We start from the raw sequence: 82,285 nt of genomic DNA on the forward strand, positions 1-82,285 counted from the left end.
TAACCCACGAACATGGGTGAGTGGGGCCCCGGCCCGCAACCCCCAGCTCAACGCCGACGGTCACCCATACCGTCTAGGAGAGCCAACACCGGTTCCCGACCCCTTGAAACGGCTCTGCCGACACCGATGACGGCTGCGCCCGGATCACCTCTCTGGCCGCAGATACCTGGGGTAGCACCAGAAGCGGCCTCGCTGCTCAAGCTCCCCCGGCTGGGTGGACACTAGGGCGTGGCCCTTTCTGCAACGGTATTCAAGGTCGAACTCGGCGTCTCCGATATCGACCACGGTTACTACGCCGATCACACGCTGACCGTGGCCCGTCATCCCAGTGAGACTGATGAGCGGATGCTGGTTCGGTTGTTGGCGTTTGGGCTGCGCGCGCACCGCCTCAGCGACGTCGACGGCGAGTTGGCGTTCGGCGCGGGCCTGTCTGCCCCTGGCGCACCGGACTTGCGGCTCTCCGACTACACGGGCCGGACTCTGGAATGGATCAGCGTCGGCCAACCAGATGAACGCGCCTTGGGCAAGGCGGCCGGCCAAGCCGACCAGGTGGTGCTGTTCCCGTTCGCCGCCAGTACGGCTACCTGGTGGCGCACCGTGGGACCGAAAGTGGCTGGGCTGCCGAACCTGTCCGTGGTACAGGTACCGCATGCGCCGGTGCAGCAACTGGCTCAGACTGTCGACCGACGGGTCTCGGCGCAGGTCATGGTGATGGAAGGCCAGGTGACGATGACGGTGGGCGATGTCGACGTCACCTTCACGCCCGAGCCATTGGGGTAAACCTCGAAAGCCCCGGGGTGCTGCGCTCCCCCGCGCGCGAATCAGTGAAGACGCATGCAGGATGTGAACCGGGCGCCCTCACCTGGCGAGTGTGAGCAGTTTGCTCAATCCGGTGCGGTGCATCATCTCGGCCGACAACCGGTCCACGACCGTGAACCCGACTCGCCGCCGGAGCCGGGACCGCGCCCGTGCCACCCCGGGCCGCGGCACTGGGGTCAGCGGTGTGCCCCGTAGGCTCACCGCATGCACGAAGCGACTCTGGCCAGCGCCGCAGAAGCCGCGACGCTGACAGTGGGACTGTCGGCCTATGCAGCGTTGATGCTCGTCAGCATCGCGGTGGCGATCGACAGCGCCCGCCAACACCGACGACGCCGCACGATCTACGCCTCGGTGATAGTGGGAATACTCATCCTGGGCGGGCTGGTCGGGGCGATTTTCAGCAGCATCGCGTAACCAGGGGTCGACGCCTCTCCCCTGACACATTGCATACCAGCAGCTTTCACCGTCCGGGTACCCCGAGACCTAGACTGACGCTCCATGCGGATAGTCTCCATCCACATCGCGCCCGGCCGGAAAGTGCCGAACCGGTCAGTTCCTGCGGTCGACGCCGAGGCCGGCAAGGGTCTGATCGGCGACAGGTATCACGGCGCCAGGCACCGACACGTCACCGTGCAATCGCGTGAACTGCTGGATCTCGCGGCGGCCGACCTCGGCCATGCCATCGACTCCGGCGCAACACGGCGGAACCTGACCGTGGACGGCGGTGATATCCCCACCCGCCCCGGGGACAGAGTCCGCATCGGTGATGTCGAACTCGAGGTGGTGCGGATCCCCGCGCCGTGTCGGCTGTTGGATGACTGGATTGCCCCCGGCGCGGCCAGGGCGATGCATCGGCGCGGTGGGACGGCCTTCCGGATCCTGACCTCCGGCCCCATACACGTCGGCGATGAGGTGGAACTTCTGAGCGCCGAATGACCGGCGACACAGTGCCGCGGCATCAGCGCCCGCTTCGGACCGTCATCGCGCACACTGAGACGTGCATCCCCGCGGCAATGGAGGAATGGTGCCGGAAGAAAGCCCTGTGGCCGAATTCGACTTCATCATCGTGGGGGCCGGCAGCGCGGGTTGTCTGCTGGCCAACCGACTCAGCGCCAACCCACGACACCGAGTGCTCTTGATCGAGGCCGGCGGTAAGGACGATTGGTTCTGGATCAAGGTACCGGCGGGCTACCTGTACACCATCGCCAACCCCCGAACCGACTGGTGCTTTGCGACGGAGGCCGATCCCGGCCTCGCCGGGCGCAGCATCCTCTACGCACGGGGGCGCGTGATCGGCGGCTGCTCGTCGATCAACGCCATGATCCACATGCGCGGGCAGGCAAGCGATTACGAACTGTGGGCGCAGGCTACCGGTGACCAGCGCTGGCTTTGGGGTGGCCCAGACCGTCCGGGCCAGACCCTGCAGATATTCAAGGAATTGGAGAACTACTTCGGCGGCGCCGACGACTGGCATGGCGCCGACGGTGAGATCCGAGTCGAGCGGCCGCGGGTGCGCTGGCAGATCCTGGACACCTGGCAGGCCGCCGCCGCCGAATTGGGCATCGCGCCGATCGACGAGTTCAACCGGGGCGACAACTGCGGCAGCGCATATTTCCATGTCAATCAACGGCGGGGCCGGCGGTGGTCGATGGCCGACGCCTTCCTGCACCCGGTCGCTCACCGCCCCAATCTCACCGTCTATACGCACACCCAGGCCCTGCGGCTACACACCGACGATCAGGTTCTCCCGGCGCAGCGTCAGGGCGCCTGGACCACGGCGCGCCACCGAGCCACCGGCCTGCGGCTGCTCAAAGACGGCCAGACCATCGACGTCCGAGCCCGCAAAGAGGTGATCCTGAGTGCTGGAGCCATTGGCTCGCCTCACCTGATGCAGCTTTCGGGTCTGGGCCCGGCCGGGTTGCTCGCCCAGCATCACGTGCCGGTGGTCGTCGATCTTCCCGGGGTGGGCCAGAACCTCCAGGACCATCTTCAGCTTCGAACGATCTACCGCGTCCGGGGTGCGCGAACGCTCAACACGCTGTATCGCAATTGGATCACCCGCGCGGGCATGGCAACCCAGTACCTGCTTTTTCGATCAGGTCCCCTGACCATGCCGCCGTCCACCCTGGGGGCGTTCGCCAAGAGCGATCCTTCGCTGGACAGCCCTGATCTGGAATGGCATGTGCAGCCCCTGTCGCTGCCGAAGTTCGGCGAACCGCTGCACCCCTACTCAGCCATCACTCCCTCGGTCTGCAATCTGCGTCCCACCTCCCGCGGCCACGTGCGACTGGCCGATTCGAATCCGCTGAGCAGCCCGAAGATCTTCGCCAATTACCTTTCTACACAGCAGGATCGGGACATTGCCGTGCGCGGCCTGCGGATGACCCGGCAGATCATGGCGGCGCCGGCCCTGGCCCGCCACTGCCCGCAGGAGGTGTTGCCCGGCCCACAGGTGGTGAGCGACGAAGACCTGCAGACGGCAGCTCGCGAACTGGGGACCACCATCTTTCACCCGGTGGGGACCTGCGCTATGGGCACCTTTGACGGACGTGGCCGGCCCACGTCGGCCACCACGGTGCTCGACACCGACTGCCGCGTCTATGGCGTGGCCGGGCTTCGGGTGGTCGACGCATCGGCGATGCCCACCATCACGTCGGGAAACACCAACGCGCCGGTCATGTTGATCGCAGAGCGCGCCGCACGGGCGATACTGGAATGAGTCGGCATGCAGCGGTGTCTTCGCAGCAGCTCCTGAGCAACCGTCAATCGTCCTCGGCGTCGTCGCGGTGCGCGGCCTCGATCACTTCCGGCGGTACCGGCCGGCGCAACCACGCCTGCATGCGCAGCAGCCCGCCGGCGATCGTCCCGATGGCAAACACGGCAACGATGATCCAGAGCACAGCCGACATAACAGCGATTCTCCCCCGCCCGGCCGGCATGAGGCGAACCGTAGGCTCACCGCATACACGAAGTGCATCTGGCCAGCACCGATGAGGCGGCGATGCTGACGGTCGGCCTGCCGGTGGCACACACCCATGCTCGTGGTGAACCGAAGGAGAAGGCCTGTGCCCAAGTCGCATCGCCCCAGCCGACGGCTGGTCGCTCTGCAGTCGCTCATCCTGTGGGCGGCATCGCGCGCAGGCGGGGCGCACGACGTGAACAGAACGCGCAAGATCACCCACTCGATGGAGTCCCGCCAACGACGGGCGCGCGGCGTCCAGGAGAGCACCACGACGGTGGCGGGCGTGCCCGTCCGATGGTTCCGCCCCGCCCGGGCGAACGCAGGGCTGATCTTCCACGTACACGGCGGGGCATTCGTTGCCGGTAGCTCTCTGGTGGCCCGTGCCCACAGCGGGGTGGCCCGGTCCAGCGGTGCGGAACTGGTGAGTGTCGATTACCGACTTGCGCCAGAGCATCCGTTCCCCGCGGCACTCGATGATGTGTGGGCGGTGTATTCGGAGGTGGCCCGTGACCGGCCCACGGTCATTATCGGGGAGTCTGCCGGAGGTGGACTGGCCATGTCACTGGTACGGCGATTGCTCGACCGGGGCGGTGACGCGCCGAAGGCTCTGGTGACGATGTTTCCGTGGGCGGACCTGACCAACAGTTCCGACAGCTTTATCCGGAACGAAGACCGAGATCTGCTGTCCCACGAGGGTCTCTCGCGCAGCGCCGTCGCCTACGCCGGTGACTATGACTTGAGGATGCCTCTCGTGTCCCCGCTCTACGGCTCATTTGAGGACTTTCCTCCCACCCTGATCGTCGTCGGCACCCACGACTGCTTACTGGATGACTCTCGCGCCGTCTCGACCCGTATGCGCGCTGCCGGTGTAGACGCCAGGCTCATCGAAGTAGCAGGCGGATTTCACGGTTTCATTCTCTTGCCGACTCCGGAATCCAAAGAAGCAAGACGGCAGATATCGTCGTTCGTCGGTTCAGCTCTGCCCTGAGCCAGCGGTGAACGCCGGCCCACTCAACCGCCTCGAGACGGCGGTCACGAAGACTACGCCCCAGAAGCACCCAGCGCCCGAAGCGATCCCGCCACGGATTCCAGCGGCCCCAGGCTACGAGTGATCCGGCACAGGGTGATCGCACCATGCAACGTGGACATAGCGGTGTTCGCCAACACTTCGGCGCGCTCAGCGGTGGCGCCCTCGGCTAGGTAGGCTGCCGCCACGGCATCTCGCCAGACCAGGTAGATCTCGGCGGCGCGGCCGGCCAACTCATCTTCCCCCACAGCGGGATTCACCGCCGCGGCCGCCACGGGACAACCGGCCCGGAAATCGCTCTCGGTCAGCACCGTGGTCCAGAACGCAATCACCCGGCTGATCACGGCCGCAGATCCCCCTTTGGCGGCCGCGCGCGCGATCATTCCGGCGTAGGCGTCCCCGGCGTATTCGAGCGTTTGGCGCTGCAGCTCGGCCCGTCCACCCGGAAAGTGGTGGTACACCGATCCGCGTGGGCACCCGCTGCGGGCCAGCACTTCGTCGATGGAAAGCCCCGCTGCGCCGCGTTCGCGCATCACCACGATCGCCGCATCCAACATGCGGCGCCGTGTCTCTCCGCGCGGCGGCATCGGAAGGGATCTAGCCGGCCGTGCCCGAATCATCGCTGCCGCACAGCTCAGCGATCCCGCGCAGATTCGCCTTGAGCCCCACGCGCCATTCGGCCAGCCGATTGTCGATGATCCGACCCTCCTTTTCGGGCATCCGGTCGATGGCCAAGCTCAAACCTGAACGGCCCGGACCCATCCGGCCCCACTGACGCACCAGCGTTCCGTCGCGGACGGCTTCGACTTCGAAGCCCCAAGACGCGGTCGGTTGGCCCTCGGCACCGGACACGTCCCAGACCCAGCGGCGCCCCTCCTCGACCTCCACGACCACCGATTCGGTGCTCCACTCGCCGAGGGCAGCGTGGCTGTTGCGGCCACGAAACCGATTCCCTACCGCCACCGTGTCACCCTCGATCCACTCCACGGCGGCCAGCTCGGGCGAGAAGCGCACCGGCAGAGTCACATCGGTGACGAGCTCCCAGACGCGCTGCGGGTCAGCGGCGATCACCGCGGACTCCTGAACGATCGGCGTATCCCGGTAGCGCATCGACGTCCCCTTCCCAAAACTATGGTTGGAAACATACTCTAGGTCAACTGCCACGGAAAGGGGCAAGCATGCGAGTCGGGGTCGCGGTCCAGCCGCAGGAGCCCAGCGCTGTGGAGTTCGCGCAGGCCGCAGAACACATCGGCGTCGACTCCTTGTGGGCACCGGAGACATGGGGCTACGACGCCCTGACCGGCCTGTCGTATCTGGCCGCCCGCACCACCTCGATCCGGCTGGGCACCTTCGTCGTACAGCTGGGCTCGCGCACGCCGGCGATGCTGGCCGGATCGGCCCTGAGTCTGCAGCAGCTCTCCGGCGGCCGCTTCACTCTGGGGATCGGCGTCTCGGGCCCCCGCGTCATGGAGGGCTGGTATGGCGTGAAGTTCGAGCACCCGGTGCAGCGAACACGGGAGACCATCGACATCGTCAGGATGGTCGCCAGGGGCGATCGGCTGCAGTACGAAGGTAAGGAGTATCGCCTGCCGCTCCCCGACAGTCGCGGCGCCGCACTGGTTCCGGCGCTGCTCCCTGCCGAGCTGCCCATCTACGTCGCCGCAATGGGGCCGGCAAACCTGCGCCTCACCGGTGAACTCGCCGACGGCTGGCTGGGCAATGCCTTCATCCCGGAGCTGTCCGAGGTGTTCACCCAGCCACTGGCGGAGGGAGCGGCACGCTCAGGCCGCGACCTGGCAGCGCTGGACCTGGTGGCCCCCGTCGCGCTGGAGGTCACCGAGGATCAGGCCCGCACCGATGAACTGATTCGCGAGCATGCGGCCGGCTATGCGTTCACGATCGGAGCGATGGGCGCCGGCAAGGAGAACTTCTACAACCAGGCCTTCAGCCGCCTCGGATTCGCCGAGCAGGTCGACGAGGTGGCTCGCCTGTGGCAGCAGGGCGACAAGGCCGCCGCCCGCGCCGCGGTCCCGCTGGAACTCGGCGGACTCACCAACATCATCGGCGACCGTGAACGGATCACCCAGCGTGTGCGGGCCTACCGCGACGCCGGCGTAGGTACCCTGCTTGCCAAGGTAGCGGGCACCGTCGAAGAGCGGATCGCCGCGCTGGAAGTGCTTGTGGCCGCGGCAACCACATGAGGGACCGGCCATCCGCCTCAGGTGCCTCGATGTTGGCCGTCATGCCGGTGTCCATGAATCCCACGGGCAGCGCAGTGACGTCGACACCGTGGCTAGCGAGTTCCATTCGAACGATGCCGGTTTAACCTTTCGTGCTGAGGTGTTCGCGCGCCCACTCTTCGGTGGTCGTGGTGGGGATGCCGCGGACGGCGTTGAACGTACCGGCCTTCGGCCACGCGACGCCTCTGCCCTGGGCGAACACCGCACGGTACTTCCGCATCCCGTCGTCGGGGTTTCGGTGGAGGTCGGCCAGTAGCTGCTCGACAGTCCATTCATTGTGGATGACCGGGGCTCCCCTGGTCCGTCCGACGATCTCGGCAAGTTCGCGGTAGGTGATCGTGTCGCCGGCGACGTAGACGACCTGGTTCGCGATACGTGGGCGGGTCTGGATGATCTCCGCGGTGAGTAGGCCGATGTCCTCAGGCGTGGTGACGGTGACTTCGGTGTCCCAACTGCCCAGCGCGTTAACGGTATTGGTGGTGAGGTCGACGACGCCGAAGTCGGGCTCGAAGAGGAAGCTGGTGAACATGCCGGTCGACACGATCACCCATTCGGTGGCGCTCTGGGCACGCAGCATGTCGCGCACGTCGAGCTGTTCGTCGAACAGGTCGTGGGGACTGCCACGTCCGATGGCGTCGTAGTCGACGCCGAACTGCCACGGGAGGTATCGCGGAACCCGCGCCGCCAGTACCGCTTCGGTGATCTTGCGTTGGGTTCCCGGCCCCGCCGCGAAACCGATGCAGCTCACTACCGTGTGGAACCGTCTGAGAACCCTCGAGAGCTCAGCCGCAGGCGCCGTCGCCACGTCGGCCTCGACGATTCCGACACCGCGGGCAGCGAACTCATCCCGCAGTTGGGCATGCCGCGGGGTGTTCGATGGCCGCAGCAGCACCGTCACCGGCGGCGCGTCGTCTCGAAGAGTCAGTGCGTTCACGACGGCCCCGCCGAGTTCACCGGCTCCGATGACGAGGATCTCTCCCCGATCTGATTGCTCTGACGCCATAGTTCCTCCGTGGCGCTGATCAGTTGGCGAATACGGACGATCGCCACAACGACCCGTTGCGGCGCAGAATTCCCCACCGTGGAGGTTGTGCCATGCCGATCAGTCAGGAACGCGACGCCAGGTAATGCGGCACACAGGTCGCCTCCGAGGGCAGACTGGCCAAGGTCAGCGAGGCGCTCGCTATCGCCGAGCCCATTCTTCGGCGAGCAGCTGATAGGACCGCACACGGTCGCGGTGATCGTGCGTGATGGTCGTGATGATCAGCTCGTCGGCGCCGGTCGCGTCACGCAACTGTTCAAGCTGATCCGCGACCTGGACCGCGGTACCGACGAACTGCGTTTCGAGGCGGTCGGCCACCAGTGCCCGGTCGGCATCGGTCCAGACGTGCCGGCGCGCCTCGTCTGGGGTCGGAAAAGGTATCGCGCCCTCTGCGGTGCGGATGCTGCGCACCCACAGCCCGTACCCGGCGGCCAGCTCGCGGGCGGTCGACTCGTCATCGGCGACCACGACATCTGCTGAAATGCTCAGATACGGCTCGCTCAAGTCGGCGGACGGGGCGAACGCGGCGCGGTACCCCTCGGCCGCCTCGAGTACTCCGGCGGGGGCCACATGGTAGTTGGCGGCGAACCGCAAGCCATTCTTCCCCGCGACCAGTGCGCTCTCGCCGCCGCTGCTGCCGAGGATCCACACCTGCAAGTCCGCACCGGCACCCGGAACCACATGCGCGCTCTCACCGTTGGCGGCGCGGTAGGTATCGGCGATCAGCGCCAGAACATCCCCGACCTGTTCGGTGTAATTCTGCGGTTCGGCGCCCGGCTGCGTGAGCAACTCCTTCTGCAGTGCGATCCGCGGCGATTTCAGCATCGCCGAATAGTCGAACTGAGCCGGAATACGTAATCCATTGGGCGCATAGCCATCCACGACCGAATCGGTTCTGGCGCCTGTTGGCGCCGGACGGCCGCCGGAACGCCCCAGTCCCAGGTCGAAGCGGCCGGGGTACAGCGCGTCCAGAAGACCGAATTCTTCGACCGCCGACAACGCTGTCCGGTGCCCCATCTGCAGCGCGCCCGAGCCCAGCCGGATCGTCGAGGTGTGGGGAGCGATCGCCGCGAGCATCACCGCGGGAGACGTGCCCGCCACTCCCGGATTGAGGTGGTGCTCGGCGAACCAATAGCGGGCATAGCCCAGACGTTCGGCGTGGCGGGCCAGATCGATGCTGTTGCGGACCGCCTGCGCCGCGCTGGAACCCGAGGAGATCGGGACCAGGTCGAGCACTGTCAGCGGCGTCATAGCTCACGATAACGGGCGGCGCACATCGCCTCCGATTCCGATCGCCTCGCTGACGGTGCGGGGGACGTCCTATGCAGCACAACCTATTTCAGATCATACTGAGTGAAAGTGCCGCGGGAGAACAATCACCACGCTTGAAGTTTCGGCTCCGGTCTTGCGGGAATGGACGCTGCCGCAACTGGGTTACAGTGGGCACGGGCCGGACACCTGCCCGTGTCGCAACCGTGAGGACCTGATTATGCGTTCCGCCGTTGGCACCTGGTGCTGTTGTCGTAAGCGGCGACGGTCTTAACCGCAAGGGCAACGTCGCCGCTTCGGCTTCTTTCCTCCCCGCCGACCGACGAAAGCCTAACCTCATGTCCGAACCGTCCACATCGATTCATTTGGCCGTCGCGCTCGAGGGTGCCGGCTGGCATCCCAGTGCATGGCGAGAGCCCGACGCCAGGCCTGAAGACCTCTTCACAGCCCGCTATTGGGCCGCCCTCGTCGCCGAAGCCCAGCGCGGGCTGCTGGACTTCGTCACCATCGAAGACGGTTTCACACTGCAGTCCGATGACAGGTTCGCTCCCGATCGACGTGTCGACCGGGTCCGCGGCCGTCTTGACGCAGTCCTCATTGCGGCCAGGGTCGCCCCGCGGACCGCCGGGTTAGGGCTGGTCCCCACGATCACGACCACCCACAGCGAGCCGTTTCACCTCTCCAAGGCGATCGCCACCCTCGACTACGTCAGTGCTGGCCGCGCCGGGGTGCGGGTGCAGATCGCGGGCCGAGCCGACGCGGCCGCACACTTCGGCCGTCGGGAGATCACCCCATTGACATCCCGATCGCTGCGCGACCCGCGATTCCGATCAGAGATCCTCGCGCACTTCGATGAGACGGCCGACTACGTCGAGGTGTTGCGCCGTCTGTGGGACAGCTGGGAGGACGACGCCGAGATCCGCGACGTGACCACCGGTCGTTTCATCGACCGGGACAAGCTGCACTACATCGATTTCGAAGGCCGGTGGTTCTCGGTCAAGGGACCGTCGATCACTCCCCGGCCGCCGCAGGGCCAACCGATCGTCGCCGCGCTCGACCACGGCGCCGACGACTACCGGCTGATCGCCCGCACCGCCGATGTCGGATTCGTGACCCCCCGCGAGGTCACCGATGTCGCCTTGATCGCGCAGCAGGTGGCTGCGGCGCGGCGAACCGTGCAGCGCGCTGACGATGTTCTTCTGTTCGGCGACCTCGTGGTGTTCCTGGACGATACGACCTGCCGGGCGCAGGAACGACGGCGCCGACTCGACGAACGGGCGGGCGCCGAATGGGCCAGTGATGCCCGGATCTTCACCGGCACACCGGCTGAACTGGCTGATCTGCTCCACCAATGGCACACCGCGGGTCTGGCCGGATTCCGGCTACGTCCGGCGGTCCTGCCGCACGATCTGACCCAGATCACCGGCGCTCTGGTGCCCGAACTTCAGCGACGGGGTCTGTTCAGGACCGAGTACTCAGCACCGACGTTACGCGAAACGCTCGGTTTCGAACGCCCCGCCAACCGCTACGCGACAGTCTGACCAGGATCTCCTATGAGCAAGCCCATCAAGCAGATTCACCTCGCCGCGCACTTCCCCGGCGTCAACAACACCACCGTGTGGAGCGACCCGGCAGCCGGCAGCCACATCGAGTTCGACTCGTTCGTGAGGTTCGCGCAGACCGCCGAACGCGGCAAATTCGACTTCCTGTTCCTCGCGGAGGGCCTGCGGCTGCGCGAGCAGAACGACCAGATCTACGACCTCGACGTCGTGGGCAGACCCGATACCTTCACCGTGCTGGCAGCACTGGCCGCGGTCACCGAACATCTCGGCTTGGCGGGCACCATCAACTCGACCTTCAACGAACCCTACGAAGTCGCACGACAATTCGCCAGCCTCGACCACCTGTCCGATGGGCGGGCGGCGTGGAATGTGGTCACCTCCTGGGATGCGTTCACCGGGGAGAACTTCCGCCGCGGCGGCTACCTCCCCGAACACCAGCGCTACGACAGGGCCCGCAGCTTCCTGCGCGCCGCGCAGGTGCTCTTCGACTCCTGGCACGGCGACGAGATCGTGGCCGACAAGGAATCGGGTGTGTTCCTGGCCAACTCCGCGCCCGGTGAGTTCGCGCACCGTGACGAATTCTTCGATATCGCCGGACAGTTCAACGTGCCCCGCAGCCCTCAGGGAAGGCCGGTGATATTCCAGGCGGGCGACTCCGACGAGGGCCGCGAATTCGCAGCCGCCGACGCCGACGCGATCTTCTCCCGGCACAGCACGCTGGAAGCGGGTCAGGCGTTCTACGCCGACGTCAAGGGACGGCTCGCCAAGTACGGACGCCGCCACGACGAGTTACTCATCCTGCCCGCAGCCACCTTCATCCTCGGCGACTCCGACGCCGAGGCGGCGGAACTCGCCCAGGAGGTGCGGTTGGCTCAGGTCTCACCGCAGACGGCCATCAAGTTCCTCGAACAACTGTGGAACCGAGACCTGTCCGATCACGACCCGGACGGACCACTGCCCACCACCGACCCGGTGGTGGGCGAAAACGTCGTCGCCCGAGGCCGGGCCAGCGTCCGGATGTTTCGCGATCCGGTCGCGACCGCCAACGATTGGCGCGCCAAGGCGCAGGCGCAGAACCTGACGACCCGTGAGCTGATCATCGAGGTCACCGGCAGGCAGAACTTCATCGGCTCCCCGGAGACCGTCGCTGCCAGAATCAATGAACTGGTCCAAGCCGATGCCAGCGATGGATTCATCCTGGTCCCGCACATCACTCCGGACGGTCTTGGTCCATTCGTCGACGAGGTCGTGCCCCTGCTGCAGGAGCGGGGCGTGTTCCGCAGCGACTATCAGGGCACCACGCTGCGCGATCACCTCGGTCTGGCTCCCCTGCAGTCCGGTGCCGCCGCGAGCAGCGTCGCCTCCTGATCGGGCTTCCCGCCGCCGGTGCGGTTTTCGCCGCCCGAACTTGTCAGACCCTCCTGCCATGCTGTGGCTATGACCTCGATGGCACCGGTGACCAGCGTCGCAGCGCGTGGTGACGCCCGCCTTGACGTGCTGTTCGAGGAGTTGGCGGAGTTGACCGGCCAGCGCAACGCGATCGACGGGCGCATCGTCGAGATCACCGCGGAGATCGAACGCGACGAGCTGTGGGGTTCCACCGGGGCAAGGTCGATCGCCGCGCTGGTGGCCTGGAAGACCGGGGTGTCACCGGGCAACGCCCACACCATCGCAACGGTGGCGCACCGACTCGACTCGTTCCCCCGCTGCGCCGAAGGCATGCGGGAGGGCCGCTTCTCCCTCGATCAGGTCGGCGTGATCGCCGAACGGGCAGCCGACGGCTCCGATGAGCACTACGCCCAATTGGCCGGAGTCGCCACCGTCAACCAACTGCGCACCGCGGTCAAACTCGAACCACGACCCGAACCCGAGCCCCGGCCCGAACCGCAGCCGGCGATCACCAAGACCTCCAACGCCGAGCTCGACATCTGGCGCATCGCCCTGCCCCACACCGAATCAGCGACATTCGACGCCGCGCTGCAGTCGCATCGCGATGCCCTGATCGCCGAGTGGAAACACGACCGCGAGAACAACAACACCAAACCCGACCAGCAGCCGCCGATGCCGACACAGATCGATGCGTTCCTGCGCCTGGTCGAGTCCGGCTGGGACGCCGAGGTGCATCGCCGGCCCCACGGGCAACGCACCACCGTGGTGGTGCACGTCGATGTCGAACAGCAGATCGGCACGCTACATCTGGGGCCGCTGCTGCCAGAGTCCGAACGGCAGTACCTGAGCTGTGACGCGACGGCCGAAGTGTGGTTCGAGCGCGACGGCGAGGTGATCGGCTGCGGCCGCTCGACCCGCACGATCAGCCGTCGGCTCCGCCGTGTGCTCGAGAACCGACACCGGACCTGCGCTGTCCCCGGGTGCGGAGCCACCCGCGGCCTGCACGCCCACCACATCCGGCACTGGGAAGACGGCGGCGCCACCGACCCGGACAACCTGGTGCTGGTCTGCCCCTACCACCACCGCCTGCACCACCGGGGCCTCATCACCATCACCGGCCCGGCCGGCCAGCTCACTGTCAGCGACAACGGCGGTAAACCACTGCACTCGGGCTCGCTGGCCCGCCCACCCACGGGCCCACCACCGGAAGTCGCTCCCTGCCCCGGACCCACCGGGGAACGCGCCCAATGGTGGTGGTACCAACCCTTCCAACCCCAAGCACCGCCGGCCACCAACTAGATCGACTGCGGCAGCGCACGTCCCTACATGCAGCGCAGCTGCCTGTTGAGCATGCAGTTCACCGGCGGTGAATAGATCCCGGATATCACTCCCCGGAAACCCCCGGTGGCGGTACCTCCTGGCGCGATGATCCGATTCCAGTTCGCCGGAGCCAGAACATAGTGCGTGCCAGATCGGCCGAAGTTGCTGTTCCAGGCGTGCGAGATGGACTCATTCGCCGGTAGGTCGAACTCAAGCCGCCAATCGGTCATCGGCGACGCGCTCCAGTTGGTGATCGTGAAGCGAGCGATGAAGCCGGTCTGCCATGTCGAGGTCACCGACAGCGTCGCGGTGGCGGCGGCCGCGTGAGCCACGGCGGTGGTGGCGAATCCGAGGACCACAACCATGGCTGCGGCCACGGCAACGTGAAACGCTGTGCACCAGCGTTTCACGTGACTGCGGAATACGGCCATAGCAACCAACACTAAGACCGAACGGGCGGTGTCGACCCCGTCGTGCCGGGTGGCCTGCAGGACCTTTGCCCAACTGAAACCGACACGTGACGTCAGCCGGGAGGGTTAGCGCCCACCGCGACGGGCTACCCCTACACGGCCAATCAGTTTGCCTGCGGTCCGCCCGCAGGGGTTACCGTTGCCCAGGAGCGAGGGCACCGTCCGTGACAAGGGAGCACCGACATGCTGAAGTACGAGATTCATGGAACCGGTGAGCCCTTGGCGCTGGTCCACGGCATCACTCACCGCAGGCAGGCCTGGTATCCGGTGCTCGAGCACCTGACCGATCACCGCACCGTCGTGCTGTTCGATCTGCCCGGCCACGGCGAATCTCCTGACCTGGTGGTCCGCAACGGTGATGTACAGGGATCCCTGCGTGACGAACTGCTCGGCCTCTTGGATCACGTGGGGATCGAGCGCCCGCACATCGCCGGTAACTCGCTGGGCGGCCGGATCGCATTGGAGGCCGCCGCGGACAATCTGGTCGCGAGCGCCACCGTGCTGTCCCCCGCGGCCTACTGGCACAACGCCCTCGACTTCGCCTACATCCGCACGGTCTTCGGCGTACTGACCACCGGCGCCCGCCTGCTGGCGCCCGTGGCGCCCAGACTCGCCCGCTCACCGCTGGGGCGGCGCCTGATGGGCGGAATCGTGTCAGCCCACCCCGAGCGGATCCCGGCCGAGGAGTTCCTGGCCGACCTCAACGGCATGCGACGGGCCATCCCGGCCATGAAGAAGATCTTCCCGGCCGCCGAAGTCTTCAACCGGGAGATCCCCGCGGACATCCCGGTGACCGTCGCCTGGGCCGCACGTGACCGGATTCTGCTGCCCTACCAGGCGCGGATCGCCGAACGGCGACTCCCCCAGGCCCGCCACCTCCGGCTGCCCGGGTGCGGCCATGTCCCGATGGCCGACGACCCCGAGCTCGTCGCCCGAGTCCTGCTGGAGGGCAGCGCGCCCACCGCGCGGGCCGAGGCCTCCTAGTAGACCGACGGCGCCCGCGTCATGGCCTGCGCGGGTGCTTGAATAGGCCGTGGCCAACCGCATCCAATCCCTGCTCGGGGTTGCCTACCCCGTCGTGCAGGCCCCGATGACCTACATCGCGCGCGCCGAACTGGCTGCTGCGGTGTCCGAGGCCGGTGGGCTCGGCGTGATCGAGACCCTGACCCCCGAAGGGCGTGCCGATCTGCAGCGGGTGCGCGATCTCACCGACAAACCGGTGGCGGCCAACCTCATGATTCAGGGCTGGAAGAACGACCCGTCGATTGTCGACACACTGGCGCACGCCGGCGTACGCCATGTCTTCACCTCCGCCGGCGACCCGGCCCTGTTCACCACACAGCTGCACGATGCCGGCATGACAGTGGTCCACGTCGTCGGCTCACTCAAGGGCGCACGCAAGGCCGCCGACGCCGGTGTCGATGCGCTGGTGGTCGAAGGGGTGGAAGGCGGCGGTTTCAAGTCACTGCTGGGCGCCTCAACCATGGTGCTGCTGCCGCTGGTCGCCGAGAACGTCGACCTGCCGATCATCGCGGCCGGTGGCATCTGCGATGCACGCTCGGCTGCGGCGTCACTGGTGTTGGGCGCCGAGGGCGTGCAGATGGGCACCCGGATGTTGGCCAGTCACGAATCCGCGGTGCACGCGAACTTCAAAGACGCGATTGTGGCCGCAAACGATTCCGGCACAGTACTTCTCGACATCCCCGGTAATCCGACCATGCGGGTGCTGCGGACCGGCCTGGCCGCCCGGGTCGCTGCACACGACCCGGATTCGCAGCTGCTGGGAAAGATCACCGAGCTGTACTTCGACGGCGACATGGAGGCCAGCGTCGCCAACACCGGCCAGGTGTCATCCCGGATCGTCGATCTGCTGCCGGTCGCCGAGATCATTCGCCGCACCTGGGGCGAGATCGAAGCGGTGCTGGACGGCGCACGATCGCGAGCCGAAAGTTTGTGAACCCGACCCGCAGATGAGCTCCGAACGTTCATGATCATGCAATGGTTCGCCAGAGTCGGATGGGACGCGTGACCCCGCCTGAATCGGCGCCCGATGTGCAGGAGTCGTGGCGCCGCTCGCCGCTGTCGCCCCTGCACCTGTTCGCCGTGCTCGGCGTCATCGCTGTCCCCGCGTTCGGCTGGTTCGGCCAGCATTGGTCAGGCGCCACGACCGTGGTGGTGTACTGGTTCGAGAACGTCACCATGTGCCTGCTGGTGATCGCCCGCATCGCCCTGCACCAACGCCTGAACCCCAAGTACGGCCACTTCCGCTACCAGGGCCCGGGAACCCGCGGTAGCTCCAATTCGACGTTTTTGAGCGGCTTCGCCCTCATCAGCCTGGCGTTCTGCGCAGCCCACGGAGTCTTCCTAGCGGTCATCCTCGGGCTGTTGATCCACAACCGTGCGCCGGAGCTTGCGATGATCGATCTGGACTGGCGCAGTGTCGGATGGGGCTGCCTGGGCGTCTTGGCGTTCCTGGCGATGGAGTTCCTCACCGATCTGGTCAATCTGCGCCGGTGGTCTTTCCGAGATCTCGAGTGCGTTGCCAACGTCGGCCTGGGTCGCATCATGGTCGTGCATATGACGCTGCTGCTCGGATTCGCCGCGATCGCCGCGACGGACGCACCCGGGGCACTGTTCACGGTCTTCGTCGTGCTGAAGAGCCTTGCCGCACTCAGTTCTGTGCTTCCCCAGTGGGAGCCGGCGACACCACCGCGCAGACTCAGCAACCTGATGAATCGACTCCCCAACGTGCATCCCGGAGAGCGGTTCGAGGACTACTGGGTCAAGGACCAGGCCAACGAACGTCAACGGCAACGGCGCAACGAACAGCCCTGGAAGGCCGCAAGACCCTAGCTCATCGCCTACGGGTTGGCCGACCGGGTCGAAATCCGCTGGGCGACTGCACCGTATCGCTCGAAACGCTCCGGGGCACTGAGTGCGTTATACAGGACCAGGCGAGTCGCAACGCCGGCGTACTTGTCGATCAGTTTGTCGGCCAACTCATCCCATGTCGATTCGGTGGTGAACGCGGCCAGGTGCTCGTCGGTGATCTGCGCTGCCATTCCAGCGAAATCGCCGGCCTTCTGCCTCTCGCGGATACGGGCGGTGGTGCCCTCGAATCCGGCCTCATCCCAGATGAAGGCGTAGTTCGGCGTACTCCCGTAGAAGCTCAAGCTGGCCCGCACGGATTCGCGCTCCTGGTGCCGCTCTTCATCACTGTCTCCGACGATCGTCATCGCGGGCACGATCACAGCGATCTCCGACGGAGAACGGCCGGCCCTCTCAGCTCCCTCGGTCACCTTCGGCACCACGTGACGCGCCAGGTAACCGGGCTCGCCGAGCGGGTGAACATGCACACCGTCAGCCACCTCACCGGCCATCCGCAGCATCCACGGATTCACCGCTGCCACATCAACCTTGGGGTTGGGCACATCGATGGGGCCTGGACTCCACTGCGGGGTGATGAAATCCAGGTCGTAGAACTCACCGTGATGATCCAGCTTGCCCGAACGGAAGGCGGCGAAGCACGCCTTGACCGCCAGCACGTAGTCGCGCAGGCGAGGCCCGGGACGCTCGAATGCCACGCCGTAGCGCCGCACCACATGAGTACGCACTTGGGTGCCGAGCCCCAGCCGGAACTTGCCGCCGGTGGCCTCCTGCAGCTCCCATGCGGTGGCCGCCGTGACGAAGGGGCTGCGGGGAAAGGCGACCGCGACACCGGTCGACAGTTCCAGGCCGGGAGCTGACGTGGATGCGATGGCCGCGTTGAGATACGCGGTGCGGCCGGCTTCGGTGAACAGCATGCCGGAGAAGCCCGCCGCCTGGGTGTTTCGGGCGAGTTCACCTGCCTTCGCCAGTGGTTGCGGCAGGGTCATGAGGTCAACGTGCATCAGCAGAGACTACGTGCCGGCTGTAGCGTGGCGGAGGTGAAACCCACCCGGATACGTTCCCTCATTGCTGCTGCGGCCAGTCTCGTGGCAATCGCCCTGCCCGTTACGGCGGCGGGTACGGCGGCCGCCGCCGACACCTGCCCTACGGCCGCACCGGCCGGCGGCGCACCGGAGTGGACCCTGACCGGGGCCACCGGCAGCGTTGCGGTCACCGGATCGACCGAGACGGCCGCGCCCCGGATCGACGTGTCGGCGCCGTTCAGCGTGACGTCCACCCAGGTGCACACGTTGCAGGCCGGCAGCGGCCCGGTGGTGCCGGACACGGCGGAGGTGTCCGTCTGCTACCTGGGCGTCAACGGACGCGACGGGTCGGTGTTCGACAGCAGTTACCAGCGCGGCGCCCCGGTGGACTTCCCGCTCGACGGCGTCATTCCAGGCTTCCAGAAGGCGATCGCCGGCCAGACGGTCGGATCGACGGTCGCGGTGGCCGTGACCTCCGCCGACGGCTACCCCGACGGCCAGCCCGGCGCCGGCATCCGGGCGGGCGACAGCCTCATCTTCGCGATCAAGATCCTGGGCGCCTCGGGCTGATCCGGCTCGTTTTGCGTTGTCCGTCAATGGGTTTGGCAATCATTGCCATGGATCGCGCAGATCCGGTAGCGTTCGCTCAATGACTGATCGCAATCGCCGCTTCCTTCTTCGCGAACGCCCAGCCGGCCGCATCGGCCCCGACACCTTCGAACTCAGCGAGCAGCCCGTGCCGGAGATCGGCGACGGTGAGGCGCTGGTGCGGGTCCAGTGGATCTCACTGGACCCGACCAACCGGATGTGGATCAACGAGACTCCGTCGTATCTGCCGCCGGTCGGCATCGGCGAGGTCATGCGCGCAGGCGGCCTGGGCGTGGTCGTCGCATCGAAGAACCCGAATTATCCGGTCGGCCAGACGGTTCAGGGATTGACCGGCTGGCAGGAGTACTTGGTCATCTCCGACACCCAACCGCTGTTCGCCATCGACGTCGCCGAGGGGGTCTCGCCCAGCACGTATCTGGGTGCGCTCGGCATGACCGGGCTCACCGCCTGGGTCGGGATCCGTGACATCGGCAAGCCGCAGCCGGGTGAGACCGTCGTCGTCTCGGCGGCGGCCGGCGCGGTCGGTTCGGTCGCCGGTCAGCTGGCCAAGGCCGCCGGCGCACGGGTTGTCGGAATCGCCGGCGGACCGGAGAAATGCGCACTGGTCACCGATCAACTCGGTTTCGACGCAGCGGTGGACTACCGCGCCGATGACTGGGCCCAACAGCTCGCCGCCGCGACGCCCGACGGCATCGACGTCGACTTCGAAAATGTCGGCGGCGACATCATGGATGCGGTGTTTGCGCGGATCAATGTCGGCGCGCGGATCGCGCTCTGCGGTCTGATCTCCGGTTACAACGCGACCAATCCCCCGCCCGGGCCGCGCGCGTTCGGCAACCTGCTGATCCAGCGCGCCCACCTGCAGGGCTTCATCGTGCTCGACCACTTCCAGAAGGCCCGGGAAGCCGCCGCCGAGATCGGCGGACTGATCGCCGCAGGCAAGCTCACCCCGCTCGAGACCGTCGTCGAGGGCTTCGAGCAGCTGCCGACCGCGATCAACATGCTGTTCGACGGAAAGAACGTCGGCAAGCTCGTGGTGAAGATCTCCGAATAACCCGGCCCGGCCCGGGCTGTAGCGTGGCCAACGTGAATTCGCGTATGCCTCGATTCGTCGTACTCACCGCCGGTGTCGCCGCGTTGGCGGCGGCGCTGGCCGGTTGTGGCGGTTCGGACACCGCCGCGTCGTCGAAGACGTCCTCGGTCACCGACCTGTTCATCCCACCGCGCGGCGACACCGTCACCGCCTGCCCGGCCACGCCACCGACCGAGGGCGTCGCAGCCGACTTGACGCTCAAGGGTGCCTCCGGCAGCGCCGCGGTGACCGGCTCCACTGACTCGGCCGCACCGAGCGTCGTGGTGAACGGGCCGTTCACAGTGGCCAAGACCGAAGTGCACACGTTGCACGCCGGGGACGGCCGTGTCGTCGGGGACCATGCGACGGTCTCGGTCTGCTACATGGGCGTCAATGGGCGTGACGGGTCGGTGTTCGACAGCAGCTACGAACGCGGCAGGCCGGTCGACTTCGGTTTGGACCGCGTGGTCCCGGGATTCCAGAAGGCCATTGCGGGTCAGAAGATCGGGTCGACGGTGGCCGTCGCGATGGTGCCCGCCGACGGCTACCCCGAGGGCCAGCCGGCAGCCGGCATCCTGCCGGGCGACACGCTCGTCTTCGTGATCAAGATCCTCAACGCCTCACGCTGAGCCGGGGCCGCCATGGAATCGAGCCGGGTGGATCGGTGGCTGTGGGCGGTGCGGATCACCAAGACCCGGCCGGATGCCGCTGCGGCGTGCCGCGGTGGTCACGTGCGGGTGAACAACCGGCCGGCCAAGCCGGCGACAGCCGTCTCCCCCGGTGACGTGGTCAGTGCCCTGGTGGGTGATCGAACCCGCATCGTCGAGGTGCTGCGGGTCATTCAGAAGCGGGTCGGCGCGGCCGACGCGGTGACCTGCTATCTGGATCGGACACCGCCGCCCCCGCCGGCTTCGGCCACGGCGGTGGCCACCCGTGATCGTGGCGCCGGACGGCCGACCAAGCGGGATCGACGGGCGCTGGACAAGTGGCGGGCCCAACAGCGCTGAGGGATCACTGCGGGTGCGCGGCCAGATACTGCTCCACCGGGATCCGAGTAGTCGAGACATAGCCGATCGGCAGCAGCAGATCGCCGGCGGTGGTGCGGTAATAGGTGTCCCACCGGTAGTAGCTGGCGAACCCGGCCGGGTCGCCGCCCATGACCGCGGCATAGTCGTTGACCGCCCGCACGTAGTGGTCAGAGTGGTTGTAACCCCAGATCGCCTTGTCGCGATTGGTGGCAAAACCGTTGGCGGCCAACAGGCGACCGGCGGCCATGATGGAGTCGTGCGGCGAGTGGATGTCGCCGCCGTTGCCGTAGGCCGCGAATGTCGACGGCAGGAACTGCATCGGCCCCTGGGCGGCGTCATCGCTGACCCCGTTGATGCGGCCGAAGCCGGTCTCGACGAAGTTGATGGCCGCCAGGTAGTTCCACGGCACTCCGGAGGCCGCCTCGGCTGCCCGGTAGCTGGCCAGCAACTCGTTCGCCGGAACCGGCGGGACCACCCGCCAGGGCGGCATGGTGTCCTTCGGGTCGGTGAGCGCCATCAGTTGCCGGCGGGCGTCGATGTTGCGGTCGTAGACGGCCAGCAGCGCCGCCGGGATCTGCGGGCGGGCGATCGCGTCCCACTCGGGGTGTGCGCCGAGGGTGCGGTAGGCGACCTGCTGGCGGCGCGCTGCGGCGGCCAGCACCTGCTCGGGCGACGCCGTATTGCGCAGGGCCTGATCGGCTGCGACCAGGTCGGCAGCTATCGCCGCCGGATCCACTCCCGGTGCCGCGCCGGCGGGGAGCGCCGCCGTCACCGCGCAGCCGATCGTGACAATCAGGGAGGCGACCACGCGCCACAACCGAACAGCCATGCCGTTCATCTTCGCCCCTGCGGCGTCGTGAACCGTGCAGCGCGGCCGATCGGAGCGTCCACGGGCTGCCTAGAACACGTTTCGCTTTGCTTGACCGTTGCGCCAATCACCGCTGGTCATCTGCGCAAGGTGCAGTACTAGCGACTGTTAGATTGATGGCCGTCAAAGCTGACGTACTCAAGGGAGAGCGCATGACCACCACCAGCGTGACGACCGACGTCGTCATCGTCGGCTACGGCGCGGCCGGTACCTCTGCCGCGATCACCGCCCGCGAACTGGGCGCCGAGGTCATCGCCGTGGACCGGGCCAACGGCGGCGGTGCCACCGCGATCTCCGGGGGCATCATCTACGCCGGTGGGGGGACATCGGTTCAGCGAGAAGCCGGCGTGCACGACACCGCCGAGCAGATGCTGGACTACCTGCGCCTAGAGGTCGGCGACGCGGTCCGGCCCGAAACACTGCAACGATTCGTCGACGGCAGTCCGGAGATGATCGACTGGCTGCAGGCGCACGGCGTGCCGTTCAACGCCGGACTGTGCCCCTACAAGACGTCGTTTCCCAACAATCGCTACTACCTGTACCACTCGGGCAGTGAGAACGCCGGGGCATTCCGCGCCCACACCCCGCCGGTGCAGCGCGGGCACCGCGCCTACGGCAAAGGCACATCAGGCAAGCAGATCTATGCGCCACTGGCCGAATCGGCCCGCAGGCTCGGTGTGGACTTCCGCCCGCACACCACCGTCACCGAGCTCCTGCAGGATTCGTCGGGCCGGGTGATCGGCGTGCGGGCCACCACCATGGGCCAGGCACCCCGCCGTATCCAGCGCCGCTACGCCCGCCTGGCGTCGCTGTCCTGCAAACCCGGTGTCTACTACCCGCCGCTGCGCGCCGCGATGGACCGGCGATTGGAGAAGCTGCAGCAGCGCTACGGCCAGACCACCGAGATCATCGCGCGGCGCGGGGTGATCATCTGCGCCGGCGGCTTCATCGCCAACACGCAGTGGCGCAAGCGTTATGCGCCGGAGTTCAACGGTGGGCTGCCCCTGGGCACCAGCGGCGATGACGGCAGCGGCATCGCGCTGGCGCAGAGTGTCGGCGCGGTGACCGATCGGATGGACAACGTCTCGGTGTGGAAGTTCATCACGCCCCCCAGCGCATTCATCTCCGCGATCATCGTCGACGCCGACGGACGGCGGGTGATCGACGAGTCGCGCTACGGCGCCGCGGTCGGACAGGCGATGGTGAAAAACCATGGCAGCCGGGGCTGGATCCTGGCCGATGCTCGCCTGATGGCCGAGGCCCGACGCCAGCTGCTCACTCAGACGCTGTGGTTCCAACGCGCCCAGGGTGCCGCACTGATGTTCGGCGCCGCGGTGCGCGGTGCCACGATCGCCGAAGTGGCCCGGGCCGCCGGTATCGATGCCGAAGGTCTGCAGGCCACCGTCGCCGCGCACAACGAGGCGATCGATGCCGGGGCCCCCGACCCGGCCGGTAAGCCCGCCGACTTCTGCCGGCGTATCGATCACGGCCCGTTCACCCTGTTGGATATCTCGGTGCGGCCCAACGTCTTACTGCCCACGCCGATGCTCACCCTGGGCGGAGTGCGGGTCAGCGAGGACACCGGTGCGGTGACCGATTCCGATGGCAATCCGATTCCGGGGCTCTACAGCGCGGGCCGCACCGCCATCGGCATCGCCTCCAACTCCTATGTGAGCGGCCTGTCGATCGCCGACTGCGTGTTCGCGGGTCGCCGCGCGGGCGCCAGCGCGGCCGCTCAGCCAAGCTAGTCGGCGAGCCCCGCCGCTGACGCGACGATCCAGGCCAACTCCGGATAGAAAATGTCGCTGTGCGCGCCTGACGGCGGACGACCCTTAGTCACAATCGCCGATGAATCCACGTTGAGGATGGCGCCCTTGACGAAGGAATACTTGGTCGTCACCGCCCCGATGGGCTCGGTCGGCGACTGGTAGGCGCCCAGCGAACCGATTGCGCGCCAACGGCCCAGCGGGTCACTGCCGATGCCGGCACTGTCGTCGCCGGCAGCGGCCGAAGCCAGCGGGTACATCACACCCAGGGCCATGTCATGGCTGGAGTAGCAGACGGTCAGCGGTCCGTCTACGCGGGACAGCCGACCGGCCAGGGCGCCACTCGGGTGCGGGGAGGAGAACGGGAGTTCATCCAGAAAGGCGAACCGGGAGAAGGCGCCCTGAAGTAGCGTGACCGACTTGACCGGTGAGGGCGTGGTGGTTGGTCCGCCGGCGAGCGCAAACGACACCACCCGGGCGCCGAAACTATGGCCCACCAGATGAATTCGCAGACTGGGGAACTTGGAGTTGATGCGTGTGAGCAGTGGGCCGAGTCCCTGTTGCCCGATGACCCCGGCTCGGTTTTTCATCTGCCAGTAGGTGAGCTGACGCAGCGCCTGTTTAGCGCCGTGCCAGAGCTTCGCAAGCTTGCTGCCAAGCCCGGCGCCGCCGCCCCCACCGCCACCGCTGAGGTCGACGCCTTCCTCGGTCAGCGCGTCGGCGAAGCTCTCGAAGATGTCGTCGGCGCGCTTATCGTCGTCGAGCATGCCGGGCCGGCCGGGGTCGGCGGTCTCGGCTTCGCCATCGTCGAACCCTGCGCGTACCTTGTCGCTGAATGCCCGCATGACCGTCAACATGTCGTCACGTTTCGCCTGGTCCGGAGGGATTGCCAGCATTGCGGTGAGTTGCTTCAGCTCGGCAGCCCCCGTGGGAAACAGTTCGATGAGGTCTCGCAACTGCTGCGGGCTCAGAGTCGGGTCGGCATCGAAGGACGGGGCGGTCTCATCCAACGAGGCGCCACCGGACGCGCCGCCGGGTGTGGGGTCGAAGTCCGGGATGGGTTCGTCGCGCCACATCGCCGACGGCCAGCGGATTCCCAGGAAGCCGATGGTGCGGCCTGGGCCGAGTTGCTCATTGAGCAAGGCGAACCATCGGTGGTAGAGCGAGGCGGCTGTGGCCTCGTCGTTGTTCCAGCCGTGGCTGAAGATCACCAGGTCAGCGACGTCGGCGGCCTCGAGTTGCTTCAGGAATCGCTCTTCTTCATCCGGGAGGGAGTCTCCCTGGGCGTCGAATGTCAGCGCCCAGGGTGCGGTGGTGGCTGCGGTCATGGCGCTTCCCCTTCACTGAAGTCACGATGTCTGCAGTGCGCGCATGAGGTCGACCAGTCCGGCGCCCTGAAAGTTCGGGTCGCGGTTGAGCGACGTCGCGGACGAGGTGAAGATTCGCTTGACCTCGTCGGGGCGCCCCACGAACTCGCGCTGCACCGAGAGGAAGGCCGCAATGGCCCCGGACACGTGCGGGGCAGCCATGCTGGTCCCACTGTCCTGGATATACACCGCGGCACCGTCGAGCCCCTCGAATTTGGCGCGCTGGATGTTGGCGAGGTTCGTGCCGGCCGCAGCCGAAGTGATCAGCTCGCCCGGTGCCACCAGGTCGGGCTTACGACGGCCGTCCCCGGTGGGCCCACGCGAGGAGAAGTACGAAATTCCGTTGGTGTGTGGTGAATCCCGGTGTGTCGAGCCGACGGTGATGGCCAGGTCTGCATTGCCCGGATCGTTGATTGTGACCGCAGCGCTGAATTGGCTGACGTCAGATTTCTGGACGTTGAGTTTGACCGAACCAGAGTTGCCGGCCGCGACCACCACGACGACGCCGGTGCGCATCAGTCGGTTCACCTCCAGGCACAGCGGACTCTGTCCGCAGGCGAACCATTCGGCCAGGAAGTCGTAACCCAGGCTGAGATTCACGCCGTGGATTCTGCTCAGCTTGCCGGTGTCGCCGTTCACCTCGCGAACATAGGCCAGCGCCCGGATAACCCTCGTGGTGCGCGCAGTGAGATCGCCAAGACCACCGAGTACCTTCAGGCTGACCAATTTTGCATGCGGTGCAACGCCTTTGAGTAGCTCAAGGTCTACCGAGCGCGGCGAGAGGATCGGGTCGGCCCCCGCCACAGCCCCATTGTTCCGCCGCTTCTCGGCGGCGATCGCGCGAGGCTTTCCACGGTCGGGCTTCCATCGGGCCAGACTGCCGGCGATGATGCCGGCCACGTGTGTTCCGTGCCCGTCGTCGTCGACGAGCGCTGCCGCCGGATCGTCACTGCCGGAAACGAAGTCGCGATGCAGGTCGATCACCGACGGATCGTTGAGCGTGTGTTCGCCCTGGAAGTGCGGATGGGTGCCGTCGATGCCGGAGTCGATCACCGCCCAGACGATGCCGTCGCCGAAGGCGGCGAATGAACGTTGGGCGGGCACCGCCTTGACCGTCGTGGTGGAGACGTCGATCTGGCGGTGCACTTCGAAGTCGGGCCAGATCCGGAAGATGGCGCGGTGCGGCCAGTCACCGGCAGCCGCGTCTGCGGTTGCGATGTTCTGCATCTGCTCCGGCGTCAGTTCGCCGGCCAGATATTGATCTGCCACCACGGTCGGCTCACCCTGTGCACCGACGAGTTTCCACAGCTCCTCGACGCGTGCGATCGCTCCGGCCAAACCGCCGGCCACAGTTGGTTCCGCGCCCATCCCGTAGCGCAGATTCAGCTCGATCATGATCGGTTCGGCTTGGCCCGCAGGTTGCTCGTCGTCGAGGGAGTCGGATCCAGTTCCGATTCCCCTTACCGAGGACCTGAACGACTTCGTCGCCGGGAAGAGATCGAGGTTCGCGATGCTTTCCACGGCCGGCCGAAGCTTGCGTTGCAGCGGTCCGGTGACAACCCCGGGTTGCAGCAGGTCAGGTGGAGGGGGTGTCTGATCGACCGTGGGCACGGGGGCCGCGGCGACCAGAACACCGATCTGGCAAGCATCGTCGTGCTGCTGACGACCGGCAACGGTGGTGTGTACAGCTCTTTCGCCGGCGCGCCTGACCCGGCGCAGGTGCTTCTGCTTCACCAGCGCGTTGGTGGCCTCGTCGACCCGCCCCTCCCACGACGGCCGGTCACCCTCGTAGAGCCGGTCCCCAGGCAAGAACGATGCTGCGAATCTGGCACCGACCATCTCCTTGAGCCGGGTTTCGGTGGCCGGTTTGTCGGCCTTCTCCAAGGCAAGCACAGCGCACATCACCCTTGCCGCCCAAATTATTTCAGCCGCCGGCGGCTCCCGATCACTGAAGTCGGATTGATCGGTCACGAGGGGGTCCCGGATGCATCCCGATGGTTCCTACCTGACGATCCGAAGACTGCCATGTCCCAACCCCGTGTGATGCCAGTGCTACAGCTACCGTGCCTGCAACTTACTCCGAGCCATGCCGGTGCACAGGCTTTCGCAGATTCACGATGTCCCCGCTGAGTTCAGCTGCTCAGGCCAGGCGGCCTCTGTCAGCTTCGGCCTCCTCGATGAGCCGGCGAAACCGCGCCGCCGGGTAGGTGGCGGCGCCCGCCGACGTGACTCGCTGCACCAGGGCCAGGTCGGATGTCGCCACGGTGATGTCGTCCGGTCGGTCGTCGGTTCGGATCAGTCGCACGATCTCGTCGTCCGCGGAATTGGCCCCGGGTCGTGGAGCCGCCGCGATCGTGACGACATCAGATCCGATGGGCGGCGAGGGCGGCTTCTCGAAGACCACGGTGACGTCCAGCCCCTGTGCCGATGCCCAGACGTCGAGCTGCCGGGTCAGGCGGATCATCGCGGCATGGCGGTCCTTCCACCAGCCGTCTGGACGCGCACCGATCACGTTCATCGCGTCCACGATCCACCGCACTCCTCCGACGGTACGGTGCAGCCATGAACCTGGTCACCTATGAATGCGAAGACCACGTCGCCACCATCACCTTGAACCGGCCCGAGGCCCGCAACGCCATCAACGGGGCGATGCGCCAAGACCTCAACGCCGCCTGGGACCGGTTCCGCGCCGAGGAGGATGCCTGGGTCGGGATCCTCATGGCCGAAGGGGACGTGTTCTGCGCCGGCGCGGATCTCAAGGACTCGGCGGGCGCGGTCGGCACATTTCCCGGCACGTTCTGGGAGAAGCCGACCATCAACTCGTTCGAATCCGGCATGGAGCTCTTCAAGCCGACCATCGCCGCGGTGCACGGTCCCTGTGTGGGCTACGGCCTGACCGGATTGTTGTTCTGCGACTTCGTCATCGCCAGCACCGACGCGGTGTTCCGGTTCCCCGAGGTGACGCTCGGGGTGCCCACCATCGTCGGAGCGATCCGGCTGCCTCAACGGGTGGGCTGGGCCGCGGCGATGGAGCTTTTGCTGACCGGGGAGCCGATCAGTGCGCAGCGCGCCCTGGAGATCGGACTGGTGTGGAAACTCGTCGAGCCCGACGCCCTGGCCCAGACGGCCCGAGACTGGGCACGGACCCTCACCAAGGCCGCTCCCCTGGCCCAGCGCGCCACCAAGGAAGTGGCGTGGCGCAGCGCCGACATGAGCTGGATCGACGCCGTGCGGTTCGGCGAGACGATGCGCAAGGTCGCCGCGGCCACCGAGGATGTCGCGGAGGGACTGCAGGCCTGGCGGGAACAGCGGCCACCGCAGTGGCGGGGCCGCTGAACCGCCGGGCTTACGGGGACTAGGCCCCGCTCAGTGCCGCCAGCGCCGCGTCGTAGTTCGGCTCCTGGCCGATCTCCGGCACCAGCTCGGTGTAGACGACGTTGCCGTCCGCGCCGATCACCACGATGGCCCGGCCCAGCAGGCCGGCCAGCGGGCCATCGGCGAGGGTGATCCCGTAGTCGGCACCGAAACTGGACCGGAAGCCCGAGGCGCTGGTGACGTTCTCGATGCCCTCGGCGCCGCAGAACCGCTTCAGCGCGAACGGCAGATCGTTGGAGACGGCCAGCACGGCACCGCCGGCGGCTGCCCGCTCGTTGAAGGTCCGCACGCTGGTCGCACAGACCGGGGTGTCGACCGACGGGAAGATGTTCAGCAGGACCGGCTTGCCGGCGAACTGTCCACTGTCCACCGCGCTCAGGTCGGTTCCGGTCAAACTGAACGCCGGTGCCGGCGAGCCGACAGCCGGCAACTCGCCCACGGTGTTGATCTGGTTTCCACGTAACGTGATCTGCGCCATGGCACCAGTCTGCCAGCCCGCCGCAAGGCGTCGACGGCGGGCCGCAGTCGCCGAGCTCAGCGCCCGGCGGCCACCGGCTCGGGCTGCTCGTGGGGCTCCACGATCGGCGGGACGGTTGCCGCGGCCGCGACGCTCAAGTAGGCCACCACGAAGCACAGCACCGCGTACCACAGGGATCCCACCGGGTCACCGTTGGCGGTCACCCCGTCCGCCGCACCCAGGTAGGCGGGCAGGGCCGTCAACCACAGCACCGTCATGACCGACAGATACACCGCGGCGTACCGGAGCACCAGCCGGTTGTCGTAGCGGCCGGCGACACCAGGATTTGTTCGCAGCCGGCGCCACTGGATGATCAAGACCGGGACGGCCACCGCGACGATGACGAGAAGTTCGACGGCATAGCCGATCCCGATCAGCCGGCCGTCGGTGGCCGCACCCAGCAGGGTCGCCGGCAGCGGCAGGATGCCCGTCCCGAGCGACGCCAGGATGCCGATGACGATCGTTCGCCACACCACCTGCGGGCCGGTGAATCTCCGGCCCTGCTCGATCTGGCGACCGACCAGCAGTTGGACGCAGAACGCCAGCGACGCCGGCCACAGCGCAGCGAACACCACCACACTGCCCATCGGCACCGAGGCGAACAACGGTTGGTTCAGCGGGTTGTCCACCGACCACTCCCACCAGCGCAGCTGCGGGCCGAGGTGGTCGAAGATCTCGTAGAACGCGTGGTGGACGAAGCCCACGCAGATGGCCCCGACGATCGTTCCGTAACGGCGGAACACGCCCAGGATCCGGACGATCTCGAAGGAGACCGTGGCCATCATCGGATAGATCGCCACGATGTAGAGCGGTAGCCGGCCCCATAGGAAGTCGACGGTGAAGACGTTGTGCGCGAACATCGTGTCGACGTGGTCGGCGATGCCGAACGCGCCCGGAAAGTACAGCGGCGGCTCGATGATCAGCAGGTAGGCGATCGCCCCGAACCACAGCGCCAGGTTGGTGGCATCCCCACGGCGGTACCGGCTGATCGCATAGATCAGCGCCAGCACCGCCCCGGTGATCACCGTGATCTCCAAGACCGGCAGTGTCCAATTCTCCAGCTGCAGGGGGTTGCGGAATTCCAGCAAGCCCCCGGCCTCACCGCAGGAGAAGCCCAGCGACTCGGCGAGGTGCTCGAATGTCGGGGTACACAGGTCGGGCATCAGGCCGTCTTCTCCTCTGCGGTGTACCACTTGGTCACGTCGTAGCCGTCGTCGTAACGGGCAAACCACTCGTTGGCCAGCACCGGGATCTTTTCGTGAGCCGGCTTGTGATTGGGCAGCTGGCTACGGACGATACCGGCCACCGCGGTGGCCATTTCGCGCTTCGGCAGATGCGCGAAGGCATCCAGCACCGGACCCTGATCGGCGGGCCAGCCGAACGGAACGCGCCGCCGCCAGGCCTGCTTGGCGCGGTAGGTGCTGAACAGCGACAGCGCGTCAACCTTGCGGTCCTCCAGGGGAATATGACGATTGAAGCCCTCGCACGCCACCTTGATCACGCTCATCACGTGCTTGAAGATCGACGGCGCCATCCGCATCCGATACCACGGGTCGTTGATGACGTGGTCGTAGATGATCAGCGCGGAGCTGCGGTGCTCGACCTCCTCAACGAAGTGCCACAAGAACAGGGACGCCACCCGGTCGTCGCCCGGGGCGAACAGCGTGTCGTCGTGGTCGAGCATCAGCTTGAAGACCGGGGTGAAGGTGGCTTCGAGGTCAGCGGTGTAGGCCAGCCGGTAGTCCAGTGATTTTTCGGCCGACATCTTGTCGAACATCGCGTTGCATTCGTCGACGGTTTCCTTCAGCCCCGGGTAGGCCCTGACCAGTGCTTTGGCGTGGCCGCGGTGGGCCATCGAGTGCTGGCCCTCCTGACGCACAAAGGCATCGGCCTCTTCGGCGACGGCGGGGTCGGTGATCAGCGGCATCGCCTCGGCGATCATGCCGCCGATCATCTTCTCGAAGCCGATCGCCAGCAGCGAGACCGCGTTGGCCATCGACGAGAACGCCGGGTTGGCTTCGTTCCACAGGAACGGCACCGGGTACTCGGCGAAGGCGAACCGCAGTTTGCGCACGATCAGGTCGGTCATCACTACCTCAGCTCGAAACATACATCTAGATGTCTTCGCGTATGATTGTTCGATGCTCCAAGCTTGTCAACCAGGTCACTGATGGCCCGTCGACGCGGCTGGGGAGGCAACCCGCCGCACACCGATGAGGAGGCCGGCCGGCGAATCATCGCCGCGGCCGTCGAGCTGGTGGCGCAGACAGGTTCGGCGGTGTCGCTGGCCGACGTCGCCACATCACTCGGGGTGATCCGGCAGACGGTGTATCGCTACTTTCCCACCGCCGACGCGCTGATGCGCGCCGTCGCCATCGCCTCGGTCGACGACTTCCTCGACCGGCTCACCGAGCATGTCCACGGCATCCACGATCCTGCCGATGCGCTGGCCGAAGGGGCGGTCTACACCCTGGATGCGGTGGCCCGCTCCCCCCACCTGGGCGCCATGCTGTCGTCGTCGTCGGCGCACAACCGCGAGATGGCCTCCGAAGAGGCCCGGGCCTTCGGGATGCGGATGATCGAGCGGTTCGACGTCGACTGGGCCCAGCACGGCTATGACGAGGCGGCGCTGCGCGAACTCGTGGAGTTCACCCTGCGGATCATGCTCTCGTTCGTGGTGGCGCCCAACGAACCGGATCGCTCCCCCGACGAGTTGCGCCGATTCCTGCGTCGCTGGCTGGGCGAAGCCGTCGCCGCCCAGTCGCGGCACGCCGTCGACTGACCGCTTCCGCTATACCCCCGGCGGTTACCCGAATATTTTCGTATACCCTACGGGGTATAGTATCCACGGGACAGGAGCGAGCGGAGGGAAACGAGCAGTGATGAACATGCGCGCGATTGTCAGCCAAGCCTGGATGCCTGTCGTGGTGGCGTCAGCGGCGATCGCCGGAGCGCTGGCAGTGGTGAGCCTGCGTGGCGCGTTCGGCGCCGATGAGATCTTCCGCTGGGACGGCAGTGGGTCCCAGGTGATCCACTCGATCAACGAAAAGCAGGTCCGCTACGAGGTTTTCGGGGACGATTCCGCCGCCGGTTCGGTGAGCTACCTCAGCACCGACGCCCAGCCCGAGCAGGCGACGTTTCACGGTCTGCCCTGGACCCACACCATGATCACCTCGAGCCCGTCGGTGATCGGCAACGTGATCGCTCAAGGCGACGGCGACGCGATCGGTTGCCGCATCACCGTCAACGGCGCCGTCAAGGACGAGCAGCTGGCCACCGGTCACCACGCTCAGGTGTTCTGTCTGGTCAAGGGCGCATGAGCGGCCACGGCACCTCTCGTCCGGGGTATATGCGTGCGGTTCGCCGGCTGGCCTGGCCGCTGGTGATCTTCTGGCTGCTGCTGACCGTCGGGCTCAACGTGCTGGTTCCACCGATCGAATCGGTGGCACGTGAGAACGCGGTGACCATGTCGCCACCGGACGCGCCGTCGATGATCGCCGCCAAACACATCGGCGCCACCTTCGAGGAGTTCGACTCCGACGCCATGGCGATGCTGGTGCTCGAGGGCGAGAGCGAGCTGGGCCCGGAGGCGCACCGCTACTACGACTCCGTGATCGCCAAACTGGTTGCCGATCGCGAACACGTCCAGCACGTCGCCGACCTGTGGGGCGACCCGATCACCGCCGCCGGGGTGCAGAGCACCGACGGCAAAGCCGCCTATGCGCAGATCAACACCGCAGGCGACCAGGGCAGCACCTTGGGCAACGAGTCTGTCGACGCGGTCCGCCAGATCGTCGCGTCGGTGCCCCCGCCGGACGGGGTCAAGGCCTACGTCACCGGTCAGGCGGCACTGACCACCGACATGAACGAGGCCGCCGACAAGAGCATGCTCAAGATGATGGGCGTGACCGGTCTGGTCATCATCGTCATGCTGGCCATCGTCTACCGTTCCGCCGCCACCGTGGCGCTCGCGCTGGCGATGGTGGGCTTCGAGATGGGCAGCGCACGCGGACTCGTCGCACTGCTGGGACACCATGGCCTGCTCGGCTTTTCGACCTTCGTGGTGGCGATGCTGTCGTCGCTGGCTATTGCGGCCGGGACCGACTATGCGATCTTCCTGATCGGGCGCTACCACGAAGCCCGCAATGCCGGCGAAGACCCCGAGACCGCCTGGTACTCGATGTTTCGCGGCACCTGGCACGTGATCTTGGGTTCGGGCCTGACCATTGCGGGCGCGTCGCTGTGCCTGCATTTCGCCCGGCTGTCCTATTTCAAGGCGCTGGGCATCCCGTCGGCGCTGGGACTGCTGGTGGTGATCGCCGGTGCGCTCACCGTGGCCCCCGCTATCGTCGCGATCGCCTCCCGACACGGCCTGCTGGAGCCCAAGCGGGCCGAGGGCCGCGGTTGGCGGCGGATCGGAACTGCCAATGTCCGCTGGCCCGGTGCGGTTTTCGTGGCGGCACTACTGGTCACCCTCGCGGGCATGATGGCGGTTCCCGGCATGAAAATCAGCTTCAACGACCGCCATTACATCCCGGCGAACCTGCCCGCGAACGTCGGCTACGACGCCGCCGAACGGCACTTCAGCGCCGCCCGGATGAACCCCGATGTGCTGATGGTCGAAAGCGACCATGACCTTCGCAATCCTGCCGACATGATCATCTTGGACCGGATCGCCAAGAACATGTTCCGCACCCGCGGGGTCGAGCGGGTGCAGAGCATCACCCGGCCGCTGGGCAGCCCGATCGACCACACCTCGATACCGTTCCAGATCAGCATGCAGGCGGTCCCGGTTCAGGAGAACCTGCAGTTCATGACCGACCGACTGTCGGACATGGTGAGGATGAGCGACGATCTGGGCGCCACCGTCGACTCCATGGTGCGGCTGCGCGAGCTGGTCACCCGGCTGAACAGCACCACCGACAAGATGAGCGTCGACATGACCGCGGTCACCGCGACCGTCGACGAGATTCGGGACCACATCGCCGATTTCGACGATGTCGTGCGGCCGATTCGCAACTACTTCTACTGGGAGCAGCACTGCCTCAACATCCCGGCCTGTGATGCGATCCGGTCGGTCTTCGACGCCTACGACGGCATGGACAGCTTCAGCGAGGAAATGCGGCCACTGCTGGCCGACTTGACCGAGGTGAACACGCTGATGCCGCAGCTGGTCGAGCAGTTCGACCCGATGATCGCGGTGGCGAGATCGATGCAGGCCAGCCTGCTCACGATGCATTCGAGCTTCTCCGGCCTGGTGACCCAGATGTCGAGGATGACCGACACGGCCACCGAGATGGGCCGGGCCTTCGACGCCTCCAAGTCCGACGACTACTTCTATCTGCCCCCCGAGGCCTTCGACAACGCAGATTTCCAGAAGGGCCTCAAGCTCTTCCTGTCCCCGGACGGTACGGCGGCACGATTCATCGTCACCTACGACGCCGACCCGGCCACTCCGGAGGGCATCGCCATTGTCGAACCGATGCTGGCGGCCGCGCACGACGCGGTGAAGGGAACGCCGCTGACCGGCGCCAAGTTCTATCTGACCGGAACGGCGGCGGTGTACAAGGACATCCAAGTCGGCTCGACCTACGACATCCTGATCGTCGGGGCCGCGGCAGTAACGCTGATCTTCATCGTCATGCTGCTGATCACCCGGGCGCTGGTCGCCTCCGCGGTGATCGTCGGGACGGTGTTGCTCTCGCTGAGCGCAGCGTTCGGCCTGACCGTGGTGGTGTGGCAGCACATCCTTGGACTGCAGCTGAACTGGATCGCGCCGGTCTTCGGGGTGATCATCCTGCTGGCGGTCGGCTCGGACTACAACTTGTTGCTGGTCTCCCGGTTCCAGGAGGAGATCGGCGCCGGGATCAAAACCGGGATCATCCGCTCAATCGGCGGCACCGGCTCGGTGGTGACCGCCGCCGGCCTGGTGTTCGCCTTCACCATGATGTCGATGGCGGCCAGTGACCTGTATTCGATCGGTCAGGCCGGCAGCACCATCGGCCTCGGCCTGCTGTTCGACACCCTGATCGTGCGGTCGTTCCTGACGCCGTCGATCGCGGCGCTGCTGGGACGATGGTTCTGGTGGCCGCAGAACATCCGGCGCGCGCCGCCCCGTCCCGCTCTCACCCGAGCCGATGTGACCCCGGTGACCGCGGGATCACCGTAGGACGCCGCTCAGTGCACCCCGAGGGTGCCCGCCAGATACTGCTCGCGGCAGGCGGTGCGGGCCAGCTTTCCACTGGTGGTGCGGGGGATGGCGCCGGCCGGGACGAATCGGACCTCGGCGGCGTTCACCCCGTGCACCCGCTGCACCCGGTCGCGAATGGCCGCGATGGCCGGCGCGGGGTCTTTGCGGCCGGCGCCGGTCGCGCGCTCGGCGGCGATCACCAGCTGGTCGGCGGCCTCGGTCGGGACCGCGAACGCGACCACGTAGCCGCCACGCACCATCGGTGAGGCCGCCGCAACGCTGGCTTCGATGTCCTGGGGGTAGTGACCGCGTCCCCCGAGCGTGATCAGGTCCACCCTGCGGCCGGTCACGTAGAGCTCCCCGTCCAGGTAGAAGCCCAGATCGCCGGTGCGCAGCCACCGGCAGTCGACCGGCGCCGAACCGGCATGGCTGCCGCGCTCCAGCCGTGACCTCAGGTGGGCGCCGAACGCGTGCCGGGTCTCCTCCGGCCGGCCCCAGTAGCCGGCGGTGACGTTGTCGCCATGCAGCCAGATCTCGCCGATGTGGCCGTCGGGTAACTCGGCGCCGGCCTCGGCGTCGACGATCACCGCCGACAGACTGCGGGCGACCTGCCCGCAGGAGACGTGCGGCACCGCTCCCGCAGCATCGTCGGCCACCGGCACCGCCCGGCCGGCACCGAGTTGATCGCGGTCCAGATACAGCGCGCTCGCCTGCGCATCCGGGGCGATGGAGGCCACGAACAGCGTGGCCTCAGCAATCCCATAGGACGGCTTGATGGCGTTGGGCGGCAACCCATATGGCGCGAACGCCTCGGTGAAGGTGGTGATCGCCGTCATGTCCACCGGTTCGGATCCGATGATCATCACGACGTTCGACAGGTCGATGTCGGCGTCCGGCGCCGGCAGGCCCCGTGCCGCGGTCAGCTCGTAGGCGAAATTCGGTGCGGCAGTGACCACCCGGCCTCTCCGCGAGGCGTCCGACAGGGCATGTATCCAGCGCTGCGGCCGGCGGATGAAGGCCGTCGGCGAGATCAGCGTGGAGTGTCCCCCATAGACCGCCGGAAATCCGATCATCGACAGCCCCATGTCGTGGTAGAGCGGTAACCAACTGAGGCCGTGCGTGTTTCGGTCCAGCATGTCGATGGCCAGGATCATCTGCAGCAGGTTGGTGCCCACCGATCGGTGGGTCACCTGCACGCCCACCGGTGCCCGCGTGGTGCCCGAGGTGTACTGCAGGTGTGACACCCCGTCGACGTCGATCTCGACGGGCAGGAACCCCGCCCCGGCGGAGTTCGGAATCTCGTCCATCACGGCGACGCGCGGCCGCACCGGCTGCGGCAGCCGGCCCAGAAACTCCTCCACCACCTCGCGCGCCGCGGCCGTGGTCAGCACCGCCGTCGGCGTGCAGTCCCGCAAAGCGGTGTCGAGCCGCTCGGCGTGCCCCGGCAACTCGGGGGCGAACAGCGGCACCGCGACGGCTCCGCATTTGACGGCCGCATAGAACCCGGTGACATAGTCCAGTCCCTGCGGCGCCAAGATCGCCACCCGGTCGCCGGGGACGGTGAGTTGTTGCAGCCGGGCGCCGATGGCACGCAGACGCTCGCCGAGCTGCGTCCACGTCAGCTCCAGCGCCTGGCCCTCCACCGGACCGGCGAAGTCGAGGTAACGGAACGCCACCGCATCCCCCACGTGGGCGATATTGCGGTCGATCAGCGAGATCAGGGTGTCCCCCGGCGGCAGAACGATGCCGCCGTCGGAGTCCAGGCACTCCTCGATCTGCACCAGTCCGGTGGGGGCCGTCGAACGCTGCGGCTGCGTCATGCCCCGCAGTCTAGAGCCTGCGTCGCTGTGGCGTCGCCAGCATCGGACGCGAAAGAGGCGTCACCACAATGGAGTTGGCGGATCACATCGCCGGTTCGCGCAGCGCCAGACTGATGATGAGATAGCCCATGCAGATCAGCAGGTTGAGCGAGGCGATCATCACCCCGGCCACGACGAGCGCGTTCATCAGGCGTTGCCGGTTGCGCCGTGCCCGAGCCAGCCGCTGCTCCTGCTTGATCTCCGTGGCGGCGAGGGCGAACGCGTAGTCGACGGATTCCTCGGATGCCAGCGGCGCACCGAGCGCCATCTCACGCAGCCGCCCGGGCGGAATGCGCACGCCCACCCCCGCGAAGCGCCGGCTCATTCGACGTGCCGCCCAGCGGCCGAGCACCTGCGGTGTCTGCTCCCAGGGTTGTGCCCACCGGTCTGACCGGTACGTCATGAACCTTGAGCTTAGCCACTTCGGCCCACGAATCCGATGCCTTCGCGAGGTTCACAGCGCATCCGCAGCGCAGTGCTGACGATGTGGGCAAAACCGAACTATCGCCGCGCGGACGGCGGCACAATACGAGGAGTAAGAATGTGGGGACCGTCACATGTGACCCGGCGGTTTAGCGAGACTCACGGAAGGAAAGACGAGGAGCAGGCGACGCTTCGACCGCCGCATCAACCCGGTGAAAGGGAACGAATTTCCATGACGACCATCGAGACGAACCCATCGGCAAGCACACCGGTCGAGCGCGATATCGACGCCGACATCGCAGCGGTGCAGGAGTACTTCGACAGCCCCCGTTTTGAAGGCATCACCCGTCTCTACAGCGCCCGCCAGGTCGTCGAGCAACGCGGCACCATCCCCTCCGACTACATCGTCGCCCGCGAAGCAGCGACCGCGTTCTACGCGCGGCTGCGTGAGCTGTTCGCCGCCAAGAAGAGCATCACCACCTTCGGCCCGTACTCGCCCGGCCAGGCCGTGGTGATGAAGCGGATCGGTATCGAAGGCATCTACCTCGGGGGCTGGGCCACCTCGGCGAAGGGCTCCATCACCGAAGACCCCGGTCCTGACCTGGCCAGCTACCCGCTGAGTCAGGTTCCCGACGAAGCGGCCGGACTGGTGCGCGCCCTGCTCACCGCCGACCGCAATCAGCACTACCTGCGCCTGAAGATGACCGAGGAGCAGCGGGCCGCCACTCCGGCCGTGGACTACCGGCCGTTCATCATCGCCGACGCCGACACCGGTCATGGCGGTGATCCGCACGTGCGCAACCTGATCCGGCGCTTTGTGGAGGCCGGCGTGCCCGGCTACCATATCGAGGATCAGCGTCCCGGCACCAAGAAGTGCGGCCACCAGGGCGGCAAAGTGCTGGTGCCCTCCGACGAGCAGATCAAGCGGCTCAACACCGCCCGGTTCCAGTTGGACCTCATGGGCGTGCCGGGCATCATCGTCGCGCGCACCGACGCCGAGGCGGCCAACCTGGTCGAGAGCCGCTTCGACGAACGGGACCAACCGTTCATTCTGGGCACCACCAATCTGAAGATCCCGTCCTACAAGGCCTGCTTCCTGGCCATGACGCGGCAGTTCTTCAACTCCGGGATCACCGAGATCAACGGCCACCTGCTCTACGACCTGCCCGAGGGCGAGTACGCCGCGGCGGATGCCTGGCTGGAACGCAACGGCATCACCGCGTTGATCACCAAAACCGCCGAAGGCTGGCGCAGCGACGGGCGCACCTCGGTGGACGGCATCTTCGATGACGTCGAATCGAAGTTCGTCGAAGCGTGGCAGAACGACGCCGGGCTGATGACGTTCGGCGACGCGGTCGCCAAGATGCTCGAGTTCGCCGAACGTGAAGGCGAGCCGAAGGACATGAGCGCCGCCGAGTGGCGGGAATTCGCCGCGCGAGCACCGCTGTACACCGCCCGGGAGAAGGCTGCTGAGCTCAACGCCGATCCCGGCTGGGACTGTGAGCGGGCCAGGACACCCGAAGGCTATTTCCAGGTGCGCGGCGGCATTCCGTATGCGATCGCCAAGTCCCTGGCGGCGGCGCCGTTCGCGGACCTGCTGTGGATGGAGACCAAGACCGCCGACCTCGCCGACGCCCGGGAGTTCGCCGAGGCGATCCACGCCAAGTACCCGGACCAGATGCTGGCCTACAACCTGTCCCCCTCGTTCAACTGGGACACCACCGGCATGACCGATGACGAGATGCGGGCCTTCCCCGCCGAGCTGGGCAAGATGGGGTTCGTCTTCAACTTCATCACCTACGGCGGCCACCAGGTCGACGGGGTGGCCTCCGAGGAGTTCGCCGCCACCCTGTTGCAGGACGGCATGCTGGCGCTGGCTCGCCTGCAGCGCAAGATGCGGCTGGTGGAGTCGCCGTACCGCACCCCGCAGACCCTGGTCGGCGGGCCGCGCAGCGATGCTGCGCTGGCGGCGTCGTCGGGTCGCACGGCCACCACCAAGGCGATGGGCGCCGGGTCCACCCAGCATCAACATCTGGTGCAGACCGAGGTGCCCAAGAAGCTGCTGGAGGACTGGCTGGCGCTGTGGGCCGAGCACTATCAGCTCGGCGAGAAGCTGCGTGCGCAGCTGCGGCCCACCCGTCCCGGCTCCGATGTGCTGGAGCTGGGGATCTACGGCGAGGGTGACGAGAAGCTCGCCAACGTCATCGTCGACCCGATCAAGGACCGGCACGGCCGCAGCATCTTGACGGTGCGTGACCAGAACACCTTCGCCGAGAAGCTCCGGCAGAAGCGGCTGATCACGCTGTGTCACCTGTGGTTGATCCACCGGTTCAAGGCCGTGGCGGTGCACTACGTGACGCCCACCCAGGACAACCTGTATCTGACCGAGAAGATGAAGGAGAACGGCATCTTCTCCAGCGTCATTCAGGAGGTCGGCGAGATCATCGTCGCGGACGTCAACCAGCCGCGCATCGACGAGCTGCTGGCATCCGACGGGGAGGCGCTGGGCAAGCTGATCACGAAAGAGGGCTGAGCACGGCTACTCGGGCCAGCTGTTGCCGAGAATCGTCTCCACGAAGTCCTGACGGTGCAACGACGGGTCGAAGTGTGCGAGCACGTCGGCGTTCACGGTGCCGAATGTGCTGTCCGGGCGATGTTTGAAGCCGTCGTTGAAGGCGTGCAGGATGCGACGTTTGAAGTCGGGCCGCGGGTGCGCCGCGGTCACCGCGTCACGCAGGTCCGCGGTCAGGTCGTCACGGCCGAACCCGAGCACATCGGTTTCGACACCGGCGGTGACCAGGGCGATCTCCGGCTCCAGGAATTCGGGGATGCCCGGCGTGGTGTGCAGCGCGATGCTCAGCCACACCTTGCGGGCCTCGGCTTCGTCGATGCCGCGCTCCAGCAGGAAGGCGCGGGCGGCGTTGGCGCCGTCGACCTCGAAGCGCAGCTGCGACTCGCGGTAACGGTGGGTCAGGCCCAGGTCGTGAAACATGGCCCCGACATACAGCAGTTCCAAGTCGGGTGTCAGACCGCGCCGGCGGCCCTGCAGCACCCCGAACAGGTACACCCGGCGGGAGTGATGGAACAACAGGTCGTCTTCGGCATCACGAATGTATTCGGTGGTCTCGCGCACCAGGGCGGTGTCGGGGATGACGACGCCGGCGATGGTGTCAACAGCTCTGGTCATGATCTGGTTCCCTTCATCTCAAGCCGAGTATTTATCCGGCGAGACTTCCGCCGCCATCGACTCCGATGGTCTGCCCGGTGATGTATCCGGCGTCTTCGTCCAGCAGGAAGCAGATCGCATGGGCGATCTCGGCCGGCTTCCCGACGCGGCGCATCGGAATGTTCTGCAGCAGTGCGCTTTCCCGCTCTGACCCGACGGGACTGCGTTTGCGGTACATCTCGGTCTCCGTGGGGCCGGGCGCCACCGCGTTCACCGTGATTCCGGTCTGCGCGAGTTCCCGCGCCCAGATCCGCGTGCAGGCTTCCAGCGCCGCCTTGGCCGCCGCATACGGCGTTCGCTCCTGGGTACCCTGCGCGGTCAGGCTGGTGACATTGACGATGCGGCCCCAGCTGCGGTCGATCATGCCGGGCAACACCGCCTGAACCACCTGTACCGCGGTGCGCACGTTCAGGTCGTAGGTCTCAGACAGGTGATCGAGGTCCACCGAGCCGATCCGGCCGAAGTGCGCGAAGCCCGCGTTGTTCACGACCGCGTCGACCCTGCCGTCGGCGAGGATCGTACCCAGGGTGCGCGCGGTGGCTGAGCGGTCAGCCAGGTCTACCGAATAGAACGCTCCCGGAAAGTCGCGCGGGGTGCTGCGGGCGATACCGATCGGCTCAAAGCCGGTGGCTGCCAGGCGGTCTGCGACTGCGCGCCCGATGCCCTTGGATGCACCGGTCACCAAAACTCGCCGTGTGGGGGTGGTCTGTGGCATCGGGGTTCCTCTCCTATCGCCTCTCGCCGTCCAGTCTCGGCGGTGAGCAGGGAAACCAGCGGTGGCTGATCTGCCGCATATCCCACAGATTCAGACAAACGTCGGCTCGGAGCACGTGGCTGAATCTGTGGGAACCACGGCAGATTTGGCTATCGCGGCAGCCTCAGAGCCGCACCACACTGGCGGCAGTTCGCCAGGGTGTCGCCGCGCCGCGCTGGAGCCCGGCGATCGACTGGAAGGAGGACAGCGATGCGATTAGTAGTCGCCCTGACCGGAGCAACCGGCGCCGCCTTGGGCATCCGACTATTGGAAACGCTGGGCGAGTTGGGGATGGAGACGCACCTGATCCTCAGCGAGTGGGCACGGGCAACGATCAAGATCGAGACCGATGCCACCGTGGCCGAGGTCCGCGCCCTGGCGACCCACAGCTACAGCGCCAGGGATCTCGCAGCGAGTATTTCCAGCGGGTCGTTTCGCACCGATGGAATGGTGGTGTGCCCGTGCAGCATGAAGACGTTGAGCGCTATCCGAATCGGCTTCAGCGACAACCTGATCACGCGTGCCGCTGATGTCACGCTCAAAGAGCGACGCAAGCTGATCCTGGTCACCCGGGAGGCGCCGCTGAGTGAGATACACCTGGAGAACATGCACTACCTGGCGCGTGCCGGCGCGGTGATCTTCCCGCCGACCGTCGCCTATTACGGACGGCCAAGCTCCATCGACGAGGTGACCGACTACGTGGTGGGCCGCGTCATCGACCAACTGGGAATCGAGCACTCAATGATCGACCGGTGGAAAGATGATCAACGCCCGGGTCCGGATCGTGACGCGGCCAACCGCCAAGCCGACGAGTCGACACCTCCGCTGACGGTCGTGAGGCGAGCGAAATGACATCCACCACAGGACTTCCCGATCTCACCAACAGCGCCGAACCAGACAACGCCGGACCGGATCTGCGCAGTTGGCTCGCCACCCTGGAGGCTGCAGACCAGTTGCGCCGTGTCACCGTTCCCGTCGACTGGAACGAGGAGATCGGCGCGATCACCCGGGCCAACCTTTCTCTGGGCGGGCCCGCATTGCTGTTCGAGAACATCGTCGGCCACACCAGCACCCGATGCACCAAGCTCGTGACGTCGGCGCTTGGGAGCCGACGCCAGATCCGGCTCATGCTGGGGCTGCCCGAGGACACCAGCGATTCGCGGATCGTCGCGCACCTTCGCGAGGCGTTCAAGAATCCCATTCCACCGCGGGTGGTCGAGACCGGTCCGGTCAGGGAGAACATCGTCGAAGGCGCCGACATCAACCTGCATGAGCTGCCGGTGCCCAAGTGGCACGGTGAAGACGGCGGCCGCTACATCGACACCTACTGCGGTGTGGTCACCCAGGACAAGGCCACGGGCCGCGACAACATCGGCCTGTACCGGGGCATGATCGTGGGCCGCGACAAGATCGCCAAACTCCTGGTTCCGAGCCAGGGCTGGGGTGGCCATATGGCCGAATACAAACCGGAGCCGATGCCGGTTGCCGTCGTCTACGGCTGGCACGACGTGCTGCCGTTCTGCGCCGGCAGTCCGTTCCCGAAGAGCGTCTGCGAATGGGACATGATGGGCGCCTTACTCGGTCGCCCGGTGGATCTGGTCGCCTGCGAGTCGGTTCCCCTGCACGTGCCGGCATCGGCCGAGATCGTGGTCGAAGGATACATCGATCCCGACCCCGCAAACTTCGTCATGGAGGGCCCGTTCGCGGAGTACCCCGGATTCATCGGCGATGCCGCACCCGCGCCCGTCTTGCGGGTCACGCGTATCACCCACCGCAATGATCCGCTGTTACGCGGCACCCTCGAGGGCATCCGGCCCGGAATGCTGAACGAGGACAGCATCATCAACTTCGCACGATCGGCGATCACCTGGAACGCGCTCGACGATCTCGGGATCGGTGGCATCACCGACCTATGGATGACGGAGGTCACCAACGGTCAGAACACCCTGGTACAGATCCAAAAGCGCTACCGGGGCCATCCGCAACAGATCGCCGCGGCGTTGTGGGGCACCGGCGGTGCGGTGTGGTTCCACAAGAATGTCGTGGTCGTCGAAGAGGACATCGATGTGCATGACCCGGCAGCGCTGGACTGGGCCATGTCGTACCGAGTCAACGCCGGACTGGGCGATATCGCCTTCTTCGGGCCGGGATTCGGGTCCTCATTGGATCCGTCGACTCCGCCGGAACGCAACGACGCCAACAAGTACGGCGCGGGCGAATGGACCCGGGTGCTCGTCGATGCCACTCGTAGCTGGGAGATCGAGCCCCGCGACGCGTGGGGCAAGCGCCGGTTCCCACCGACCGACCGGCTCGCTCCGGAACTGGAGGCCCGAATCGCAGCCCGGTGGGCAGAGTATGGGATCGGTATTCCCTACCTCGACGAAGCGGGCCGCGAAATGCTGACCCTGGAGAAGCTGAGCAGACGGTTTCCGGCGGTGTAAGACCGTGGCGCATTCCCGATACCACCGGCCGAACAGCCTCAGCGGACCGTCGTGCGGAACCGATCCCGGTAGGCCTTCGGCGACACGCCCAAGTGGTCGGTGAACACCCGGCGCAGTGTTTCCGCGCTGCCGAAACCTGCTCGGTGCGCGGATTCGGTGACGCTGTGGCCGGCGTCGAGCGCGGCGCGGGCGGCATCGATACGCACCGTCTCGACATAGCGGGCCGGGGTGGTCCCGAGTTCGGACTGAAACAGCCGGGTCAGTTGCCGGCTGCTCAACGCGGCGCGCCTGGCCAGAGCGTTCACGCTGTGGTCGTCGGCCGGGTCGGCCGCGATCGCGTCGGTGACCTTGCGCAGCGCAGACTCCGGGGGCGGATCCGCCTCGACCAGCGTGGAGAATTGTGACTGTCCGCCTGCGCGTTTCAGATAGACCACCAGCCATCGCGCCACCTCGCGAACCAGCTTGCCGCCGTGATCCAATTCGACCAACGCCAATGCGAGGTCGATACCTGCTGACACGCCGGCCGAGGTGTAGACATCGCCGTCACGGATGAAGATGGCGTCCGGCTCGACCGCGATGTCGGGAAATGCCCGCGCCAGCAACCTGGCCTCGTGCCAGTGGGTGGTGGCACGACGGCCGCTGAGCACACCGGCCTGGGCCAGGATGAAAGACCCGGTGCAGATGGAGGCCAAGCGTCGGGTTCGGCCGGCAACCGACCTGACGGCGTCGACAAGTGCTGGATCGATGGGGCGCCGGGGCAGATAGTCGCCGCCGGCGACCAGGACGGTGTCGGCGGAAACGATGTCGGCAAGACGGTCGGTGACACCCAGCCGGGCGCCGATCGAGGTCGTCACATCGCGGCCGTCCACCGAGGCGAACTTGACCACGTAATCCGCGCCAAACCGATTGGCTTCGACGAAGACTTCTGCTGCCCCGGCGACATCGAGCATCGTCACCTCGTCGAAGACGACGATCACCACCAGCCGTGAGCCGGCACCGGGATCAGTCACGCAGCCATTATGTCGCCTTCCCCGGTGTACAGGCGGCGAGAGCCGACGAGCCCGGAGCTCCCGAGCAGGCGGCTAGCCGCGGATGCCCGCAATGGTGTCGGCCAGTGTTTCCCGGGGGGTTCGGAACACGATGCCGAAATCGCGTTCGGCAGGGGCGTCATCGGATTCGGGCATCTGGGTGTAGTACTGCATGCCCGCCTCGGTGACCGGAACCGAGAACGGCAGCGCCCGCTCGACTTGATCCAAGAAGCGGCCCGCCCAGCGCAGGGCGACATCGGGTACCGGCAGGGCGACCATGGGAGAACCCGACAACTCCTGAAGCAGGTTCGCCAACTCGCCCGGCGGCACCCGCCGGCCTCCGGCCATGTACCGGCGCGGCCCACGGCCCGGCTCCAGCAGCGCCAGGTGCAGTGCCGCGAGGTCACGAACGTCGATCACCAGCCAGGCACTGCCACGCCCGGGAATGACGTGCATCTGCAGCGCCGCCCGCACACCTTCGCCGGCCTCCCCCAACCGGTCTCCGACCGGCGGCCCGAGCACCATGCCCGGATAGGTGATGTTGACCGGGGCGCCGGCGTCCTGCAGTCCGCGCGCGTAGAGGTCTTCGCGGGCTTTCGACCGGCCGTAGCCGTCGGTGCCCCCAGCCACCGGCAGGTCCGCGCGCAACATCGTCAGTCCCGGGTGAAACAGCGCGGTGAAGCTGGAGACGTGAATGATCGGGTCCAGCCCCAACTCAACCGCCCCGCCGAGCACGTGGTGGGCACCGGCCGAGTTCGTGGACAACATCTGCTCCGTCTGGCGCGGATCGGTGGCCACCACCGCAGCAGCGTGGACGACCGCGTCGCAGCCGCGCAGCGCCTCGCGCACCGAGTCCGCGTCGGTGATGTCACCGACGACGTAGTCGGACACATCGACGCCGAGGCGCGCCACGCTGCTGTGCAGGCCCGCCGGGTTGCGGACCAGGAACCGCGGCCGGTGCCCGGCATCGGCGATCGCTTTGGCGGTCCAGCCCCCGACGAATCCGGTTCCACCGGTGATCAGTACGCGCATGGAGTCCATCTGCCCATACTGCTGAGGCCGGTGGCGTTCCGTCCGGTTTTGGGCTAAGTGCGCCGGGGCAGCGCAGCACCGATCAGCGGGGCGATTTTGTCGGCCATGTAGGCGTGACCGGCGTCGGTGGGGTGTACCCCGTCCGGGCCGATCAGGTCGGGCATGCCGACGAACCACCGCTCCGCGAGCGGGTCGACGAACTCCGCATCGACGAGGCGTGCCTGGATGGCGAGCAGATCGCGGATCCGCCACACGTTGCCCGGGACCTCGGCGGTGGGCCACGGCGGCCCGATCACCAGCATCCGCGCCCCCGGCGCGGTACGGCGGGCCAAGCCCAGGGTGTCGCCGATCAGCCGGCTCAACTCCCCCGGGTCGACGTCCTGGTCGTTGCGCGAGCCGAAGAACACCACCAGGGCGTCGTCGGGTTGCACCACGCGGCGGGTCAGGTCGCCGAACAGGGAGCCGTGGTTGCCGGGCACGCCGTACCCCGCACCGCCCTCGGCCGCCACGTCGGCGCTGACATAGACCCCGCGGCCGGCCAGGTTCTGCCATGCCCGCTCGGTCCAGTTCGCCGCACCGCGGCCGGTGTCCTCGTATCCGGAGGTGTAGGAGTCACCGATCACCGCGATCCGATTCGGGGAGGCACTCAGCGGCACCGTTTCGTAGTGGCGCGGCGTCTCGTGATCGCGTGCGAGGTAACCGGTTCCCGCGACCACCGCGACGACACCGGTCACCATCGCCACGGCGAACGTCAGCACCCGACTCACGGCTACTTCCTCCCCAGCTTCAGCGCAGACTAGCCGGAACCGCGACCTTGGCTTCGGCGAGGACGGCGTCGTCCGAGTCGTGCGAATCGTTCTCGTCATCCGGGTTGTCCGGCTCCGGCGGTTCCACCGCCAGGGGATCTTCGGCCGGTGTCACCTGGGCGGATTCCGGCCGGGCACCGATCATCCTGCGCATCCAGTGCCGCCCGGGTTCTTCCACAGCGTGGAACAGCAGCATCGACAACAGTGTCGCCGCCACCAGCAGGCCGCACACCATCCATTTGGCCTCGGTCGCACCCTCGTCGAGCACGATATCGAACTGCTTGGCGGCCCAGTTCCACGACGTGTGCACCAATTCATGGACCATGTACAGGCAGAACGAGATCTGCCCGCCGTAGACCATCGCGCGCGTGGACAGCAGCGCGGGAAGGCTGCCGATGCCGATCGCCAGGGCCATCACCAGCGGCACGAACAGCACATCGACCAGGCCGCCGCTGTCGTAGAGCCCGGAGATCGGATGGCTGTCGAAGTAATACAGGATCGCGACCATGGCGGCGATGATCAGCGCCGAGCAATACCCGGCGGCGCGGCGGGCCGAGTCGGTCGGGCTGATCTTGCGTACCGCGGCGCAGGCCAGCGCGCCCGCGGTGAACTGCATGACGATGCGCGGCAACCAGCTCCACGGGCTGTAGAACTCGCCCGTCGCCAGCAACAGCAGCAGCGGCGGGAGCGAGGCGATGATCGCCAGTATCGCCAGCCCGCGCGCGGAGGTGACCCGCATCATCCGGTAGACCGCCAGCACCAGCACGCCGAATAAGAGGTACGCCAGCCACTCGGCGCTGATCGACCAGGCCGGCCCGTCCCAGCTCGTCCCGTCGAAGAACGGCTCGAACCACAACTGCACCAGCAGGACCTGCCGCACGTAGCTGATCGCGGTGAACCGGCTGAGATCCTCGGTCGGGACGTGGCCGACGTGCAGGGTGAAGATCACCCACAGCAGCGCCAGGTGCATGGTCACCAGGTAGATCGGCCAGACCCGGGCGAGGCGCAGCCACAGGAAGTGCACGGTGGCGCGCACGGAGAACGTCTCCCCCATGCGCTCCAAGTAGTTCCAGGTCAGCACGAAGCCGCTGAGGATGAAGAACAGGTCGACGCCCTGGGCGCCGCGGTCGAGCACCGGGGCAAGCGTGTCGCTGAGCTGCGGGGACGCCAGTTGCAGCAGGGGCCGGAAGTGAAACAGCACCACCCAGACAGCGGCGATGATGCGAAGCCCGGTCAGTGCCTTGATCTCTCCGCTGCGCACAACACTCTTTCGCCGGTGGGCATCGCATGTCCTGACTGCCTCGGGTGCGGGCCCACCGAGACGGCCCGGCGATCGGCAGCCGCAGCCCGGTGGCCGGCAGCCCTCGCAGACTAACAGCGGGACTGTCCCGGGTGAAGTAATCGACCGGGCACGTCGGCGACCCAACCGAAGTGCCGTTGTGAATACTGTAGCGATGCCAGAGGACTATCAGGTTGGGCGCGGAATCGCCGACATCACCGGCGAGGCGGCCGAGTGCGGAATGCTCGGCTACGGCGTGGCCTCGCAACAGACCGACGGCCTGCACAACCGGCTGCGCGCGCGGGCATTCGTCATCGTCGATCCGGCCGCCGGAACCCGGCTGCTGCTGGTGGTCTGTGAGATTCCGCTGCTGCTGGAAAGCGTGCACCGCGAGGTGCTCGCACGTCTGGCCGCGACCTATGGCGAGCTGTACACGTTCGGCAACGTGATGTTGACGGCGACGCACACCCATTGCGGCCCGGGCGGCTACTCCGACCACCGGCTCTACAACTCCAACACCAAGGGGTTCCGGCCTCAGACCTTCAACGCGATCGTCGACGGGATCTGCGAAGCCGTCGAGCGAGCGCACGCCGACCTCGCTCCCGCCCAGCTGAGCCTGGCCGTGGGCCGGTTGCACGATGCCAGCTGCAACCGCTCGCCGTCGTCGTTCGCCCGCAACCCGGAGGCCGAGCGCGCTCACTTCCCGGACAAGATCGATCCGCAGACCACCCTGCTGCGTATCGAACGCGAAGGCCGGCTGGTCGGGGCGGTGAACTGGTTTGCCACCCACGGCACGTCCATGACCAACCGCAACACCTTGATCAGTGGCGACAACAAGGGTTACGCCGCCTACCTGTGCGAGCGCCGGGACCATGGCGTCGACTACCTGGCCGCGGAGCCACCGGACTTCATCGCGGCCTTCGCTCAGACCAACTCCGGGGACATGTCGCCCAATATCGGTCAGCGGCCCGGCAGCGGACCCACCGACGACGAATTCGAGAACACCCGGATCATCGGGTCCCGCCAAGCCGTGGCGGCCACCGAACTGACCCTGGGGCACGGCACCGCGGTCACCGGGGGCCTCGACGCCCGCGCCACCTATGTCGACCTGACCGATTTCGAGGTGCGGCCCGAATTCACCGGCGACGGCCGGGCCCATCGCACCGGCCCCGCGATCGCGGGCGCCTCCTGCCTGGCCGGCACCGACGAAGGTGCCGGTCCGGCGTACCCGGTGTTCAAGCAGGGCCGCAACCGGTTCTTCGACAGCCTGATCGCCAACACGGTGTACCGCCTCTCCCCCCGCCTGCGTGACGCGCAGGCGCCCAAGGGAGCGGTGGGTCCCGGCATCCGGCTGAACAAGGCCCTGTCGATGCTGATGCCCGAAGGCGGCCCGGTGCAATTGCTGCGCATCGGGCAGCTCTACCTGATCGGCATTCCCGCCGAAGTGACCATCGTGGCGGGACTGCGGTTGCGCCGCACGGTGGCGCAGATCGTCGGGGCCGAACTGCGCGACGTGTTGGTGGCCGGCTACAGCAACGGCTACCTGCACTACGTGACCACGCCGGAGGAATACGACGAGCAGCGCTACGAGGGTGGCAGCACCCTGTTCGGGCGCTGGGAGCTGCCGGCCCTGCAGCAGGTGGTGTCCGAGCTGGCCACCGCGATGCGCGACCAACGGCCGGCGCCGCCGGGCACGCGTCCCGCTGAACCGTCCCGTCTGCGGCGTTCCCGGCACCGGACGAAGCCGGATGCGCTGGCCGCCGGCCGGCGGTACGGCGATGTCTTGGAAGCCCCGCTGCCCGCGTACCAGCCGGGCGCCACGGTGTCGGCGGTTTTCGCCGGCGCGTACCCGAACAATGACCTGCATCGCGGTGGCACCTATGTGCGGGTGGAGCACCAAACGGATGGCCGGTGGCGCACCGTGGCCGACGACGGGGACTGGTCGACGACCTTCCGCTGGCGACGGGTCGGCCGGCGCGGGTCCACCGTCACGGTCACCTGGGCCGTTCCCGAAGACACCGCTGCGGGGCGATACCGGCTCCGCTATGACGGCGATGCCCGGGATCGAGACGGGCGGATCAGCGCGTTCAGCGGGGCGACCGAGCCGTTCGATATCTCACCAAAGCGTTAATCGGTCGCCCATGTGGCCTTAACTTCGCCGCATAACGTCGGAAACATCGAGGTCGGCGCAGCTGCCGACGGCGGTCGACGCGGAAGGCGGGGGCTGGAATGGCAATCGAGACCACCACACGGGGCACAGCACAGATCAACCCGGTCGTCGAGTGCGGCGGGGCACAGATTCGGGCGCACTACCGTCACCTTGCGACGGTGATCGCGATCCGGGGGCGCATCGACTCCACCAACGTGGACCAGCTCAGTGAACACGCCCGGCGCTTCGTGCTCGCCAAGGAGCCGCTGGTGCTCGACCTGAGCGGGGTCACCTCGTTCGCCGCCGCCGGCATCTGGTTGCTGTGCGTCCTGGACGGCGACTGCCGTGCCGCGGGAGTGGAGTGGACCCTCATCGAGAGCGCGTCGGTGCATGAACTGCTGGGCGACTTCGACGAGGACGCCATGTTCCCGACATCGCGGTCGGTGGAGCAGGCGCTGCACGCTCGTGCCGACGGCAACGACCAGCGCCGTCAACTGCTGCTGCCGCTGTTCCAGAAGTCGGCCTGAGATAGGTCGAGGACTCGCCACCGTACTGCGTTGGTGGCCGCTGGCCGGCGTGTTGGCGACGCTGGCGCTCGGTTGGGCGGTGGGACGCGGCTCGACACCGATCGACGACTGGTTCAGCCACGCGACCGGCACCGTTCTCGGCGAGCAGCCCCGGTGGCTACTGACCTTCACCAGCGGCTGGCTGATGCTGGCGGTGACGGTGGTGTGCCTGGTGGTGGCCTTATCGCGCAGGCAGTGGGCGCTGGCGACCGCGGTCCTGGCCTGCCCGTTCGCCGTCACCGCCGTCACCGTGGTGCTCAAGCACCTCTTCGATCGGCGTAACGGGCCCTACCTCGAATACCCCAGCGGCCATACCGCGCTGTTGGTCGCGGTGCTGGGAATGATGGTTCTGGTGGCCGGCTCGGCACTGGCCCGGATCTGGGCTCTGGCCGCGGCGATTCTGCTGAGCCTGCTGGGCATTCTCGGTCTGGTGGGCTGCGGCTACCACTACGTCACCGACACCGTGGGCGCGGTCATGCTCGCCACCGCGCTGGTGTCGGCGACGGCTCGGTTAACGTCTGCGTGTGATCGTGCTGCTGCCCCCGTCGGAGACCAAACGCACCGGCGGCGACGGGCCCCCGCTGCGCCTGGAGACACTGAGCTCCCCACAACTCACGGGCCTGAGGGCGGAACTGGTCGACGAGCTGGTGGAGCTGGCCGCTGATCCAGAGGTCAGCCGCAGCGCACTGGGCTTGTCGGCGTCCCAAGACGCTGAGATCGAGCGCAACGCCGCATTGCGCACCGCTGCCACGACTCCGGCAATTCAGCGCTACACCGGAGTGTTGTATGACGCGCTGGACGTCGACTCGCTGCGCGGCGCCGCAGCCGCCCGGGCCGGCGCACGATTGGCCGTCGGCTCCGCCCTGTTCGGCATGCTGCGGGCAACGGATCCCATACCGGCATACCGCCTCTCGGCGTCAGCCAAGCTGCCCGGAAAGCCGGGATTGGCCAAGCGCTGGCGCCCCGTGCTGGAGCCGGTGCTGGCCGAGATCGCCTCGGCCGAACTGATCGTCGACCTGCGGTCCGGGTCCTATGCGGCACTGGCCGGGATCCCGGGTTCCGTCCGTGTCGATGTGGTTGCCGAGCACCCCGACGGGCGACGAATCTCGGTGAGTCACTTCAACAAAGCGCACAAGGGGCGACTGGCACGGGCCCTGGCCAGCACCAGGGCCGAACCTGATGATGCCGCCGCGGTGGCCGCCATCGCCCGGCGGGCCGGCATGCGGGTGGAACGCGACGACCGCCGACTGACGATTGTGGTTGCCGCCTGACAGGCCACAATGGGCAGATGCGGAGTCTGCCGAGGGTGATTGTTGCTGCGTTGCTGCTCGCCGGGGCCTCCGGCACTGCGTCCGCGGCCCCGGGAGCGGAGGTGCCCCCGCTGTCGGAGCAGGCGCGGGCCGCCGGGTTCGTCGACGTGCGGACCGTGGTGCCGGACGCCATCATCGACCTGCGCTATGCCACCGCGAACAACTTCGTGGGTGAACAGCTCTACCCGTCGAACGCTCGGTGTCTGGTGCACGAGTCGCTGGCGCCGGGTTTGGCGACGGCGGCCGCCGCGCTGCGCAGCCGAGGCCGACTATTGGTGTTCTGGGACTGCTACCGGCCCCACAACGTGCAGGTGCGCATGTTCGAGGTGGTGCCGAACCCGAACTGGGTGGCCCGTCCGGGCTCGTTGGCCCGCAGCCACGAGACCGGGCGCTCGGTCGACGTGACGACCGCCGACGCCTATGGGCGATTGTCGGAGATGGGCACCGGATTCGATGACTTCTCGCCGACGGCAATGGCATTCGCCGAGGGGATCAGCGCCCGCGCCACGGCCGAGCGCGCCGCGCTGCGCGACGCGATGAGTGCCGGCGGCCTGGCCTACTACGCCGGGGAATGGTGGCATTTCAACGGGCCGGGCGCCGACGTGGGGCGCCCGATCCTGGACGTGCCGGTCAACTAGGCGGCGCCGCCAGGTGCCGTTCCACCGATTCGACCTTGGTGTTCATCGCGTCGACCGCGCCATCTCGCCAGTCGGCCTTGATCACGGTGCTGACCCGGGGTGAACGCGCGGCAACCGCTTCCACCGCCCGTTGCACCACGCCCATCGCTTCGGCCCAGCTGTCGCTTTCGATCACGGTGAACATGGAATCGGTGCGATTGGGCAGGCCCGACTCCCGAACGACCCGGACCGCCTCCGCGACGATCTCGCCGACTCCCTCCCCCACGCCGAGCGGCGTTACCGAGAACGCAACCAAGACCGACACGTGACTCACCCCTCCCGGAAGGCACACGGCCAGCCTACTTAGCATCGTGGCCGTGCGAGTTCTTCTCCAGCGTGTCTCATCGGCCCGCGTCACGGTCGACGGTCAGACGGTCGGCGCGATCGAACCGGACGGCCAGGGCCTGCTGGCACTCGTCGGCGTGACCCACAGCGACGATGCCGCCAAGGCCCAACGACTCGCCGAAAAGCTTTGGCAGTTACGCATTCTCGACGATCAGAAATCGGCAGCGGATGTGGGTGCGCCGATTCTGGTGGTCAGCCAGTTCACGCTCTACGCCGACACCGCCAAGGGGCGGCGGCCATCGTGGAATGCCGCGGCGCCGGGTCCGGTCGCCGAACCTCTGGTCGCCGAGTTCGCCGAGGCATTGCGAAAGTTGGGCGCACAGGTGGCGACCGGGCAGTTCGGGGCGCATATGCAGGTGGAGTTGGTCAACGACGGCCCGGTGACGGTGCTGCTCGAGATCTGAGCCGAAATCCGGGCCGTGGACGCTACGGTGGCCGGATGAACACAGCTGCCAAGATCCGTTGCGGAGTGTATGCCGTCAGCGCCGTCGCTGCGCTTGTCGCCACCTGGAGTCAGAATCTGGCCTACGACGGATCCGCCTTCCTTTCCCAGTTCCTGCCGGACACCGCGGTGACAGCGGCGTCACGCTCGATCACCGCGGACATCCTGATGCTCTCGGTGCCGGTGACGGTGCTGATGGTCTCCGAGGCCCGCAAACACAATGTGCGGTTCGTCTGGGCCTATGTCTTCGGCGCGTTCGTCACGGCGATCAGCTTCACGTTCCCGCTGTTTCTGATTGCCCGGGAACGGCGAATGGCCGCCGAAAGTGCCTCGGCGCCCGGGCTGGGCGCGGTTGATGTGGCGCTGCTGGCGGTGGCCACACTGGTGCCGATCGTCGGCACCCTGTGGGTCGTCACCCAGTAGGTGCCGCCCGCGATTCCCTCACTGTCTTCTTAGTAGGCCACTCCCCGAGGCCCGTTTTTGTCGGTGCATCGAACTAGTGTTCGATATATGAGCAGAGGTGCGGTCGCCGATCGAGACACCATCCTGGGGTGTCTGGCGACGATCGAGGCCGCCACCGAGCAGCTGCAGGCGTGTTCGTATGACGCACTGAGCGTCGAGGAACTGCTGTCGGTGCTGGCGCGGCGTGAGCAGCTGGCGTGGCGGGCGCCGGTGGTCGAGCACCGGATCCTGGCCCGCCTGGTCGCCGAAGGCGATCCCGGCGCGTTGGGGGCCGGTTCCTTGGCGAAAGCGCTGGCCGAAAGGTTACGGATCAGCAGCGCCGCCGCCCGGCGAAGGCTTTCTGAGGCAGCCGAATTGGGTCCACGCACCTCGGTGACCGGTGAGCCGTTGGAGCCGCTGCTGCCGGCCCTGTCGGCGGCCCAGGCCGAGGGACGAGTGGGTCCTGAACACGTGGCGATCGCCCGCAAAGCCCACGCATCGATTCCCGGTACCGTCCCCGCCCCCGATCGTGAACGCGCCGAAGGCCATCTCGCGGTGCTGGCCGGCGAGTACGGGCCAGAGACCTTCCAACGGTTGGCCGATCACGTGGTCGCAGTGCTGAACCCGGACGGCGATTTTTCCGATCGCGAACGCCAGGCCCGGCGTGGACTGCGCCTGGGGCGCCAAGACTTCGATGCGATGAGCTCGTTGAGTGGGCGCATCACCCCGGAGCTGCGTGCCACCCTCGAGCCCATCCTGGCCAAGCTGGCGGCGCCCGGAATGTGCAACGCGGCCGACGAAAGCCCGTGCGTGGACGGCACCGCCAGCGAAGACCAGATCCGCCATGACGATCGCAGCCCGGCGCAACGCAACCACGACGCGCTGCTGGCCGCCGGCCGTGCCGTGCTCGCCGCCAAGAGTCTCGGCCAGCTCAACGGGCTGCCGGCCACCGTCATCGTCACCACGACATTGGCGGAGTTAGAGGCTGCGGCCGGACGCGAGCCCGGCGGCGATGCCGCCGCCACCGGCAAAGCGCTCACCGCGGGCGGCACCCTGTTGCCGATGCCCGACCTGCTGCGCATGGCTGAACACGCCTACCACTACCTGGCCTTGTTCGACGGTCGTGGCCGGGCGTTGTGGCTGGGCCGCAGCAAACGCATCGCATCGGCGGATCAACGCATCGTGCTGCACGCCCGCGACCGTGGCTGTACTCGTCCCGGCTGTGCGGTTTCGGGTTATCTCACTCAAGCCCATCACCTGGAGCGGGACTGGGCCGATGACGGGCTCACCGACATCGACACCCTGGCCCTGGCGTGTGCCCCCGACAATCGCATGGCCAGCCAACACAATTGGCGCACCACACTCGGCGGTACCGGACGGGTCGAATGGATCCCTCCCCCGGCCCTCGAACGCGGCCAACCACGCGTCAATCCGTATCACTTCATCGAGAACTTCATCGACCGTCACATTCGGCCTGCTCCGCCGGGCGATCCACCCGAGGACTGGGCCTGGCGCGATGACTAACGGAGGTCCGGTGGCGCGGACAACTGGGCGGCTGAGACCGGCGACAGCTCGGCGCCCACCAGGCTGCGGTGCCACCAGGCCCCGTCGCGTCGCCGCTCAGCCGGTGTGGTGAAGCGGTACTCGTAGAGCAGGATCCGCACATAGTGCGGTGGGCGGTCCGGAAACGGGTTGTGGCGCAACAGACGTAACGTGTCGCGCTCGTTGTTCAGCAGCCGCTGCAGCAGGGCGTCACGCCACGGCAATCCATACCGCGGCGAGAGCGCGGCGAACCACATCAGCCAGTCCAGCCGCAGATGATAGGGAGCCCACTGACGCGGGAGCCGATCCACCGCGCCGGGTTTGCCTTTGAACTCATACTCGCGCCACACCGTCTGATCGGTGAGTTCCGTCGCCGCCGTTCCCTCGATCACCAGCTCCCGACGGGAGCGACCGACCGTCCCGAACGCGCCGTAGCTGTTGACCAGATGAAGCGGATTGAAGCTGATATTCATGCGCTGATTGCGCGACGCCATATTGCGCACCGGCCAGTAGCTCAGTGTCACAACCGTCGCCGTGAGCACCAGCACCAGGGCGGTAAACCACGTCGGAGCGTGCGCCATGTCAGGCGGTTGCAGGCCCGAACCCATTCCGATCAGCCAGGACTGGTCCAGAGCGCCGGCGGCCAGGACAATCGTGATCCAGTTCAGCCAGGCGAAGTTGCCGGAGGCGACTAGCCACAGCTGGGTGATGATGATGATCCCGGCGGCCACACCGGCGACGGGCTGCGGCGCGAACAACCCGAACGGCACCACCAGTTGGGCGATGTGGTTGCCCGCCGCCTCAATTCGGTGCAACGGTTTGGGCAGGTGGTGGAAGAACCAGCTCAGCGGCCCCGGCATCGGCTGGGTCTCGTGGTGGTAGTAGAGGCAGGTCAGGTCCCGCCAGCAGGAATCGCCGCGCAACTTGATCAGACCCGCGCCGAACTCGATGCGGAAGAGCAGCCAGCGCGACAACCACATGACCAGTACTGGCGGTGCGATGCGGTCGTTGCCCAGAAAGACGGCCAGCAGCCCGGCCTCCAGCAGAATCGATTCCCAGCCGAACGCGTACCAGGTCTGGCCGACGTTGACGATCGACAAATACAGCGCCCACAGCAGCAGCCAGATCGCCATGGCCGTCCACAGCGGCACCAGCTCTCCGGCGCCCACCACCAGAGCCGCGGCCAACCCCGCACCCAGCCAGCACACGCAGGCGAAGAAGCGATCCGAGTAGTGCAGATGAAAGATGCTGGGCGTCAGTCGAAACGGGCGGCGCCGCACATAATGGGACACCGGCGTCATACCGTTCTCGCCGATCAGCGCGCGGAACTGCATCGCTGCGGCGACGAAGGCGATGACGTAGACGGCCGCGATCCCGCGTTCCAGGAGCAGCCGTCCCAGCCAGTACCCGGAACCGTCCGACCACGCCCACTGTGTGTTCACACCCGCAACTCCTCGGTGTGTTCATACCACCGGCGAGGGCAGGAATCAGCCGGTTGACAGCGCCCGGTACAGCAGATGCATGGCCACCGTCGTCGAGCGCTCGCGGATGTCGGCCCGCTCCCCCGGCAATCGGGTGGTCCGCGTGGTCAGCCGACCCTCCCCCAGCGCCACACAGAAGCAGACCGTGCCCACCGGCTTGTCCGGCGTTCCGCCACCGGGTCCGGCGATGCCGGTGATCGCCACCGCGGTGTCGGCGCCGAAGCGGCGCAACGCTCCCGCCGCCATCGCCTCGGCCACCGGCTCGGACACCGCGCCGTGCTCGGCGATCAGTGCCGGGTCGACGCCGAGCAACTCGATCTTCGCCTCATTGGAGTAGGACACCACCCCACCGGCCAAGTAGTTCGAGGCGCCCGGCGGGTCGGCCAGCCGGCCTGCCAGCAGGCCCGCGGTGCAGGATTCGGCGGTCGCGATCTGGCGACCGGCCAGCGACGCCGCCACCAGATCGTCGATCTGCGAACCGTCCTCGGAGAAGATGGCCCGCGCGTGGCGCTCACGCAGCAACTCCAGCAGCTGCTCGTAGGCGGCTGCGGCGTCGGGTTCATACCGCGTGACGATCTCCAGTTCGCCGCGCCGCAGGCAGGTGGTGATCTCCAGCCGGTGGAAGTCACCGATGGTCTGTTGCGCGTGCCGCAGCGTGTCGGCCAGGCCGGATTCGGGCAGGCCGAACATCCGGACCATCTGCTGCTCGTAGTGCGTCCGGCCGGCCAGCGCGTCTTGGACCGCAGCCGTTGCTATTGCCTTGTGCCACATCGGCTGCAGCTCGCGAGGCGGCCCCGGCAGCACCACGACCGTCGGTGTCCCCGGCACCACGACACCGGGCGCGGTGCCGACCGGGTCCAAGATGGTCGCTCCGGCCGGAACCATCGCCTGCTTGCGGTTGGCCGCCCGGACCGTCGCGAAGTCCGGCGCTCCCGGGCCGGTGTAGCGCGCCATCATCGGTTTGAGGATCTCGGCGATCCGGGCTTCCAGCTTGTCGTCGAGCACGACGTCCCGGCCGCAGAACCTGGCGACGGTCTCGACCGTCAGGTCGTCAGCCGTCGGTCCCAGGCCGCCGCTGGTGATGATCAGGTCAACACCCTCGGCGGCCAGGAACCGCAGCTGACTCTCGATGTCCCTGGGCCGGTCGCCACAGATCGTGATGTGCGCCAACTCGACTCCCAGTTCCAGAAGTCGATCGGCCAACCATGGTCCGTTCCGGTCGGTCACACGTCCGGTGAGTACCTCGGTACCGGTGACGACGATTCCTGCGCGTGCGCTCACCGGTCCGAGATTACGCAGTGACTACGCAGTCAGTGTCAGGGCAAGCCCGGAATCAGCATGACCTCCATCGGCGTAACCGGGGCGGTCGGCAGGTATCCGCTGGGCGCGACGGCCGCCGGTGCAGCCACGGGTGCGCCACCGAAGTTCGGCAACGGGAACGGCAGCATCGAGCTCAGGCTGGCCGGAAGATTCCCCAAGCCGGGCAGGCCGGTGGCCGAGGCCTGCTGCTGGGGCGCCGTGTTCAGCGCAGGCGGCACGTTGAGGGTTGCGGTGGCCAGCGGCGCCTGACCCGGTGCGGCGGGCGGAGCCAACATGGTGCCGCTGATCGCCGACGTGGTGGTCTGCAGCAACTGCTGCGGGATGCTCGTCGAGGACGCGACCATCTGCTCGACGACGCCGGCGAGCCCGGGGTTGATGGGCGCCACGTCGGCGCTCGCGACGGCACTGGACGCCAGTGCGCCCAGGAACAGACCAGCAGCGGCACCGGCCGCGACGGTCAGGTACTTACGGATTCGTGACATGGCTTCTCCCCAATCCCAAAAACTACAAGGTCGGGACCGAAGTTAGCCCTGTGAAAACTGATGCCTGTGTGACACGAGGGGCGTTTATGCAACCGTTGCGAACCGGAGCCGCAGCAGTTACCGCACCCGCGTCAGCGGGCCAACCAGCTCTGAAGCTTCGCGGGTTCGGTGGTGTAGGCCAACAGGATGGCGTCCTCGTAGCGAGCGCCGCCGTTCATGGTGGTGTTGTCGCGCCAGATCGCGTGAACCTGGTAAATCCCGCGCCCGTAGACGTCGACACGCTCACGCCGTGTCCGCTGCCAGCCCTGCTGCTCTGCCTTTTCCGACAGCGATTCCCGTGCGTCGGTCGCGGTGGTCTTAATGGTCATGAAGCAGACCCTCTTTTCCCATAGGCCAAACACGCTATCAGCTGCCCCGATACATCCTGGTCTGGCGCGGCGCGGGAGCACCGCGACGCGCCGGTCGCCGACGTAACATCGACGGCGATGACAGCCGTGCCCAACGATCCGATCGCCGACGTGGCGGGGACCGAATCGGGCGCGCGAATCGGGGCGTTCTTCGACTTGGACGGCACGCTGGTCTCCGGGTTCACCGCCACCGCACACGCCGGCGACCGGATTCGCCGCCGCCAGGCCCGCGCAGGTGAGGTGTTCGGCGTCGTCGAGGCCGCCGTGCGGTATCACCTGGGGCGGATGCAGTTCGAACGGTTGCTGGCCCGGGCGGCGGGCTACCTGCGCGGCGAGTCCATCAGCGAGCTCAACGACGTGGGCGCACGGCTGTTCGCCGACCACATCGCCGGCCGGATCTACCCGCACATGCACGACATCGTGCGGGCGCATCAGCAGCGCGGCCACACCGTGGTGCTCAGCTCCTCGGCACTGACCATCCACGCCGAGCCGGTGGCCCGTTTCCTGGACATCGGGCAGGTGCTGTGCAACCGGTTCGAACTGGACGACCGGGGCATCCTCACCGGTGACATCGTCCGGCCCGTGGTGTGGGGCGCACAGAAGGCGGCCACCGTGCAGGACTTCTGCGCCGCGAACGGGGTGGATCTCGACCAGAGCTTCTTCTACGCCGACGGGGACGAGGACGCCGCGCTGATGGCGCTGGTGGGCCGGCCCCGGCCGGTCAATCCCCGGCCCCGGCTGGCGGCGCTGGCCGCCGAGCACGGGTGGCCGGTGCTGCGCATCGACGACCCGGGCCGCGCCGGCGAGCGCTCCTGGCGCCGCGTGGCCGGCTTCGGGGTGGCGGTGCTGCGCGCAGTTTCCACCCGCTGAGCCAGCCGATGATCCGGGCACGATTGCCGGTAGTGTTAGGTTTCACCAGCCCACCTGGGGCCGACTGGTCTCTGGATGCCGAATCTGGTAGTTAATTAGAACACGTTTCACTTGGATTCCCCGCCCTCCGAAGGAGTAGGTCATGCACACTCCCCTCTGCGACGAACTCGGCATCGAGTTCCCGATCTTCGCTTTTACGCACTGTCGCGACGTGGTCGTCGCCGTGAGTAAGGCCGGCGGTTTCGGGGTGCTGGGCGCGGTGGGCTTCACGCCGGAACAGCTGGAGATCGAGCTGAAGTGGATCGACGAGAACATCGGCGACCACCCGTACGGCGTCGACATCGTCATCCCGAACAAGTACGAGGGCATGGACTCCGGGCAGTCGGCCGAGGAACTGGCCGAATCGCTGCGCAAGCTGGTGCCCCAGGAGCACCTCGACTTCGGCAAGAAGCTCCTCGCCGACCACGGCGTGCCCGTCGAGGGTGCTGACGCGGACAGCCTGCAGCTGCTCGGCTGGACCGAGGCGACCGCCACCCCGCAGGTCGAGGTCGCGCTGCAGCACCCGAAGGTGACCCTGATCGCCAACGCGCTCGGGACTCCCCCGGCGGACATGATCAAGCACATCCATGAGTCGGGCCGCAAGGTCGCCGCGCTGTGCGGCTCCGCACGGCAGGCGCAGAAGCACGCCGCGGCCGGCGTGGACATCATCATCGCCCAGGGCGGCGAGGCCGGCGGACACTGCGGCGACGTGGGATCGATCGTGCTGTGGCCCGAGGTCGTCAAGGCGGTCGCACCGCTTCCGGTGCTGGCGGCGGGCGGCATCGGCAGCGGCCAGCAGATCGCCGCGGCCCTGGCACTGGGCGCGCAGGGCGCCTGGACCGGTTCGCAGTGGCTGATGGTCGAAGAGTCCTCGAACACCGAGGCCCAGCACGCGGCCTACATCAAGGCCGGCAGCCGCGACACCGTGCGCAGCCGCTCCTTCACCGGTAAGCCGGCCCGGATGCTGCGCAACGACTGGACCGAGGCCTGGGAAGCTCCGGAGAACCCGAAGCCGCTGGGCATGCCGCTGCAGTACATGGTCTCCGGCATGGCCGTGCGGGCTACGAACAAGTACCCGAACGAGAGCGTCGACGTCGCCTTCAACCCGGTCGGCCAGGTTGTCGGCCAGTTCACCAAGGTGGAGAAGACCGCGACCGTCATCGAGCGGTGGATTCAGGAGTACCTGGAGGCCACCAGCACGCTGGAAGCCCTCAACGAGGCGTCGGGCGTCTGATCGGCTACCGCTGGGCGCGCAGAAATGGTTGTGCGGCAACGGCATAGAGGCCGAACACCGCGAACGGCGCCAACAGCGGTAACCACCGAAGCTGCCACGGGAACACCGTCGCGACCAACCCCGCGACGGTGAACCCGAGGGCGAGGATCACCGTCGGCGGGGTCACCGAGCCGACGTTCCGCAGCGCGAGGTAGCCCACCGCGGCGAGGCCGGCCACGGCCGCCGACACAGCGGGTGGATCGGCCAGGCCGATCGCGACGACCACCAGCACCACCGCGAGCGTCGCCGCCACCGGCCACCGCAGCCCGAGCAGCACCGCAGCGGCCGCCAGCAGCGCCACGATCGCCGCCGCGCCCGAGGTGCCCACACCGGCGACCGCGGCCATCGCCAGACCGCACAGGCCCGACAGCGCCCGCGACAGGGTCGGGTCGACTCCGGACGACGGCGCCATCACCGCACCGCCGCCGGTCTGCGACGTTGCGTCACCACGCGCATCGCCTGATCCAGTGGCTGCCCGTGCGGCCAGGAGGCGACATCGACGCCGATCGTGGCCATGTCGCGATACATGGCGCTGCGCTGCAGCGCCCAGATCCGGGCCACCAGCGGGTCCAGGTCGTTGCCGAACGGTGAGCCGCCGAGCACGTCGACCGCGAGCACCACGTGCCCCCGTTTGCGCAGATCGGTCAGCGCCAGCGCGAATTCGGTGTCCAGCAGCGTGGAGAACGCGATGACCAGGGCGCCGGCCGGAACCGCGGCCCTCGGTGCCAGCGTTCCGGTGGTCGACTCGACCCCGTCGCCGGCACCGAGGACCGCATCGACGATCCGATAGAACTGGCGCTGCCCGATCTCGGCGCCGACCCACCGCGGATGGCGACCACCCAGAACGACGATCCCGGCCCGATCGCCATTGCGCAACGCGGTCTGCACCACCTGCGCCGCGCCCAGGACCGAGCGCTGCGTTGCCTCGGTCGCCGGGCCGGCGGGCTGGGGGTAGGAGTCGATCAGCACCACCACGTCGGCGCCGCGATCGGTCAGCCGCTGGGTCACATGCAGGCTCCCGCGCCGGGCGCTGACCGGCCAGTTCACCGAACGCAACGGATCGCCGGGAACGTAGGGGCGGATGTCGGCGTACTCCACCCCGCGGCCCGGATGCCGGGTCAGGTGGGTGCCGACCCGATCGAGCAGGTCGCTGTGCGGAATGGGCGTGGACTGCGGCGGCGCCGGCGGGAACACGGTGACCTCAGCGACGTCGACGGTCCCCGTACCGACCAGCAGGCCGCCACGACTCTCGACGCTCACGGTGGCCCGAATCGGATACCGGCCCCAGCGTTCGGCGGTGGCGGTCACGGCCTTTCGGCACCCGGCCCCGGCGGTGGAATCGGTGATGTCGAGTGTGAGCGCCGGATGCGCCGACACCGCCAGACCCACGCGAGTCACTTCGGAATCCGATGCCGCACCGACGGTGAGTTCGACCGACTCGGTCTCGAAGCAGCGCTGCTCCCCCGGCGTCGCCTGCACCCGCACCCCCGCAACGGGTCGCTGACTGTCCAGCGAGCACAACACCGCCAGCAACGGTGCGGCAAAGGCGATCAGCTGCCAGCGCGAGGTGCCCACCGCCAGCACCAGCGCCACCGAGGCGGCCGTGGCCAGCGCCTTGGCGAATGGTGATGCCCGCCAGTGCAGGTCGACGTCCACCGGGTCGCCAGTCACGTCGGCGTCGCCTCCGGGGTTCGCGGCACCGGCAGTCGCCGCAGCAGCTCCTCCACCACATCGGCGCCCTGGACGCGCCGCACCCACATCTCCGGCCGCAACGTGATCCGGTGTGCGATCGCGGATGTGGCCAGGGCTTTGACGTCTTCGGGGATCACGTAGTCGCGGCCCAGCAGCAGGGCGCGGGCCCGAGCGAGCTGGACCAAGTCGAGCTCTGAGCGCGGGCTGGCCCCCACCGCCACCTGCGGATGGCGCCGGGTCCCGGTGGCCAGCGACACCACGTAGCGCAGCACGTCGTCGTGCACGCTGACCTGTTCCACCGCTTCGCGCATCGCCACCAGATCGTCGGCGCCGACCACCTTGCGCACCGTCGGCAGCGCGGCGCCGCGGTCCAGTCGGCGACGCAACATGGCAGCCTCCCCCTGCTCCGACAGATAACCGAGGCGCAGCCTGATCGCGAACCGATCCAGTTGTGCCTCCGGCAGCGGGTAGGTGCCCTCGTACTCGATCGGGTTGTCGGTGGCCAGCACGATGAACGGCGACGGCAACTGATGGGTGTTGCCGTCGATGCTGACCTGGCCTTCGGCCATCGCCTCCAGCAGGGCCGCCTGGGTCTTGGGCGGTGTCCGGTTGATCTCGTCGGCCAGCAGCAGGTTGGTGAAGATCGGTCCGCGCCGGAATTCGAAACGGCCCGAGGACATGTCGTAGATGGTGGTGCCGAGCAGATCGGCGGGCAGCAGGTCCGGGGTGAACTGCACCCGGATGAAGTCCAGCCCGAGCGCGGCCGCGAACGACCGTGCTATCAGGGTCTTGCCCAGGCCCGGCAGGTCCTCGATGAGCACATGCCCGCCGGCGAGCACCGTGGTCAGAATCAGGGTGAGCGCGGGCCGCTTGCCCACCACGGCCCGTTCGATCTCGTCGAGCACCGCGGCACAGCGCTGTGCGGTGGTGGCGGCGGTGCCGGACAGTCCGGTGCTCATCGCTGCTCCAGGCGGCACAGGATCTCTTCCAGCACAGCGCGTCCGGGGCCTGCTCCGGCGTCTCCGGTGGGCGCGACATTGCCGGGATCGACCCATGGCCACAACTCGTCACCGAACAACAGCGCACCGGTGGCGGCGAACGCCGCGGGATCCTTCGCCCTGCCCTGCCCGGTGGAGACCTCGAACCGCCGAGCCAGGATCGGCCGCCAGCGGCGATCCCAATCGGCCCTGGTCGATTCCGACCAGCGAATCCTGGCTTCGGTGCCCGAGCGCCACTGACGCAGGGCCTCACCGGGCTCATCAGTGGCCGGTGGGTCGCCCGGCGGCTCGGCGCCGGCCGTGGTGAGCAGGCGGCGGATCCCGAAGACCGGCAGCGCCACCGCGAGGCCCGTCGCGACCAGCAGCAGCTGATGCTGGCGGCTTATCACTACCACCAGATCAGCGGCAGCCATCAGAAGGACCCCTTGCAGCGCAAGCATTTTCATCGCGGGCTCCGCAATTCGTCAAGAACTCGCCGCAACGCGTCGATCGCAGCGGCGCGATCGTGCTCGGTCATCAGGTGGACGCTGAAACGTGCCTCGGCGAACAACTCCACCAGCCGGGTCGCGTGGTCCGCGGGCAGCGCATGGTGTTCGACGGCTCGCGCCAGCACTTCGGTGGGAGTGTCGAAGGCGCGGGGCGCGATGTCGGGAACGGCGCCGAGGTGGCGTTCCATCACCGCGTAGCAGGCGATGATCGCCGCCCGGGGCTCACGACTGCGATCAGCGATCCGGGCCAGGCCCAACTCCGCTGCCCGCACCAAGTGTTCCCCGGCGCTCGATTCGCCGTCACCGGCCGGAGCCGTCACCACGAGGGTCTGCGGCGAGGTGGGTTGCGGACGCCGAATGCGTGCGGCGAGCACGGCGGTGGCCACCAGAGCCGCAAGCAGGGTGACCGCGGCGAGCAGGTAGGCGGATGTGCCGCCGGCCGGCCCGCCGGGCGCCCCCCGCGGGGCCGGTGTTCCCGAGGCGTCCGTCGGCGGGTCACCCATCCCGGGAAGCTCGGTCGGGAGCCCGATGCGCAGCCCCCCACCGACCTTCGCCAGCAGCAGGATCGTCAGCAGCCACAACGTCAGCGCCGCGGCGACTATCAGCATCGCGCGCCAGACCGGTCCTCGCGCGGCGGAGGCGGTCAGTGACAACTGACCGGTGCTGCCGGGCCGCGTCCGCTGATGGCGGGCCCGGTGCACGAGAGCGACCGCGATGATGGCCACCGAGACCACGAGCAGCGCCGCCAGCACTATCGGTTCCACGACGCCTGCGGTACGCGTGCGCTGCGGCTCGGACGCGACACCGGGAAGGTATCCGCGCGTGGTGGCGCCGGCCGCGAGCAGCAACACCCCCAGGGCGATCACCCGCACGGTCGTCCTGTCGCTACCGGCCCTCACCGGAACACCAGTTGTCTGGGTTTCCCGCCGTTGCCGCGGCATTCCCCATCCTGGCACGTCAGGTCAGAAAGCGGCCAGGATCGCGCGGACAGCCCGCGGCGCTGCGGCGGAGCCGCTCACCCGGTTTTCTCGTCGTGCCCGCCGAACTGCTTGCGCATGGCCGACAGCACCTTGGCGCCGAACTCGAACAGCTGGCGCGAGGCGAATCGCGCATACAGCGCGGTGGTGAGCACCGGGGCGGGGACTCCCTCGTCGATGGCGGCGATAACCGTCCACCGGCCCTCGCCGGAATCGGAGACCCGACCGGCGAATTCCTCCAACTGCGGCGACTTCTGCAGCGCACCGGCGGTCAGATCCAGCAGCCAGGAACCGATCACGCTGCCCCGCCGCCAGACCTCGGTGACCTGTGCGATGTCGATGTCGTACTGATAGAACTCGGGATTGCTCAACGGCGCAGTCTCGGCATCACCCTGCTGCTCCTGCTTGCCGATGTTGGCGTGGTGCAGGATATTGAGCCCCTCGGCGATCGAGGCCATCATCCCGTACTCGATACCGTTGTGCACCATCTTCACGAAGTGTCCGGCTCCCGAGGGACCGCAGTACAGATATCCGTTCTCGGCCTGCGAGATCTCCCCCTCACGCCCCGGGGTGCGCGGGGCCGCGTCCACGCCCGGGGCGACGGTCGCGAAGATCGGCTCGACATGGTCGAATGCGGCGCGATCCCCGCCGACCATGAGGCAATAGCCCCGTTCGCGCCCCCACACCCCACCGCTGGTGCCGCAGTCGAGTAGGTGAATACCCTTGTCGGCCAGTATTTTTGCGTGCGCGATGTCGTCGCGATAGTAGGAGTTGCCGCCGTCGATCACGATGTCGCCGGCCGCCAGTGTGCCGGCGAGTTCTTCGATGACACCGGTGGTGATGGTGCCGGCGGGCACCATCACCCACACCACCCGAGGAGCGGACAGTGCCTGCGCGAGCTCGGCCAACGACGACACCCCGGTGGTGCGGTCCTCGGTGGTCAACGCGCTGACCGCGTCGGGGTTGTGGTCGTAGACGACGCATTCGTGGCCGCCGTCGACCAGCCGCCGGACGAGATTGGAGCCCATCCGGCCCAGACCGATCATCCCCAGTTGCATGGTGCGCTGCCCCTAACCGTGAGCGGCTGTCCTCGGCTCGAAGCTAGCGCACCAGCCTGGGCAGAAGCTGACCGGCGATCCCGCCGGGTGCGCTCAGCCCACCTGGGCGATCCCCGGCGGGAAGTAGGGGCCGATACCACCGGTGTAGATGCCGGGCTGCCAGCCCCGCGCGCCCAGGCACAGCAGCGGCAGACCGTCGGGCGACTGCGCGGCCGACTGCGGGTTCGGGCACGGCGAGCCGATCTCCTGCACCCCGTAGAGCGGGTAGGAGATCTGCCAGAATCCGGTGTCCTTGGGCGGCCACTGGTTGGCGATGAAGTGGCATGCCAGCGCCTGGCCGTTGGGGCCGTGACCGTAGATGAAGCGTTCCCAGCTGAAGCAGGCGTCGCCCTGGCGCTGGCCATCCACCATGCCCGGAACGTCGCCCGGGTAGGCGCCGGCATCCGGTGCGGCGCTGATAGCGACTGCACCGGCGGCTCCCGCGATGAAAGCTGCTGCAGCTAGTTCACGAATCATTCTTCGCCCTCAGTCTGTCGATCCAGGCCACCCAACGGCGACGCGTCAGAGCCTAACGGGTGGTAGTCGTACGCCAGCGCGAATCGGTCGAAACCCGGCGCGCGCGGGCCGCTAGAGTGCCGCGGGTGACCGGAACGCAGTGGCAGCTCGACGCATCCCACGGCCAGCTGCTGGTCCGCACCGATGTGGCCGGGCGGGCGGCAAAGATGGGCCATCGGCTCACCATCGTGATGGAGCGATGGAACGCAACCGTGTCGTGGTCCGGCGACCGGCCCACCGACGTGGAGCTGGCGGTCGAGGTGGATTCGCTGCAGGTGCTGCAGGGCGAGGGCGGCATGACGTCGCTGACCCCGCCCGAGAAGACGCTGATCCGCAGCAATGCGCTCAAATGCCTCGACAGCAAGAAACACCGGCTGATCCGGTTCGCCTCCAGCGATGTCGAGGTGACCGACGACGGCTACCGGCTCAGCGGCGAGCTGGAGATCCACGGCCGTCGCAAGCCGCACGTGGTCGAGGTTGCGGTGACCGAGGGCCCGCCCGGGTCCTGGCAGGTGAGCGGCGCCAGCCGGGTGCTGCACAGCGACTTCGGTGTGCGCCGCTATTCGATGCTCATGGGCGCCATGCAGGTCGCCGACGAGGTGACGGTGTCGTTCTCGGGGACCATCGAGGCCGACGGGGCCTGAGTCAGCGGTCCGCGGACTACGGCAGCTCTGGGACCGCCGGCGGTGCATCCCACACCGAATCGAGGCCGGCAGGTTCCTCACCCGGGGCCTCGATCGGGGGCGCGGGCTCAGCGGGCGGCGGCGGCAGAACCGGGGCGGCCGGCGAGGGTGGCGCGGCGGGCACCGCGACACGCGCCACCGTTGCGTGCTGCGGTGGTGGCGCATCCGGCTCCACCTCCTCCCTGCTCGGGCCGAACTGCAGGCTCAGCGCCGCTGCCACCGAGGCCACCAACGTCACGGCACCCAGCGCCAGCATCAGCACGGCTCCGGCGTAGGAGCGTGACCGCCCGCGGCGGCCACCGAGCTCACCGATCTCCGCGGCGGCGGGCGCCTGCACCAGCGCCGAGGTCAATTCGGCGTCCGGGGCCAAGACCTGGGCCGCCCCGCGCGCCAGCGCCTGTAGCGCCCCGCCCTGGACGAACACCGGAATGCTCAGCGTGGACTCCACCCGGCGCCCGAGCCGATCCATGCCGCGCACCGATCCGGCGACGACGAGCACGTCCGGGCGCGCTTCGCCGGTTGCCACGGTGTCGCCCAACCAGCCGGTCACCGCGTCGACGTCACTGATCTGGGTGGCGCTGACCAATGGTGCAGTGGAATCGGGCTGGTCGGCCAGGATCACAGTGGCCACGTCGGCTTCGACGATGCAGACCGCGGCTCGGGCTCCTGGCGTCCCGATTCCGGCGGCCAGCGACAGGGCGGCCTGGCTGTAGCGCACCGGAACCACGTGGTCGAAGCCGGCGTCGGCCAGCGCCTCGAGCAGCAGTGCGGCACCGACGGCCGCTTCATCGCTCCAGGTCACGGCCACGCCGTGCAGCCGCTCGCCGCGCGCCGCCACCATGGTGCGTACCCGGTCGGCCACCGCTGACGCCTGCGCCGCCAGGTCCACCGCGTCAGTTCCGGCGTCTCCGGCATCGACACCGACCTCGTCGCCTATGACCGTCGGGCAGCCCGAGCCCCCCACGTCGGCCATGACCCAGCCGATTGTCGACGGCGTGATCGCCAGCCCTAATACGGTGTCCAAATTCGCGTGCCCCAATCGTCCCAATCTGCGATCACCGCGTCTGTCCAGGGCCTTCGCCGGCCCGTGAAGGGGGCGGCGGGGCACCGCAACGGACCGAGGACAGCTCAAGGACTGTGTGGTCTTGTCGGCTTACCGGTGGCGAGCCTACGCGTGTCATTGCGCTTGTCCTAACCGGGTCCCGGGCGAAAATCGGGTATGCTATATGCGAGTCGGATCCCGAGGCGGCCGCTTTATGGCAAACTGCGGCCGTTGCTGCATGTAAGGGCCGATGCCGAAAGTGGTGGCGCACGTGGCGTCGCGGTCGAGAGATTGAACGATCCACAGCGAGACGACAAGGGGCAGGAATGACAGACGTGAGCAAGGGATTGCGCTGGGCACGCCGACTTTTGGTCGGCGCGGTAGCTGCCGCAGCGCTGCCGGGCCTGATCGGCCTGACAGGTGGCGAGGCGACCGCATCGGCGTTCTCCCGGCCGGGTCTGCCGGTCGAGTACCTGCAGGTGCCTTCGGCGGGTATGGGCCGCGACATCAAGGTGCAGTTCCAGTCCGGCGGCTCCGGCAGCCCGGGCCTGTACCTGCTCGACGGCATGCGCGCCCAGGACGACTACAACGGCTGGGACATCAACACCCCGGCGTTCGAGTGGTACCTGGACTCGGGCATCTCGGTGATCATGCCGGTCGGCGGCCAGTCCAGCTTCTACAGCGACTGGTACAAGCCGGCCTGCGGCAAGGCGGGCTGCTCCACCTACAAGTGGGAGACCTTCCTCACCAGCGAACTGCCGGCCTACCTGGCCTCCGAATACGGCGTGAGCCAGAGCCGCAACGCCGCGGTCGGCCTGTCGATGGCCGGTGCGTCGGCGATGACGCTGGCGATCTACCACCCCAACCAGTTCACCTACGCCGGTTCGCTGTCGGGCTACATCAACCCTTCGGACGGCAAGAGCTGGATCGGCCTGGCCATGGGCGACGCGGGCGGCTACAAGAAGGAAGACATGTGGGGCCCGGACGACGACCCGGCCTGGCTGCGCAACGACCCGACGGTCAACGTCGACAAGCTGGTGGCCAACAACACCCGCCTGTGGGTCTACTGCGGTAACGGTCGTCCGAACGAGTTGGGCGGCGACAACCTGCCCGCCACGTTCCTGGAGGGCAACTTCATGATCGGCCAGAACAAGAGGTTCCAGGAGCTGTACCTCGCGGCCGGTGGCAACAATGCGGTCTTCAACTTCCCGGACTACGGCACCCACAGCTGGGAGTACTGGGGTCAGCAGCTGCAGGCCATGAAGCCCGACCTGCAGAGCCACCTCGGCGCCGGCTAAGCCTGCACCGGACGCTTACCACTGGGCCCCACCCGATCCCGGGTGGGGCCCAGTGCTTTGTCTGAAGAGGGGTTACCGTGGCGTCGCCGACGTGATTGGATGGCGACCATGCAGGGTTCGGCGACAGTTCACATGGCGGCCCCGGCCGAACGGATCTGGGATCTGGTCGCTGATGTTCGCAACATCGGACAGTTCTCGCCGGAGACCTTTGAGGCCGAATGGCTAGACGGCGCCGACGGTCCGGCGGTGGGCGCACGCTTCCGCGGGCATGTGCGGCGCAACGGGATCGGGCCGGTGTATTGGACCACGTGCCGAGTCACCGAGTGCGAGCCGAACCGGGTTTTCGGCTTCGCGGTGCTCGCCGGTGATCGTGCGGTGAACCGGTGGCGCTACGAGCTCACCCCCACTGCCGACGGCACCGATGTCACCGAGTCGTTCCGGTTGGCCGATTCGTTCCTCACCACCGTGTACTACTGGGTCTTCGGTGGTTTTTTGCGGCAGCGCAACAACATTCACGATATGCGGCGCACCCTGGAGCGCATCCGCGACGTCGCCGAACAGCCCTAGCCGATCAGTCCAGGGCCTCCGGATCGGCCAGCGGCAGCACGAGGAACGACGGCGTGGGGCCGCCCTGGTGCAGGTGATACAGGCCGCCGGCCAGTGCGCGCCGAGTGGGCACGTTGGGGACCAGGTGCGGAAAGTCGTAGGTGGTCAAGGTCAGTCGCAGTTGATGCCCCGGGGCGATGAGCGCCGCGGTCGGGAAGACCTCGATGTCGTAACGGGTCAGCTGCCCCGGTTCGACCGGCCGCGCAGCCGCGCGGGTGCTGATGTGATGCGGGCGCAGCACGGTACCGTCCGGCAGATACCAGGTGCGCTCCGGATCCAATTCCCGGTGTGAGCCGAGCAGCGCTCCCATGGTCAGCGGGCGGCAGACCCCTTCGGGTGCCACGTCGTCGAGGTGGGCCACCCACAACGTCTCGGTGGTGTCAGCGGTCGCCTGCACCGTCAGAGTGATCGGCCCGGCCAGCAGGGTGGGCGAGTCGAACGGTTCGGTGGTGTAGGTCAGCGCTCCCCGGTGCAGCCGGCTGTTGTCCTGGTCGTGACGGGTGCGGCCACCGGCGGACGAAGTCACGTAGCTGTTGAGCCCCAGGGACCACTGTTCGAAACTGCGCCCCGATGCCGGGCCCCGCGAGCGGTACGGCAACGCGGCCAGGCTCTGTTCCTCCTGGGCGTCGACGGTCAACCGACCGGCGTGCGACAGGTAGAACCGGGTGGGTGCGGCCTCGGGGATCGGATACTCCCGGGTGTGGTACCACCGGCGGTCGCCGAGCGCCTGGAAGGTGAACGTGGATCCTGAGATTGCTGCGGACTCATCGTCTTTGAGCCAGTGATCGAACCAGCGCAGTTGCAGGTCCTGCATGCGCAGACCGTCGAAGTCCGACACGTGGTACCAGGGCCCCATCATCAGCCTGATCCGGTCTACCGCCGACTGGCCGGGCTCCATCGGAGCGCTCGCCGGCCGGCCGACGGACGCATTCTGCAGCGCGGCATAGTTCAGCGGCGCGCCACGCTGAAAGGCGTCGTGCCAGCCGCCGACCAGGAACACCGCGACGTTGTTGGCCGCGATGGCGGGCAACAGGGGGTCGACCCGCATGCGGTCCCACACCGGGCCGTCGTAGGCGGCCTCACCGCCCGCGCGCACCTCGGAGATCAGCGGCCAGAAGTACTTGCGCTGATCCCTGCCGCGCTGGCGGACCGCCGCGAGCCCGCCCGCCCGGGGACGGGGGTGGGTGCCGCGGGCAAGGAATTCCAAGGTCGGGTTGACAACGTTGAGCAGCGCGTACACCGCCCCGTAGCCGCGCACGGCATGCATGTGGGTGGCCCCGCCCATGGTGGCGACGTCCCGGTAGAAGTCGTTGGCGGCCATCACCGGGAAGATCGCCTTGAGCGGGGAGTCCGGGCCGACCGCTGCGGCGGTGAACAACTGGTTGATCGCCAGATAGGAGATGCCGAACATGCCGACCCGGCCATTGGAGTTGGGCAGCTTGGACGCCCAGGTGACCACCTCGGCTCCGTCTCGGGCCTGGTCGGGCCCGAACATTTCGAACGATCCACCCGAGGCCCCGGTGCCGCGGACGTCGACCATCACCTCGATGTAGCCCCGCCGGATCAGACGCGGGGTCGGACCACCGCCGATCTGCGCGGCCGGGGGCGGCGCCAGTTTGCCGTAGGGGGTCAGTGACAGCAGTACCGGGAACGGCCCGGGGGCCGGCTGCCCAGTCTCGGGCACGGTCGGGAAATGCACATCGGCCCGCAGCACCACGCCGTCGCTCATCTCCACGGCGAGGTTGCGCCGCACCCCCACGCCGTACTCCGCGAGACGCGGGGTCCACTCCGGATACAGCGGCGAGGAACTCTGCTTGCGGGGCCTGGTGGCGATCCGCCGGCGGGCCGCGATGCCCACGGTTCCCGCCGCGGCGACAGTGGCCAGCGCCCAACCGGCTCGGCGTGACCGTAGCGTGGCGCTCAAGCGCGGCTGGGGAGGGTCAGCGAGCAGGCCTGGCCGATATCCAGGGTGCGCAGCAACCTGCCCATGCCCAGCCATAACGCGCAGGACAGCGCCAGATCCGCGAGTAGCTCGTCGCTGAAGTGCTCGCTGCAGCGCGCCCAGAAGTCCTCGTCGTCGCGCAGTCCGGTGTGGTCGGTGGCGAACCGGTGGGCGAACTCCGCGGCGATCCGCTCCTGGTCGCTGTAGCCCTCCCAGGTGCGCCACTGGCAGGCATGCTCGTAGAGATCCTCGCTGACCCCGGCTGCCGGGCCGTCGGCGTCACGGGTATTGGCACAGACCGTGCACTCGTTGTCCAAGGCGATCACCATCCGGGCCAGCTCCCGGGTGCGCATCGGCAGCCGACCGCGGGTGTAGACGGCGGTGCTGAATCCGCCTATCCCGGCGGCCAGTTCGGGCGAGGTGACCATCCAGCCCATGACGTCGTCTGCGGGGAAGTTCCCGATTCGGCTCATGGTTGCCGATACTAGCGCCGCCGTTCTGCCCAGCGGGTCTTTGCTGTCAACTGTGAGCGGTGCTGGCGAACTCCGCCGACTCCCCCGCGTCGTCGGGATCGATCAGAGCCCGACGCGCGATCCGCTCCAGCGCGGCACTGACCTCCGCACGGTCCGGGCGGCCCTCGAACCCGGGCGAGCGGGCCAGCTTGTCGACCACCCAGTCCTGCACCAACGAGGACACGAACCCGACCTGACGAAGACCGGCACGGGTGAGCCCGAGGTGATCGCCGTCGCGCAGCACGAAGCCCTGAGCCACCAGCCGATCGACGGTGGGCTCCAGAATCTCGTAGGGCACCCGCAGCCGTTTGCCGATGTCGCTGAGCCGGGCGGTCCGAAACACCTGGGTATACCGATAGATTCGCAGCACCGTCCAGAGCCCGGCGACGTCGAGCTGGCAGTCCGGCCGCATAGCGATGGAGCGCAGCCGCATCCCCGGTTCGTGGCGCAGCAGGCGCCCGATCGCGTTCTCCAGCAGGTCGTCCGACGAGGCGTTGGTGGGCATGCCGAACCCGTCGCCCAGATCGACCGGGCTGTCGCGCAGCTCCTTGAGGGGGACCTCGCGCAGGAACAGGGCCAGCACGAATCCGAGCAACGCGACCGGCGCAGCGCACAAGAACACCTGGCCGAGTGAGTCGGCGTAGGCGGCCACGATCGGCTCCGCCTGCTGCGGCGACAGGCGGCGCACCGCCTCGGGTGAGTCGGCCGCCCCGGCGGCCAATCCGGCGCTGCTCAGCGCCGGACCCAACCGGTGGCTCAGGAAGTTCGCGAACAGCGACCCGAACACCGCGGCGCCGAACGAGCTGCCGATGGTCCGGAAGAAGGTGACCCCGGACGTGGCGACGCCCAGATCGGCGAAACTCGAGGTGTTCTGCACGACCAGTACCAGGACCTGCATCGACAACCCGATACCGGCGCCCAGAATGGCCAGGTAGACCGACTGCAGCCACGCCGGGGTGGTGGCGTCCATCTGCGACATCAGCGCGAACGCGACCGTCATCAGGGCGGTGCCGGTCACCGGAAAGATCTTGTAGCGGCCGGTCCGGCCCACCAGGGCGCCGCTGCCGGTGGAGGTCAGCAGCATGCCCACCACCATCGGCAGGGTGCGCAGGCCCGAGGTGATGGCCGAAACTCCGTCGACGTACTGCATGAAGGTGGGCAGGAAGGTGAGTGCGCCCAGCATCGCGAAGCCGACGACGAATGCCAGCACACAGCACACCGAGAACACCGGGTCGGCTAACAGCCGGGTCGGCAGGATAGGCGCCGCGGCACGGCTTTCCACCCGGACGAACAGGGCCAGGGCCACCACCGACCCCACGAACAGCCCGATGATCTCGGGTGAACCCCAGGCGTAGCGGCTGCCGCCCCAGCTGGTGGCCAGCGTCAATCCGGTGGCGCCCAATCCGATCAGCACGATCCCGGCGTAGTCGATGGCGGGCCGGGCGCGGCCGGCCAGCGCCGGGATCGCGACACCGGCCACGACCAACACGACGACGGAGATCGGCAGGTTGATCCAGAACGCCCATCGCCAGGTGAGGTAGTCGGTGACGTAGCCGCCCAGCAGTGGGCCGATCACGGTGGTGACCCCGAAGACCGCGCCCAGCATGCCCTGATAGCGGCCCCGCTCGCGCAACGGAATGACTTCGCCGATCAGCGCCGCGGCGGTGACGGTGACGGCTCCCCCACCGATGCCCTGCAGCGCCCGGGCGCTGACCAGCATCCCCATCGAGGCCGCCAATCCGCACAGCACCGATCCGGCGACGAAGCACAGCACGGCGGCCTGAAACACCCGCTTGCGGCCGAACAGATCCCCGAGCTTGCCGGCCAGGATGGTCGCGATCGTCGAGGTCAGCAGGTAGCTGGTGACCACCCACGACTGATGTCCGGCGTTGCCCAGGTCCGAGACGATCGTGGGCAGGGCGGTCGCCACGATGGTCTGGTCGAGCGCGGCCATCAACATGCCGAACACGATCGCGGCGAAGATCAGGTTGCGGCGATGCGGACTGACCGGCGCGGGCCGCACCTCGTCGGCGACTGGCGTGGTCATACTCGCCTTCCGATCGGCGATGGACCCTAGGTCAACGGCGGCAGCCCAGCCGCGCCGATCACGACGGCGGGCGGGAGACGCACTGCGCCGAGTACAGCGCCTCGCCGAGCTTGTCCATCAGTTCCAGCTGGGTTTCCAGGTGGTCGATGTGGGATTCCTCGTCGACCAGGATGGTCTCGAGGAGCTTGGCGGTGGTGCTGTCCTGCTTCTCGCGGCACATCACGATGCTCGGTCGCAGCCGGTTGAGCACGTCGATCTCCAGCGCGAGGTCACTCTCGAACTGTTCGCGCAGGGTCTGTCCGATGCGCAGCGACCCGATGCGCTGATAGTTCGGCAGGCCGCCGAGCACCAGGATCCGGTCGGTGACCGACTCGGCGTGGCGCATCTCCTCCATCGACTCTTCGCGAGTGTGGGCGGCCAGTTCGGTGAACCCCCAGTTCTCCTGCATCTTGGCGTGCAGAAAGTACTGATTGATCGCGGTGAGCTCGCTGGTCAGCTGCTCGTTGAGCAGTTTGAGAACCTCGGGGTCGCCTTGCATGATCTCTCCTCTGATGTGAAGAACCTCGCATGCCGGCCGCGACGGAAGGGCCTTTGAATCATCCTTGAATCATCGCCGTGCGCGCCCGAATTCAATCTAGTGCAGGTCACCGCCCACAGTGGGGGGTTTACCCGTGTCTCGGCGCGTCGAATCGCCGCACCGCCCCGCGGGTCATCCGGCGAATTCCGATCGTCCTGATGCTGCCGGACCCATGGAAGGTGCGCTTTACTTAGGTTAGACTCTACTAACATGAGACTCGCTTCGCCCGGCAATCGTGTCGGCAATTCGGGCAGCGGCATCTCGCCAGGCGACAATCCGCATTCGCTGGTGCTGGCGCTGGACTACCGGGTGAATGACCTGGATCGGACCTGGTCGCTGATCCAGCAGGACCACTCCCCGCTGGTCGATCTGGGCGCCCGCCATGCGGTGCTCTACACCTCGCCGTTCGAACCGGATCGCGTGCTGGTCACGATCGGCCTGCGGCACCGGGTCTCGGTCAAGGAGTTGTTGCGCTCCCCCGCGGTATTCGAATGGTTCGACCGCTGCGGGGTCAACGATCTGCCCGCGATCTTCGCCGGCGAGGTCGCCGAGAAGATCAATCTGGCCCAGTCCGACGACGAGCATGACGGCTCGGAGGTGGTCGTGGGCGCGGTCGCCACCGTTGCTGACCTCGCCGACCTGATGGCCAAGGTGCACGCCGGGTTGGACCGGTTCGCCGGCGCGGGAGTGCGCAAAGTATGGGTTTATCAAGCAGTCGACGACGGGCACGAGGTGATGACGCTGCTGGAAATCGACAGTGCGGCAAGCGCACAGCGATGGATCGACCACCCGGACGCCGCTGCGGAGTGGATGTCCGGCATCGGAATCGGTGGTTATCCCCGGCCGTTCGTCGGGAAGTTCGCCACCACTGTTGATCTGATGTCGCCCGTGGGCGACGGTCGGTAGGGGAATCGCATGTACGTATGCCTGTGTGTCGGAGCCACCAACCAGATGGTGTCCGATGCCGTCGCCGCCGGGGCCTCGACGTCGAAAGAGGTTGCCGCGATCTGCGGTGCGGGGGGCGACTGCGGCCGATGCCGCTGCACCGTCCGAGGCATCATCGAGGCCACACTGGCCGCCACCCCCACCGCTGCCGACGATGGAGAGCTGCGGCGCCTCGCGCTGGACATCAGCACCGTCGGATCACACTGATTCGCCGCCTCGCCGGCCGGTGAATTCGGCCAGCGCGTCGGCGTTGGCCTGACCGCCCAAGAGCTCGGCGAAGAACGCGTTCTCCCGCTCGACCGCCGCCAGGGTCTGCTCCCGAGTGGGCTCGACCATGGCGCTCTTGACCGCCATCAGGCTCGGAATAGGCCGGGACGCGAGGACTTCCGCGTGCCGGCGGGCCTCACCCAGCAATTCCTCCGGCTCGCAGACCGCGAAGACCAGGCCCATCCGCAACGCCTCTTCGGCGGTGATCCACTCCGAAGACATCAGCAGCCAGGCCGCGTTCTGCCGGCCCATCAACCGGGGAAGCAGGTAGGACGAGGCCGCCTCCGGGGCCACCCCCAGGCTGGTGAACGGGCACTTCAGCCGGGCGGTCGACGACATGAACGCCAGGTCGGCGAAGCCCAGAATCGTCGTTCCGATCCCCAGGCCGAGCCCGTTGACCGCGCAGATCAGCGGCTTCGGAAAGCGGCCCAGCGCGCTGACGAGACCGCGGAAACCGTGCTTACCGGCCACGAAATCCGGGTTGGTCACCATCTCCTGCATCTCGGCCAGGTCGGTGCCGGCGCTGAACGCCCGCCCCGCCCCGGTGATCAGGACCACCGCGACCTCGGGGTCGTCGGCCGCGGCGAGCAATGCCTCGGCGGTGGCGTCGTAGAGCGCCTCGTTGAACGCGTTGAGCGCCTCGGGGCGATTCAGCGTCAGCGTCCGAATACGGTTCTCGTCTTCGATCGTCAGGATCACCCGTGCAGCCTAAACGTCGGCCACGACCTCGACGCCGGTCAGACCAGCTCGACCTCATGACCCGCCGCGACGACCTGGCCGACGATGTCCGCCAGCCGCCGATAGGACTCCCCCCGGCCGCTGGAGGTGCGAAACACCAGTCCGATTCGACGGCCGGGCTCGGGCGGCGCGAAGTGGGCCAATGCCAGGCCATTGCGCTCGGCCTCGACCGCCACCGCGGTCTGGGGGATCAGCGTCACGCCCAGCCCCCCGTTGACGCACTGGACCGCGGTGGCCAGCGATGCGGCGCGGGTGGTGGCCAACTCGGCCCGCACGCCCGCGTTGCGGCAGATCTCCAGCGTCTGGTCCCGCAGACAGTGGCCCTCATCGAGCAGCAGTAGCGGTAGGTCCGCCAGCGCGGTCGGGGGCACGCGGCGCTTGCCGGCCAGCGCATGGCCGGGCGGCAGAGCCAACACGAAATCTTCGTCGTAGATCGGTATCTCGGTCAGGCCGGGCACCTCGGTGGGCAGGGCCATCACGGCCGCGTCCACCGCACCCTCACGCAGGCCGGTGAGCAGCCGTTCGGTCTGGTCCTCGATCACCCGAAGGTGCAGATCCGGCAGTTGCTCGGCCAACCCGGCCAGCACGGCGGGCAGCACATACGGTGCCACCGTGGGGATCAGGCCGAGCCGCATGGCACCCTGCAGTGGGTCGGCCACCCCGGCGGCGGCCGCCGCGAACTGCGCCGCCGCATCCAGTACGGCGTGGGCGTAGGGCAGTAACTGCTGCCCCTCGGCGGTCAGGAAGACCCGCCGGGTGGAGCGTTCGATGAGCTGGACGCCCAAGCCGGCCTCCAACGACGACAAGGCCTGCGACAGCGTCGACTGACTCAGGCCCAGCCCCGCCGCCGCCAGGCTGAAGTGGTGCTTCTCTGCCACGGCGGTGAATGCCCGCAGACCGGCCAGTGTCGGCTGATAGCTTGCATCGGTCATGCCGATAATTATAGCGCCTGGCATCATCTTTTATTTTTAATTAGGATGGGGCACGATGGTGCATACGGGCGTCGAACGCGCCCCGAATGCAGAAACCTCACCTACCAAGGAGTGTCATGACACTGTTGACTATCGGCGAGCAGTTCCCGTCCTACGAGCTCACCGCGTTGATCCCGGGCGACCTGTCGAAGGTCGACGCGAGCGGACCCGACGACTTCTTCACCACGATCAGCAACAAAGACCACGCCGACAAGTGGCGCGTGGTGTTCTTCTGGCCCAAGGACTTCACCTTCATCTGCCCGACCGAGATCGCCGCGTTCGGCAAGCTGAACGACGAGTTCGCCGACCGCGACGCCCAGGTTCTCGGCGTCTCGACCGACAACGAGTTCGTGCACTACAACTGGCGCGCCCAGCACGAGGACCTCAAGACCCTGCCGTTCCCGATGCTGTCGGACCTCAAGCGCGAACTGGTGACGGCCACCGGTGTGCTCAACTCCGACGGCGTCGCCGACCGGGCCACCTTCATCATCGACCCCAACAACGAGATTCAGTTCGTCTCGGTGACGGCGGGCTCGGTGGGCCGCAACGTCGACGAGGTGCTGCGGGTGCTCGACGCGCTGCAGTCCGACGAGCTGTGCGCCTGCAACTGGAAGAAGGGCGAGGCGACCCTGAACGTCGGCGAGCTGCTCAAAGAGTCTCTCTGAATCGCAGCCGCATGAATCGCGCTCGCGGCGATGCCGAGCGCCAGGATGAGGAGGAACAGCGCCGATGAGTATTGAAAACCTCAAGAACGCGATCCCGGAGTACGCCAAGGACCTCAAGCTCAACCTGGGCTCGATCGCCCGCACCACGGTCCTGAACGACGAGCAGCTCTGGGGCAGCCTGCTGGCCAGTGCCGCGGCCACTCGCAACGCCACGGTGTTGGCCGAGATCGGCTCCGAGGCCGCCGACAACCTGTCGGCGGAGGCCTACCAGGCCGCCCTGGGCGCCGCGTCGATCATGGGTATGAACAACGTGTTCTACCGTGGCCGGCACTTCCTGGACGGCAGCTACGACGACCTGCGGCCCGGCTTGCGGATGAACATCATCGGCAACCCGGGGGTCGACAAGGCGAACTTCGAGCTGTGGAGCTTCGCGGTCTCGGCCATCAACGGCTGCCAGGCCTGCGTCGCCTCCCACGAGAAGGTTGTCCGGGAGGCCGGCGTCAGCCGCGAGGCGGTGCTGGAAGCCCTCAAGGTCGCCTCGATTGTGGCCGGGGTGGCGCAGGCGGTCTTCGCCGCCGGCGCCGACCCCACCGCTTCCTAGGCGGTCCAGATCCTGTCGGCGCGCGCCGGGTTCGATTCGGCGCGCGCCGACAGTGTTCGGTGTGGTGTTTCAGGCTCGGTGACGCTCATTCCCGGGCGATCCACGCCAATCGCTCCAGGGTCACCGGATCCTCCCGGCCGTCGTAGTAGCGGTCGAGCACTGCACGAAACTCAGGACAGCAACACCGACCGGTGTGCCCACCGCCCTCACAGGCCCGCCCGAACAACGTCATCGAGGAACGCAGCTTGATGTCGTCGGGCCAGCCCAGGATCTCCTCGATGGACCGCTCGCGCACCGCGTTGATCAGGCCCACACACTCCTGCAGTCGCGGCCCCAGCACGGCGTGAGCCAGATAGGCGCGTGCCTCTGCGGGCGACGCGATGCCGTAACGCTGGGCCATGGCGCTGGCTCCCAACCCCGAGAGCTGGGGAAAGACGAACCACATCCAATGGCTGCGCTTACGTCCGGCACGCAGTTCGGCGACCACGGTGTCATACACCCCGGCCTGCGCATCGACGAAACGCTGTAGCCCGAACGGGTCGGAAGTTCCGGCCATGCCATCAACCGTGGCACAGTTCGACGTGCAGCAGGAAGGAGTCCGCGATGTCGGAGATCAGGCGACGGGTTCCCCGGATCGGTGATCTGGCACCACTGATCGGTGTGCGCAGGCCACGGCTGAACCGCACCGCCCGCCGGCTCGAGGCCGCACTGACCGTCGAAGACCTACGCGCGCTCGCCAAACGACGCACCCCCCGAGCCGCGTTCGACTACACCGATGGCGCCGCCGAGGACGAGATCTCGCTGGAACGGGCCCGACAGGCCTTCCGCGACATCGAGTTTCACCCGGCCATCCTGCGCGACGTCTCCTCGGTGGACACCAGCCGCGAGGTGCTCGGCGCGCCGGTGGCGTTGCCGTTCGCGATCGCACCGACCGGATTCACCCGCCTGATGCACACCGCCGGAGAGCTGGCCGGCGCCCGCGCCGCCGAGGCCGCCGGCATCCCGTTCTCGCTGTCGACCCTGGGCACCGCCTCGATCGAGGACGTCGCCGCGGCCGCCCCCGGAGCCCGCCGCTGGTTTCAGCTGTACATGTGGCATGACCGCGACCGATCGATGGCCCTGATGCGCCGCGCCGCCGACGCCGGCTACGACACCCTGCTGGCCACCGTCGACTGTCCGGTCGCCGGCGCGCGGCGACGCGACACCCGCAACGGCATGTCGATTCCACCGGCGCTGACGCTGCGCACCATCGCGGACGCTGCGATGCATCCGGGCTGGTGGTTCGACCTGCTCACCACCGAACCGCTGTCCTTTGCGTCGTTGGACCGATGGTCGGGCACCGTCGCGGAGTACATGGACACCATGTTCGACCCGACCCTGACCTTCGACGACCTGGTGTGGGTCAAATCCCAATGGCCGGGTCGTTTCGTCGTCAAAGGTATTCAGACCGTCGCCGACGCCCGCGCCGTGGTCGACCGCGGTGTGGACGGCATCGTGTTGTCCAACCACGGCGGCCGCCAGCTGGATCGAGCGCCGGTACCGTTCCGGCTGCTGCCCGAAGTGGCGCGCGAGGTCGGAGCCGACACCGAGATCCTGCTGGACACCGGGATCATGTCCGGCGCCGACATCGTCGCGGCGATCGCACTGGGCGCGCGCTGCACCCTGGTCGGCCGGGCCTACCTGTACGGCCTGATGGCCGGCGGGCAGGCCGGCGTACACCGCGTGATCGACATCCTCGCCGAACAGATCCGGCGCACCATGCGCCTGCTCGGGGTCAGCGAGCTGGCCGAATTGACGCCGCAGCACGTCACCCAGCTATAACGCCTGGTGCCGCGCCCGTCGCGGCCGCGGCTGACGGCACCGGGTTTTCGGTACGGCCCCTTCGGGTATATGCGCTGGTGTGACTGCCAACAAGGAACTAGTGCGCCGGCTACTCCGGCGTGCTGGTACCACCTACGCACAGGAGGCCGGCATACGGCTGCGTAACCAACCCATGCCGCTGTTCCAACTGCTGATGCTGTGCATGCTGGCCAGCAAGCCCATCGACGCCGGCATCGCAGCGCGGGCGGCCCGCGAACTGTTCAAATGCGGGTTGCGCACGCCGCACAAAATCCTCGAAGCCGAGCGACAGACGCTGATCGATGCGATGGGCCGGGCCCACTACCGCCGCTACGACGAGAGCTCAGCCACCATGCTGGTCGAATTGGCCGAGGCCGTGCAGAAGGACTACGGCGGAGATCTTCGGCTGCTGGCCGAACGGTGCGGGCGCGATATCCCGGCGGCGGCCGAAGCGTTGCAGGCCTTCAAGGGAATCGGCGAGGTCGGCGCGAGCATCTTTCTCCGCGAGGTCCAAAACGTCTGGCCCTGGGCCCGTTCCACGTTCGATGACCGCGCGCTGGACGCCGCGCGCAACCTCGGGTTGCCCAGCGACGCAGACACACTGGGGGCACTCTCGCAGGGACGCACTGCCGAACTGGCCGCTGCGCTGGTGCGCTACGCCCTCGACGCCGGTGTCCGCGAGCGTCTGTGCGAATGACCCTCAGCGCACCCGGCTAACTGTGATGTCCAGGGACGTTGTAACGGATTGAGTTGATTTTGGCCTGTCGTTGAGACAGGTGAAGGCCTCCG

The 82,285-nt window shown here is 67.6% G+C and carries 85 protein-coding genes; 43 read left to right on the forward strand and 42 right to left on the reverse strand.

The window, feature by feature from the left end; translation table 11 throughout:
• Window positions 1–228 precede the first annotated feature (228 nt).
• The 4 genes from AWC18_RS03560 to AWC18_RS03575 all read left to right on the forward strand — a co-directional run bounded on the left by AWC18_RS03560 (window position 229) and on the right by AWC18_RS03575 (window position 3,538).
• A complete protein-coding gene (locus tag AWC18_RS03560; protein ID WP_085137662.1) occupies window positions 229–780 on the forward strand; it encodes a YaeQ family protein in 552 nt (183 codons plus the stop codon).
• A gap of 243 nt (window positions 781–1,023) precedes the next feature.
• On the forward strand, window positions 1,024–1,233 hold the full coding sequence (locus tag AWC18_RS03565) for a hypothetical protein (RefSeq protein WP_085137663.1): 210 nt from the start codon (window positions 1,024–1,026) through the stop codon (window positions 1,231–1,233).
• A gap of 84 nt (window positions 1,234–1,317) precedes the next feature.
• Complete coding sequence (locus AWC18_RS03570; RefSeq protein WP_085137664.1) at window positions 1,318–1,755, forward strand: MOSC domain-containing protein; 438 nt, start codon at window positions 1,318–1,320, stop codon at window positions 1,753–1,755.
• A gap of 106 nt (window positions 1,756–1,861) precedes the next feature.
• A complete protein-coding gene (locus tag AWC18_RS03575; protein ID WP_109559982.1) occupies window positions 1,862–3,538 on the forward strand; it encodes a GMC family oxidoreductase in 1,677 nt (558 codons plus the stop codon).
• Between the two features lie 43 nt (window positions 3,539–3,581).
• Here the strand turns inward: AWC18_RS03575 and AWC18_RS20980 are convergent, their stop codons facing one another.
• A complete protein-coding gene (locus AWC18_RS20980) occupies window positions 3,582–3,728 on the reverse strand; it encodes a hypothetical protein (protein ID WP_109559979.1) in 147 nt (48 codons plus the stop codon).
• Window positions 3,729–3,884: 156 nt separating this feature from the next.
• On the opposite strand from AWC18_RS20980, the gene AWC18_RS03580 reads away from it, so the two are divergent.
• Window positions 3,885–4,769: an alpha/beta hydrolase gene (locus AWC18_RS03580; protein WP_165757970.1), complete on the forward strand. Its 885-nt coding sequence runs from the start codon at window positions 3,885–3,887 to the stop codon at window positions 4,767–4,769.
• 53 nt (window positions 4,770–4,822) lie between these two features.
• Here the strand turns inward: AWC18_RS03580 and AWC18_RS03585 are convergent, their stop codons facing one another.
• The gene (locus tag AWC18_RS03585) at window positions 4,823–5,365 is read right to left on the reverse strand and encodes a TetR/AcrR family transcriptional regulator (protein ID WP_208858315.1); all 543 of its coding nucleotides are present in this window, start codon (window positions 5,363–5,365) and stop codon (window positions 4,823–4,825) included.
• Between the two features lie 40 nt (window positions 5,366–5,405).
• A complete protein-coding gene (locus AWC18_RS03590; RefSeq protein ID WP_085137672.1) occupies window positions 5,406–5,918 on the reverse strand; it encodes an SRPBCC family protein in 513 nt (170 codons plus the stop codon).
• Between the two features lie 68 nt (window positions 5,919–5,986).
• Here AWC18_RS03590 and AWC18_RS03595 point away from each other — a divergent pair, with 68 nt between their 5' ends.
• Window positions 5,987–7,009 (forward strand): LLM class flavin-dependent oxidoreductase, encoded by a 1,023-nt coding sequence (locus AWC18_RS03595; RefSeq protein ID WP_064999439.1) that lies wholly within the window; start codon window positions 5,987–5,989, stop codon window positions 7,007–7,009.
• A gap of 121 nt (window positions 7,010–7,130) precedes the next feature.
• On the opposite strand, the gene AWC18_RS03600 is transcribed toward AWC18_RS03595, so the two are convergent.
• Window positions 7,131–8,051 (reverse strand): aromatic alcohol reductase, encoded by a 921-nt coding sequence (locus AWC18_RS03600; protein ID WP_085137674.1) that lies wholly within the window; start codon window positions 8,049–8,051, stop codon window positions 7,131–7,133.
• A 180-nt stretch (window positions 8,052–8,231) separates the two neighbouring features.
• On the reverse strand, window positions 8,232–9,341 hold the full coding sequence (locus AWC18_RS03605) for an LLM class flavin-dependent oxidoreductase (protein ID WP_064999445.1): 1,110 nt from the start codon (window positions 9,339–9,341) through the stop codon (window positions 8,232–8,234).
• Window positions 9,342–9,697: 356 nt separating this feature from the next.
• On the opposite strand from AWC18_RS03605, the gene AWC18_RS03610 reads away from it, so the two are divergent.
• The 3 genes from AWC18_RS03610 (at window position 9,698) to AWC18_RS03620 (ending at window position 13,609) form a co-directional block, all read left to right on the forward strand.
• Entirely contained in the window at window positions 9,698–10,900 is a 1,203-nt protein-coding gene (locus tag AWC18_RS03610; protein WP_085137676.1) for an LLM class flavin-dependent oxidoreductase, read from the forward strand.
• A gap of 12 nt (window positions 10,901–10,912) precedes the next feature.
• Window positions 10,913–12,289 carry an NtaA/DmoA family FMN-dependent monooxygenase gene (locus AWC18_RS03615; RefSeq protein ID WP_085137678.1) on the forward strand — a complete coding sequence of 459 codons (1,377 nt, stop codon included), beginning with the start codon at window positions 10,913–10,915 and terminating at the stop codon, window positions 12,287–12,289.
• 69 nt (window positions 12,290–12,358) lie between these two features.
• On the forward strand, window positions 12,359–13,609 hold the full coding sequence (locus AWC18_RS03620; protein WP_064998256.1) for an HNH endonuclease signature motif containing protein: 1,251 nt from the start codon (window positions 12,359–12,361) through the stop codon (window positions 13,607–13,609).
• Window positions 13,610–13,632: 23 nt separating this feature from the next.
• On the opposite strand, the gene AWC18_RS03625 is transcribed toward AWC18_RS03620, so the two are convergent.
• Window positions 13,633–14,061 (reverse strand): cellulose-binding domain-containing protein, encoded by a 429-nt coding sequence (locus tag AWC18_RS03625; protein ID WP_064998255.1) that lies wholly within the window; start codon window positions 14,059–14,061, stop codon window positions 13,633–13,635.
• 222 nt (window positions 14,062–14,283) lie between these two features.
• Between AWC18_RS03625 and AWC18_RS03630 the strand changes: the two genes are divergently transcribed.
• The 3 genes from AWC18_RS03630 to AWC18_RS03640 all read left to right on the forward strand — a co-directional run bounded on the left by AWC18_RS03630 (window position 14,284) and on the right by AWC18_RS03640 (window position 16,953).
• On the forward strand, window positions 14,284–15,084 hold the full coding sequence (locus tag AWC18_RS03630) for an alpha/beta fold hydrolase (RefSeq protein ID WP_085137680.1): 801 nt from the start codon (window positions 14,284–14,286) through the stop codon (window positions 15,082–15,084).
• A gap of 49 nt (window positions 15,085–15,133) precedes the next feature.
• Window positions 15,134–16,057, forward strand: coding sequence for an NAD(P)H-dependent flavin oxidoreductase (locus tag AWC18_RS03635; protein WP_064998253.1), 924 nt, complete (start codon window positions 15,134–15,136; stop codon window positions 16,055–16,057).
• 95 nt (window positions 16,058–16,152) lie between these two features.
• Window positions 16,153–16,953, forward strand: coding sequence for a DUF6498-containing protein (locus AWC18_RS03640; protein ID WP_420093303.1), 801 nt, complete (start codon window positions 16,153–16,155; stop codon window positions 16,951–16,953).
• An 8-nt stretch (window positions 16,954–16,961) separates the two neighbouring features.
• On the opposite strand, the gene AWC18_RS03645 is transcribed toward AWC18_RS03640, so the two are convergent.
• On the reverse strand, window positions 16,962–17,990 hold the full coding sequence (locus AWC18_RS03645; RefSeq protein WP_085137682.1) for a TIGR03617 family F420-dependent LLM class oxidoreductase: 1,029 nt from the start codon (window positions 17,988–17,990) through the stop codon (window positions 16,962–16,964).
• Window positions 17,991–18,026: 36 nt separating this feature from the next.
• Here AWC18_RS03645 and AWC18_RS03650 point away from each other — a divergent pair, with 36 nt between their 5' ends.
• The 4 genes from AWC18_RS03650 (at window position 18,027) to hslR (ending at window position 20,699) form a co-directional block, all read left to right on the forward strand.
• Window positions 18,027–18,581: an FKBP-type peptidyl-prolyl cis-trans isomerase gene (locus tag AWC18_RS03650; RefSeq protein ID WP_082961115.1), complete on the forward strand. Its 555-nt coding sequence runs from the start codon at window positions 18,027–18,029 to the stop codon at window positions 18,579–18,581.
• 79 nt (window positions 18,582–18,660) lie between these two features.
• Window positions 18,661–19,674, forward strand: coding sequence for an NADP-dependent oxidoreductase (locus tag AWC18_RS03655; protein ID WP_085137684.1), 1,014 nt, complete (start codon window positions 18,661–18,663; stop codon window positions 19,672–19,674).
• 23 nt (window positions 19,675–19,697) lie between these two features.
• Complete coding sequence (locus AWC18_RS03660) at window positions 19,698–20,321, forward strand: FKBP-type peptidyl-prolyl cis-trans isomerase (protein WP_234784472.1); 624 nt, start codon at window positions 19,698–19,700, stop codon at window positions 20,319–20,321.
• A 12-nt stretch (window positions 20,322–20,333) separates the two neighbouring features.
• Window positions 20,334–20,699, forward strand: coding sequence for an Hsp15 family ribosome-associated heat shock protein (hslR, locus tag AWC18_RS03665; RefSeq protein WP_085137686.1), 366 nt, complete (start codon window positions 20,334–20,336; stop codon window positions 20,697–20,699).
• Window positions 20,700–20,703: 4 nt separating this feature from the next.
• On the opposite strand, the gene AWC18_RS03670 is transcribed toward hslR, so the two are convergent.
• Window positions 20,704–21,549, reverse strand: a complete 846-nt coding sequence (locus tag AWC18_RS03670; RefSeq protein ID WP_085137775.1) for a lytic transglycosylase domain-containing protein — start codon at window positions 21,547–21,549, stop codon at window positions 20,704–20,706.
• A 191-nt stretch (window positions 21,550–21,740) separates the two neighbouring features.
• Here AWC18_RS03670 and AWC18_RS03675 point away from each other — a divergent pair, with 191 nt between their 5' ends.
• Window positions 21,741–23,336 (forward strand): FAD-binding protein, encoded by a 1,596-nt coding sequence (locus AWC18_RS03675; protein WP_085137688.1) that lies wholly within the window; start codon window positions 21,741–21,743, stop codon window positions 23,334–23,336.
• Here AWC18_RS03675 and AWC18_RS03680 read toward each other — a convergent pair.
• The 3 genes from AWC18_RS03680 to AWC18_RS03690 all read right to left on the reverse strand — a co-directional run bounded on the left by AWC18_RS03680 (window position 23,333) and on the right by AWC18_RS03690 (window position 27,260).
• Complete coding sequence (locus AWC18_RS03680; RefSeq protein ID WP_085137690.1) at window positions 23,333–24,682, reverse strand: alpha/beta fold hydrolase; 1,350 nt, start codon at window positions 24,680–24,682, stop codon at window positions 23,333–23,335. The genes AWC18_RS03675 and AWC18_RS03680 overlap by 4 nt on opposite strands.
• Before the next feature lie 21 nt (window positions 24,683–24,703).
• Entirely contained in the window at window positions 24,704–26,623 is a 1,920-nt protein-coding gene (locus AWC18_RS03685; protein ID WP_085137692.1) for a S8 family peptidase, read from the reverse strand.
• A gap of 238 nt (window positions 26,624–26,861) precedes the next feature.
• Entirely contained in the window at window positions 26,862–27,260 is a 399-nt protein-coding gene (locus AWC18_RS03690; protein ID WP_085137695.1) for an NYN domain-containing protein, read from the reverse strand.
• A 23-nt stretch (window positions 27,261–27,283) separates the two neighbouring features.
• Here AWC18_RS03690 and AWC18_RS03695 point away from each other — a divergent pair, with 23 nt between their 5' ends.
• On the forward strand, window positions 27,284–28,057 hold the full coding sequence (locus AWC18_RS03695) for an enoyl-CoA hydratase/isomerase family protein (RefSeq protein WP_085137697.1): 774 nt from the start codon (window positions 27,284–27,286) through the stop codon (window positions 28,055–28,057).
• Window positions 28,058–28,076: 19 nt separating this feature from the next.
• On the opposite strand, the gene tpx is transcribed toward AWC18_RS03695, so the two are convergent.
• From tpx to AWC18_RS03710, 3 genes are read right to left on the reverse strand one after another with little or no spacing between them, the layout of a single operon-like run.
• Entirely contained in the window at window positions 28,077–28,574 is a 498-nt protein-coding gene (tpx, locus tag AWC18_RS03700; protein ID WP_064998244.1) for a thiol peroxidase, read from the reverse strand.
• Window positions 28,575–28,630: 56 nt separating this feature from the next.
• Window positions 28,631–29,776: a hypothetical protein gene (locus tag AWC18_RS03705; protein WP_085137699.1), complete on the reverse strand. Its 1,146-nt coding sequence runs from the start codon at window positions 29,774–29,776 to the stop codon at window positions 28,631–28,633.
• The gene (locus AWC18_RS03710; RefSeq protein WP_064998242.1) at window positions 29,776–30,702 is read right to left on the reverse strand and encodes a metal-dependent hydrolase; all 927 of its coding nucleotides are present in this window, start codon (window positions 30,700–30,702) and stop codon (window positions 29,776–29,778) included. The genes AWC18_RS03705 and AWC18_RS03710 overlap by 1 nt, the downstream gene beginning before the upstream one ends.
• A gap of 81 nt (window positions 30,703–30,783) precedes the next feature.
• On the opposite strand from AWC18_RS03710, the gene AWC18_RS03715 reads away from it, so the two are divergent.
• The 3 genes from AWC18_RS03715 to AWC18_RS03725 all read left to right on the forward strand — a co-directional run bounded on the left by AWC18_RS03715 (window position 30,784) and on the right by AWC18_RS03725 (window position 34,782).
• On the forward strand, window positions 30,784–31,395 hold the full coding sequence (locus tag AWC18_RS03715; RefSeq protein ID WP_064998241.1) for a TetR/AcrR family transcriptional regulator: 612 nt from the start codon (window positions 30,784–30,786) through the stop codon (window positions 31,393–31,395).
• A gap of 106 nt (window positions 31,396–31,501) precedes the next feature.
• Window positions 31,502–31,933, forward strand: a complete 432-nt coding sequence (locus AWC18_RS03720) for an MmpS family transport accessory protein (RefSeq protein ID WP_064998258.1) — start codon at window positions 31,502–31,504, stop codon at window positions 31,931–31,933.
• Entirely contained in the window at window positions 31,930–34,782 is a 2,853-nt protein-coding gene (locus AWC18_RS03725) for an MMPL/RND family transporter (RefSeq protein WP_085137701.1), read from the forward strand. Before AWC18_RS03720 ends, AWC18_RS03725 begins: the two co-directional genes overlap by 4 nt.
• A gap of 8 nt (window positions 34,783–34,790) precedes the next feature.
• Here AWC18_RS03725 and AWC18_RS03730 read toward each other — a convergent pair whose 3' ends face one another.
• A complete protein-coding gene (locus tag AWC18_RS03730; protein ID WP_085137703.1) occupies window positions 34,791–36,623 on the reverse strand; it encodes a fatty acyl-AMP ligase in 1,833 nt (610 codons plus the stop codon).
• Window positions 36,624–36,705: 82 nt separating this feature from the next.
• Complete coding sequence (locus tag AWC18_RS03735) at window positions 36,706–37,065, reverse strand: hypothetical protein (RefSeq protein WP_234784471.1); 360 nt, start codon at window positions 37,063–37,065, stop codon at window positions 36,706–36,708.
• Between the two features lie 252 nt (window positions 37,066–37,317).
• On the opposite strand from AWC18_RS03735, the gene aceA reads away from it, so the two are divergent.
• Entirely contained in the window at window positions 37,318–39,618 is a 2,301-nt protein-coding gene (aceA, locus tag AWC18_RS03740; protein WP_064998237.1) for an isocitrate lyase ICL2, read from the forward strand.
• A 6-nt stretch (window positions 39,619–39,624) separates the two neighbouring features.
• On the opposite strand, the gene AWC18_RS03745 is transcribed toward aceA, so the two are convergent.
• Window positions 39,625–40,272 carry an HD domain-containing protein gene (locus tag AWC18_RS03745; protein WP_085137705.1) on the reverse strand — a complete coding sequence of 216 codons (648 nt, stop codon included), beginning with the start codon at window positions 40,270–40,272 and terminating at the stop codon, window positions 39,625–39,627.
• Window positions 40,273–40,303: 31 nt separating this feature from the next.
• Entirely contained in the window at window positions 40,304–41,026 is a 723-nt protein-coding gene (locus AWC18_RS03750; RefSeq protein WP_064998235.1) for an SDR family oxidoreductase, read from the reverse strand.
• 198 nt (window positions 41,027–41,224) lie between these two features.
• Between AWC18_RS03750 and AWC18_RS03755 the strand changes: the two genes are divergently transcribed.
• Entirely contained in the window at window positions 41,225–41,917 is a 693-nt protein-coding gene (locus AWC18_RS03755) for a UbiX family flavin prenyltransferase (RefSeq protein WP_526022688.1), read from the forward strand.
• Window positions 41,914–43,506 (forward strand): UbiD family decarboxylase, encoded by a 1,593-nt coding sequence (locus tag AWC18_RS03760; protein ID WP_085137709.1) that lies wholly within the window; start codon window positions 41,914–41,916, stop codon window positions 43,504–43,506. Before AWC18_RS03755 ends, AWC18_RS03760 begins: the two co-directional genes overlap by 4 nt.
• A gap of 38 nt (window positions 43,507–43,544) precedes the next feature.
• Here AWC18_RS03760 and AWC18_RS03765 read toward each other — a convergent pair whose 3' ends face one another.
• From AWC18_RS03765 to AWC18_RS03780, 4 genes are all read right to left on the reverse strand, one after another.
• Window positions 43,545–44,516, reverse strand: coding sequence for a GlxA family transcriptional regulator (locus tag AWC18_RS03765; protein WP_272937682.1), 972 nt, complete (start codon window positions 44,514–44,516; stop codon window positions 43,545–43,547).
• Window positions 44,517–44,588: 72 nt separating this feature from the next.
• Entirely contained in the window at window positions 44,589–45,566 is a 978-nt protein-coding gene (locus AWC18_RS03770; RefSeq protein ID WP_085137779.1) for an NAD-dependent epimerase/dehydratase family protein, read from the reverse strand.
• Window positions 45,567–45,619: 53 nt separating this feature from the next.
• Entirely contained in the window at window positions 45,620–46,333 is a 714-nt protein-coding gene (locus AWC18_RS03775; RefSeq protein ID WP_085137711.1) for an Rv0518 family GDSL lipase, read from the reverse strand.
• A 19-nt stretch (window positions 46,334–46,352) separates the two neighbouring features.
• Complete coding sequence (locus tag AWC18_RS03780; RefSeq protein WP_085137713.1) at window positions 46,353–47,633, reverse strand: acyltransferase family protein; 1,281 nt, start codon at window positions 47,631–47,633, stop codon at window positions 46,353–46,355.
• Window positions 47,634–47,826: 193 nt separating this feature from the next.
• On the opposite strand from AWC18_RS03780, the gene AWC18_RS03785 reads away from it, so the two are divergent.
• The 5 genes from AWC18_RS03785 (at window position 47,827) to AWC18_RS03805 (ending at window position 52,314) form a co-directional block, all read left to right on the forward strand.
• On the forward strand, window positions 47,827–49,782 hold the full coding sequence (locus AWC18_RS03785) for a neutral/alkaline ceramidase (RefSeq protein WP_085137715.1): 1,956 nt from the start codon (window positions 47,827–47,829) through the stop codon (window positions 49,780–49,782).
• A gap of 98 nt (window positions 49,783–49,880) precedes the next feature.
• Window positions 49,881–50,327 (forward strand): STAS domain-containing protein, encoded by a 447-nt coding sequence (locus AWC18_RS03790; RefSeq protein ID WP_085137717.1) that lies wholly within the window; start codon window positions 49,881–49,883, stop codon window positions 50,325–50,327.
• Window positions 50,328–50,376: 49 nt separating this feature from the next.
• Complete coding sequence (locus tag AWC18_RS03795; RefSeq protein WP_234806414.1) at window positions 50,377–51,030, forward strand: phosphatase PAP2 family protein; 654 nt, start codon at window positions 50,377–50,379, stop codon at window positions 51,028–51,030.
• Window positions 50,948–51,637 carry a peroxide stress protein YaaA gene (gene yaaA, locus AWC18_RS03800; RefSeq protein WP_234806418.1) on the forward strand — a complete coding sequence of 230 codons (690 nt, stop codon included), beginning with the start codon at window positions 50,948–50,950 and terminating at the stop codon, window positions 51,635–51,637. Before AWC18_RS03795 ends, yaaA begins: the two co-directional genes overlap by 83 nt.
• 17 nt (window positions 51,638–51,654) lie before the next feature.
• The gene (locus AWC18_RS03805) at window positions 51,655–52,314 is read left to right on the forward strand and encodes a M15 family metallopeptidase (RefSeq protein ID WP_085137721.1); all 660 of its coding nucleotides are present in this window, start codon (window positions 51,655–51,657) and stop codon (window positions 52,312–52,314) included.
• Here AWC18_RS03805 and AWC18_RS03810 read toward each other — a convergent pair.
• On the reverse strand, window positions 52,307–52,618 hold the full coding sequence (locus AWC18_RS03810) for an MTH1187 family thiamine-binding protein (RefSeq protein WP_064996670.1): 312 nt from the start codon (window positions 52,616–52,618) through the stop codon (window positions 52,307–52,309). The two genes, AWC18_RS03805 and AWC18_RS03810, sit on opposite strands and share 8 nt — an antisense overlap.
• 52 nt (window positions 52,619–52,670) lie before the next feature.
• On the opposite strand from AWC18_RS03810, the gene dtd reads away from it, so the two are divergent.
• The 3 genes from dtd to AWC18_RS03825 all read left to right on the forward strand — a co-directional run bounded on the left by dtd (window position 52,671) and on the right by AWC18_RS03825 (window position 55,105).
• A complete protein-coding gene (dtd, locus tag AWC18_RS03815; protein WP_085137723.1) occupies window positions 52,671–53,102 on the forward strand; it encodes a D-aminoacyl-tRNA deacylase in 432 nt (143 codons plus the stop codon).
• Window positions 53,103–53,137: 35 nt separating this feature from the next.
• Entirely contained in the window at window positions 53,138–53,563 is a 426-nt protein-coding gene (locus tag AWC18_RS03820) for a DUF2834 domain-containing protein (protein ID WP_085137725.1), read from the forward strand.
• A gap of 87 nt (window positions 53,564–53,650) precedes the next feature.
• A complete protein-coding gene (locus AWC18_RS03825; protein ID WP_085137727.1) occupies window positions 53,651–55,105 on the forward strand; it encodes an HNH endonuclease signature motif containing protein in 1,455 nt (484 codons plus the stop codon).
• On the opposite strand, the gene AWC18_RS03830 is transcribed toward AWC18_RS03825, so the two are convergent.
• The 4 genes from AWC18_RS03830 to AWC18_RS03845 all read right to left on the reverse strand — a co-directional run bounded on the left by AWC18_RS03830 (window position 55,102) and on the right by AWC18_RS03845 (window position 58,774).
• On the reverse strand, window positions 55,102–56,565 hold the full coding sequence (locus tag AWC18_RS03830) for a lipase maturation factor family protein (RefSeq protein WP_085137729.1): 1,464 nt from the start codon (window positions 56,563–56,565) through the stop codon (window positions 55,102–55,104). The two genes, AWC18_RS03825 and AWC18_RS03830, sit on opposite strands and share 4 nt — an antisense overlap.
• A gap of 45 nt (window positions 56,566–56,610) precedes the next feature.
• Window positions 56,611–57,885 carry a competence/damage-inducible protein A gene (locus AWC18_RS03835; protein WP_085137731.1) on the reverse strand — a complete coding sequence of 425 codons (1,275 nt, stop codon included), beginning with the start codon at window positions 57,883–57,885 and terminating at the stop codon, window positions 56,611–56,613.
• Window positions 57,886–57,920: 35 nt separating this feature from the next.
• Entirely contained in the window at window positions 57,921–58,406 is a 486-nt protein-coding gene (locus AWC18_RS03840; protein WP_085137733.1) for a hypothetical protein, read from the reverse strand.
• A gap of 131 nt (window positions 58,407–58,537) precedes the next feature.
• Complete coding sequence (locus AWC18_RS03845; protein ID WP_085137735.1) at window positions 58,538–58,774, reverse strand: hypothetical protein; 237 nt, start codon at window positions 58,772–58,774, stop codon at window positions 58,538–58,540.
• A 117-nt stretch (window positions 58,775–58,891) separates the two neighbouring features.
• Here AWC18_RS03845 and AWC18_RS03850 point away from each other — a divergent pair, with 117 nt between their 5' ends.
• Both AWC18_RS03850 and AWC18_RS03855 read left to right on the forward strand, forming a co-directional pair.
• Window positions 58,892–59,683 (forward strand): HAD family hydrolase, encoded by a 792-nt coding sequence (locus AWC18_RS03850; protein ID WP_085137737.1) that lies wholly within the window; start codon window positions 58,892–58,894, stop codon window positions 59,681–59,683.
• A 142-nt stretch (window positions 59,684–59,825) separates the two neighbouring features.
• On the forward strand, window positions 59,826–60,956 hold the full coding sequence (locus tag AWC18_RS03855) for a nitronate monooxygenase (RefSeq protein WP_064996679.1): 1,131 nt from the start codon (window positions 59,826–59,828) through the stop codon (window positions 60,954–60,956).
• Window positions 60,957–60,960: 4 nt separating this feature from the next.
• Here the strand turns inward: AWC18_RS03855 and AWC18_RS03860 are convergent, their stop codons facing one another.
• The 7 genes from AWC18_RS03860 to AWC18_RS03890 form a co-directional block, all read right to left on the reverse strand.
• Window positions 60,961–61,407: a hypothetical protein gene (locus tag AWC18_RS03860; protein WP_085137739.1), complete on the reverse strand. Its 447-nt coding sequence runs from the start codon at window positions 61,405–61,407 to the stop codon at window positions 60,961–60,963.
• Window positions 61,407–62,666, reverse strand: a complete 1,260-nt coding sequence (locus AWC18_RS03865; RefSeq protein WP_234806415.1) for a DUF58 domain-containing protein — start codon at window positions 62,664–62,666, stop codon at window positions 61,407–61,409. Before AWC18_RS03865 ends, AWC18_RS03860 begins: the two co-directional genes overlap by 1 nt.
• Window positions 62,663–63,646 (reverse strand): AAA family ATPase, encoded by a 984-nt coding sequence (locus AWC18_RS03870; protein ID WP_420093302.1) that lies wholly within the window; start codon window positions 63,644–63,646, stop codon window positions 62,663–62,665. The genes AWC18_RS03865 and AWC18_RS03870 overlap by 4 nt, the downstream gene beginning before the upstream one ends.
• Entirely contained in the window at window positions 63,643–64,131 is a 489-nt protein-coding gene (locus AWC18_RS03875) for a hypothetical protein (RefSeq protein ID WP_085137741.1), read from the reverse strand. Before AWC18_RS03875 ends, AWC18_RS03870 begins: the two co-directional genes overlap by 4 nt.
• Window positions 64,128–65,072, reverse strand: coding sequence for a DUF4129 domain-containing protein (locus AWC18_RS03880; RefSeq protein WP_234806416.1), 945 nt, complete (start codon window positions 65,070–65,072; stop codon window positions 64,128–64,130). The genes AWC18_RS03875 and AWC18_RS03880 overlap by 4 nt, the downstream gene beginning before the upstream one ends.
• 116 nt (window positions 65,073–65,188) lie before the next feature.
• Window positions 65,189–66,208, reverse strand: a complete 1,020-nt coding sequence (gnd, locus tag AWC18_RS03885) for a phosphogluconate dehydrogenase (NAD(+)-dependent, decarboxylating) (RefSeq protein ID WP_085137745.1) — start codon at window positions 66,206–66,208, stop codon at window positions 65,189–65,191.
• A 93-nt stretch (window positions 66,209–66,301) separates the two neighbouring features.
• Complete coding sequence (locus AWC18_RS03890; protein ID WP_064996684.1) at window positions 66,302–66,724, reverse strand: hypothetical protein; 423 nt, start codon at window positions 66,722–66,724, stop codon at window positions 66,302–66,304.
• Window positions 66,725–66,849: 125 nt separating this feature from the next.
• Between AWC18_RS03890 and AWC18_RS03895 the strand changes: the two genes are divergently transcribed.
• Window positions 66,850–67,407 (forward strand): YceI family protein, encoded by a 558-nt coding sequence (locus AWC18_RS03895; RefSeq protein ID WP_085137785.1) that lies wholly within the window; start codon window positions 66,850–66,852, stop codon window positions 67,405–67,407.
• A gap of 16 nt (window positions 67,408–67,423) precedes the next feature.
• Here AWC18_RS03895 and AWC18_RS03900 read toward each other — a convergent pair whose 3' ends face one another.
• Window positions 67,424–68,554, reverse strand: coding sequence for a DUF7159 family protein (locus AWC18_RS03900; protein WP_474627492.1), 1,131 nt, complete (start codon window positions 68,552–68,554; stop codon window positions 67,424–67,426).
• Window positions 68,555–68,814: 260 nt separating this feature from the next.
• On the opposite strand from AWC18_RS03900, the gene AWC18_RS03905 reads away from it, so the two are divergent.
• Together AWC18_RS03905 and AWC18_RS03910 are read left to right on the forward strand one after the other, a co-directional pair.
• Complete coding sequence (locus AWC18_RS03905; protein ID WP_085137749.1) at window positions 68,815–69,786, forward strand: esterase family protein; 972 nt, start codon at window positions 68,815–68,817, stop codon at window positions 69,784–69,786.
• A 99-nt stretch (window positions 69,787–69,885) separates the two neighbouring features.
• Complete coding sequence (locus tag AWC18_RS03910) at window positions 69,886–70,353, forward strand: SRPBCC family protein (RefSeq protein ID WP_085137751.1); 468 nt, start codon at window positions 69,886–69,888, stop codon at window positions 70,351–70,353.
• Window positions 70,354–70,357: 4 nt separating this feature from the next.
• Here AWC18_RS03910 and AWC18_RS03915 read toward each other — a convergent pair whose 3' ends face one another.
• The 4 genes from AWC18_RS03915 to bfr form a co-directional block, all read right to left on the reverse strand.
• Complete coding sequence (locus AWC18_RS03915) at window positions 70,358–72,151, reverse strand: CocE/NonD family hydrolase (RefSeq protein ID WP_085137787.1); 1,794 nt, start codon at window positions 72,149–72,151, stop codon at window positions 70,358–70,360.
• 161 nt (window positions 72,152–72,312) lie between these two features.
• Complete coding sequence (locus tag AWC18_RS03920; protein ID WP_064996688.1) at window positions 72,313–72,807, reverse strand: carboxymuconolactone decarboxylase family protein; 495 nt, start codon at window positions 72,805–72,807, stop codon at window positions 72,313–72,315.
• A gap of 46 nt (window positions 72,808–72,853) precedes the next feature.
• Window positions 72,854–74,893, reverse strand: coding sequence for an MDR family MFS transporter (locus AWC18_RS03925; RefSeq protein WP_085137753.1), 2,040 nt, complete (start codon window positions 74,891–74,893; stop codon window positions 72,854–72,856).
• Between the two features lie 58 nt (window positions 74,894–74,951).
• Window positions 74,952–75,431: a bacterioferritin gene (gene bfr, locus AWC18_RS03930; RefSeq protein ID WP_085137755.1), complete on the reverse strand. Its 480-nt coding sequence runs from the start codon at window positions 75,429–75,431 to the stop codon at window positions 74,952–74,954.
• Window positions 75,432–75,680: 249 nt separating this feature from the next.
• Between bfr and AWC18_RS03935 the strand changes: the two genes are divergently transcribed.
• Complete coding sequence (locus AWC18_RS03935; protein ID WP_109559981.1) at window positions 75,681–76,376, forward strand: fatty-acid--CoA ligase; 696 nt, start codon at window positions 75,681–75,683, stop codon at window positions 76,374–76,376.
• A gap of 9 nt (window positions 76,377–76,385) precedes the next feature.
• Window positions 76,386–76,622 (forward strand): (2Fe-2S)-binding protein, encoded by a 237-nt coding sequence (locus AWC18_RS03940; protein WP_085137757.1) that lies wholly within the window; start codon window positions 76,386–76,388, stop codon window positions 76,620–76,622.
• On the opposite strand, the gene AWC18_RS03945 is transcribed toward AWC18_RS03940, so the two are convergent.
• Complete coding sequence (locus tag AWC18_RS03945) at window positions 76,614–77,381, reverse strand: enoyl-CoA hydratase/isomerase family protein (protein WP_085137760.1); 768 nt, start codon at window positions 77,379–77,381, stop codon at window positions 76,614–76,616. The genes AWC18_RS03940 and AWC18_RS03945 overlap by 9 nt on opposite strands.
• A 38-nt stretch (window positions 77,382–77,419) precedes the next feature.
• Window positions 77,420–78,352 carry a hydrogen peroxide-inducible genes activator gene (locus AWC18_RS03950; RefSeq protein ID WP_085137762.1) on the reverse strand — a complete coding sequence of 311 codons (933 nt, stop codon included), beginning with the start codon at window positions 78,350–78,352 and terminating at the stop codon, window positions 77,420–77,422.
• 116 nt (window positions 78,353–78,468) lie between these two features.
• On the opposite strand from AWC18_RS03950, the gene AWC18_RS03955 reads away from it, so the two are divergent.
• Together AWC18_RS03955 and ahpD are read left to right on the forward strand one after the other, a co-directional pair.
• Window positions 78,469–79,056 (forward strand): peroxiredoxin, encoded by a 588-nt coding sequence (locus tag AWC18_RS03955; RefSeq protein WP_085137764.1) that lies wholly within the window; start codon window positions 78,469–78,471, stop codon window positions 79,054–79,056.
• A 64-nt stretch (window positions 79,057–79,120) separates the two neighbouring features.
• Complete coding sequence (gene ahpD, locus AWC18_RS03960) at window positions 79,121–79,657, forward strand: alkylhydroperoxidase, AhpD family (protein ID WP_085137766.1); 537 nt, start codon at window positions 79,121–79,123, stop codon at window positions 79,655–79,657.
• Window positions 79,658–79,742: 85 nt separating this feature from the next.
• Here the strand turns inward: ahpD and AWC18_RS03965 are convergent, their stop codons facing one another.
• Window positions 79,743–80,213 (reverse strand): DUF1810 domain-containing protein, encoded by a 471-nt coding sequence (locus AWC18_RS03965; RefSeq protein WP_085137768.1) that lies wholly within the window; start codon window positions 80,211–80,213, stop codon window positions 79,743–79,745.
• 47 nt (window positions 80,214–80,260) lie between these two features.
• Here AWC18_RS03965 and AWC18_RS03970 point away from each other — a divergent pair, with 47 nt between their 5' ends.
• Both AWC18_RS03970 and AWC18_RS03975 read left to right on the forward strand, forming a co-directional pair.
• A complete protein-coding gene (locus tag AWC18_RS03970; RefSeq protein ID WP_085137770.1) occupies window positions 80,261–81,478 on the forward strand; it encodes an alpha-hydroxy acid oxidase in 1,218 nt (405 codons plus the stop codon).
• Window positions 81,479–81,557: 79 nt separating this feature from the next.
• Window positions 81,558–82,193 carry an HhH-GDP family DNA glycosylase gene (locus AWC18_RS03975; RefSeq protein ID WP_085137773.1) on the forward strand — a complete coding sequence of 212 codons (636 nt, stop codon included), beginning with the start codon at window positions 81,558–81,560 and terminating at the stop codon, window positions 82,191–82,193.
• The last annotated feature ends 92 nt before the right edge of the window (window positions 82,194–82,285 follow it).

Origin of the sequence: Mycolicibacter nonchromogenicus, assembly GCF_002101775.1 — a bacterium.
Lineage (GTDB): Bacteria > Actinomycetota > Actinomycetes > Mycobacteriales > Mycobacteriaceae > Mycobacterium > Mycobacterium nonchromogenicum.

Excerpts from the sequence above, each read along its gene's own strand:
- bfr (WP_085137755.1), bottom strand. The coding sequence starts at position 75,431 with ATGCAAGGCGACCCCGAGGTTCTCAAACTGCTCAACGAGCAGCTGACC.
- aceA (WP_064998237.1), top strand. The coding sequence starts at position 37,318 with ATGACGACCATCGAGACGAACCCATCGGCAAGCACACCGGTCGAGCGC.
- AWC18_RS03860 (WP_085137739.1), bottom strand. The coding sequence starts at position 61,407 with ATGGCGCCGTCGTCCGGAGTCGACCCGACCCTGTCGCGGGCGCTGTCG.
- AWC18_RS03570 (WP_085137664.1), top strand. The coding sequence starts at position 1,318 with ATGCGGATAGTCTCCATCCACATCGCGCCCGGCCGGAAAGTGCCGAAC.
- AWC18_RS03615 (WP_085137678.1), top strand. The coding sequence starts at position 10,913 with ATGAGCAAGCCCATCAAGCAGATTCACCTCGCCGCGCACTTCCCCGGC.
- AWC18_RS03950 (WP_085137762.1), bottom strand. The coding sequence starts at position 78,352 with ATGACCGATGCAAGCTATCAGCCGACACTGGCCGGTCTGCGGGCATTC.
- AWC18_RS03675 (WP_085137688.1), top strand. The coding sequence starts at position 21,741 with ATGACCACCACCAGCGTGACGACCGACGTCGTCATCGTCGGCTACGGC.
- AWC18_RS03845 (WP_085137735.1), bottom strand. The coding sequence starts at position 58,774 with ATGACCATTAAGACCACCGCGACCGACGCACGGGAATCGCTGTCGGAA.
- AWC18_RS03565 (WP_085137663.1), top strand. The coding sequence starts at position 1,024 with ATGCACGAAGCGACTCTGGCCAGCGCCGCAGAAGCCGCGACGCTGACA.
- AWC18_RS03585 (WP_208858315.1), bottom strand. The coding sequence starts at position 5,365 with ATGTTGGATGCGGCGATCGTGGTGATGCGCGAACGCGGCGCAGCGGGG.
- AWC18_RS03695 (WP_085137697.1), top strand. The coding sequence starts at position 27,284 with ATGAACCTGGTCACCTATGAATGCGAAGACCACGTCGCCACCATCACC.
- AWC18_RS03875 (WP_085137741.1), bottom strand. The coding sequence starts at position 64,131 with ATGAAAATGCTTGCGCTGCAAGGGGTCCTTCTGATGGCTGCCGCTGAT.
- AWC18_RS03645 (WP_085137682.1), bottom strand. The coding sequence starts at position 17,990 with ATGCACGTTGACCTCATGACCCTGCCGCAACCACTGGCGAAGGCAGGT.
- AWC18_RS03890 (WP_064996684.1), bottom strand. The coding sequence starts at position 66,724 with ATGATTCGTGAACTAGCTGCAGCAGCTTTCATCGCGGGAGCCGCCGGT.
- AWC18_RS03620 (WP_064998256.1), top strand. The coding sequence starts at position 12,359 with ATGACCTCGATGGCACCGGTGACCAGCGTCGCAGCGCGTGGTGACGCC.
- AWC18_RS03655 (WP_085137684.1), top strand. The coding sequence starts at position 18,661 with ATGACTGATCGCAATCGCCGCTTCCTTCTTCGCGAACGCCCAGCCGGC.
- AWC18_RS03630 (WP_085137680.1), top strand. The coding sequence starts at position 14,284 with ATGCTGAAGTACGAGATTCATGGAACCGGTGAGCCCTTGGCGCTGGTC.
- AWC18_RS03590 (WP_085137672.1), bottom strand. The coding sequence starts at position 5,918 with ATGCGCTACCGGGATACGCCGATCGTTCAGGAGTCCGCGGTGATCGCC.
- AWC18_RS03730 (WP_085137703.1), bottom strand. The coding sequence starts at position 36,623 with ATGACGCAGCCGCAGCGTTCGACGGCCCCCACCGGACTGGTGCAGATC.
- AWC18_RS03970 (WP_085137770.1), top strand. The coding sequence starts at position 80,261 with ATGTCGGAGATCAGGCGACGGGTTCCCCGGATCGGTGATCTGGCACCA.
- AWC18_RS03735 (WP_234784471.1), bottom strand. The coding sequence starts at position 37,065 with ATGACGTACCGGTCAGACCGGTGGGCACAACCCTGGGAGCAGACACCG.
- AWC18_RS03920 (WP_064996688.1), bottom strand. The coding sequence starts at position 72,807 with ATGAGCCGAATCGGGAACTTCCCCGCAGACGACGTCATGGGCTGGATG.
- AWC18_RS03940 (WP_085137757.1), top strand. The coding sequence starts at position 76,386 with ATGTACGTATGCCTGTGTGTCGGAGCCACCAACCAGATGGTGTCCGAT.
- AWC18_RS03805 (WP_085137721.1), top strand. The coding sequence starts at position 51,655 with ATGCGGAGTCTGCCGAGGGTGATTGTTGCTGCGTTGCTGCTCGCCGGG.
- AWC18_RS03840 (WP_085137733.1), bottom strand. The coding sequence starts at position 58,406 with ATGTCACGAATCCGTAAGTACCTGACCGTCGCGGCCGGTGCCGCTGCT.
- gnd (WP_085137745.1), bottom strand. The coding sequence starts at position 66,208 with ATGCAACTGGGGATGATCGGTCTGGGCCGGATGGGCTCCAATCTCGTC.
- AWC18_RS03595 (WP_064999439.1), top strand. The coding sequence starts at position 5,987 with ATGCGAGTCGGGGTCGCGGTCCAGCCGCAGGAGCCCAGCGCTGTGGAG.
- AWC18_RS03625 (WP_064998255.1), bottom strand. The coding sequence starts at position 14,061 with ATGGCCGTATTCCGCAGTCACGTGAAACGCTGGTGCACAGCGTTTCAC.
- AWC18_RS03925 (WP_085137753.1), bottom strand. The coding sequence starts at position 74,893 with ATGACCACGCCAGTCGCCGACGAGGTGCGGCCCGCGCCGGTCAGTCCG.
- AWC18_RS03825 (WP_085137727.1), top strand. The coding sequence starts at position 53,651 with ATGAGCAGAGGTGCGGTCGCCGATCGAGACACCATCCTGGGGTGTCTG.
- AWC18_RS03725 (WP_085137701.1), top strand. The coding sequence starts at position 31,930 with ATGAGCGGCCACGGCACCTCTCGTCCGGGGTATATGCGTGCGGTTCGC.
- AWC18_RS03850 (WP_085137737.1), top strand. The coding sequence starts at position 58,892 with ATGACAGCCGTGCCCAACGATCCGATCGCCGACGTGGCGGGGACCGAA.
- AWC18_RS03785 (WP_085137715.1), top strand. The coding sequence starts at position 47,827 with ATGCCAGAGGACTATCAGGTTGGGCGCGGAATCGCCGACATCACCGGC.
- ahpD (WP_085137766.1), top strand. The coding sequence starts at position 79,121 with ATGAGTATTGAAAACCTCAAGAACGCGATCCCGGAGTACGCCAAGGAC.
- AWC18_RS03605 (WP_064999445.1), bottom strand. The coding sequence starts at position 9,341 with ATGACGCCGCTGACAGTGCTCGACCTGGTCCCGATCTCCTCGGGTTCC.
- AWC18_RS03820 (WP_085137725.1), top strand. The coding sequence starts at position 53,138 with ATGAACACAGCTGCCAAGATCCGTTGCGGAGTGTATGCCGTCAGCGCC.
- AWC18_RS03965 (WP_085137768.1), bottom strand. The coding sequence starts at position 80,213 with ATGGCCGGAACTTCCGACCCGTTCGGGCTACAGCGTTTCGTCGATGCG.
- AWC18_RS03715 (WP_064998241.1), top strand. The coding sequence starts at position 30,784 with ATGGCCCGTCGACGCGGCTGGGGAGGCAACCCGCCGCACACCGATGAG.
- AWC18_RS03680 (WP_085137690.1), bottom strand. The coding sequence starts at position 24,682 with ATGACCGCAGCCACCACCGCACCCTGGGCGCTGACATTCGACGCCCAG.
- tpx (WP_064998244.1), bottom strand. The coding sequence starts at position 28,574 with ATGGCGCAGATCACGTTACGTGGAAACCAGATCAACACCGTGGGCGAG.
- AWC18_RS03685 (WP_085137692.1), bottom strand. The coding sequence starts at position 26,623 with ATGTGCGCTGTGCTTGCCTTGGAGAAGGCCGACAAACCGGCCACCGAA.
- AWC18_RS03610 (WP_085137676.1), top strand. The coding sequence starts at position 9,698 with ATGTCCGAACCGTCCACATCGATTCATTTGGCCGTCGCGCTCGAGGGT.
- AWC18_RS03600 (WP_085137674.1), bottom strand. The coding sequence starts at position 8,051 with ATGGCGTCAGAGCAATCAGATCGGGGAGAGATCCTCGTCATCGGAGCC.
- AWC18_RS03910 (WP_085137751.1), top strand. The coding sequence starts at position 69,886 with ATGGCGACCATGCAGGGTTCGGCGACAGTTCACATGGCGGCCCCGGCC.
- AWC18_RS03790 (WP_085137717.1), top strand. The coding sequence starts at position 49,881 with ATGGCAATCGAGACCACCACACGGGGCACAGCACAGATCAACCCGGTC.
- AWC18_RS03670 (WP_085137775.1), bottom strand. The coding sequence starts at position 21,549 with ATGGCTGTTCGGTTGTGGCGCGTGGTCGCCTCCCTGATTGTCACGATC.
- AWC18_RS03855 (WP_064996679.1), top strand. The coding sequence starts at position 59,826 with ATGCACACTCCCCTCTGCGACGAACTCGGCATCGAGTTCCCGATCTTC.
- AWC18_RS03720 (WP_064998258.1), top strand. The coding sequence starts at position 31,502 with ATGCGCGCGATTGTCAGCCAAGCCTGGATGCCTGTCGTGGTGGCGTCA.
- AWC18_RS03905 (WP_085137749.1), top strand. The coding sequence starts at position 68,815 with ATGACAGACGTGAGCAAGGGATTGCGCTGGGCACGCCGACTTTTGGTC.
- AWC18_RS03760 (WP_085137709.1), top strand. The coding sequence starts at position 41,914 with ATGACATCCACCACAGGACTTCCCGATCTCACCAACAGCGCCGAACCA.
- AWC18_RS03935 (WP_109559981.1), top strand. The coding sequence starts at position 75,681 with ATGAGACTCGCTTCGCCCGGCAATCGTGTCGGCAATTCGGGCAGCGGC.
- hslR (WP_085137686.1), top strand. The coding sequence starts at position 20,334 with ATGGAATCGAGCCGGGTGGATCGGTGGCTGTGGGCGGTGCGGATCACC.
- AWC18_RS03705 (WP_085137699.1), bottom strand. The coding sequence starts at position 29,776 with ATGCCCGACCTGTGTACCCCGACATTCGAGCACCTCGCCGAGTCGCTG.
- AWC18_RS20980 (WP_109559979.1), bottom strand. The coding sequence starts at position 3,728 with ATGTCGGCTGTGCTCTGGATCATCGTTGCCGTGTTTGCCATCGGGACG.
- AWC18_RS03745 (WP_085137705.1), bottom strand. The coding sequence starts at position 40,272 with ATGACCAGAGCTGTTGACACCATCGCCGGCGTCGTCATCCCCGACACC.
- AWC18_RS03770 (WP_085137779.1), bottom strand. The coding sequence starts at position 45,566 with ATGCGCGTACTGATCACCGGTGGAACCGGATTCGTCGGGGGCTGGACC.
- AWC18_RS03955 (WP_085137764.1), top strand. The coding sequence starts at position 78,469 with ATGACACTGTTGACTATCGGCGAGCAGTTCCCGTCCTACGAGCTCACC.
- AWC18_RS03750 (WP_064998235.1), bottom strand. The coding sequence starts at position 41,026 with ATGCCACAGACCACCCCCACACGGCGAGTTTTGGTGACCGGTGCATCC.
- AWC18_RS03710 (WP_064998242.1), bottom strand. The coding sequence starts at position 30,702 with ATGACCGACCTGATCGTGCGCAAACTGCGGTTCGCCTTCGCCGAGTAC.
- AWC18_RS03870 (WP_420093302.1), bottom strand. The coding sequence starts at position 63,646 with ATGAGCACCGGACTGTCCGGCACCGCCGCCACCACCGCACAGCGCTGT.